General features: G+C 61.1%; 98 protein-coding genes, 3 tRNA genes and 2 pseudogenes (2 of these 103 only partly in view). 74 read left to right on the forward strand and 29 right to left on the reverse strand.

The window, feature by feature from the left end; genetic code table 11:
* Positions 1-1404, reverse strand: the 5' portion of a protein-coding gene (locus tag ACOQOT_RS06335) for a vitamin B12-dependent ribonucleotide reductase (RefSeq protein WP_420561500.1). Its footprint begins 2361 nt before the window's first position; the window shows 1404 of its 3765 coding nt (coding positions 1-1404); it begins with the start codon at positions 1402-1404; its stop codon lies beyond the left edge, outside the window.
* A 470-nt stretch (positions 1405-1874) separates the two neighbouring features.
* Here ACOQOT_RS06335 and ACOQOT_RS06340 point away from each other — a divergent pair, with 470 nt between their 5' ends.
* The 5 genes and pseudogenes from ACOQOT_RS06340 to ACOQOT_RS06360 all read left to right on the forward strand — a co-directional run.
* Positions 1875-2396 carry a response regulator gene (locus ACOQOT_RS06340; RefSeq protein WP_420561501.1) on the forward strand — a complete coding sequence of 174 codons (522 nt, stop codon included), beginning with the start codon at positions 1875-1877 and terminating at the stop codon, positions 2394-2396.
* 165 nt (positions 2397-2561) lie between these two features.
* Positions 2562-2945 (forward strand): NADH:ubiquinone oxidoreductase subunit NDUFA12, encoded by a 384-nt coding sequence (locus ACOQOT_RS06345; protein ID WP_420561502.1) that lies wholly within the window; start codon positions 2562-2564, stop codon positions 2943-2945.
* Between the two features lie 39 nt (positions 2946-2984).
* Positions 2985-3434, forward strand: a complete 450-nt coding sequence (gene mlaD, locus ACOQOT_RS06350; protein ID WP_420561503.1) for an outer membrane lipid asymmetry maintenance protein MlaD — start codon at positions 2985-2987, stop codon at positions 3432-3434.
* Positions 3435-3490: 56 nt separating this feature from the next.
* Positions 3491-3700 (forward strand): annotated as a pseudogene (locus ACOQOT_RS06355) (DUF2155 domain-containing protein); the annotation flags it as partial.
* A 300-nt stretch (positions 3701-4000) separates the two neighbouring features.
* Positions 4001-4099 (forward strand): annotated as a pseudogene (locus ACOQOT_RS06360) (DUF2155 domain-containing protein); the annotation flags it as partial.
* Here the strand turns inward: ACOQOT_RS06360 and aat are convergent.
* From aat to aroQ, 4 genes are read right to left on the reverse strand one after another with little or no spacing between them, the layout of a single operon-like run.
* The gene (aat, locus tag ACOQOT_RS06365; RefSeq protein WP_420561504.1) at positions 4063-4713 is read right to left on the reverse strand and encodes a leucyl/phenylalanyl-tRNA--protein transferase; all 651 of its coding nucleotides are present in this window, start codon (positions 4711-4713) and stop codon (positions 4063-4065) included. The pseudogene ACOQOT_RS06360 and the gene aat overlap by 37 nt on opposite strands.
* A 40-nt stretch (positions 4714-4753) precedes the next feature.
* Positions 4754-6094 carry an acetyl-CoA carboxylase biotin carboxylase subunit gene (accC, locus tag ACOQOT_RS06370; protein WP_420561505.1) on the reverse strand — a complete coding sequence of 447 codons (1341 nt, stop codon included), beginning with the start codon at positions 6092-6094 and terminating at the stop codon, positions 4754-4756.
* Positions 6095-6108: 14 nt separating this feature from the next.
* Positions 6109-6561: an acetyl-CoA carboxylase biotin carboxyl carrier protein gene (gene accB / locus ACOQOT_RS06375; protein WP_420561506.1), complete on the reverse strand. Its 453-nt coding sequence runs from the start codon at positions 6559-6561 to the stop codon at positions 6109-6111.
* A gap of 59 nt (positions 6562-6620) precedes the next feature.
* Positions 6621-7106 carry a type II 3-dehydroquinate dehydratase gene (gene aroQ / locus ACOQOT_RS06380; protein ID WP_420561507.1) on the reverse strand — a complete coding sequence of 162 codons (486 nt, stop codon included), beginning with the start codon at positions 7104-7106 and terminating at the stop codon, positions 6621-6623.
* A 388-nt stretch (positions 7107-7494) separates the two neighbouring features.
* Between aroQ and thiS the strand changes: the two genes are divergently transcribed.
* A complete protein-coding gene (gene thiS / locus ACOQOT_RS06385) occupies positions 7495-7695 on the forward strand; it encodes a sulfur carrier protein ThiS (protein WP_420561508.1) in 201 nt (66 codons plus the stop codon).
* Between the two features lie 49 nt (positions 7696-7744).
* A complete protein-coding gene (locus tag ACOQOT_RS06390; protein ID WP_420561509.1) occupies positions 7745-8557 on the forward strand; it encodes a bifunctional sulfur carrier protein/thiazole synthase protein in 813 nt (270 codons plus the stop codon).
* 81 nt (positions 8558-8638) lie between these two features.
* On the opposite strand, the gene ACOQOT_RS06395 is transcribed toward ACOQOT_RS06390, so the two are convergent.
* Together ACOQOT_RS06395 and ACOQOT_RS06400 are read right to left on the reverse strand one after the other, a co-directional pair.
* Positions 8639-9445, reverse strand: a complete 807-nt coding sequence (locus ACOQOT_RS06395) for a DsbA family protein (RefSeq protein WP_420561510.1) — start codon at positions 9443-9445, stop codon at positions 8639-8641.
* Positions 9446-9453: 8 nt separating this feature from the next.
* Positions 9454-10788: a M48 family metalloprotease gene (locus ACOQOT_RS06400; protein WP_420561511.1), complete on the reverse strand. Its 1335-nt coding sequence runs from the start codon at positions 10786-10788 to the stop codon at positions 9454-9456.
* Positions 10789-11090: 302 nt separating this feature from the next.
* Between ACOQOT_RS06400 and ACOQOT_RS06405 the strand changes: the two genes are divergently transcribed.
* On the forward strand, positions 11091-12548 hold the full coding sequence (locus ACOQOT_RS06405) for a gamma-glutamyltransferase (RefSeq protein WP_420561512.1): 1458 nt from the start codon (positions 11091-11093) through the stop codon (positions 12546-12548).
* Positions 12549-12562: 14 nt separating this feature from the next.
* The gene (locus ACOQOT_RS06410; protein WP_420561513.1) at positions 12563-13717 is read left to right on the forward strand and encodes a pyridoxal phosphate-dependent aminotransferase; all 1155 of its coding nucleotides are present in this window, start codon (positions 12563-12565) and stop codon (positions 13715-13717) included.
* A 1-nt stretch (position 13718) separates the two neighbouring features.
* Here the strand turns inward: ACOQOT_RS06410 and ACOQOT_RS06415 are convergent, their stop codons facing one another.
* Positions 13719-16259: an Rne/Rng family ribonuclease gene (locus ACOQOT_RS06415; RefSeq protein WP_420561514.1), complete on the reverse strand. Its 2541-nt coding sequence runs from the start codon at positions 16257-16259 to the stop codon at positions 13719-13721.
* 664 nt (positions 16260-16923) lie between these two features.
* Here ACOQOT_RS06415 and ACOQOT_RS06420 point away from each other — a divergent pair.
* The 3 genes from ACOQOT_RS06420 (at position 16924) to prfB (ending at position 22126) form a co-directional block, all read left to right on the forward strand.
* Entirely contained in the window at positions 16924-18198 is a 1275-nt protein-coding gene (locus tag ACOQOT_RS06420) for an N-acetylmuramoyl-L-alanine amidase (protein ID WP_420561515.1), read from the forward strand.
* Between the two features lie 222 nt (positions 18199-18420).
* Complete coding sequence (locus ACOQOT_RS06425) at positions 18421-20877, forward strand: penicillin-binding protein 1A (RefSeq protein ID WP_420561516.1); 2457 nt, start codon at positions 18421-18423, stop codon at positions 20875-20877.
* A gap of 117 nt (positions 20878-20994) precedes the next feature.
* Positions 20995-22126, forward strand: a protein-coding gene (prfB, locus tag ACOQOT_RS06430; protein WP_420561517.1) for a peptide chain release factor 2 whose coding sequence is annotated in 2 segments (ribosomal slippage) — positions 20995-21063 and positions 21065-22126 — 1131 coding nt in all. Because the reading frame shifts where the segments join, the coding sequence is not laid out codon by codon here.
* A gap of 205 nt (positions 22127-22331) precedes the next feature.
* Here prfB and ACOQOT_RS06435 read toward each other — a convergent pair.
* Positions 22332-23018: an FMN-dependent NADH-azoreductase gene (locus ACOQOT_RS06435; protein ID WP_420561518.1), complete on the reverse strand. Its 687-nt coding sequence runs from the start codon at positions 23016-23018 to the stop codon at positions 22332-22334.
* A gap of 121 nt (positions 23019-23139) precedes the next feature.
* Between ACOQOT_RS06435 and ACOQOT_RS06440 the strand changes: the two genes are divergently transcribed.
* A complete protein-coding gene (locus ACOQOT_RS06440; RefSeq protein WP_420561519.1) occupies positions 23140-24018 on the forward strand; it encodes a LysR family transcriptional regulator in 879 nt (292 codons plus the stop codon).
* A gap of 227 nt (positions 24019-24245) precedes the next feature.
* Here ACOQOT_RS06440 and ACOQOT_RS06445 read toward each other — a convergent pair whose 3' ends face one another.
* From ACOQOT_RS06445 to bcp, 4 genes are all read right to left on the reverse strand, one after another.
* Positions 24246-24812, reverse strand: coding sequence for a bactofilin family protein (locus ACOQOT_RS06445; RefSeq protein ID WP_420561520.1), 567 nt, complete (start codon positions 24810-24812; stop codon positions 24246-24248).
* Positions 24790-26160 carry a peptidoglycan DD-metalloendopeptidase family protein gene (locus ACOQOT_RS06450; protein WP_420561521.1) on the reverse strand — a complete coding sequence of 457 codons (1371 nt, stop codon included), beginning with the start codon at positions 26158-26160 and terminating at the stop codon, positions 24790-24792. Before ACOQOT_RS06450 ends, ACOQOT_RS06445 begins: the two co-directional genes overlap by 23 nt.
* Positions 26161-26349: 189 nt before the next feature.
* The gene (locus ACOQOT_RS06455) at positions 26350-27171 is read right to left on the reverse strand and encodes a ferritin-like domain-containing protein (RefSeq protein ID WP_420561522.1); all 822 of its coding nucleotides are present in this window, start codon (positions 27169-27171) and stop codon (positions 26350-26352) included.
* Entirely contained in the window at positions 27168-27653 is a 486-nt protein-coding gene (bcp, locus tag ACOQOT_RS06460; RefSeq protein ID WP_420561523.1) for a thioredoxin-dependent thiol peroxidase, read from the reverse strand. The genes ACOQOT_RS06455 and bcp overlap by 4 nt, the downstream gene beginning before the upstream one ends.
* A 273-nt stretch (positions 27654-27926) precedes the next feature.
* Between bcp and ACOQOT_RS06465 the strand changes: the two genes are divergently transcribed.
* Together ACOQOT_RS06465 and ACOQOT_RS06470 are read left to right on the forward strand one after the other, a co-directional pair.
* Positions 27927-31433 carry an AsmA-like C-terminal domain-containing protein gene (locus ACOQOT_RS06465; protein WP_420561524.1) on the forward strand — a complete coding sequence of 1169 codons (3507 nt, stop codon included), beginning with the start codon at positions 27927-27929 and terminating at the stop codon, positions 31431-31433.
* Between the two features lie 104 nt (positions 31434-31537).
* Positions 31538-32698 (forward strand): ferritin-like domain-containing protein, encoded by a 1161-nt coding sequence (locus ACOQOT_RS06470; protein WP_420561525.1) that lies wholly within the window; start codon positions 31538-31540, stop codon positions 32696-32698.
* Positions 32699-32925: 227 nt separating this feature from the next.
* Here ACOQOT_RS06470 and tyrS read toward each other — a convergent pair whose 3' ends face one another.
* Positions 32926-34179, reverse strand: a complete 1254-nt coding sequence (gene tyrS / locus ACOQOT_RS06475) for a tyrosine--tRNA ligase (RefSeq protein ID WP_420561526.1) — start codon at positions 34177-34179, stop codon at positions 32926-32928.
* Between the two features lie 148 nt (positions 34180-34327).
* Here tyrS and ACOQOT_RS06480 point away from each other — a divergent pair, with 148 nt between their 5' ends.
* A complete protein-coding gene (locus ACOQOT_RS06480) occupies positions 34328-35446 on the forward strand; it encodes an anhydro-N-acetylmuramic acid kinase (RefSeq protein WP_420561527.1) in 1119 nt (372 codons plus the stop codon).
* A 1-nt stretch (position 35447) separates the two neighbouring features.
* Here the strand turns inward: ACOQOT_RS06480 and ACOQOT_RS06485 are convergent, their stop codons facing one another.
* Positions 35448-36101, reverse strand: coding sequence for an alpha/beta hydrolase (locus tag ACOQOT_RS06485; protein WP_420561528.1), 654 nt, complete (start codon positions 36099-36101; stop codon positions 35448-35450).
* A gap of 317 nt (positions 36102-36418) precedes the next feature.
* On the opposite strand from ACOQOT_RS06485, the gene ACOQOT_RS06490 reads away from it, so the two are divergent.
* The 9 genes from ACOQOT_RS06490 to ACOQOT_RS06530 all read left to right on the forward strand — a co-directional run bounded on the left by ACOQOT_RS06490 (position 36419) and on the right by ACOQOT_RS06530 (position 44239).
* The gene (locus ACOQOT_RS06490; protein WP_420561529.1) at positions 36419-36925 is read left to right on the forward strand and encodes an Rrf2 family transcriptional regulator; all 507 of its coding nucleotides are present in this window, start codon (positions 36419-36421) and stop codon (positions 36923-36925) included.
* A gap of 50 nt (positions 36926-36975) precedes the next feature.
* Positions 36976-38160 carry a cysteine desulfurase family protein gene (locus ACOQOT_RS06495; RefSeq protein WP_420561530.1) on the forward strand — a complete coding sequence of 395 codons (1185 nt, stop codon included), beginning with the start codon at positions 36976-36978 and terminating at the stop codon, positions 38158-38160.
* 19 nt (positions 38161-38179) lie between these two features.
* On the forward strand, positions 38180-39631 hold the full coding sequence (sufB, locus tag ACOQOT_RS06500) for a Fe-S cluster assembly protein SufB (RefSeq protein ID WP_420561919.1): 1452 nt from the start codon (positions 38180-38182) through the stop codon (positions 39629-39631).
* A 13-nt stretch (positions 39632-39644) separates the two neighbouring features.
* Positions 39645-40388, forward strand: coding sequence for a Fe-S cluster assembly ATPase SufC (gene sufC, locus ACOQOT_RS06505; RefSeq protein WP_420561531.1), 744 nt, complete (start codon positions 39645-39647; stop codon positions 40386-40388).
* A gap of 6 nt (positions 40389-40394) precedes the next feature.
* On the forward strand, positions 40395-41714 hold the full coding sequence (gene sufD, locus ACOQOT_RS06510; RefSeq protein WP_420561532.1) for a Fe-S cluster assembly protein SufD: 1320 nt from the start codon (positions 40395-40397) through the stop codon (positions 41712-41714).
* Positions 41715-41719: 5 nt separating this feature from the next.
* On the forward strand, positions 41720-42973 hold the full coding sequence (locus ACOQOT_RS06515) for an aminotransferase class V-fold PLP-dependent enzyme (RefSeq protein WP_420561533.1): 1254 nt from the start codon (positions 41720-41722) through the stop codon (positions 42971-42973).
* 8 nt (positions 42974-42981) lie between these two features.
* The gene (locus ACOQOT_RS06520; protein WP_420561534.1) at positions 42982-43389 is read left to right on the forward strand and encodes an SUF system Fe-S cluster assembly protein; all 408 of its coding nucleotides are present in this window, start codon (positions 42982-42984) and stop codon (positions 43387-43389) included.
* 84 nt (positions 43390-43473) lie between these two features.
* The gene (locus ACOQOT_RS06525; RefSeq protein ID WP_420561535.1) at positions 43474-43848 is read left to right on the forward strand and encodes a HesB/IscA family protein; all 375 of its coding nucleotides are present in this window, start codon (positions 43474-43476) and stop codon (positions 43846-43848) included.
* Position 43849: 1 nt separating this feature from the next.
* Positions 43850-44239 (forward strand): TfoX/Sxy family protein, encoded by a 390-nt coding sequence (locus tag ACOQOT_RS06530; protein WP_420561536.1) that lies wholly within the window; start codon positions 43850-43852, stop codon positions 44237-44239.
* Positions 44240-44279: 40 nt separating this feature from the next.
* On the opposite strand, the gene ACOQOT_RS06535 is transcribed toward ACOQOT_RS06530, so the two are convergent.
* The 3 genes from ACOQOT_RS06535 to ACOQOT_RS06545 form a co-directional block, all read right to left on the reverse strand.
* A complete protein-coding gene (locus ACOQOT_RS06535) occupies positions 44280-45071 on the reverse strand; it encodes an enoyl-CoA hydratase/isomerase (RefSeq protein WP_420561537.1) in 792 nt (263 codons plus the stop codon).
* A gap of 52 nt (positions 45072-45123) precedes the next feature.
* Positions 45124-45912, reverse strand: a complete 789-nt coding sequence (locus tag ACOQOT_RS06540) for an enoyl-CoA hydratase-related protein (RefSeq protein ID WP_420561538.1) — start codon at positions 45910-45912, stop codon at positions 45124-45126.
* Positions 45913-46099: 187 nt separating this feature from the next.
* Positions 46100-47161, reverse strand: coding sequence for a GGDEF domain-containing protein (locus tag ACOQOT_RS06545; RefSeq protein ID WP_420561539.1), 1062 nt, complete (start codon positions 47159-47161; stop codon positions 46100-46102).
* 326 nt (positions 47162-47487) lie between these two features.
* Between ACOQOT_RS06545 and ACOQOT_RS06550 the strand changes: the two genes are divergently transcribed.
* Positions 47488-48951: a coniferyl aldehyde dehydrogenase gene (locus tag ACOQOT_RS06550; protein ID WP_420561540.1), complete on the forward strand. Its 1464-nt coding sequence runs from the start codon at positions 47488-47490 to the stop codon at positions 48949-48951.
* Positions 48952-49038: 87 nt separating this feature from the next.
* Here the strand turns inward: ACOQOT_RS06550 and ACOQOT_RS06555 are convergent, their stop codons facing one another.
* The 3 genes from ACOQOT_RS06555 to parE all read right to left on the reverse strand — a co-directional run bounded on the left by ACOQOT_RS06555 (position 49039) and on the right by parE (position 54448).
* Positions 49039-50436, reverse strand: a complete 1398-nt coding sequence (locus ACOQOT_RS06555; protein WP_420561541.1) for a DUF1329 domain-containing protein — start codon at positions 50434-50436, stop codon at positions 49039-49041.
* A gap of 165 nt (positions 50437-50601) precedes the next feature.
* Positions 50602-52140 carry a DEAD/DEAH box helicase gene (locus ACOQOT_RS06560; RefSeq protein WP_420561542.1) on the reverse strand — a complete coding sequence of 513 codons (1539 nt, stop codon included), beginning with the start codon at positions 52138-52140 and terminating at the stop codon, positions 50602-50604.
* Positions 52141-52375: 235 nt separating this feature from the next.
* Positions 52376-54448, reverse strand: coding sequence for a DNA topoisomerase IV subunit B (gene parE / locus ACOQOT_RS06565; protein ID WP_420561543.1), 2073 nt, complete (start codon positions 54446-54448; stop codon positions 52376-52378).
* Positions 54449-54591: 143 nt separating this feature from the next.
* Here parE and ACOQOT_RS06570 point away from each other — a divergent pair, with 143 nt between their 5' ends.
* Both ACOQOT_RS06570 and ACOQOT_RS06575 read left to right on the forward strand, forming a co-directional pair.
* Entirely contained in the window at positions 54592-55941 is a 1350-nt protein-coding gene (locus ACOQOT_RS06570; protein ID WP_420561544.1) for an NADH:flavin oxidoreductase/NADH oxidase family protein, read from the forward strand.
* A gap of 9 nt (positions 55942-55950) precedes the next feature.
* A complete protein-coding gene (locus ACOQOT_RS06575; protein ID WP_420561545.1) occupies positions 55951-56505 on the forward strand; it encodes a putative glycolipid-binding domain-containing protein in 555 nt (184 codons plus the stop codon).
* Between the two features lie 507 nt (positions 56506-57012).
* Here ACOQOT_RS06575 and glnA read toward each other — a convergent pair.
* Positions 57013-58422, reverse strand: a complete 1410-nt coding sequence (gene glnA, locus ACOQOT_RS06580) for a type I glutamate--ammonia ligase (RefSeq protein ID WP_420561546.1) — start codon at positions 58420-58422, stop codon at positions 57013-57015.
* A 118-nt stretch (positions 58423-58540) separates the two neighbouring features.
* Positions 58541-58879 (reverse strand): P-II family nitrogen regulator, encoded by a 339-nt coding sequence (locus ACOQOT_RS06585; RefSeq protein ID WP_045444108.1) that lies wholly within the window; start codon positions 58877-58879, stop codon positions 58541-58543.
* A gap of 296 nt (positions 58880-59175) precedes the next feature.
* Between ACOQOT_RS06585 and ACOQOT_RS06590 the strand changes: the two genes are divergently transcribed.
* A complete protein-coding gene (locus tag ACOQOT_RS06590) occupies positions 59176-60351 on the forward strand; it encodes an aminotransferase (protein WP_420561547.1) in 1176 nt (391 codons plus the stop codon).
* A gap of 240 nt (positions 60352-60591) precedes the next feature.
* Here the strand turns inward: ACOQOT_RS06590 and ACOQOT_RS06595 are convergent, their stop codons facing one another.
* Together ACOQOT_RS06595 and ACOQOT_RS06600 are read right to left on the reverse strand one after the other, a co-directional pair.
* Entirely contained in the window at positions 60592-61431 is an 840-nt protein-coding gene (locus ACOQOT_RS06595) for a metal-dependent hydrolase (RefSeq protein ID WP_420561548.1), read from the reverse strand.
* A gap of 137 nt (positions 61432-61568) precedes the next feature.
* Complete coding sequence (locus ACOQOT_RS06600) at positions 61569-62231, reverse strand: glutaredoxin family protein (protein WP_420561549.1); 663 nt, start codon at positions 62229-62231, stop codon at positions 61569-61571.
* 260 nt (positions 62232-62491) lie between these two features.
* On the opposite strand from ACOQOT_RS06600, the gene ACOQOT_RS06605 reads away from it, so the two are divergent.
* Positions 62492-64027 carry an acetyl-CoA acetyltransferase gene (locus tag ACOQOT_RS06605; protein ID WP_420561550.1) on the forward strand — a complete coding sequence of 512 codons (1536 nt, stop codon included), beginning with the start codon at positions 62492-62494 and terminating at the stop codon, positions 64025-64027.
* A gap of 65 nt (positions 64028-64092) precedes the next feature.
* On the opposite strand, the gene ACOQOT_RS06610 is transcribed toward ACOQOT_RS06605, so the two are convergent.
* Positions 64093-64473: a DUF4870 family protein gene (locus ACOQOT_RS06610; RefSeq protein ID WP_420561551.1), complete on the reverse strand. Its 381-nt coding sequence runs from the start codon at positions 64471-64473 to the stop codon at positions 64093-64095.
* A gap of 144 nt (positions 64474-64617) precedes the next feature.
* Between ACOQOT_RS06610 and ACOQOT_RS06615 the strand changes: the two genes are divergently transcribed.
* The 8 genes from ACOQOT_RS06615 (at position 64618) to ACOQOT_RS06650 (ending at position 72057) form a co-directional block, all read left to right on the forward strand.
* Positions 64618-65205: a histidine phosphatase family protein gene (locus tag ACOQOT_RS06615; RefSeq protein ID WP_420561552.1), complete on the forward strand. Its 588-nt coding sequence runs from the start codon at positions 64618-64620 to the stop codon at positions 65203-65205.
* 42 nt (positions 65206-65247) lie between these two features.
* On the forward strand, positions 65248-66753 hold the full coding sequence (locus ACOQOT_RS06620; RefSeq protein WP_420561553.1) for an NAD(P)H-hydrate dehydratase: 1506 nt from the start codon (positions 65248-65250) through the stop codon (positions 66751-66753).
* Positions 66722-67228, forward strand: a complete 507-nt coding sequence (locus ACOQOT_RS06625; RefSeq protein ID WP_420561554.1) for a GNAT family N-acetyltransferase — start codon at positions 66722-66724, stop codon at positions 67226-67228. The genes ACOQOT_RS06620 and ACOQOT_RS06625 overlap by 32 nt, the downstream gene beginning before the upstream one ends.
* Positions 67229-67380: 152 nt before the next feature.
* On the forward strand, positions 67381-68355 hold the full coding sequence (locus ACOQOT_RS06630; protein ID WP_420561555.1) for a carbon-nitrogen hydrolase family protein: 975 nt from the start codon (positions 67381-67383) through the stop codon (positions 68353-68355).
* 170 nt (positions 68356-68525) lie between these two features.
* Positions 68526-68610 (forward strand) — tRNA-Leu (locus tag ACOQOT_RS06635).
* A 68-nt stretch (positions 68611-68678) separates the two neighbouring features.
* A complete protein-coding gene (tig, locus tag ACOQOT_RS06640) occupies positions 68679-70226 on the forward strand; it encodes a trigger factor (protein ID WP_420561556.1) in 1548 nt (515 codons plus the stop codon).
* A 101-nt stretch (positions 70227-70327) separates the two neighbouring features.
* Positions 70328-70618: a YrhK family protein gene (locus ACOQOT_RS06645; RefSeq protein ID WP_420561557.1), complete on the forward strand. Its 291-nt coding sequence runs from the start codon at positions 70328-70330 to the stop codon at positions 70616-70618.
* A 302-nt stretch (positions 70619-70920) separates the two neighbouring features.
* Positions 70921-72057: a type III PLP-dependent enzyme gene (locus ACOQOT_RS06650; RefSeq protein WP_420561920.1), complete on the forward strand. Its 1137-nt coding sequence runs from the start codon at positions 70921-70923 to the stop codon at positions 72055-72057.
* A gap of 27 nt (positions 72058-72084) precedes the next feature.
* On the opposite strand, the gene ACOQOT_RS06655 is transcribed toward ACOQOT_RS06650, so the two are convergent.
* Positions 72085-72609 (reverse strand): EF-hand domain-containing protein, encoded by a 525-nt coding sequence (locus ACOQOT_RS06655; RefSeq protein WP_420561558.1) that lies wholly within the window; start codon positions 72607-72609, stop codon positions 72085-72087.
* Positions 72610-72816: 207 nt separating this feature from the next.
* On the opposite strand from ACOQOT_RS06655, the gene ACOQOT_RS06660 reads away from it, so the two are divergent.
* The 4 genes from ACOQOT_RS06660 to ACOQOT_RS06675 all read left to right on the forward strand — a co-directional run bounded on the left by ACOQOT_RS06660 (position 72817) and on the right by ACOQOT_RS06675 (position 78234).
* On the forward strand, positions 72817-73455 hold the full coding sequence (locus tag ACOQOT_RS06660) for an ATP-dependent Clp protease proteolytic subunit (RefSeq protein WP_420561559.1): 639 nt from the start codon (positions 72817-72819) through the stop codon (positions 73453-73455).
* Positions 73456-73710: 255 nt separating this feature from the next.
* Entirely contained in the window at positions 73711-74985 is a 1275-nt protein-coding gene (clpX, locus tag ACOQOT_RS06665) for an ATP-dependent Clp protease ATP-binding subunit ClpX (protein WP_420561560.1), read from the forward strand.
* Between the two features lie 284 nt (positions 74986-75269).
* Positions 75270-77723, forward strand: coding sequence for an endopeptidase La (gene lon / locus ACOQOT_RS06670; protein ID WP_420561561.1), 2454 nt, complete (start codon positions 75270-75272; stop codon positions 77721-77723).
* Between the two features lie 235 nt (positions 77724-77958).
* The gene (locus tag ACOQOT_RS06675; protein WP_045444062.1) at positions 77959-78234 is read left to right on the forward strand and encodes an HU family DNA-binding protein; all 276 of its coding nucleotides are present in this window, start codon (positions 77959-77961) and stop codon (positions 78232-78234) included.
* Between the two features lie 78 nt (positions 78235-78312).
* Here ACOQOT_RS06675 and ACOQOT_RS06680 read toward each other — a convergent pair whose 3' ends face one another.
* Entirely contained in the window at positions 78313-79617 is a 1305-nt protein-coding gene (locus ACOQOT_RS06680; RefSeq protein WP_420561562.1) for an MFS transporter, read from the reverse strand.
* A 235-nt stretch (positions 79618-79852) separates the two neighbouring features.
* Here ACOQOT_RS06680 and ACOQOT_RS06685 point away from each other — a divergent pair.
* From ACOQOT_RS06685 to chrA, 21 genes are all read left to right on the forward strand, one after another.
* Positions 79853-79928 (forward strand) — tRNA-Val (locus tag ACOQOT_RS06685).
* Positions 79929-80229: 301 nt separating this feature from the next.
* A tRNA-Asp gene (locus tag ACOQOT_RS06690) sits at positions 80230-80306 on the forward strand.
* A 334-nt stretch (positions 80307-80640) separates the two neighbouring features.
* Positions 80641-81006, forward strand: a complete 366-nt coding sequence (locus ACOQOT_RS06695; protein WP_420561563.1) for an NADH-quinone oxidoreductase subunit A — start codon at positions 80641-80643, stop codon at positions 81004-81006.
* A 55-nt stretch (positions 81007-81061) separates the two neighbouring features.
* Entirely contained in the window at positions 81062-81643 is a 582-nt protein-coding gene (locus ACOQOT_RS06700; RefSeq protein WP_045444047.1) for a NuoB/complex I 20 kDa subunit family protein, read from the forward strand.
* 50 nt (positions 81644-81693) lie between these two features.
* The gene (locus tag ACOQOT_RS06705) at positions 81694-82305 is read left to right on the forward strand and encodes an NADH-quinone oxidoreductase subunit C (RefSeq protein ID WP_420561564.1); all 612 of its coding nucleotides are present in this window, start codon (positions 81694-81696) and stop codon (positions 82303-82305) included.
* Between the two features lie 2 nt (positions 82306-82307).
* The gene (locus ACOQOT_RS06710) at positions 82308-83486 is read left to right on the forward strand and encodes an NADH-quinone oxidoreductase subunit D (protein WP_420561565.1); all 1179 of its coding nucleotides are present in this window, start codon (positions 82308-82310) and stop codon (positions 83484-83486) included.
* The gene (gene nuoE / locus ACOQOT_RS06715; RefSeq protein ID WP_420561566.1) at positions 83483-84097 is read left to right on the forward strand and encodes an NADH-quinone oxidoreductase subunit NuoE; all 615 of its coding nucleotides are present in this window, start codon (positions 83483-83485) and stop codon (positions 84095-84097) included. Before ACOQOT_RS06710 ends, nuoE begins: the two co-directional genes overlap by 4 nt.
* Positions 84097-85386: an NADH-quinone oxidoreductase subunit NuoF gene (gene nuoF / locus ACOQOT_RS06720; RefSeq protein WP_420561567.1), complete on the forward strand. Its 1290-nt coding sequence runs from the start codon at positions 84097-84099 to the stop codon at positions 85384-85386. Before nuoE ends, nuoF begins: the two co-directional genes overlap by 1 nt.
* Positions 85387-85389: 3 nt before the next feature.
* A complete protein-coding gene (gene nuoG / locus ACOQOT_RS06725; RefSeq protein ID WP_420561568.1) occupies positions 85390-87453 on the forward strand; it encodes an NADH-quinone oxidoreductase subunit NuoG in 2064 nt (687 codons plus the stop codon).
* A complete protein-coding gene (gene nuoH, locus ACOQOT_RS06730; RefSeq protein WP_420561569.1) occupies positions 87446-88471 on the forward strand; it encodes an NADH-quinone oxidoreductase subunit NuoH in 1026 nt (341 codons plus the stop codon). Before nuoG ends, nuoH begins: the two co-directional genes overlap by 8 nt.
* A gap of 26 nt (positions 88472-88497) precedes the next feature.
* A complete protein-coding gene (nuoI, locus tag ACOQOT_RS06735; RefSeq protein ID WP_045444025.1) occupies positions 88498-88989 on the forward strand; it encodes an NADH-quinone oxidoreductase subunit NuoI in 492 nt (163 codons plus the stop codon).
* A gap of 40 nt (positions 88990-89029) precedes the next feature.
* Positions 89030-89647, forward strand: coding sequence for an NADH-quinone oxidoreductase subunit J (locus tag ACOQOT_RS06740; RefSeq protein ID WP_420561570.1), 618 nt, complete (start codon positions 89030-89032; stop codon positions 89645-89647).
* A 32-nt stretch (positions 89648-89679) separates the two neighbouring features.
* Positions 89680-89988 carry an NADH-quinone oxidoreductase subunit NuoK gene (nuoK, locus tag ACOQOT_RS06745; protein WP_420561571.1) on the forward strand — a complete coding sequence of 103 codons (309 nt, stop codon included), beginning with the start codon at positions 89680-89682 and terminating at the stop codon, positions 89986-89988.
* A gap of 4 nt (positions 89989-89992) precedes the next feature.
* Positions 89993-91924, forward strand: coding sequence for an NADH-quinone oxidoreductase subunit L (gene nuoL / locus ACOQOT_RS06750; protein ID WP_420561572.1), 1932 nt, complete (start codon positions 89993-89995; stop codon positions 91922-91924).
* A complete protein-coding gene (locus tag ACOQOT_RS06755) occupies positions 91924-93474 on the forward strand; it encodes an NADH-quinone oxidoreductase subunit M (RefSeq protein WP_420561573.1) in 1551 nt (516 codons plus the stop codon). Before nuoL ends, ACOQOT_RS06755 begins: the two co-directional genes overlap by 1 nt.
* 20 nt (positions 93475-93494) lie before the next feature.
* Positions 93495-94949 carry an NADH-quinone oxidoreductase subunit NuoN gene (nuoN, locus tag ACOQOT_RS06760; RefSeq protein WP_420561574.1) on the forward strand — a complete coding sequence of 485 codons (1455 nt, stop codon included), beginning with the start codon at positions 93495-93497 and terminating at the stop codon, positions 94947-94949.
* On the forward strand, positions 94950-95717 hold the full coding sequence (locus ACOQOT_RS06765; RefSeq protein ID WP_420561575.1) for a biotin--[acetyl-CoA-carboxylase] ligase: 768 nt from the start codon (positions 94950-94952) through the stop codon (positions 95715-95717). It begins immediately after the preceding gene.
* A gap of 27 nt (positions 95718-95744) precedes the next feature.
* Entirely contained in the window at positions 95745-97412 is a 1668-nt protein-coding gene (locus tag ACOQOT_RS06770; protein ID WP_420561921.1) for a ribonuclease J, read from the forward strand.
* Between the two features lie 78 nt (positions 97413-97490).
* Entirely contained in the window at positions 97491-97895 is a 405-nt protein-coding gene (gene mce, locus ACOQOT_RS06775) for a methylmalonyl-CoA epimerase (protein WP_420561576.1), read from the forward strand.
* Positions 97896-97905: 10 nt separating this feature from the next.
* Entirely contained in the window at positions 97906-98190 is a 285-nt protein-coding gene (locus ACOQOT_RS06780) for a DUF1467 family protein (RefSeq protein WP_420561577.1), read from the forward strand.
* A 74-nt stretch (positions 98191-98264) separates the two neighbouring features.
* Complete coding sequence (gene chrA / locus ACOQOT_RS06785) at positions 98265-99476, forward strand: chromate efflux transporter (protein WP_420561578.1); 1212 nt, start codon at positions 98265-98267, stop codon at positions 99474-99476.
* A 280-nt stretch (positions 99477-99756) separates the two neighbouring features.
* Here chrA and ACOQOT_RS06790 read toward each other — a convergent pair whose 3' ends face one another.
* Positions 99757-101076 carry an NCS2 family permease gene (locus tag ACOQOT_RS06790; RefSeq protein WP_420561579.1) on the reverse strand — a complete coding sequence of 440 codons (1320 nt, stop codon included), beginning with the start codon at positions 101074-101076 and terminating at the stop codon, positions 99757-99759.
* 177 nt (positions 101077-101253) lie between these two features.
* On the opposite strand from ACOQOT_RS06790, the gene ACOQOT_RS06795 reads away from it, so the two are divergent.
* The 11 genes from ACOQOT_RS06795 to frr form a co-directional block, all read left to right on the forward strand.
* Positions 101254-101715, forward strand: coding sequence for a hypothetical protein (locus ACOQOT_RS06795; RefSeq protein WP_420561580.1), 462 nt, complete (start codon positions 101254-101256; stop codon positions 101713-101715).
* A gap of 194 nt (positions 101716-101909) precedes the next feature.
* Positions 101910-103607 (forward strand): hypothetical protein, encoded by a 1698-nt coding sequence (locus ACOQOT_RS06800; protein WP_420561581.1) that lies wholly within the window; start codon positions 101910-101912, stop codon positions 103605-103607.
* Between the two features lie 127 nt (positions 103608-103734).
* Positions 103735-105054 carry a proline--tRNA ligase gene (gene proS, locus ACOQOT_RS06805; protein ID WP_420561582.1) on the forward strand — a complete coding sequence of 440 codons (1320 nt, stop codon included), beginning with the start codon at positions 103735-103737 and terminating at the stop codon, positions 105052-105054.
* A 38-nt stretch (positions 105055-105092) separates the two neighbouring features.
* On the forward strand, positions 105093-106394 hold the full coding sequence (locus tag ACOQOT_RS06810) for a lipoprotein-releasing ABC transporter permease subunit (protein ID WP_420561583.1): 1302 nt from the start codon (positions 105093-105095) through the stop codon (positions 106392-106394).
* Positions 106387-107109 carry an ABC transporter ATP-binding protein gene (locus ACOQOT_RS06815; RefSeq protein ID WP_420561584.1) on the forward strand — a complete coding sequence of 241 codons (723 nt, stop codon included), beginning with the start codon at positions 106387-106389 and terminating at the stop codon, positions 107107-107109. The genes ACOQOT_RS06810 and ACOQOT_RS06815 overlap by 8 nt, the downstream gene beginning before the upstream one ends.
* 160 nt (positions 107110-107269) lie before the next feature.
* Positions 107270-107410 carry a hypothetical protein gene (locus ACOQOT_RS06820; protein WP_420561585.1) on the forward strand — a complete coding sequence of 47 codons (141 nt, stop codon included), beginning with the start codon at positions 107270-107272 and terminating at the stop codon, positions 107408-107410.
* Positions 107411-107584: 174 nt separating this feature from the next.
* On the forward strand, positions 107585-111061 hold the full coding sequence (dnaE, locus tag ACOQOT_RS06825; RefSeq protein WP_420561586.1) for a DNA polymerase III subunit alpha: 3477 nt from the start codon (positions 107585-107587) through the stop codon (positions 111059-111061).
* Positions 111062-111386: 325 nt separating this feature from the next.
* Complete coding sequence (gene rpsB, locus ACOQOT_RS06830) at positions 111387-112169, forward strand: 30S ribosomal protein S2 (protein WP_420561587.1); 783 nt, start codon at positions 111387-111389, stop codon at positions 112167-112169.
* Positions 112170-112266: 97 nt separating this feature from the next.
* The gene (tsf, locus tag ACOQOT_RS06835) at positions 112267-113193 is read left to right on the forward strand and encodes a translation elongation factor Ts (protein ID WP_420561588.1); all 927 of its coding nucleotides are present in this window, start codon (positions 112267-112269) and stop codon (positions 113191-113193) included.
* Between the two features lie 344 nt (positions 113194-113537).
* Positions 113538-114209, forward strand: a complete 672-nt coding sequence (gene pyrH / locus ACOQOT_RS06840) for a UMP kinase (protein ID WP_420561922.1) — start codon at positions 113538-113540, stop codon at positions 114207-114209.
* A gap of 65 nt (positions 114210-114274) precedes the next feature.
* Positions 114275-114610, forward strand: the 5' portion of a protein-coding gene (gene frr, locus ACOQOT_RS06845; RefSeq protein ID WP_420561589.1) for a ribosome recycling factor. Its footprint extends 228 nt past the window's final position; only the first 336 of its 564 coding nucleotides appear in the window; it begins with the start codon at positions 114275-114277; the stop codon falls past the right edge of the window.

Consider the following 114610-nt stretch of genomic DNA (forward strand, 5'->3'; position numbering starts at 1 on the left):
CCCGCTTGCCGGGCAGGTGTGCCAATCGTTGATCGTGGTGTGGAACTGAAGGCCGGGATCGGCGGAGGACCAGGCGGCTTCCCCGATCTGATCCCAAAGCTCGGCGGCATCCACGGTCTTTTGCACCGACCCGTCGAGACGGCGGATGAGGTTCCACTCGCTGTCGTCTTCAACGGCGCGCAGGAAATCATCCGTGACGCGCACGGTATTGTTCGAGTTCTGCCCGGAGACGGTCAGATAGGCTTCCGAGTCCCAGTCCGTGTCATAGGTCTTGAACTCGATTTCCGTAAAGCCCTGCTTGGCGAACTGAATGACGCGCTGGATATAGTTTTCCGGCACCTCGGCCTTGCGCGCGGCAATCACCTCGCGTTTCAGCGCCGGGTTCTTTTTCACATCGAAACAGTCGTCGCCGTCGCCTTCGCAATTATGCGCGGCTTTCATGATGGCGGTGAGATGGCGCGCATTGACCTTGGAGCCGGTGACGAGCGCCGCCACTTTCTGCTCTTCTACGGCCTTCCAGGAAATGAACTCCTCGATATCCGGATGGTCGATATCGACGATCACCATCTTGGCCGCGCGGCGCGTGGTGCCGCCGGACTTGATGGCCCCGGCCGCCCGGTCGCCGATCTTCAGGAAGCTCATGAGGCCCGAAGATTTACCCCCGCCCGAGAGCGCCTCGTTGGCGCCGCGCAGGGAGGAGAAATTCGTGCCCGTGCCCGAGCCGTATTTGAAGAGCCGGGCTTCGCGCACCCACAGGTCCATGATGCCGTTTTCATTAACCAGATCGTCATTCACGCTCTGGATGAAGCAGGCATGGGGCTGGGGATGCTCATAGGCGCTTTTGGAGGACAGAAGCTCGCCGGTGCGGAAGTCGACGAAATAATGTCCCTGGGCCGGGCCGTCGATGCCGTAAGCCCAGTGCAGGCCCGTGTTGAACCATTGCGGGGAATTGGGCGCCGCCATCTGCGTCGCCAGCATGTAGCGCATTTCATCGAAATAGGCGCGGGCGTCCTCTTCGGTGTCGAAATAGCCGCCCTGCCAGCCCCAATAGGTCCAGGTGCCGGCCAGCCGGTCGAAAACCTGCCGCGCATCCGTTTCCGCCCCGTAGCGCTCGCTTTCGGGCAGCGCTTCAAGGGCGGCGGTGTCGGCCTCATGGCGCCAGAGCCAGCCCGGCACCGTTTCTTCCTTCACCGGGCGCAGTTCGGCGGGCACGCCCGCCTTGCGGAAATATTTCTGCGCCAGAATGTCCACGGCCACCTGGCTCCAGGCGGCAGGCACACTGATCTCTTTTTGAGCGAAGACCACGGAGCCGTCCGGATTGCGGATCTCGCTCGAGGAGTTGCGGAACTCGATGCCTTCATATGGAGATTTGGTTTCGTCGGTGAAGCAACGCTGGATACGCATATCTTCTGGCCCCGTTCGTTGTGTTGCGGGCCGCCGCGCCCGCCATTCCCCCAAGTTTCGATCCGGCCTTAACCTTTTACCGGTGCCCGCGAGCCCCTTCTGGGGCGCAAAAGAACCCGTTACCCGACGCCCCGTTTTCCGCCCCTTTGAGAAAGGGCTGAGCGCGGGAGCAGTTTCCGGGTCCAAGAGGCATGTTGTCGTGAGCACCAGATGGTGTGGATCGTCCCCTGACCGACACAAACTGTCGTATCGGGAACGGGGGTCCGTCAAGCATGCTCGGGAATGCGAGCAATGGCGCGGCATCCGCGCCGGGGGCCTTTCGGGTCACGCGGCGGGCCTTATGCGAATCGCAGGGGAGTCGGGGGCCGGGACCCCAATTCGTTAAAATTCTCCCTTATGCGCTTAAGGAAATTTAAGCCGGCTGGTGCACCTTTCAGCTTCAGGCGGGGCGATTTCAAGGCCACAATTTCATGACCGGGGCGAGATGGCATAGCGCGTATGGACGGCGGCTTTCCGAGCTGTCGGTTTTGGTCGTGGACGATTCCAAACATATGCGCCTGCTTCTGGCTTCGTTTCTGCGCGCCTTTGGCTGCGCCAAAGTCTTTCAGGCGCGCAATGGCGCCGAGGCGCTGGATATGATCCGCCCGGCCATGCCTGACCTCGTGCTGCTCGACTGGGAAATGCAGCCGGTCAATGGCGAGAGCTTCCTGCGCGAGCTGCGCGATGTGGAAAACAGGCCGCATTGTTTCATGCCCGTGGTCGTGCTGACCGGCCATGCCGAGCCCAAGCTCATCAAGGCGGCCTTTGCGGGCGGCGCGAGCCAGCTACTCGTCAAGCCGGTCAAGCCGCAGCTGCTTCTGGAGCGCCTGGAATGGGTGCTGCAGGACGACCGCCCGTTCGAGCGGGCAGGTGAGATTTACCGCCAGCCCCCGATTGCCAAGAAGTCCGCCGCGCCCAGCCCCGCAAAAGACGAATTTATCCTGATAGACTAGCTGCTTAGCCAGCCATGCCCGCCGGCTATCGGCAGGGTATGCAGGCGGGCAACACGCGCCGTAAAGCGTCGGTGAAGGCCGGGGGAAGGGGCTGGACGCCCCGCCATGCGGGTGCCATATTCCCCCGCACGTTAAACACAGCATAAATGCGGAAAACGGTCCATAATGAGCCTTTTGACTGAGATTTTCACCTGGTGGAACGGCCAGACCATCGGCACGCGCCTTTTTACCTGGCGCAAGGGCCGTCTGGTGGGCGAGGACGATCAGGGCAACCGCTATTTCGTCTCCAAGGACGGATCGGACCGGCGCTGGGTCATCTATAACGGCCTCGCCGAAGCCTCCCGCGTGCCGGCGGGCTGGCATGGCTGGCTGCATCATGTGGTGGATGTGCCGCCGAGCGAGGAGGCCTATGCCGCGCATGGCTGGGAAAAGCCGCACAAGGCCAACCTGACGGGCACGCCGGGCGCCTATAAGCCCGATGGCAGCCTGGCCAATAGCGGCGGGCGGCCGCGCGTGACGGGCGATTATGACGCCTGGCAGCCGGAATAAGCGAAGGGGGCTGCGCCGTAAGCGGCGCCTGGAGGGCAGATGCAGAACAATTTCGTAGAAACTTTGGTGGGCGCCGCGGTGATTGCCGTGGCAGCCGGTTTTCTGGCTTATGGCTATTCGATTACCGATGTGGGCCGCGCCGACGGTTACCGGCTGACGGCCGAATTCGACCGGGTGGACGGTCTGGCGACAGGTTCGGATATCCGCATGTCGGGTATCAAAGTCGGTACCGTGGTCAGCCAGGAACTCAACCCGCAGAACTATTATGCCCGCGTGACCTTCAAAATCAGCCCGGACATCAAACTTCCGTCCGATTCCAGTGCCAAGATCACCAGCGAAGGCCTGCTCGGCGGCAATTATGTGTCCATCCTGCCGGGTGGCAGCGAGGATTATTTGGAAAGCGGCGACGAAATCCAGTTCACGCAAGGCTCGATCGATCTGATCGGCCTGGTCGGTCAGGCGATTTTCAGCGCCCAGGATTCGCAGTAAGCCGCCCTAAGTCGGGTGCTGCGGTGCCGCAAAAGTTCAAGGGGAGAGAGCCGGTGATGAAGCAGAGCAGAGTGTCGCACCGGATCTTTTATTCGGCTCTCCTTTCCGGCGCGCTGGCGCTTTCTTCTGCTGCGCAGGCGGAGACCACTTACGACATCGCGGTCTTTTCCGCGCTCGACAAAATCACGGCGGAAATTTCCAAACTCGAAGCCCCGCTCGGCGAGAAAGTGACCTTCGGCACGCTGGAAGTGCTTGTGCATAGCTGCAACAAGCGCCCGCCCGAAGAGCCGCCGCAAACCACGGCCTTTGTGGAAGTCTTCGAAAAGGGCCTCGTCGTGCCCGGCGATGACAAAAGCGCGGATGGCGGCGATGCGGCGCTCGAAGGTCCGAATATCGGCTCCGTCGTCTCCACCATTTCCGATTTCGCGAAAAACGATGTTGCGCCCAATGAATATGCCAAGGGCGAGCTTCCCCCGCCGCCTGTGCCGGGCGGCGATATGGCCGAAGAGGGCGACGGCGAAAAAGGCGGACGGCCTGCGGGCGTGCGCGACCCCGAGCATCCGGACCGTATTTTCTCCGGCTGGATGTTTGCCTCGAGCCCCGGCCTCAATGCCGTCGAGCATCCGGTTTATGATGTCTGGCTGACCGACTGCAAAATGAGCTCGGGCGGCGCATCGAGCGGCAGCGAATAAAAATCGCCCTGCTGCGTGACCGCGCGCTGCAATAGCATCTTGTAATCCGCCCGCGGAATTTCCACAGCTCCGAATTGCGCCAGATGCGTGGTAACGAACTGCGTATCGAGCAGCAGGAAACCCCCATAGCGCAGCCGTGCAACGAGATGGACGAGCGCAACTTTGCTCGCATCCTTGACCTCGGAAAACATGCTCTCGCCGAAAAACGCCGCGCCGAGCCGCACGCCGTAAAGCCCGCCGGCAAGTTTGCCGTCCTGCCAGCATTCGACGGAATGGGCAAAGCCTCTCTCATGCAGTTCGGTATAAAGCGCCAGAATCTGATCGTTGATCCATGTGCCCTCGCGCCCCGGACGGGAGGCGGCGCAGGCCTCCATTACCTGCCGGAAGGCGGTGTCCACGCGGATGGTGAACGGGGTCTGGCGCACCGTCTTGCGCAAACGGCGGGGCAGGTGAAAGGTATCGAGAGGCAGAATGCCGCGCTCTTCCGGGTCGATCCAGAAAAGCTCCTGCGATGTACTGTCTTCGGCCATGGGGAAGACCCCGTAGGCATAGGCGCGAAGCAGTACATCGGCAGTCAGTTCGGACATGGTTTATCCGCGGCTGGCCAGCGCGCCGGGGCAAGGTGCCTCAGAGCTTGGCAAGGAAATCCTCAAGCCAGTGAATGTGATAATCGCCGTTCATGAAGTCCGGCTCGTTGATGAGATCCTTGAAGAGCGGAATGGTGGTGTCCACCCCGTCAACCACGAACTCGTTCAGCGAACGGCGCAGGCGCATCAGGCATTCGTTGCGGTTGCGCCCATGTACGATCAGCTTGCCAATGAGGCTGTCATAGTAAGGCGGAATGCGGTAGCCGCCATAGGCCCCGGAATCGACGCGTACGCCCAGCCCGCCCGGCGTGTGGAAATCGCGGATCGTGCCGGGAGACGGCACGAAGGTGCGCGCGTTCTCCGCGTTGATGCGGCATTCGATGGCATGGCCGGTGAAAGTGACGTCTTCCTGGCGGAAGGACATTTCCATGCCCGCGGCAATACGGATCTGCTCGCGCACCAAATCGATGCCGGTGATCATTTCCGTAACCGGATGTTCCACCTGCAGGCGCGTGTTCATTTCGATGAAATAGAACTCGCCGTTCTCATAAAGAAACTCGACAGTGCCGACACCTAGATAACCGAGCCCTTCAATGGCGTTGGCAACGATATCGCCGATTTTCGCGCGCGCTTCGGCGTTGAGGGCGGGAGAGGGCGCTTCTTCCAACACTTTCTGGTGGCGGCGCTGCAAGGAGCAGTCGCGCTCACCCATATGCGCCACATTACCGTGGCTGTCGGCGATCACCTGCACCTCGATATGGCGCGGCTGGCCGAGATATTTTTCCATGTAAAGCGCATCGTCCCCGAAGGCGGCTTTTGCCTCCGTGCGCGCATTGGAAAGGGCGTGGGGCAGTTCCTTGGCGTTGCGCGCCACTTTCATGCCGCGCCCGCCGCCGCCGGCTGCCGCTTTCACGAGAACGGGAAAACCGATCTCCTCGGCAATCGCCTTGGCTTCGACATCGTTCGTCACCGCGCCGTCCGAACCCGGCACGACGGGAATGCCGAGCCGTTTCACCGTGGTCTTGGCGGCGATCTTGTCGCCCATCAGGCGGATATGTTCCGCCGACGGACCGATAAAGGTGATGCCGTGCTCGTCCAGAATGTCGGCGAAGCGGGCATTCTCGGACAAAAAACCGTAGCCCGGATGCACCGCATCCGCGCCCGTGATCTCGCAAGCGGAGATAATGGCAGGGATATTCAGATAGCTGTCGGTCGCCGAAGGCGGGCCGATGCACACGCTTTCATCGGCGAGACGCACATGCATGGCGTTTTCGTCGGCCGTGGAATGGATCGCCACCGTGGAAATGCCCATCTCCTGGCAAGCCCGGTGGACACGGAGCGCGATTTCACCGCGGTTGGCGATGAGAACCTTTTCAAACATCGGGGAGCCTCCCCTCACTCGATGACCAGGAGCGGTTCGCCGTATTCAACCGGCATGCCATCTTCCACGAGGATTTGGGTTACGGTACCTGCCCTGGGAGCGGGGATCTGGTTCATCGTCTTCATCGCTTCGATGATCAGCAAGGTGTCGCCTGCATTGACGCGGCTGCCGACCTGAACGAATGCTGCAGCGCCGGGTTCGGGCGCCATGTAGGCCGTGCCGACCATGGGCGAGGGCACGGCGCCGGCAGGTGCGCCGCCTTCCGTCTTCGCCGGGGCCGCGGCGGGGGCTGCAGCCGGTGCAGGCGCCGCAGCCGGCGCATGGCCGACGGAAACCTGGGCGTTGATCTGCCGCGCCACACGAATTTTCACGTCTTCCGCTTCAACCTCGATCTCGGTCAGATCGGTTTCTTTCAGCAGATCGGCCAATTCGCGGATCAATTCCTGATCGATACTCTTTTTGGTCATGGCTCGTTTGAAACCCCGCCCTTTATCCCTGAAACTTGTCTCGTTGGTGTCTTGTTGTCTTAGGCCTTTTTCAGTGCCTGTGCCAATGCTTCCAGCGCAAGCTCGTAGCCGAGCGGACCAAGCCCGCAAATCACGCCGAGCGCCACGGAAGAAACATAGGAATGGTGCCTGAAGGCTTCCCGTTTATGGATGTTGGAGATGTGAACTTCAACAACCGGAATGTCGATGGCCGCAATCGCATCGTGCAGGCCGATCGAGGTATGGCTGTAGGAGGCGGGGTTGATCACGATCCCGGCGCCCTTGGCGCCTGCTTCCTGGATCCAGGTGATGAGTTCGCCTTCCGAATTCGTCTGCCGGAAATCGACCTTATGGCCGAGCGCGGCGGCCCGCTCCTTGACGCGCTTTTCCACACCCGAGAGGCCCTCGCGGCCATAAATCTCCGGCTCCCGCTTACCCAGCAGGTTGAGATTGGGGCCGTTCAGCACATAAATCGGCCCTTTGGCGGCGGCCGTCTTCTTCGGCGGTGTCTTCTTGGACGTGGCCATGGGTGCTCCCGGGCGTCGATGGGCGGCATTTGACGGGCCGGTGCGCCGCGCCGCCATTCGTAAGGCTTTCTTGGCACGTTCGCCCCGCTCCGGCAAGCGCCGGGTCTATGAGCGCAAAGAGGCCAAAATATGACCGGAAAAGGCCGCTTTTGGCCCCGACTCAAGGGTTGGAAAATGTTATACGCAATGCAGAAGGCTGCGGAAAGCATTGCCTTGACGCGCCGCCTTCTTTAACCAATATCCGCCTCACGGCCCTGAAGACATGTGGGGGCGATCCAAGACCTTTTCCGGGCTCTTTTCCAGCGCGCGGGAGCAGGGGCCAGAATGACGGCCCCAGCGAACGCAAGCGTGAAACGCAGGGGAAAGCGGCTCGAAGACCGGAATTTGCATGCAGATTATCCTCAATGGCGAGCCACGCGATCTGGACAGCGCGCTCAGCGTCGAAGGACTTTTGAGTCATCTCGGGCTTGAAGGGCGCAAAGTGGCGGTGGAGCGCAATCTCGAAATCGTGCCTCATTCGGCCTATGACGAGGTGCTGCTGGAAGAAGGCGACCGAATCGAGATCGTGCATTTCGTCGGCGGCGGCTGAATAAGCCCCGCGCAGGCGGTAATGAGAGTTGAGCCAAAGGAGCTGAGTTATGGCCGAGGCGGCAATCAGCGGCGCGCAGAGCGCCGGACAAGGCGAAGACAGTTTTCAGGTGGCGGGCCGCCGCTTCACCTCGCGGCTGATCGTCGGAACCGGCAAATATAAGGATTTCGACGAGACCGCCGCCGCCATCGAAGCATCGGGCGCGGAAATCGTCACCGTGGCGGTGCGCCGCGTCAATGTCTCCGATCCCAATCAGCCTATGCTGATGGATTATGTGGACCCGAAAAAAATCACCTATCTGCCGAACACCGCCGGATGTTTTACCGGCCAGGATGCCGTGCGCACGCTGCGCCTTGCACGCGAGGCGGGCGGCTGGAACCTTGTGAAGCTCGAAGTGCTGGGCGATCAAAAAACGCTTTATCCCGACATGGCCGAAACGCTGACAGCTGCCGAGATGCTGCTGAAAGACGGGTTCGATGTCATGGTCTATTGCTCGGACGATCCGATCATGGCCAAGAAGCTGGAAGATATGGGCTGCTGCGCGATCATGCCGCTTGCCGCGCCCATCGGTTCTGGCCTCGGCATCCAAAACCCGGTCAATATCCGCCTCATCATCGAACAATCGAGCGTGCCGGTGCTGGTGGATGCAGGCGTCGGCACGGCGTCTGACGCGGCCATCGCCATGGAGCTCGGCTGCGACGGCGTTCTGATGAACACCGCCATCGCCGAAGCCAAGGACCCGATCCGCATGGCGCGCGCCATGAAATACGCCGTCCAGGCGGGGCGCGATGCCTATCTCGCCGGCCGCATGCCCCGGAAGAAATATGCCGACCCCAGCTCCCCGCTCGCCGGGCTGATTTAAGGGCGGGTGGAGCGAAAACAGACAAAGAAAAAGCCGGGGGCAGGGAGCCTCCGGCTTTTTGCTTGGGAATTCTCTTGCGCCTTAAGACGCGCTGGCGCGGGCTTCTTCGATGAGGCGCGTCATCTCTTCCTTGTCGATGGCGCCGGGGGCGAAGGTGGTGCCGATGATGAAGGCGGGTGTGCCTTCAACGCCGATGAGGCGGGCCATGTCGTAATTGGCTTCAATGGTTTCGCTCACCCGGGCGTCTTTCATGTCCTTCTTCAGCCGTTCGACATCGATGCCGACTTCTTCGGCCATGCGCAGGACGCGGCCTTCCGTCAGCTCGCCTTTGGATTTCAGCATCGCCACATGCAGGTCCATATATTTGCCCTGCGGAATGGCGGCGATGGCGGCGCGCGAGGCGAAGACCGAGGTTTCGCCGAGGATCGGAAATTCTTTCAGGACGAGGCGCACATTGCCGTCTTCCTCAAGCACGTTCATGACGCGCTGCACGGAACGTTTGCAATAACCGCACTGATAATCGAAGAACTCCACGATCGTCACATCGCCGTCCGGGTTACCGGCAACGAAGGAATTGGGGTCATAGTAAAGCGCGTCGGCATTTTCCGCGATCTGGCGCTGCTGTTCCATATCGGCTGAAGCGGCTTGCCGTTCTTCCAGAATGGTCAGCGCTTCGAGCAGGATTTCCGGCTCGCGCAGAATATATTCGCGCACGATCTTTTCGATCTCGGCCTGTTCTTTCGAAACGGCTGCCTCGCGCACCGGTTTGCTGCTGTCCGCTGCCATGGATTCGGCCACGAAGAGAACACCGGCCACGCTCAGCGCACCGATAAAAGCCGCCAGATAAAGCGGCAGGCGTTTCGTGGGAGAAGCAACAGAGTGTGTCATGAACCGGGTTACCCTTTTGAATTCAGAATGTCTTGCGCGCGCAGCCAGTTCGGCGTGCCTTCCGGCAGGCCTTCCTGTGCGCGGTAGGCGTGCTGCTTGGCCTGCCTGAGATCGCCGGTCAAATAGTACCGTTCTGCGGTGGCCAAGTCTGCCAAAGGCTTATCACCAAGGCGTGAATAACCCATTGCCAGCTGATGGAAAGCGAAAGAGTTTTCCCGGTCGTAGCGCAGCGATTTTTCCAGATGCTCGACGGCGGGCTTGGTGAGCGAAGGGTCTTCCGTCGCCAGCATGGCCTGGGCAAGGCCGACGCGCAGCAGCGGCGAGTCGCCCAGAAGCTCGACGGACTTCTCGTAAGGGGCAACCGCCTCACGTGCCTTGCCGCTTTCAAAAAGGATCTGGCCCTTCAGCTCCCAGAGGAAGGGATTGTCCGGATATTCTTCGACGAGCGAGCTGATCTCCGTCAGCGCCTTGCTAAGATCGCTGGCATGGTGATGGGCGACGGCGCGCGCATAGCGGGCAGGGGCGCTTTGATCGCTCTTGGGGTAGCGGCGGAAGGTGACGGCGGGGCGGTCCAGAAAGCCGGCCAGTTTCGCGCGCACCATGTCATGGTCGAATTGCCAGTCGTTCGGGTCCTTGCGGTCCTTGTAAGGAGAATTCTCGACCCGGTCTTCAAGCGAGCTCAAACGTTCGCTGGAAAGCGGGTGGCTGCGCAGATAAGGGTCCTGCTGGCGCGAGGAGAGCACTTCATAGCCGCGGAAAAGTTCGAAGGTTTTAACGAGGCCGCGGCCCGACCAGCCGACCTGATTGAGATAGGTCATCGCCGCCTGGTCGGCGGCTGCTTCCTGCACGCGGGTATATTCGAGAATGTTGCGCTGCGCGACGGAAGTGCCGCCTGCCAGGATCGCGCCGCCCACATCGCCCGCGCCCGCCGCAACCGCGCCAATGCCGAGCACGAAGGAGAGGATGGCGGCAGCCGTATTGCCCTCGATGGCATTGCGCCGCGTGACGAGGTGGCCGCCCGCGATATGGCCGGTTTCGTGCGCGATCACGCCGATCAGCATGTTGGGCGAGTCGGCCCGGCGGATCATGCCGGTATTGACGAACATGCGCTGGCCGCCCGCCACGAAAGCGTTGAGGCTGTTATCGTTGACGATATGAATGGAAATCGCATTGGGGTTGAGCCCGGCGGCGCGGAAAATCGGCTCGGAATATTTGCGGATGATATGCTCGGTTTCCGCATCGCGGATAAGGCCGATGGCATGGGCCGGCCCGGCAAACACCGTCAGGGCGAGCAGAGCGATGGCGAGAAGCGGAAAGCTGCCGCGAAGGCGTGATGTCATCATGGGTCTTACCAACTCTCTCACCGTTATGCCGCATAAGCCGGAAGCGCGCGGGACGCAATGGCCTTCCAACTGATTCCAGCTTAAAGCTAGGCGGGCCCCGCAGGCGCGTCAATTTGAGCGCTTCTTGCCTTATCTGGCCACTCCGGCGCCCGTCGCAAGAACTACAGCAAGCAATTCTGGCTAAACTTTGTTCCCTTTTCTTCCCCGCCTCGTCTTGCCGCCCGTGTTACGCAGATAACTGGACCGCTCCGCCAATGACCGTTAAGAAGAAAGCCCAGCGAGTGAAGAGAAAACCGGTGTCCATGAGAATGCAAAAAACTGTGAAATCCGTCTGTTCGGCTGTGCTGGCCGGCTCCTTGAGTTTGGCTCTGTCGGGTTGCGGCATGTTTGGCGAAAGCGAGCCCTCGGTTGGCACGCCGCTGGGCACCAGCGCCTCGGGCGTCAGCCCCGGCCGCTCGGACCGGGCTTTTTCAGGCCGTCTGTCGGGCGCCGAAGGCGGCGTTTTAGGCGGGGTGGTGCTTTCCGAAGAACCCCATGCCTCGCTCGTTGCCCGCGACATTCTGGAAAAGGGCGGCAATGCGGTGGACGCGGCAACGGCGCTCTATTTCACGCTCTCGGTGACGTATCCCGCCTCTGCTTCGCTGGGCGGCGGCGGCATCTGCCTCGTGCATGATTCTGAAAAAGGCACGACGGAAAGCGTCGATTTCCTGCCCCGGCAAACGTTGAGCGGCGGGGAAGCGGCCATTCCGGGTAATGTGCGCGGCTTCTCGGTCATGCATGCCCGCTTCGGGCGCCTTGCCTGGGCGGAACTCGTCTCGCCTGCGGAAACCATGGCGGCCACGGGGTTCAAACTGACCCGCGCCAGCGCGCAGCGGCTGGTGGAAAATGCCGGTCTCCTGCGCGGCGACCCTGAGCTTGCCGCTTCTTATTTGAACCGGGCCGGGCAGCCGCTTGCCGAACATGAAATGGTGACGCTGCCGCAGCTTGCCGCCTCGCTGGCGCTGGTGCGCTCGCGCGGGCCGGCCGGGCTTTACGCCTCGAAAGAAGCGCGCACTTTTGCCGATGCCGCCCAAGCGGTGGGGGCGGGGCTCTCGGCGGAAGATTTGCAGAACTACCGCCCGACGGTCGCCATTTCCCAGCGCATCGAAATGGACAATGAATATCTGCACTTGCCGAGCGCGGCGCTCGGTGCCGGTGCTTTTTCCGCTCAGCTTTGGCGGAAAGTGGCCGCAGGCAATGTGGATGCGCTGGCCGCGGCCCGCCAGACGGCAGAGGCGCTCGGCGCGCCCGGCGCCATTCCCGACGATATGGGCTCGACCTCTTTCGTCGTGGCGACGGGTAACGGCGATGCGGTGGCCTGCGGCGTCACGGATAACGGCCCCTTCGGCACTGGCAAGGTGGCGCGCGGCACGGGCATTGTGCTCGCCAAATCGCCCGCCGCGCCTGTCGCGGGGCTTGCCGGCGCATTTCTGTCGCCGGTGCTGGTGACGAACCGTTTCACCAATAACCTTTTCTTTGCGGGGGCTTCAGCAGGCGGGCCGGTGGCCACGGCTTCGGTGCAAAAAGTGCTGAAGGAAACGCTGATTGATGGGTCCGCGCCGCTGGCAAACGCGCTTGAAAACGCCCATCCGGGTCCGGACCCGCGCGTCAATGCGCTGGTTTGTCCGCAAGGTCTGCCGCGCGGGGCGAACGAATGTGCCTTCGGTGTCGATCCGAAAGGCGCGGGGCTCGGCCTTGAGGCGATTTCGGCAGGGAACTGACCAACCGGAGCAGTATGGTGTCGCAGCTTTCTCAACGAAGCGATGTGGCGGCGTTTCTCGCCATGGACATCATGCGCGACGCCAATGCCTTAAGCGCGGCGGGTGAAGACATCATGCGCCTGGAGGTGGGCCAGCCCGCGCTTGCCGCCCCGGATGAAATCCGCAAAGCCGCCGCCCATGCGCTGGAAGCCGACAGGCTTGCCTATACAGATGCGCTCGGCATGCCCGCGCTCAAAGCCCGCATCGCCCGCCATTATCAGGAAGCTTATGGCCATGGGCCCGACGCGGCGGATGTGATCGTCACGCCGGGGTCCTCCGGCGGCTTCATTCTCTCGTTCACCGCGTGTTTTGAGACGGGGGATAAAGTGGGGCTCGCCGAGCCCGGCTATCCGGCCTACCGGAACATTCTAAAGGCACTTGGCGTCGAGGCGGTGGGTATTCCCGTCGGCCCCGAGACAGGCTGGCAGCTCACCGTCGATCTCGTGCAGGACGCGGAAAAAAAGCACGGGCCCCTTGCCGGTATCATGGTGGCAAGCCCCGCCAATCCGACAGGCACCATGCAGTCGCCCGAAACGCTGGGCGCGCTCATTGCTGATTGCGAGTCTCATGGGCGCTGGTTCATCTCGGATGAGATTTATCACGGTATCACCTTCAACCAGCGCGCGGTCAGCGCGGCAGGGAAGGGCGATCATGTCATCGTGGTCAACAGCTTCTCGAAATATTACTGCATGACGGGCTGGCGGCTCGGCTGGCTCGCCGTCCCGCCGCGTGTGACGCGCACCATCGAACGGCTGGCGCAGAACCTTTTCATCTCCGCGCCCAGCCTCTCGCAGATTGCCGCCATGGCCGCCTTCGATGCGCAGCCCGAGCTCGACCGGCGCGTGGCGGGTTATGCGCGCAACCGCAATATCCTGCTCGAAGGGCTGCCGGATGTCGGCATTACCCATATCGCGCCTGCGGACGGGGCTTTTTATCTTTACGCGGATGTCTCGAACCTGACGGACGGTGCGATCGATTTCTGCAAGCGCATGCTGCACGAAGCGAAAGTGGCCGCCACACCGGGGCTCGATTTCGATCCGGTGCGCGGCCACAAATTCGTCCGCTTTTCTTATGCGGGGGCGGAGGCGGACATGGCCGAAGCCGTCCGCCGCCTGAAAGCCTGGCTCTGACTTAGCCGCCCGTCTTGCGCTGCCACCAGCCGCGCTTGCGGTTGCGCGGTTTGCTTTCCGCAGCTTCTTCCTCGGCCTGTTCAGCCTCACCAGTAGCGGCGGTTTCCGCCATTTCTGGTTCCGGTTCTTCTGCAGCTTCCGCCTCAACTTCAACCTCAGCCGCAGCCTCAGCCTCAGCCTCAGGGGCCGGCGTTTCGACCACCGCTTCGGCGGCAGGTGTGTCGGCTGCTTCTTCTACCGCTTCCGCGCTGCTGGTGTAGGAAACGAGCACAGGCGGTTCGCTTTCCCCATCGGCACTGGCGGCAAGCGGTGTTTCGCCGCCTTCATTTTCTTCCGCAGGCGTCTCGCTGGACTGGCCGTTTTCGCTGCTCTCGCTCTCGCCGCTATTAGCGCCGTCATTATCATTGTCGCCCGAGTTTTCGTCCGACCCCTCGCGCTTCTGGCGGTTGCGGCGGCCGCCCCGGCGGCCACGGCGGCGGCGGCGCTTCGGCTTACCGTCTTCATCGGTATCGCCGTCCTCGCCGCTGCTCTTGTCTTCGTTCTCCTCGCTCTCGCCATTGTCGGCGCTCTCGGAGCTGTCCTCGTCCTGCGTGCCTTCTTCCTCGCCATCCTTGCGGGAAGGTTTGCGGCGGCGGCGGCGGCGCTTTTTCTTGGGCTGATCGTCGTCGCCCTGCGCGCTGACCTGTTCCTCGTCGCTTTCCTCGTCCTCATCCGCGATATCGGCATCCGCCTCATCGGCATAGGCCATGTCGTAGCTGATGGCTTTGGAATCGGCTGCTTTGGCTTCGGCGGATTTACGGGTCAGCTCGCGCGCACTTGCCGCTTCGATGCGGTGGGCATCGGGGCCAAGCTCCGGATCGCTTTCCACGTAGATAGAAAGGCCGTAGCGCTCTTCGATTTCAAGCAGGTGGCCGCGCTTCTGGTTGAGAATGTAAAGCGCCACCTGGTCGGGCACGCGGGCGGTGAGCGCCGGAGCGCGGCCCTTGATGGCTTCCGCCTCGATCTCACGCAGTACGTGCAGCGCTTTCGATTCAACCGAGCGGATGATGCCTGCGCCCTGACAGGTCGGGCACTGCATGGTCGAGCCTTCGAGCACGCCCGTGCGCATGCGCTGGCGCGACATTTCCAGAAGCCCGAAATGACTGATGCGGCCCACCTGAATGCGGGCGCGGTCCATCTTCAGGCAGTCTTTCATTTTGCGCTCGACGGCCCGGTTGTTCCGGTTCTCTTCCATGTCGATGAAGTCGATCACGATGAGACCGGCAAGGTCGCGCAGGCGCAGCTGGCGGGCGATTTCTTCCGCCGCTTCCAGGTTGGTTTTGACCGCCGTCGCCTCGATATTCCGTTCCTTGGTGGAGCGGCCCGAGTTGATGTCGATGGAGACCAGCGCTTCGGTCTGGTTGATCACCAGATAGCCGCCCGATTTCAGCGTCACGATCGGGCTGAACATCGCATCGAGCTGCTGTTCCACCTGATGGCGCTGGAAGAGGGGATGGTTCTCCTTGTAAGGCTGCACCTTCTTGGCATGGCTCGGCATGAGCATGCGCATGAAGTCTTTCGCCTCGCGGTAGCCTTCCTCGCCTTCCACCTGAACGGTGTCGATGTCCTTGTTGTAAAGATCGCGGATCGAGCGCTTGATCAGGCTGCCTTCCTCATAAACGAGGCAGGGGGCGATGGATTCCAGCGTGCGCTCGCGCACTGTCTCCCAAAGCCGCAGCAGATATTCGAAGTCGCGCTTGATTTCGGCCTTGGTGCGCTGAGCGCCGGCGGTGCGCACGATCAGGCCCATGCCTTCCGGCACGTCCAGCGCGCCGGTCACGCTTTTCAGGCGCTTGCGGTCGGCCGCATTGGTGATCTTGCGGGAGATGCCGCCGCCGCGCGCGGTGTTCGGCATCAGCACGCAGTAGCGCCCGGCAAGTGAAAGATACGTCGTCAGCGCCGCGCCCTTGTTGCCGCGCTCTTCTTTGACGACCTGCACAAGCAGGATCTGGCGGCGCTTGATGACTTCCTGAATTTTGTAGGAGCGCTGGCTGCGGCGCTCTTTCTTGGCGGAAATTTCTTCCAGCGCATCGCCAGCGCCGACGTCTTCAATCGTGTCGTCGGAGGCAACGGCTTCGCCGTCATTTTCCAGGTCGCTGTCTTCTTCGCCGTCCTGTTCGGCGGACGCGCTTTCTGCTTCTTCGCCAGCAGCGCTCTCGGCATTTTCCTCGCCGCTTTTTTCAGAAGAGTCTTCCTCTTCCTCCTCGCGGCGCTCTTCTTCGTAATATTGCTTGAGCAGCGCTTCGCGGTCAGCCACCGGGATCTGATAATAGTCCGGGTGGATTTCGCTGAACGCAAGGAAACCGTGCCGGTTGCCGCCATATTCGACAAAGGCTGCCTGCAGCGAGGGTTCTACCCGGGTTACACGTGCGAGATAAATGTTCCCGCGAAGCTGTTTTTTGGTTTCCGATTCAAAATCAAATTCGTCGACTCGATTGCCGTTCACGACCACCACCCGGGTTTCTTCCGGGTGGGCCGCGTCGATCAACATTTTGCTTCCCATTAAATTCTTCTCCGCGACGCCGGCCTGGGAACTCTTCGCGCGTGGTCGTTAACCCGCGGCGGGAGGAGGCGGCGCCGATTGTATGGTTCCGGATAAAGGCCTTGTGTCGCGTCCGTTCTGCGGGCGCGCGGCGATCCGGAGTGGTGTTTAAGGGTGAAGTGCCGAGGGCCGACGGCAAAGCGATCCTGCGGGACGGGCGGGGCATTGTTATTGCCAGGCACCGCATCTCCGGGGTCGCTGTTGTCGTTATTATATGCGCCTCGTGCATTCTCTTGGCTCCCGCGCCCCTTAATCGCCGGGCGCGTGGCGAATTCTTTCTGGTGTGAACCCCGGCCGATGGGCCTGGTTTTCACATGGCTGAGACAAACTGTTCCGAAGGGACCGTTTTCCTATTGGAGACGGATCGGAACCGGCTTTCGAGGGAGAGGAATCACTGTCTCTCCTGCCGGAGGTCTTCTACCGGTACTCGTTTTACCGTTACCCGCTTCGACTTGGCAAGCTGCATTGGCAGGCAGCGCCCGGAGCAGGCCGTTCCGTATTAACCATTTCTCCATTGATATTTGGTTAAATTCCCGCAAAGTAGCCGGATATCCAGGCGAATTGAGAATATCGTTTGGGGACCGGCAGTTAGGTGTGGTCTCGGTTGCAGGGATTCTGAGTAGGCATGATGGATGGGGTTTCGGCCAAAGCTGCCGCATCATGGGGGAAAGTGATTCTTTTCCTTGCTGCCGCTTTTTTCGCCCTTGTGGCGGGGCAAGTGGCCGTAAGGGCGGAGGCGCCTGTGCCTGCCGCGCTCGGCACCTCGCCGGCCGTCAACAGCGTGCGTCTCGGCGATCACGGCAAAAGCACCCGTTTCGTCATCGAACTTGCCCAGCCCGTCAAACACAAGACTTTCACGCTCGCGGACCCTTACCGGGTGGTCATCGACCTGCCGGAGGTTGAGTTCAACCTGCCCCAAGGCGCAGGCCAGGAAGGGCGCGGTTTCATCAATGGCTACCGCTACGGGCTTTTCCAGTCCGGGCAGTCGCGCATCGTCATCGACACCAAGGTGCCGGTCGCCATTTCCAAGGATTTCGCTCTCGATCCGCAAAGCGGCTTCGGCTACCGCATCGTGATCGACCTGACGGAGACGACACGCAGCGCCTTCCTGCAGGGACGCGAATGGCCCTCCCAGCCTGCGGTCAAGCCGCCCGTGCAGACGCCGGTCCCGGTGCAGCCTGCCCAGGACACCAAGCGCGTGGTCGTCATCGATCCGGGCCATGGCGGCGTCGATCCGGGCACCCATGGCTCGACCGGGGTCCAGGAGAAAGACGTGGTGCTGGCCTTCGCCAAAGAATTGCATCGCCAGCTCGCCGCAACCGGGCGTTATCACGTGCGCCTGACCCGCGATACGGACCGCTTCATTCCGCTGCGCCAGCGTGTCGCGATTGCCCGCCAGCACAAGGCGGATCTCTTCATTTCCATCCACGCGGATGCGGTAGGCAGGGGGAACGTGCGCGGGATGTCCGTTTACACGCTTTCCGAAACCTCCTCGGACAAGGAAGCGGCGGAACTGGCCCGCAAGGAAAACCTCTCCGACGTGATTGCCGGGGTCGATCTTTACGGCGAGCCGGGGGAAGTGACGGACATTCTGATCGATCTCGCGCAGCGGGAGACGAAGAACTTTTCTGCGAACTTTGCCCGCAAAGTCGTTGATCATGCAGGTAAATCCACCACGCTGCTTCAGCGCACGCACCGCTTTGCCGGCTTCCGCGTGCTCAAGGCGCCGGACGTGCCTTCCGTGCTGGTGGAGCTCGGCTTCCTGACCAACCGCTCCGATGAGAAGAACCTCATGTCGGCGTCCTGGCGCACCAAGGTGGCGGGCAGTCTGGTGCGGGCTGTGGATAGTTATTTCGGCGATCGCTATGCCGAAGGGGTTTATGCGGGTCCGGCTCAGTAGCGCCCGGCTGTCTTAGAGCCGGTCATTTGTCAGCCACATTTCGCCGCTAAAAGCAGGACAATTCGGCGCCTTTGTTAACCATGAGGCATCAAATTGTTCGTAAAATTGCGCCAATCTCTCTCCCGCATGGGCGAGAGCATGGTAAAGCACTATAGTGATCGGCAACGGCGCCGCGCGGCCCGCAAAGAGGGGAACGCGCGGAAGGGGGCTAGGCGTACACGCATGCTAAGAGTTTTCGCGGTTTTGAGTGCCACAGCGCTGGTGCTGCTTGTCGGCGGCGCCCTGGCGGGGGTCTATATGATCTGGCGGTTGTCGAACGACCTGCCCGATTACGATCATCTGGCCCGCTACGAGCCGCCTGTGATGACCCGTGTGCATGCCGGTGACGGGGGCCTGATCGCCGAATATGCCCGCGAGCGCCGTCTTTATGTGCCGATCGAGGCCATTCCGCCCCACGTGATCAACGCGTTCCTGGCCGCCGAGGACAAGAATTTCTATCAGCATGACGGCATCGACGCCCAGGGCGTGATGCGTGCGGTGCTGACCAATATCGGCAATATCATCAATGACCGCCGCCTGCAGGGCGCCTCGACCATCACGCAGCAGGTAGCGAAGAACTTTCTCCTCAGCTCCGATGTCACCGTCGAGCGCAAGCTGAAAGAAGCGCTGCTTGCCCTGCGGATCGAGGAAGCTTTCTCCAAGCAGCAGATCCTCGAGCTTTATCTCAATGAGATTTATCTCGGCCTCGGCTCTTACGGCGTGGCAGCTGCCGCCTTGAACTATTTTGGTAAGTCACTGGACCAACTCACTGTTGCAGAAGCAGCTTATCTGGCTGCGCTGCCCAAAGCGCCGAACAATTATCACCCCTTCCGCCAGCGCGAGCGCGCCATTGCCCGGCGCAACTGGGTGATCGGCCGGATGGAAGAAAACGGTTTCGTGACCTCCTTTGAGGCCTCCGAAGCGCGGGGCGAGGATCTGGTGGTGACGCCGCGGCCCTTCGGCGCGCAGCTTGTCGATGCGAATTTCTTCGTCGAGGAAGTGCGCCGTGAGCTTTACGACCGTTACGGCGAAGAGCGTCTTTATGAAGGCGGGCTTTCCGTGCGCACGACGCTCGATCCCGAGCTGCAGGCCGCGGCCCGCAAGGCGCTGCGCGAGGGGCTTGTCGCCTATGACCGCCGCCATGGCTGGCGCGGCCCGGTGGGCAAGCTGGAGCCGGGTGAAAACTGGCACAAAGCGCTTTCCGAGATCGAACTGGCGGGTGATATCGCCCCCTGGACCCTTGCCGCCGTTGTGGGGCTGAACGAGAAAAGCGTCAAGATCGGCCTGCGCCCGGAAAAACTGATTTCCGGCTCCTTCTCCGAAGACGTCGTGACCGGCACCATTCCGCTCAGCGAAATGAAATGGGCGCGCGAATATAAGAGCGAAAACGCGCTGGGACCTGAAGTAGGCAAGCCTGCCGATGTGCTTTCCGTGGGCGACATCGTCTTTGTCGAGCCGCTGGACGGCGAAGAAGGCAAATATGTGCTGCGCCAGGTCCCGAAGGTAAACGGCGCGGTGGTTGCGCTCGACCCGCATACGGGCCGTATCCTGGCGATGGAAGGCGGCTTCAGTTTCGAGCTTTCCGAGTTCAACCGCGCTGTGCAGGCCAAGCGCCAGCCGGGCTCCTCTTTCAAGCCCTTCGTCTATGCCGCGGCCCTCGATTCCGGCTTTACGCCCTCGAGCCTCATTCTCGATGCGCCTTTCGTGATGGATCAGGGGCCGGGCCTTGCGCTCTGGAAGCCGGAAAACTACGGCAACCGCTTCTATGGTCCCTCTACCTTGCGCCTTGGTATCGAAAAGTCCCGGAACGTCATGACCGTGCGCCTCGCGCAGAATATCGGCATGGACAAGGTGGTGGATTATGCCGAGCGCTTCGGCGTGACGGATAATATGCCGCCGGTGCTTTCCATGGCGCTCGGGGCGGGCGAAACCACGCTTCTCGATATGACCACGGCCTATGCGATGCTGGTCAATGGCGGCAAGCAGATTGAGCCCACATTGGTCGACCGTATTCAGGACCGCTGGGGCCGCACAATTTACCGCCATGAAAAGAAGGTTTGCGAGAAATGCGATGCGCAGGAATGGAAGGGCCAGGAGCCGCCGGAACTGCCCGATCTGCGCGAGCAGGTGATTTCCCCGCAAACCGCCTATCAGGTCGTCTCGATGCTCGAAGGCGTGGTGCAGCGGGGCACGGGCCGCACGGTTGCCTCCGTCGGCGTGCCGCTGGCGGGCAAGACCGGCACCACCAATGACGAGCGCGATGCTTGGTTCGTGGGTTTTTCCCCGAACCTCGCCGTCGGCGTCTTTGTCGGTTTCGATGAGCCCAAGCCCATGGGCAAGGGGGAAACGGGCGGCGGTGTTGCGGCGCCCATCTTCCGGGATTTCATGCAGGCGGCCATCGGCGATGAGCCGGGCGTGCCGTTCCGTATTCCTTCGGGCGTCAATCTCGTGCGTGTCAATGCCAAGACCGGGCAGATTGCCCAGCCGGGCGACGACAACGTGATTCTGGAAGCCTTCCGTGACGGCACCGAGCCCTCCCAGCCTGAAGCTGCGCCTTACAGCGCGATCGGCGGCGAGGGCGTTTACACCGAAGGCCAGCCCGATGTGTCGCTTGGCGCAGGAACGGGCGGGCTCTACTAGAAACGGGGCTCCCGTCTTTACAGGCTGCGGGCTTATGCCTATGGTCCGCCCTCGCCGGGACATCTCCGGCTTCATCCCGAAACGTATCCACCGTTCGGAAAGCTTGAGGAGACACGCATGCGTGCGGAAATCCAAGTGGTCGTCGACGAGATTAAAAGCTCGCTGGCGCTGCTGAGGAGGCATCTTTGACTGGGATCGTGCCCAGCGCCGCCTCGACGAACTGAACGCCAAGGCCGAAGACCCCGATTTCTGGAACAACCCCACCGAAGCTCAGGCGCTGATGCGCGAGCGCACGCGCCTTGAGGAATCCATGAACGCCTATCTGGCGATCGAGCAGGATCTCAACGACAATACCGAGCTCATCGAAATGGGCGAGAGCGAGGGGGACGATCAGGTCGTCAAAGACGCCGAAGCCGCTCTCATGGCGGCGCGCGATCTGGCCGCCAAGCGCGAGGTGGAAACGCTGCTTTCCGGGGAAGCGGACGGCAACGATACTTATCTCGAAGTTCATGCGGGCGCAGGCGGCACAGAAAGCCAGGATTGGGCAAGCATGCTGCTGCGCATGTATACCCGCTGGGCGGAAGCGCGCGGCTTCAAAGTCGAGCTTCTGGAGCGCCATGACGGGGATGAAGCGGGCATCAAATCCGCCACGCTGCTGATCAAGGGCCAGGACGCTTACGGCTGGGCGAAAACGGAATCCGGCGTGCACCGGCTGGTGCGTATTTCGCCTTACGATTCCAGTGCGCGCCGGCACACGAGCTTTGCCAGTGTCTGGGTCTTCCCGGTGATCGACGATTCCATCGATATCGATATCAATGAAAGCGATTGCCGCATCGATACCTACCGGGCGAGCGGCGCGGGCGGTCAGCACGTCAACACGACGGACAGCGCCGTGCGCATCACCCACGTACCCACGGGCATTGTGGTGCAGTGTCAGAACGAACGCTCGCAGCACAAGAACCGGGCCGCCGCCTGGGACATGCTGCGCGCGCGCCTTTATGAGCTCGAGCTGCAAAAGCGCGAAGATGCGGCGAATGCGGAAGCTGCCTCGAAAACCGATATCGGCTGGGGCCACCAGATCCGCTCTTATGTGCTCCATCCCTATCAGATGGTGAAGGATTTGCGCACCGGGGTGGAAACCTCGAACACGCAAGGCATGCTCGACGGCGCGCTGCTCGACGAGTTCATGGCCGCCGCGCTTGCCGCGCGGGTGCACGGCACGAGTTCCGAGGTGGAAGATATCGAGTAGGGCGGCTGTGAGCGTTTGACACCGCCGCCCTCAAGTCTCCCAGCCTGTTACTGCTGCCATATGGACCCCGGGTCAAGCCCGGGGTGACAGCTTGTATGTGTTGAAAGGCAGCGCGCTTGCTTTATGGAACACATGTCACCCCGGGCTTGACCCGGGGTCCATGAAGCTTCCCAGTCCGGGCGGCGATGGCAGATGAAGCTGCAGCTTATTCCGCAGGCACACAGGCATCGTTCGTTCCGCGGGCCTGTGCAAACCGCCATGCCAAGGCGCGGGCCGCGTCTTTTGCGGCGATGATCGACCGTTCATGCCGCTCATCCTTGAACTCCTGATATTCGATGGCGACCGTATGGATGTTTGCGGTGCTGACGCCGAAATAATGCGCGCAGGCGGCAATTGCAGGGTCGAGTGCATTTAAGTGCGCCCGCGGCCCGCCAGGTTCAAAGCCGAACTCGCCGCGCGATGACAGCACGACCAGGTGTTTGTCCTTCAGGATCGGTTCGATCGGGAAATCGCCGCGCGCCAGATCGAACGAGAAGGTCCGGCCGATCCGCGCGATGTGATCGATCCAGCCTTTCAAGGCGGCAGGCATCCCGTAATTATACATCGGCGCTCCCATGACGATGATATCCGCAGCCGCGACCTCATCGATCAGCGCATCGGAGAGGGCCAGCCGCTCGGCCATCCAGTCCTCGCGCGCTTCAGGCGGGGTAAAGGCTGCGTGGATAAAGCGGTGATCGATGGCCGGCACCGGGTCTTGCCCGATATCGCGGGTAATCACCTTTGCGTCCGGATTGGCGTGCAACAATTCATTTGTGAAAAGCGCTGTCAGCATGCGCGTCAGGGAACGGTCTTGCTGCTGGGCGCTGGCGTCGATGCGAAGCAGGGTTGTCATGGTTTCCTCCTGTGTGGGGTGATCTCTCCCCGTCACGCCAGGAGCTAGCAGCCATCGAAATTTTTGGCCAAAGCGAATATTTCAGGCCTATAGTGAATGAGATTCATCATGCGAGGCTGCCATGCGCAAACTTCCCCCTCTGCATGCCTTGCGCGCCTTTGAGGCTGCGGCGCGGCATCTGCATTTTGCCCGTGCGGCAGACGAGCTCGGCCTGACGCCGACTGCGATCAGCCATCAGGTGCGGCAGCTGGAAGCGATCCTCGGGGTGGAGTTGTTTTGCCGTTTTCCGCGCCCCGTGCGGCTTTCTCCGGCAGGAGAAAAGCTGTTCCCGGTTCTGCGCACGGCGCTCGACCAGATTGCAGGCACAATCGACCAGTTGAGCGTTACCGCGCCCGGGGCACCGCTGCGCCTGTCGGTCACAATGGCCTTTGCCAGCCGCTGGCTGATGCCGCGCCTGCCGCGGCTGCGCGAAGAAACGGGGCTCAACATTACGGTCGAGGCTGCCGACCTGCCAGCCGATCTGCATGCGTCGGATATCGACATGGCAATCCGCTATGCCGCCGAGCCCGATGGCCGGGCGGATTGGCACCGGCTCTTTGCCGACGCGATCATACCGGTTTGCGTGCCGGGTCTGATCAAGACGGCGCCGCCGCTCGCGCCGGATGAGGTTCTGTCGCTGCCCTTGCTGGAATACCGCTGGAAAACCGCCTCAAGCAACGCGCCGAGTTGGGGCCGCTGGCACGCCCATGCCGGCGCCGCAGCACCGCTGCCTGCCGCGGCGCAGAGCTTTTCCGAAGAAATCCACGCGATCGATGCGGCGGTGTCCGGTCAGGGTGCCGCGCTCGCCTCGCAGCATCTTGTGGCGGATTTGCTGAAGGCGGGTGAGCTTGTGCAACTGTCCGATATTGCCTTGCCGGGCCTGACCTATTGGGCGGTGTTCCTGCCCACTCATCCTCATAAGGATCGTCTGGAGCATCTGTTGGGTTGGCTCCGCGCTTAAATCCCCGGTTCATTGGTGCTGCCATGTGGCCCCCGGGACAAGCCCGGGGTGACATGTGTTCGATAAAGCAAGCGTACTGCCTTTCAACGCATATAGGCTGTCACCCCGGGCTTGTCCCGGGGGCCATGCAGCCTCGCGATCAGGGCAGCGATGCAGGATGAAGAAAAGCAGCCAATAAAAAAGGGGCCCTCGAGGCCCCTTTATTTTCGTTGCTGGCAGCCTGCCGCTTATTGAGCGGCCGGGCGCTTCACCACCACATTGCCGTCTTTCACGACAACCGGGCTATCGCCGACTTTGCCCGAACCGTTGGCGGCCGATTTCTGCGCGGCAGCCGGTGCGGGCTGCGGGGCAGGGGCCGGCTGCGGGCGGGCCGCGCTCTGACTGCTGACCGGCGTGGTCTGCGCCAGCGGGTCGTCGGAATGGCGGCAATTGCCTTCGAAGAAGGCGCCCGTTTCCACGGCCAGCGCTTCGTGCAGAATGTCGCCTTCCACATGGCAGGTGGAGCAAAGCTGCACGCGGCGGCCACGGATGGAACCGACGATGCGGCCGCGCACGACCAGGTCGTCCGCCATGACTTCGCCGTGGATGGTGGCTTTTTCGCCAACGGTCAGCGAACCCGAGCGCACATCGCCATGCACGATGCCATCAATCTGAATATCGCCGGAAGCAATCAGATTGCCCTGAACTTCCAGATCGGCCGAGATGATCGACGGCGCGGTGCGCGCGACGCTCCGCTTCGCCGGAACCGGCGCGCTTGCGGATTGCTTCTCGTTACCCTTGCTGCGTGAAAACATATCGCCCTGCCTCAATAAATTTGGAGGGGTCGCGGACTTTACCGTCGAACCAGACCTCATAGTGAACATGCGGACCCGTCGAGCGGCCCGTCGAGCCGACACGTCCAACCTTGTGCCGGAAGCCGACTTTCTGACCAACCTTCACATGGATGGACCGAAGATGAGCGTAACGCGTCTTCAGCCCATTTCCATGATCAATTTCGATCAGCCGGCCATATGCGCCATGGTGAGACGCGTATGTGACGATACCGGGGGCGGTGGAATAGACGGATGTCCCGCTGGGAGCCCCCATATCGACGCCAGAGTGATAGGCCAGTTTCCGCGTGAACGGGTCCACGCGGCGGCCAAAGTCACTGGTAATTCTGTTGTGGTAGAGGGGGGAGCCGAGCGGCATTTTAGCAAGCGCTTCGTTGAGGCCGGAAAGACGGTCGAGATTGCGCGAAATCCGGTAGACCTGGCGGCCGAACCCGGCTTCCTCCGCGCCGCCCGCAAGCTCGTCCCCTTCGGTCAGGGTCAAAAGCGGGCCGCCGGAAGCGGTGCCTTCATCGGCGTCGATGCGCGAGAGAATGTCTTCCGCATCCACCACTTCCGTCATGGAAATCACGGATTCGATTTCGCGGATCTGCCGGTCCGTCGTCTCTTCCATGGAATTGACGAAAGCCTGCTGGGCCCGGTCGAGGCCCTCAAGCCGCTCCTCGATGCCCATATCGGCAGCCGACGGCGCCGGGGTGGAGGAGAAAGCGAAAAGCGAGGCGAGGCCGAACGCATTATCCGTATCGCGGTGGCGCGTTTCGGACTGGTCGAGGCTGGCGTGATCGACACGGGAAAGGCGCGGGGCACCGGCGAGGTCCGTTGCCGCCATCAGCACCTTGTTGGTGCGGCCCTTCTCCGAGCCTTCCGCATTGGTCTGCGCGAAACGCACGCGCATGGACTGCATCTGTTTGCTCGCCGCTTCGCGCTGCGCCAGGATTTCGGAAATCTGATTGTGCTTGTTTTCAAGCTCTTTGGTCGTTGCCAGGAAACGTTCCTGTGCGAGAACCAGCTGTCCGTTCAGATCGTCATAGGCCGACTGCATCTGCGCCACACGCTCTTCATAAGCGGCCTGCATGCGCACATATTTGCGGTCCTTCGACGCGATGATCTGCTCTTTGAAGACCACGTTCACGGATGTGAAGGCGACCCAAGAGAAAAAGCAAAGCGCGACGGCGCTCAGCCCGAGCTGGGTGAGCGGCGAAAGCGAAATGAACTGCACTTGACCGTGGCTGCGCAGGTAGATCTGTCGCTCGGTATAGAACCGGGACCAGAAATTGCTAAGCCGATCAAGCCAATGGCCAGAGCTGTGGAGCATACCCCTCAGAAACCCCCGTTAACCCCCTGTTAAGGGGTCTGATTTCATCTCAATCCGTCGCCAATTTCAACAGGAACGAGTTAACATATCGTGTTAACCCTAACAAACTGACGACAGTTTCCGTTTTTCGCGCGCGCGGGCCCGGTTTTGCGCCATTTTACCCGCCAATTTTTACCGCCCGGTGACGGCCTAATCGCCGGCAAGCGGCTCGTAAAAAGCCGCATCGAGCCCAGCCTGGTGTCGCGCATCCGTATTAAAGGGCGGTTTAAGCGCGCCCCTGAAATAAGTGCGCACCATATCGTGAAAAAGCGCCGCAGGCTCCGCGCCTTTTGTCGCTGCCTGATGGGCGAACCAGAAGGTGCCCGCCCGCACATGGCCCTTTTCTTCCTCATAGATCATTTCAAGGACGGCAGCGCTTTCATGGTCGCCCGCGCCCCGCAGCCGCTCCACGGTCTTGGGCGTGACGTCGAGACCGCGCGCTTCCAGCACCATGGGGACGACTGCAAGGCGGGCGGTGAGGTTATGGGCGGTCTTTTCCGATGCTTCCCAGAGCCCGTCATGGGCGGGCAAGTCGCCATAGGTGCCGCCCATGGCCGCCAGCCGGCCCTGGAGGGCAAGGAAATGCTTTGCCTCCTCACCGCCGACCTTCAGCCAGTCATCGGTAAAGGCGCGGGGCATCTCCTGGCCGAAACGGCCCACGATATCGAAGGCAAGGTCGATGGCATTCAGCTCGATATGAGCAAGAGCATGAAGAAGGGCAAAGCGTCCCCGCTCGCCCTTGAAGGTGCGCCGGGGCATGGCGGCAGGAGAAAGCAGCTCCGGGCGCGCCGGCCGGGCCGGGCGGGAAGGCATATCGCCGGGACTGTATTCAGCCGCAAGGCGGCCCTCTGTCCAGGCTTTGGCGGTGGCAGCGGCGGCCCGCGCTTTTTCGTCCGCATCGCCGGTTTGAAGGACGAGCAGCACGGCTTCATGGAGGCTTTCGGGCAAAGCCTCTTTCGTGCCCCCGATCATGCCCCGGCCTTATCCAGCGCCTTCGCCGCTTCCAGCACTTCCTCGGCGTGGCCTTTCACCTTCACCTTGGGCCAGACGCGGGCGATCTTGCCTTTGGCATCGATCAGATAGGTGGCGCGCACGATCCCCATGAACTCGCGTCCATAGAGCTTTTTCAGGGCCCAGACGCCGTATTTTTCCAGCATCCCGCCGTCTTCGTCGGAGGCGAGGATGACTTTCAGATCGTGTTTCTCGCGGAACTTGCCGTGCCGCTCGACACTGTCTTTCGAGACACCGATCACGGCGGTATTGGCCTTTTTGAATTTCGGCATCAGCGCGGAAAAGTCGATGGCCTCGGTGGTGCAGCCCGGCGTCATATCCTTCGGATAGAAATAGAGCACGACATTCTGGCCCTTGAGGTCCGAAAGGCGGATTTTCTCCCCCTCATCCGTCGGCAGGGTGAAGGCGGGGGCCTTATCCCCTTCGCTCAGCATGTCGCTCATGAAACCTCCTGAAGCAATGTTGGAAAACGGACCGGGCGGGGCCGGTTTGGCTTGCGCCCGCGCGCCTTTTGGAAGATGAAGATATTTCAGAAATATCAACACCTTGACGCCACATTTTCACGGCAAATGTTGCCGGGCAATGTTTAGCGGGGGAAAGGGCATCCGGCAACCGGGCAGCGTGCCGCGCAAGAGCGCCGCCTGTCACGGTGAAACCCGGAAACGATGTCCCCCGGAACCGGTGCCGAACGAGATGCAGAGAAGGCCAGCCCAGACGTGATCCGCCGTACCACGAAATATACGCTCGAAGCGCTCGGCGTCATTCTGGCTGCCGGGATGCTGCTCATCGGGGTGACGGTCTGGCAGCTTTCCACCGGCCCGATTTCCCTGAACTTCCTGACCGAGACGCTGGAGACGCTGGCCAATGAGCGCCTGGAGACGGGACGGCTCGATATCGGCGAGACCATTCTCGACTGGTCGGACGACCGCACCGAACTTCTGATTTATTTCCGCAATGTGGTGGTGAAGGACGGCAGCGGCGAGGAGCTTGTCGCCGTGCCGCGCGCCTTTGTCGATTTGCGCCTGCGTTCTTTATTGCTGGGGGAATTTGCGCCGCAAAAGATCGGGCTTTTCGGTGTCTCGGCAAAAGTCGTGCGCCGGCCCGATACGGGGGTGGAGATCGCGCTTGTCTCGCAAACAGAAGAGGGGGATGAGCGCACGGGTCCCGAGCTTGGCCCGCTGCTGGCGGGGCTCGCCGATGAAGCCGCCCCCGGCTCACCCTTCCGCTATCTCCAGCGCATGGTGATCCGCCGCGCGGAAGTGACCTTCGTCGATCAGGTGAACAACGTGACCTGGCAGGCGCCGTCCGCGACCTTTGCGGCGCTGCGCGATGATGAGGGCGTATCGGCCAATTTCGATTCCGACATCCTGATCGGCGATCTGCGCGCGCATATGACGCTAACGGGTCTGGTGAAACCCAAAGCCGAGCATGCCAATCTCGACCTTGCGATTTCCGGCTTCAACCCGGCTGTGCTTGGCCGGTCCTCACCGATGTTTTCGGACTTTGCGCCCTTCGATCTCGTTTTTGAGGGAACGGGGCTCGTCGATATTTCTCTGAAAGACGGCGCGCTGCTTTCCGCGCGGGTGGAGCTGACTTCCGAGCCTGGCGAAATGAACGTGCCCGAGCTGTCGCCCGAGCCCATCGCCATCGAGCAGGCCCGGCTCGATGTGGCGCTCGATCCCATTGCCGAAACGCTGATCATTCACGAGCTCGATTATAAAGCGGGCGCGAACCGCGCGCAGGTTACAGGGCGCGCGGACTTCAAACGCGACGGGCCCTTTTCCGTCACCACCGCCAAGGTCGATCTGACGGCACGCAATCTGTCCGCCGCGGTGCCTGAGGTGATCGACGGCGAACTCAATCTTGCCTCGGTGCATGTGGCGGGCGATCTCTTCTTCACCGAGCGCCGGGCGAAATTCTCCGATCTTACTTTGCGTACGGAAACGGGTTTCGTTTCTTTCGAAGGGGAAGTGAAGGACGCGCCCGAGACGCCGGACTCGCCCGCCGTCCATGCCACGGCGAAAGTCGAGAATATTACGGTCGCGGACCTGCGCCATCTCTGGCCCATCGGCCTTGCGAAAGGCGCGCGCAAATGGTTCTTCGAAAATGTCGAGGGCGGCACGGTGACAAGCGGTGATTTCACCGCCGCGCTCGAGCCCGGTATGATCGCCATTGCCGATAATCACGGCGAGCTGCCGCTGGATGCCCTCGATTTCCGTTTCACGCTTCAGGACATTTCCATGTCCTATCTCGGGCCCATGCCGCGCCTGGCGGTGCCCGAGGCAAAGGGACACCTGACGGGCGACACGTTCGAGGCGCTTGTCCCGCAAGGCACGATCGAGGTGGCGGGCGAGACGCTCAATGTAACCGAAGGCCGCTTCTATGCCCCCGCGCTCCACATCAAAGGCGGGCCGGGCGAGATTTATTTCGCCGTCGATGGCACGTTGAAAGGCCTGTTGAATTATTTCGATCATGAGCCCTTGGGTTTCATCTCGGGCTTCGGTCTCGATCCCGATAGCGCGGGCGGCACGGGCAGCCTCAAGGGCGAAATCAAACTGCCGCTGCGCGACGGCATCATGCTGGAAGAAGTGAAATACAAGGGAACCGCCAAGGCGCAGAACGCGAGCCTGCCGGCCATCATCGAAAATATCTCCATCAGCGAGGGTATGCTCGATATCGCGGTGAACCCGGAAGCGCTCACCATCGAAGGGCCGGTGAAACTCAACGGGGCGCAGGTGCGCGCCGCCTGGCGCGAGCGGATTTCCAAAAGCGCGCCGGGGCCTGCCACGCGCATCCGCCTGCAAGGGGCGCTGGAAGGGGCGGACCGGCGCTCGCTCGGCATCTCGCTCGATGATTATGTGATCGGTCCGGCAAGCGTCGATGCGGTTTTCACCGGTGACGGGCAGGATATTCAGGGCGGGCCAGTCAAACTCGATCTGACGGACACCATCATCAAGATCGGCTCCATCGGCTGGTGGAAACCGGCGGGCAGCCCGGCAAACGGCTCCTTCGATCTGGCCTTTAAAAAAGGCGGCGGCTTTGCGTTGAATGACATCGCCCTGGGCGGCGCCGAACTTGAGGCGGCGGGCAAGGTCGATATTACCGCGGAAGGAAAAGTCGCCAGTGCGGAGATTTCCGCCTTTCGGCTTGGCGAACGCACACGCGGCACGCTCAGCGCCAAGCGCGATGCGGCAAGCGGCAAGACCACCATGATGATCCGGGGGCCGAGCCTCGATGCGCGCGGCATTCTGGATGAGCTCTTCGGCGGCGGCGTCAAAGGCATGCCGGAAAGTGACTATGAGCCGGAAGAGGAGGAGCCTGCCGAGCCGCTCGAAATCGATGCGGCCTTCCAGAAAGCTCATGCCTATCACGGCGAAGAGGTGGAAAATGCCGTCTTCTTCTTGCGCCAGGAAAAAGAGCGCGTCGAAGAATTGCAGCTCACCGCGACCTGGAAGGACGGGCCGCCCATTCTCGCCATGATCGCGCGCGATGAGGCGGGGGTGCGCCGCCTGACCGCCAGCACGGATGACGCGGGCCGCGCTTTCAAGGCCATCGATTTTTACGAGTCCATCGAAGGGGGCACGGTTGCCGTCAACGGGCATTTCGAAAACGAGGAAACCAACCCCGTTCTCAAAGGCACGCTCACCGGCGCTAATCTGCGCGTCATCGATGCGCCGCTTCTTGCGAAACTTTTGACCGTGGGCTCCTTCACCGGCATTGCCGACACGATGGGCGGGGAAGGCATCCGCTTCGAGCAGATGAAAGTGCCGTTCCGTTCCACCGAGACACGGCTTTATATCGACGAGGCGAACATGGTCGGGCCTGCCATCGGGCTTACCTTGCGCGGGGAAATCGATCAGCGTTCGGATGTTATGGAACTCGCGGGCACCATCGTTCCCGCTTACACGATCAATTCTATTCTCGGCAATGTGCCGATCCTCGGCGACCTCTTTGTCGGGCGCGAAGGCGAGGGGATTTTCGCCGCGACCTATGCGATCAAGGGCAAGGCGGAAGACCCGCAAATCATCGTCAATCCGCTGGCCGCGCTCGCGCCGGGCTTCCTGCGCCGGGTCTTTGAATTCGGCTCCACCCTACCGGAAGAGACGGATGCTGAGGCCCCTGAGGCGGCGCCTGAAAAAGCCCCTGAAAAGGCGGGTGAACCGGCTGAGGCACCGCTGGAAGAAATGCCCGATCCCGATGAGGGCAGAGCCCCCGCACCCTAGAACCGGCGCGTCTTTCCACAGCCAAAGCTGGTCAGGGGCGCTAATGGGTGGCATCATCCCTCCATAAATATACGTATTTCGAATGTCTGGAGGAGGAACAGCTCATGTCGAAATCGGTAGGAGCGGAATCGGTTGGAAAAAATCAGATCACGATCGATCCCGCCTATGATGCGGTGGCGCCGGACGATTTCCCGGCGATGATGGAGGTGGACCGCTACGGCAAAAGGTCCACGGCTTTCGACAAGATCATTTCAGCGACCCATGATCATTTCTGGGACCCGCTCGACACGAAATATATCGACTTCTCCGAGCCTTGGGATTTGGAAAAGGAAATGCTCATTCCGGAGGATATGAATCTGGAATTGCGCACCGCCGTTTCCGACAAGCTGGACGAGGGACAGAAGATTTACCTCGTGAACGAATCCGTGCGCTGGACCATGTCGTCCATCCTGCACGGGGAGCAGGGCGCGCTCAATCTTTCCGCGAGCCTCTGCCACATCATGAAGGACCCGGGCGCGCAGGAATATGCGGCGAACCAGACGCGCGAGGAAGCGCGCCATGTGACGGGCTTCTCCCGTTACATTCAGGCCCGCTGGGGCAAGCCCGCGCCCTGCGGTGCGGTGCTCGAGGAATTGCTGGTCGAGCTGGTGGGCACGCCCGTCGTCTGGAAGAAACTCGTCGGCATGCAGATGGTGCTCGAAGGGCTCGCCATGGGCACTTTTGCCGCTTTCTATGCGCGCACCCATGACCCGCTCTTGAAGCGCCTCATGCAGCTTGTGATGACGGACGAAGCCTTCCACCACAAGTTCGGCAAGATCTGGGCGGACCGCACGGTGCCGAACCTGCCGCCGGAGGAGCGTGACATGATCGAGGATTGGGCGCTGGAGGTCTTCCTGCGGCTCCTCAACAATTCTTCCGGCCCCGAGCAGAAGAAACACCTTTATGAAAAAGTCGGCCTCGACTGGCGCTGGGTGCAGGGCGCATTGATGGAAGCGATGACGGATACCCGTATGCGCAAGGAAATGCGCAGCGGCACCAGCATTTTCCGTACACTGATCAAGACGCTCTTGAAGGCCGGCATCATCACCGAGCGCACCGCGCCCAAATATGCCGCCTATGTGGACATTGAAGAGCTTTATGCCGAAGGCGACCGCATGGTGGGCGATGCCATTGCCGAGGAAGGCATCAAATATCTGAAGGAGATCAACGGCGCGGGCGGCGACGGCAGCCTCTTTGCGTTGGGCGGGACGTCTGCCGCCGAGTGATTTTCTTTGGGCGGAACGCGAAAAGCCCGGGACATGCTCCCGGGTTTTTTGTTTTGTGGCTGGCGCCCATGGACCCCGGGACAAGCCCGGGGTGACACTTAGTGGATGTGGCGGGGCTGCGCTCTTTACGCAGGCTGTCACCCCGGCCCCCGTGCCGGGGTCCACGCAGCTTATCCGCTGGCCGCAGTCTCAGTGCGAACACTCGAGAAGACGCGGAAACTAAATCCTCACACCGGTTTCAGCAGCACATGTTTCTTCTTGCCAAGCGACAGCTTCACCACGCCGTCGGCGGTGACATGCTCGCGCGTCAGCGACAGCTTTTCGTCTTTCACTTGCGCGTCATTGACGCGGAGGCCCCCGCCTTTGACCTGGCGGCGGGCTTCCCCGTTTGAGGCGCAAAGTCCGGCGGTGACGAAGGCGGATAGAACGCCCATCCCGGCATCGAGATCGGCGGCGGGCACGTCCACCGTCGGCAGGTCCGCGCTGATCGCCCCTTGCTCGAAGGCGACACGGGCGGTCTCGGCGGCTTTGTCCGCCGCTTCCCGTCCATGCACCATGGCGGTCGCTTCGGTCGCGAGGATTTTCTTGGCATCGTTCAGCTCCGCGCCTTCCAGCGCTTCCAGCCGGGCGACTTCCCCCAAGGGCAGGTCGGTGAAGAGTTTCAGGAAGCGGCCGACATCGGCATCTTCCGTGTTCCGCCAGAACTGCCAATAGTCGTAGACCGAGAGCATGTCCTCGTTCAGCCAGACGGCGCCCTGCGCGGTCTTGCCCATCTTCTGGCCCGAAGAGGTGGTGAGGAGGTTCGTCGTCAGGCCCACAAGCTCGGCGTCTTGCGTACGCCGGCCCAGCTCGATGCCGTTGATGATGTTGCCCCACTGGTCCGAACCGCCCATTTGCAGATCGCAGCCATAGCGCCGGTTCAACTCCACGAAGTCATAGGCCTGCAGGATCATGTAATTGAATTCGAGGAAGGAGAAGGACTGCTCGCGTTCGAGGCGCAGCTTCACGCTGTCGAAGGAGAGCATGCGGTTGACCGAGAAATGGCGGCCATAATCGCGCAGGAAGTCGATGTAATGCAGCTCGTCCAGCCAGTCGCGGTTATTGACCATGACGGCGTCCGTCGGCCCGTCGCCGAAGGTCAGGAATTTTTTGAAGACTTCCTTGATGCCCGCAAGGTTCGCGTCGATCTGCTCGTCGGTCAGGAGCGGGCGGGCGGAATCCTTGAAGGAGGGATCGCCGACCCGCGTCGTGCCCCCGCCCATCAGCACGATGGGCTTGTGGCCGGTGCGCTGCAGCTGGCGCAGCATCAGGATCTGGATGAGATGGCCGACATGGAGCGAGGCCGCCGTTGCATCGAAGCCGATATAGCCGGTGACGATTCCCTTGCCCGCGCGCTCGTCGAGCAGCGCATAATCCGAGCACTGGTTCAGGAAACCGCGCTCGTCCATGACTTTCAGGAATTCGGATTTAAACTGGCTCATCGGACTTTCTATGTGTTGTTTGCTGGTTATGTTCTGTTGGCTGTACTCAGGCGGCGCGCCCTCGCTATGCGGCGCGGGCGTGGTATATCAGCTTTTTCGGCCCCGTGCAGGGGCTTAAGGCCGAAACCGGCGATGAGGGGAGCGGAAAATGGGCTTTGTGCGTGCCTTGGGGCTGATGAGCGGGACTTCGCTCGACGGGATCGATGCCGCGATCCTGGAAACCGATGGCGAGGCCTATCTGAAACCCGTCAAAACCGCGAGCTTTCCTTACCTGCCCGAGGAACGGGCTTTTCTGCGCCTTGCCCTCGATGTGGCCGCCGATTGGGGCGGCAAGGGGCTGATGCCCGAGGAAATTGCCGAGGCGGAGCGGGCCGTCACCTATGCCCATGCCATGGCCGTGCGCAAGATGCTGGAGATGGCGGGCATGGAGGCCAAAGAGATCGATGTCATCGGCTTTCACGGCCAGACCGTGCTGCACCGCCCGGAAGAGGGCATCACCGTGCAGCTCGGCCTCGGTGAGGTGCTGGCAGATCTCACCGGCATCGATGTGGTCAATGATTTCCGAGCCGCCGATGTGGCTGCCGGCGGGCAGGGCGCGCCCTTCGCCCCGCTTTATCACCGCGCTCTTGCCGCCGGGCTTCATGCGGACGGGCCGATCACGGTGGTGAATATCGGCGGGGTGGGGAATGTCACCTTCATCGGCAGCGACAAGAAGCTGCTTGCCTTCGACACCGGCCCCGGCAATGCGCTGATCGACGATTGGGCCTTCACCCATACCGAAACCCCGATCGACAAGGACGGGGCGCTGGCGCGGGCGGGCAGCGTCGATGAGAAGGTACTGGAGCGGCTGCTCACCAATCTCTATTTCGCGCGCACGCCGCCCAAATCCCTCGACCGGCTGGATTTTTCCGCCGATTACGCCGAAGGCCTTTCGGTGGAAGACGGCGCGGCGACGCTGACCGCTTTCACCGCCGCATCCATCGCCAAGGCCATGGAACATATGCCCGAGGAGCCCCGGCTCTGGGTCGTGTGCGGCGGCGGGCGGCACAACCCGGCGCTGATGGACGAATTGAAGGCGCGTCTGCCCGGCGCGGTGATCGGCGCGGAAGATGCGGGCTGGCGCGGTGACGATGTGGAGGCCGAAGCCTTTGCCTATCTCGCCGTGCGCTCGCTGCGCGGCCTGCCGCTCAGCGAGCCCGGCACGACCGGCGTGCCGGAGGCTCTGACGGGCGGCGTTCTGAACAGGGCGAAGCGGGCGAGGGGGTAGCCTAGCGCCCTTCCACCTCCGCCAGGCGCTTGTCGAGATAGCTGCCTGCGGCGTCCTTCATGGCGTCGAGGTGGTTTTCGAAGAAATGGTTCGCGCCGGGGATCGACTGGTGCTGGATGACGATGCCCTTTTGCGTCTTCAGCCGCTCGACAAGCTTCTGCGTGTCCGCTTCCGGGGCGACCTGGTCCGTGCTGCCGGTCAGAATGAGGCCGGAAGAAGGGCAGGGTGCGAGGAACGTGAAGTCGTAAAGGTTGGCGGGCGGAGCGACGGAGATGAAGCCTTCGATTTCCGGGCGGCGCATCAGCACCTGCATGGCGATCCAGGCGCCGAAGGAAAAGCCCGCGATCCAGCAGCGGCCGGATTCGGCGTTCTGGGATTGCAGCCAATCGAGCGCCGTTGCCGCGTCGGAAAGCTCGCCCACGCCGCCGTCATAAAAGCCCTGGCTGCGGCCCACGCCGCGGAAATTGAACCGCAAGACCGAAAAGCCCCGCTCCACGAAGATATGGTAGAGCTGGTAAGCCACCGGGTTATTCATCGTGCCGCCGAATTGCGGGTGCGGGTGCAGCACCAGGGCCACGGGGGCGTTTTCGACTTTCGAGTGGTGATACCGGCCTTCAATGCGGCCTGCCGGGCCATTGAAAATCACGTCGGGCATAGGGGACACATCTCTCCAGCGGCGCCCGAAACGGGGCATCCGCGCTGTTTGGTGGAAAGTCTTACTAAATTAGTTGGTTTTTTGTGGTGGAAATCCGCCTAAAAATAACTAAATAGTTGACTGCAGGGCTCGGAATTGGGTAGCGAAAGGGCCGCCCGGTACCGGACCTGGGCGCGTTTCTTAGCACACTCTGGCGATGGATTTGCAAGTTTAACCGCGCGCCGGGGTCAAAAAGTCCTGAATAAGGCAGATTTTTCAGCCCTTTAGCTGATTGCCGGCTGAGCGCGTAGCGCGGGGCCGGAAAGGAGATAGAGACCATGAAACTTACGACGAAGGGACGCTATGCGGTGATGGCGATGACCGATCTGGCGCGCCACAGTCAGGGAAGCCCGGTTTCGCTTGCCGATATCGCCTCGCGTCAGGAAATTTCGCTGTCTTATCTCGAGCAGCTCTTTTCCCGCCTGCGCAAGAACGACCTTGTGAAAAGCGTGCGAGGGCCGGGGGGCGGGTACCTATTGTCGCATGACCCGGATGCCACCCGGATTTCGGATATCATTCTGGCGGTGGACGAGCCGCTGAAAGCCACGCGCTGTCATGCCGGCTCCCCGCAGGGCTGCATGTCGGATTCCTCGCGCTGCCTGACCCACGATCTTTGGGATGCGCTGAGCGATCAGATCCATCTCTTCCTGGCCTCGGTTTCTCTGGGCGATGTGATTTCGGGCCGGCTGCGCGAAAAGCGCGCGAGCCAGGTGCCGGACTTTATCGGCGATACGCCGGAAGCCGCCGCTGCCGTCCAGCAGCCGAAAGTGCATGCGGCCGAGTAAGCCGGACGCAAAACGAACGGGAAGACACTGAACGGGAAGACCGGGACCTGATGACAGGCACGCGCATATATCTGGATTACAACGCAACGGCGCCGCTACGCAGCGAAGCAGCCGAAGCGATGCGCCGTGCCATCGAGGCAGCGGAGAAAGCCTCAGGCACAGGGCTTGGTAATCCTTCTTCGGTGCATGGCGAAGGGCGCAAGGCCCGCGCGCTTGTCGAAGAAGCGCGCCGCGATGTGGCAGCGCTCTTAAGCGCGCCCGCCGAAGGGGTGATCTTTACAGGTTCCGGCACCGAAGCGGTGAACCTTGCCGTCGCGCAGGCCGAAGCGCTCAGTTGCAGCGCCGTTCTTTACGGGGCAAGCGAACATGCCTGCGGCCTCGGCGCGGCGGAGGCGAGCCCGCTTGCAAGCCGGCCCATTCCGCTGCTTGCCAATGGGCTGGTGGATTTGGCAGCGCTCGAGAGCTTGCTGAAAGAAGCCGGAGAAAAGCCCTTCGTGCTTCTCCAGCACGCCAATAACGAGACGGGCGTCGTGCAGCCGCTAGAAGAAGCGGCACGCCTCGTGCGCGAGGCAGGCGGCATTCTCGCCTCCGATCTTGTGCAGAGCGCGGGCAAGACGGCGATCGACATCAAGGCGCTCGGCATTCATATGGGTGCCATCTCCGCCCATAAGATGGGCGGGCCGCAAGGTATCGGCGCCTTGGTGCTGGCCGAAGACATGCCGCTCACGCCGCTACTTCATGGCGGCGGGCAAGAGCGGCGGCGGCGCGGGGGTACCGAAAACGTGATCGGTATTGCCGGTTTCGCCGCAGCGGCCAAAGCCGCGCTGAATGATATGGAAAGCCTTGAGGATCAACGCGCGCTGCGCGATGCCTTCGAGGCAAGGCTGAAGGAACATGCGCCCGGTGTCGTCATCTTCGGTGAAAGCGCGCCGCGGCTTGCCAATACCAGCTGCTTTGCGCTGGAAGGCGCGGGCGCAAGCGCGGAAATGCTGCTGATGAAGCTCGACTTGGCGGGTTTTGCCGTTTCTTCGGGCGCGGCCTGCTCGTCGGGCAAAGTTGCAGCCTCGCATGTGCTCTCTGCCATGCAGGTGAAGGGCACGCTCTCCGGTTCGGCCATCCGCATGAGCCTCGGGCGGGAGAGCACATTGGAAGAAGTTCTGGCACTGGCCGATGCGTGGGCCGGTGCCGCAGTAAAACATGACGCGTCGGCCCCCGGCGCCGTCATGGCAAGCTAAGCGATCTTAAGGGAAACAGATCATGGCGGTTCGTGAGACAGTTGAAGCGGTAGATGAAGTCGGCAAGTACAAGTACGGCTTTTTCACGGATATCGAATCCGAGAAAGCGCCCAAGGGCTTGAACGAAGACATCATCCGTTTCATCTCGGCCAAAAAAGACGAGCCGGAATGGATGCTCGAATGGCGGCTCGATGCTTACCAGCGCTGGCTGACCATGCAGGAGCCTTCCTGGGCCAAGGTCAATTATCCCGAAATTGATTTTCAGGATGCCTATTATTATGCGGCGCCGAAATCGGACGAGGACCGGCCGAAGAGTCTCGATGAAGTGGACCCGAAGCTTCTGGAAACCTATGAGAAGCTGGGCATTCCGCTTTCCGAGCAAAAGATGCTGGCCGGTGTCGCGGTGGATGCGGTGTTCGACAGCGTCTCCGTCGCCACGACCTTTAAAGGCAAACTGAAGGAAGCCGGTGTCATCTTCTGCCCGATGTCCGAAGCGATCCGCGACTATCCCGATCTCGTGCGCAAGTATCTGGGCTCGGTCGTGCCGGTCAGCGACAACTTTTATGCGACGCTCAACTCGGCGGTCTTTTCGGACGGCTCTTTCGTCTATATCCCGAAGGGCGTTCGCTGCCCGATGGAGCTGTCGACCTATTTCCGCATCAACGAGGCGCAAACGGGCCAGTTCGAGCGCACGCTGATCGTTGCCGATGAAGGTTCTTATGTGAGCTATCTGGAAGGCTGCACCGCGCCGATGCGCGATGAGAACCAGGTGCATGCCGCCGTGGTCGAGCTTGTGGCGCTGGAAGGGGCGGAGATCAAATATTCCACCGTCCAGAACTGGTATCCGGGCGATGAGAACGGCAAGGGCGGCATCTATAATTTCGTGACCAAGCGCGGCGATTGCCGCGGTGCGGATTCGAAGATTTCCTGGACACAGGTCGAAACCGGCTCCGCCGTCACCTGGAAATATCCAAGCTGCATCCTGCGCGGCGACAATTCGGTGGGCGAGTTCTATTCCATCGCCATCTCGAACAATTACCAGCAGGTGGATAGCGGCACGAAGATGATCCACCTGGGCAAGAACACCTCGAGCCGGATCATCTCCAAGGGCATTTCGGCGGGCAAGAGCTCCAATACCTACCGGGGCCTTGTCAGCGTGCATAAGAAGGCAGAGGACGCGCGCAACTTTACGCAGTGCGACTCTTTGCTCGTGGGCGATAAATGCTCCGCCCATACCGTGCCCTATATCGAATCGAAAAACCCCAGCGCCGTGCTGGAACACGAGGCAACGACCTCGAAAATCAGTGAAGACCAGCTCTTCTACTGCATGCAGCGCGGGCTTGGAGAAGAAGAAGCGGTGGCGCTGCTCGTCAACGGCTTTTGCCGGGATGTGCTGCAGCAATTGCCGATGGAATTTGCGGTTGAAGCGCAGAAGCTTGTAGGCATCAGCCTGGAAGGCAGCGTGGGCTGATAAGGAAAGACAAATGCTTGAGATCAAAGACCTGCACGTCAAAGTGGACGGCAAAGAAATTCTGAAAGGCATCACGCTGAGCGTTGGCACCGGCGAGGTCCATGCGATCATGGGCCCCAACGGGTCCGGCAAGTCGACGCTGTCTTATGTGCTTTCGGGCCGCGAAGGCTATGAGATCACCAAAGGCGAGATCCTTTACAAGGGCAAAGACTTGCGTGCCATGGAAATCGAGGAACGCGCCGCTGCCGGCGTCTTCCTTGCCTTCCAGTATCCGATCGAGATACCGGGCGTGACGACCATGACGTTCCTCAAAACCGCGCTCAACGCGCAGCGTAAGGCGCGCGGGGAAGAGGAACTCGACGCGGTGAAGTTCCTGCGTCTTGTCCGCGAGAAAGCCGGTCCGCTCAACGTTTCCGAAGACATGCTGAAACGTCCGCTCAATGTCGGCTTTTCGGGCGGGGAAAAGAAGCGCGCGGAAATTCTGCAAATGGCGCTCCTGGAGCCGAGCCTTGCGGTGCTGGATGAGACCGATTCCGGCCTCGACATCGACGCGCTGAAAGTCGTCTCGGATGGGGTGAACGCCCTGCGCAGTCCGGACCGCTCGATGATCGTGATCACGCACTATCAGCGCCTGCTCAATCACATCGTGCCCGACAAAGTGCATGTGCTCTCCGCCGGGCGCATCGTGCGCACGGGCGGCAAAGAGCTGGCACATGAGCTCGAGGAAACCGGTTACGCCGATATTGTGGAGGCCTGAGAGTAAATGACGGCCAATATCGAAGAGCAATATCTGGAAGCCTTTAGCGCGCTCGCGCCGCAGGGTGATCCGGCCTGGCTTTTGGCCCGCCGCCGCATGGCGCGGGACGTCTTCGCCGCGGCGGGGTTTCCGCACCGGCGCGTTGAAGCCTGGCGCTATACGGACCTGCGCCGTGCGCTTGCCAAAGACGGCTATGTGCCGGCGCAGCGCTATGACGGACCGCTTGCCTATGATGCTGAAACCGTGGGGCCGGGCGCGGCGGCTTTCGGCAATGTCGAGCGGCATATGCTGGTCTGCGTCAACGGCTTCTTCCGCCCCGATCTTTCCTCGGCGGACCTGCCCGAGGGCGTCAGCGTCAAGCCGCTCAGCGAAGCGGTGAAAGAAACCGGTTTTGAAGAGTTTTTGACCACCGACGACAATCTTCATCCCGTCAATGCACTCAACAGCGCGCTGATGCAGGACGGGCTGGTGATCCGCGTCGAGGCCGGAAAAGATGCTGGCAAGCCGCTCCATATGGTGCATGTGACGACCTCTGCCGGGGCCTCGGCGGCGCATATGCGCCACGTCATCGCGCTTGAAGAAGACGCCAAACTTTGCCTTCTGGAAACCCATCTCGGCCAAGGCGGCGCGGGCTATCTTGCCAATCACGTCACCGAAACCCATCTGGGCGAAGGCGCGGCGCTGACCCATATTAAGCTGCAGGATGAGGCGAAGGATGCGTTGCACCTGGCGGCGAACAATTTGCGCCTTGCAGCAGACGCGAAGTATTACGGCTTCATGCTGGCGCTCGGCGCGCGGCTCTCGCGCCATGAAACGGAAGCCGTTTTCAAAGGCGAGGGCGCCCATGCGGATATGCACGGCGCGCTCGCGCTGCGCGGTAAGCAGCTCGGTGACATCAGCACCTATGTCGATCATGCGGTGCCCGGCTGTGCCTCGAACGCCCATGTGAAATCCGTGCTCGATGAAGAAGCGACGGGTGTCTTTCAGGGCCGTGTGCTGGTGGCCAAGGATGCGCAGAAGACGGATGGCCGCCAGCTTTCCAACGCGCTGCTTCTGTCACGCGATGCGGGCATGAATGCCAAGCCCGAGCTTGAGATTTATGCCGATGACGTGCAATGCGCGCATGGCTCGACAATCGGCGAGCTCGATGAGACGGCGCTTTTTTATCTGCGATCGCGCGGTATCGATGAAGCCTCGGCCCGCAGTCTTCTCATCCGTGCCTTTTTGGATGAGGTGCTCGAAACCATCCCGCTGGACGGCGTCAAGCAGGACATTGGAAGCCAGATCGATGTCTGGTTCCGCGCCAGCGCATTGGCAGGGAGTTAAACAAGATGAGTGAAATGCCCCTGGTGAAGGATGTGGTGTCCGCGTTCAATGTGGACCGCGTGCGCGCCGACTTTCCCATTCTCTCGCGGGAAGTCTATGGCAAGCCGCTGACCTATCTCGACAATGCCGCCTCCGCGCAAAAGCCGCGCGCCGTGATCGATGCGGTATGCAACGCCTATGAGGCGGAATATGCAAATGTTCACCGGGGCCTGCATTTCCTTTCCAATCTTGCGACCGAACGCTTTGAGGCGGCGCGGGAAAGCGTGCGCCGCTACCTGAACGCCAAAGAGCAAGAAGAGATTATCTTCACCTCCGGCTCGACCGATGCGATCAATCTCGTCGCATCTTCTTACCTTGAACCTTTGATCGGCGAGGGTGATGAAATCGTGCTCTCCGTGATGGAGCATCATTCCAACATCGTGCCCTGGCACTATATGCGCGAGCGCCACGGCGCCGTCTTGAAATGGGCGCCGGTGACGGATGAAGGCGATCTCGATCTCAATGCCCTCGATAAACTGCTCGGGCCGAAAGTGAAGCTGCTGGCGCTCACCCATATGTCGAATGCACTCGGCACGATCACGCCGATGAAACGCATCGTGAAAATGGCGCATGATCGCGGGATTCCGGTGATGGTGGATGGCTCGCAATCGGCGGTGCATCTGCCCATCGATGTGCAGGACCTCGATTGTGATTTCTTTGCGCTGACGGGCCATAAGATTTATGGGCCGAGCGGCATCGGCGCGCTTTATGCCAAGCGCGAGCATCTGGACAAGATGCGCCCTTACCGGGGCGGCGGTGAAATGATCCGTGAAGTCTCCATGGACCGGATCACCTATGCCGATCCGCCGCACCGTTTCGAGGCGGGCACACCGCCCATCGTGCAGGCCATCGGTCTCGGCGCGGCGCTTGATTATGTGGACGGGCTCGGTAGGGAAAATATTCTGGCCCATGAAAGCGCGCTTCTGGCTTATGCGACTGAGCGGATGCAGGAAGTGGAGAAACTCCGGCTGATCGGCACTTCGGCGAATAAGGGAAGCATTCTTTCCTTCGTCATCGACGGCACGCATCCTCACGACATCAGCATGATCATCGACCGCTCCGGCGTTGCCGTGCGGGCGGGCCACCACTGCGCCCAGCCGCTGATGGACAGATTTGATGTACCGGCGACCTCACGCGCCTCGATTGCGATGTATAATACGAAAGAAGATATCGACCGGCTGGTAGATGCGCTCCAGCATGCGGTTGAATTCTTCGGGTAACGGGTAAGATGATGGCTGACGAAATGGATCTTGAAAGCAAAACCGAAACGGCGCCCGAGCCGGTGGAAAATGCGCCCGCCGCCCAAGGCTCCGCCTTGCCGCCCGAAGAGATCGAGCGGCTGACGGACGATCTCATCGGCGCGCTCAAGACCGTTTATGACCCTGAAATTCCTGTGGACATTTACGAGCTGGGCCTCATTTACAAGATCGATATTTCCGATGACCGGGATGTGCTGGTCGATATGACGCTGACCGCGCCGGGCTGTCCCGTGGCCGGTGAAATGCCGGGCTGGGTGGAAGATGCCGTGCGCTCCGTCGACGGGGTGGGCGATGTTCAGGTCAATCTCGTCTTCGATCCGCCCTGGGACCCGAGCCGCATGTCGGACGAGGCACGCGTCGCCCTTAACATGTATTGAGGTTTGCCCGTTAAACTGGGGTCTTGTCATCCCGGGGCAAACCCACCAATTTAAGTATGTAATCCTCGCATAACGGAGAAATCCATGGCCAAGCGAGAGCGCCCGAAAGCGATTACTTTGACCGATGCGGCCGCTGCCCGCGTCAAAGAGATCATTGAAAATTCCGACAAGGAGATTGTCGGGGTGCGCATCGGCGTGGAAAAAGGCGGCTGCGCCGGCATGGCCTATACGATGGAATATGCCGAGGAAATCGGCCCGATGGACGAAGTGGTCGAGGATAAGGGCGTGCGCGTGCTGATCGACCCCAAGGCCATTCTTTTCTTGCTCGGCACCGAAATGGATTTCGAAGTGGGCAAGCTTTCGAGCTCCTTCCAGTTCAACAACCCGAATGCCATCGATGCTTGCGGCTGCGGTGAAAGCGTCACCATTCAGCCCGTGCCCGAAGACGCGCTTCAATAACATGGCCGTCAGCACGGAGTATAAAGCCTTCGTGCTGGAACAGCTTGCCCCGCTCGGGCAGGTGCGCATCCGCAATATGTTCGGCGGGGCCGGTGTCTATTACGGCGATCTCATGTTCGGGCTGATCGCCGGTGAAGTGCTCTATTTCAAGGCGGACGAGATCAACCGGCCGGATTTCGAGGCGGAAGGGATGGAAGCCTTCGTCTACGCCCCGCCGTCGGGCAAAACCATCACCATGTCCTATTGGGAAGTGCCCGAACGTCTTTACGATGAGCCTGACGAGCTGACGCATTGGGCCCGCAATGCCATCGAAGCGGCGGTGCGCGGCAAGAAGGAAAAACCTAAGAAGAAGCGAAAAGCCGCTGCCAAAAAGGCGGCCGGCAAGAAATAACGCGGGGCGAAAAGAAAAGGCGGGCTTGAGCCCGCCTCTTTTATTTGCCCTGGAATTTCGCCGGGCGTTTTTCCAGAAAGGCCTTCACGCCTTCCTTGAAATCGTCCGTGCGCCCGGCAACACGCTGTTTCTGGCGCTCGAGATTGAGCTGTTCTTCGTACGTATTATCCGTGCTTTCCCAATAAAGCTCGCGGATCATGGAAAGCGAGACGGTGGGGCCTTCAGCAAGTTCGCCTGCCAGCTTCTTCGCTTCGCCGAGGAGATCGCCATCTTCATAGACCCGGTTGACGAGGCCCCAGTCGAGCGCTTTTTCGGCGGGAAGTTTTTCGGCGAGCAGCGAAAGCTCTTTCGCGCGCGCATTGCCGACAAGGCGCGGCAGAAGCCAGGTCGAACCGCCATCCGGCACAAGGCCGATGCGGCGGAAGGCCTGAAGGAAGTAAGCGGACTTAGCGCAAAGAACGAGATCGCCCATCAGCGCGAAACTCATACCGACACCGGCAGCCGGTCCGTTCACCGCCGTCAGGAACGGCATTTCCAGATTGCGCAGGCGGCGCAGGAAGGGGTGATAGGCGGTTTCGAGACGCGAGCCTGCATCCGGCGCGCCGCCTTTATTGTCGCCGCGCCCTTGCAGGTTGGCGCCCGAGCAGAAGCCGCGCCCTTCGCCCGTCATGATCAGGCAGCGCAGGCCGTTGGCCGGGTCCTCGACCGCGTCCATGGCGTCCATCAGCCCTTCGAGCATTTCATCGGAAACCGCGTTCATGACTTCCGGATGGTTGAGCACGAGAATACCCGTCGTGCCCTCGATATCGAGCCTTACCCTGTTGAAGTCCATCTCTCTCTCCCTGTTATGTGGTGTTATCTAAATGGGGTTGGCAGGCAGCCTATCACTGAAAATTCGGTTTGCGCTTTTGCAAAAAGGAGGTGACGCCTTCAGCAAAGTTCGGGTGGTCGCCCAGCATGCCTTGCGTATCGCGCTCATAATCGAGCTGCGCGCTCAGATCGTTCGTCAGCGCCGTGTCGAGCGCGCGTTTGATTTCGCCAAAGGCGTTGGACGGCCCGCCGGCAAGTTTGGCGGCGATCTTCATCGCCTCGTCCATCAGCGCGCCGTCTTCCACACATTGCCAGATGAGGCCCCATTCGGCCGCGCGTTCCGCTGGAAGCTTCTCGCCGAGCAGCGCCAGCCCGCGCGCCCGCGCCCGGCCGACGAGATTAGGCAGATACCAGGTGCAGCCCATATCCGGAATAAGCGCCAGCTGCGGCCCGAAGACCTGCACGAAAGAAGCGGACTTGCCCGCGATCACGATATCGGCGGAAAGGGCAAGGCCGACGCCGCCGCCCGCCGTGATACCGTTGACGGCGGCAATAACGGGTTTCGCGGAGCCTGCGATTTCCCGCACCATCGGGTTGAAGGCGACCTCCATGCCGTAAGCGACATTTTCGCCGGTGCTCGCGCCTTCCTTGCGCGGGCCGCCGCTGGCCAGATCCGCCCCGGCGCAAAAGCCGCGCCCGGCGCCGGTCATCAGAATGGCGCCGACACTCTTGTCTTCATTCGCGGCGGCAATGGCGGCGCGGATATCCTCGATCAGCTGTGTGTTGAGACTGTTGAGCACGTCGGGGCGGTTCAGCGTCAGTTTCGCCACGCCGTCCACGACTTCATAAAGTACCGTTTCCATAAGACCTTCCGCATTTTTCCCATGAGCGCCTGGCCGCGCGCAAAAGCGCCGGACCGGCTTTATTGCCGGTCAGCATATCCATGGGAAAGGGGGCGTAAAGGCCCGGAAAAGGCCAGCTTGAAAAAGCGTGGGAAACGCAGCGTCAAGCGCTGCGTCTTTCAGGCATCCGTTTGCTGTATTGAGGCGCTTAGCCTGCGGCGGCTTCCGGCTCGGGCAGCGCGGTCTCCGCGATCACGCGGTTGCGCCCACCGTCTTTGGCCGCATAAAGGCAGCTATCGGCCCGCTCGATGAGCTCGCCCAGCGGTTCGCCGAAGCGGAATTCCGCGGCACCGATAGACATAGTAATGCGGCCGAGCTGTTCGCCCGTCGAGCGTTTGACGAGCTCGCGCGACTGCACCATCTCGCGGATGGAGTTGGCCAGGGTCTGCGCATCGCGCAGCGCCGTCTTGGGAAGAATGACGGCAAATTCCTCGCCGCCGTAACGGGCCGCCGTGTCACGGCCTTTCACGTTAGCCATCATGCAGCCGGCAACGAGCTTGAGCACCTGGTCGCCCGTCTGATGGCCGTAGGTGTCGTTGAAGCGTTTGAAATGGTCGATATCGCCCAGCAGCAAGCAGAAGCTGGTGCCGGTTTCCATCGCCTCGCGCGAGGCTTTATGCAGTTCTTCGTCGAAGGCCTTGCGGTTCGCGATCCCGGTCAGCGGATCGGTGAAGGCTTCGTTGCGCGCGCTTTCAAGGCGCTTGCGCAATTCGCTGATTTCTTCCTGGGAGGCCTGCAGCTCGCCTTCCAGTTCGCGCGAGCGCGATTCCATCTGGCGGGAGGCGGAGACGATCGTCTCGATCACGATGGCGAGATCTTCCGGCTTGGTATTGGCCGACAGGTTGCGGCTGACGCCCTGCATGCTGTCGCCGAAGCGGCTGGTATCGTTCGTCGCCGTCTCGATCAGTTTCGAAACGCGTTCCATTTCGTTCTGCAGCTGGGCGCTGGTATCGTTCGTCGTATCGGCAAGAGATTCAGGGTTATGCAGAAACTGCGCGCCGATCTCCTCAAGCAATGCATCGTCGCAAGGCGCGCCGTCTTTCATCGCAAGGGCCAGCGCTTCGCTCAGCGCGGGATTGACCCCGGACATATGCGCATAGGCTATTTCATAGTGGCGAGGGGTCGGCGTGATCTTGTGCTGACGCAAAAAATCGAAGGCTTGCGCGCCATATTCCTCGACCCGTTGACGCTCGTCCTGGTGCTTCTGCACGGCTCTTTCCCCACCCAGCGAAAATGTGTGCCCAGCAATGGCCTGTGCCGGAGCAGCGGCGATTGCCCATAAAAGCTATCCAAAGACCGTTACAGCTCCGTTAAGTCCCCCGGAATCAGCCCGGAACGGGGAGGGATTGAGGGGAGAGAAACGGCCCGATTTACCGCCGCGTTCCCCGCCGGATTGCCGAAAAACTGGCGTAAACTGCCGTAATTGTTATAGTTCGCCGGTGGGACTTGCTTAATTCTTAAACAATCCTTTCGGACCCGCGCCTCCAAGAGAGAGAAAAAAGCGGGAGAGGGAAAAAGCAGCAGCGGAGGAATTTCATGAGCGTTGCCGAATCAAATCTGCCGGAAGGCGATAGCGCGTCCATTTCCGCCTCGATCCGCCAGATCGTGGACCGCCAAAAGGCGGCGCATCTGGCCGAAGGCGCCCCCAGCGTCAAGCGCCGGAAGGATTGGCTCGACCGGTCCATCGCGCTGCTTGTCGATAACCAGAAAGAAATCGTTGAAGCGCTCGCCGCCGATTTCGGCCATCGCAGCCATGAGCAAACGCTGCTCACGGATGTCATGGGCTCCATCGGGCCGCTGAAACACGCCAAGGCGCATATGGAACAGTGGATGAAGCCGGAAAAGCGCAAGGTGCAGTTCCCGCTCGGTCTCTTCGGCGCAAAGGCGCGGGTGGAATATCAGCCGCTCGGCGTGATCGGCGTGATTTCGCCGTGGAACTTCCCGGTGAACCTGACGATGGCACCGCTTGCCGGCATCTTCGCGGCAGGCAACCGCGCCGTGATCAAGCCGTCGGAATTCACCCCGGCCACGTCCGAGCTGATGAGCCGGATGTTCCGCGAAGCTTATGACGAGACCGAAGTCGCGGTCGTCACGGGCGGCCCGGCGGTCGGTGAAGCATTCTCGCGCCAGCCCTTCGATCACCTGATCTTTACCGGCGCCACCTCCATCGCCTATCACGTTATGCGCGCGGCGGCGGAAAACCTCGTGCCGGTGACGCTGGAGCTGGGCGGCAAATCGCCGGTCATTATTTCCGACAAGGCGCCGATGGAAGACGCCGCGGCCAAGGTCATGGCCGGCAAGATGATGAATGCAGGCCAGATCTGCCTTGCACCCGACTATGTGCTGGTGCCGGAAAACAAGGTCGAGCAGTTCATCACCCAGGCGACTTCCGCCGTTACGAAAATGTATCCGACGCTGAAGGACAATCCGGATTACACGTCGGTGATCAACCAGCGCCACTATGACCGCATCACCTCTTATCTCGATGATGCGAAAACGAAGGGCGCGCGGATCGTCGAGATCAATCCGGCCAATGAAGATTTTACCCAGCAGCCTTACAACAAGATCCCGCCGACGCTGGTCATCAATCCGACCGACGATATGAAGATCATGCAGGAAGAGATCTTCGGCCCGCTGCTGCCGGTGAAAGGCTACAAGAAGGTCGATGAGGCGATCGATTACATCAACGCCCATCCCCGTCCGCTCGGGCTTTATCACTTCAGCCCGGACGAGAACGAGCACAAGAGTGTGCTGGAACGCACGACCTCGGGCGGCGTAACGCTGAACGACGTGATCATGCATGTGGCTCAGGAAGACCTGCCCTTCGGCGGCGTCGGTCCGGCGGGCATGGGCTCTTATCACGGGGTCGATGGTTTCCGCACTTTCAGCCATGCCAAGGCGGTTTACACGCAGGCGAAAGCCAAATTCATCGTCGAGATGATGCGCCCGCCCTATACGGAAAAAACGCGCAAGTTCCTGGCAAGCCAGATCAAGCGCTAAACTGTTTCGGTGGAAAGAAAAAGGGCGGCCCTTGAGGCCGCCCTTTTGTTTGCCGGAAATGTCAGGGGAGTACCCGGCAGTGAAAGCCTATCTGATGCCGAGACGGCGGATGGCCGAGGGCGTATAGCGGTTTTCATCCAGCTCATTGGCGAAGAAGTTGATCGCCGGTTCTTCGTTAATGAGGCCGCCCGCGAGATAGCGTCCATTGGTCAGGTCGTAATAGGTGGCGGCAATGCCGGCGCAAAGCGGCACTTCGTAAGCGGTGATGGGGAAGTGCTCCTGCACGCGCCAAAGCTGCCCGCGTGTGTCGTAAAGTTCGGCGGCGACGATATTCCAGGTATCTTCCTGCAGGTAAAAGCGGCGGCGCTGATAGACGTGGCGCGTGCCGTCTTTCAGATTGGCCTCGATCACCCAGACCCGGTGCAGTTCGTAGCGCGAATGTTCCTGGTTGATGTGGCGCTGATTGAGAATGTCTTCGTATTTCAGCTTGTCCGACCCCAGATCGTAATTGTTGTAGGGCACATAGGCTTCCTGCTTGCCGATCACCGTCCAGTTATAGCGGTCGGGCGAGCCGTTATAGCCGCCGAAACTGTCCACAGTCGTCATCCCGTCCGAGTTCGTGCCCGGATTGTCATAGGCAATGTCGGGCGCACGGCGCACCCGGCGCGTGCCGGGGCTGTATTGCCAGGCAAGGCGGCCCTGCTTGGCCATGTTGATCGTTTCATGCACGAGCGTCACATTGCCCGCGCGCCGGGCAGGGGCGACTGTGTGCGCGATATATTTCGCCCAGATATTGTCGAGCTCTTCGGCGGATTTTTTGCTCGGATCGTTCCAGGCGACAATGGCCTCGTCCTGCACCGTATAGATCGTGTAATCCCCGCCCTGGGTCGGAATGGCGGCCGCAAACTGGCGCGTTGCCTTGTGGTTGATGAACCCGAGCATATGGTTCCAGATAATCTCGAGCGCATTGTTGGGAATGGGGAAGGGTTTGCCCATGATCGCCTGGCTGACGCCGTTCCCGCCTTCCGCTAGCAGCCCCACCTTGGCGTTGCGCCGGTTGGCCTGATAGACGTGCTCGGGCAGCGCGCAGGTGCGGTGCGTCGGGAAGACCTTCATGAAATAGGTATCGCCGTAATCTTTAAGCAGCGCCTTATGCGTGCCCGTCAGCTTGTCCGCATATTGATCCATGTTCTCGCGGGTGATGCGGAAGAGTTCCTTTTCATCACCGAAAGGATTGAGGTGATGCATCCCCACTTCATAGCCAAGGCCCGCAGGCGGCGTGGTCAGCCCGCCGGTCCAAGCGGGGATGCTGCCATCCGCATTGCCGGCCTTTTCCGAGCCCATGGGCGTTAGATCCTGGCCGAGCCTGGCGGCAACCGGGTCGGGCACTTCGGCAAGCGCTGCAGAAGTGCCGAGAGCGAAGCCGGCGCATAAGGCGCCGGCGCTGAGCAGGCTTTTCCAGCCTGTCCGTGTTGATAAGCGCACGATGAACTCCTCCCTATATAGTAAGGATACTTTACTATGAGACGGCTAGAATGACCACTCCATTCCGCGACGCGGCTGGCTCGTGCCGCAGCAAGAAACGCCCAAAACGCAAAAAGGCGCCCGGATGAGCGCCTTTTTCTGAACTTTAAGAGGAAGCTGCCCCCGTTAAGCGTTGACCGCTTTGCGTACCGGGCGAAGCAGGAAGGCCGGCGTGTGATCGCCAAGACCGACTTCCTTGTTGCCGCCGCCGGACTGCTTGCCGGAGGGTTTATCGCCGCCGCGTCCGCCGCGCCGCCCGCGGGACTTCTCACCGCTAGCTTTTTTTGGCGCATCCTGAGCAGCCTCGGGAGCGGCTTCCGGGGCCGCTTCTTCAGCAGCCGGAGCGCTGTCTTCTTTTGCCGCCTGCCGGGGCTTGCGGGTCCGGGTTTTCTTTTCCGGCTTGGCTTCGCCGGTATCTGCATCCTGGCCTGCGTCCTTCGCGGCGGCTTTTTCCTTGGCAGGTTTTGCCGGGGCCTTCTTGGTGCCGCGTCCGCGTCCGCCGCGGCGCTTGCCGCCTTCCTGCAGAAGCGTTTCTACGTCTTCCGGCTCGAACTGGCCGTCCCGCTCGATCTCGCTCTGGATCAGGCTTTCGATGGCCGCCACATATTTCTGTTCTTCCGGCGTTGCCAGCGTGAAGGCCTGGCCGCTGCGTCCGGCGCGGCCCGTGCGCCCGATCCGGTGCACATAGTCTTCGGCATGGGTCGGCACGTCGAAGTTGAAGACGTGGCTGACATCGGGAATGTCGAGACCGCGTGCCGCAACGTCGCTGGCGATGAGATAGGTCAACTCGCCATTGCGGAACTTATCCAGCGTCTGCATGCGCACATGCTGGTCAAGGTCGCCGTGCAGCGAACCTGCCGCATAGCCGTGCTTCTTCATCGAACGGTCGAGTACCGCCACGTCGCGCTTGCGGTTGCAGAAGATGATGGCGTTCTTGATCGGGTCCTGCTTGTCGATGATCTGGCGCAGCGTCTCGCGCTTATCGTCCTTGGATGTATAGACGAGGCGCTGCGTGATCGCGGCCGCCGTCGAGGACGTGCGCGCCACTTCGATCTTGACCGGATTATGCAGGAACGTATCCGTCAGGCGCTGGATTTCCGGCGGCATGGTGGCCGAGAAGAAAAGCGTCTGGCGTGTGAAGGGCAGGAGTTTGCAGATCCGCTCAAGATCGGGAATGAAACCCATATCCATCATGCGGTCGGCTTCGTCCACCACGAAAATCTGCACACCGTTCAGCAGCACTTTGCCGCGCTCGAAATGGTCGAGCAGGCGGCCCGGCGTTGCGATCAGCACGTCGACGCCGCGGTCCAGTTTCTTTTCTTGTTCGGCGAAGGAAACCCCGCCGATCAAAAGCGCCATGGAAAGCTTGTGATACTTGCCATAGGTCTCGAAGTTTTCCGCGACCTGGGCGGCAAGTTCGCGCGTCGGCTCGAGAATAAGCGAGCGGGGCATACGTGCCCGCGCCCGGCCGCGCGAAAGAATGTCGATCATGGGAAGCGTGAAAGAGGCGGTCTTGCCCGTCCCCGTCTGGGCGATGCCCAGAATGTCCCGCGCCTGCAAAGCCTTCGGGATGGCTTCGGCCTGAATTGGCGTAGGTGTTTCGTACCCCGCCTCGGTAACTGCCTGTAGGACTTTAGGGCCTAGCCCTAGTTCATCAAACTTCATGCACGCTTGGTTTTGTTTCCGCTTCACCGGCCGGAAAATCCGGATTTTACCGGGTGAGCTGCCGTCGGCCAAAAAGGGACGGCTCGTGGATTTGCCGCGACCATAGAAGATATCGACAACTTGTCAACAGCGCCCACAGGGCCGGTTTAGCTATGTTGCCCGCTGTGGCCAATTAGGCCCACTGCCGATTTTCTGTGCCCGGAAAACCCGCGCCGGGAGTTGGCGCGGGTCCGCCTCAAATATCCAGATTAGTGGCGAATTCGGCGTGTTCCTGAATGAACTGGAAGCGCAGTTCCGGTTTGTTGCCCATCAGATGCGTGACGGCGCGCTGAGTGTCCTCGCGTTCTTCTTCCGGCAGCACCACCTGGAGCAGGGTGCGGGTGTCCCGGCGCATGGTGGTCTCTTTCAGCTGGGCTGGCAGCATCTCGCCCAGCCCCTTGAAGCGGCTCACTTCGATCTTGGCGCGGGAGTTGAACTCCTTGGCAACCAGCGCGTCCTTATGCGCATCGTCGCGCGCATAAAGGGTCTTGCCGCCCTGGGCGAGCTTGTAAAGCGGGGGCACGGCGAGGAACAGATGCCCCTCGCGGATGAGCTGCGGCATCTGCTGATAGAAGAATGTGATGAGGAGCGAGGCGATATGCGCCCCGTCCACATCCGCGTCCGTCATGATGATGATCTTTTCATAACGCAGGTCTTCGTCGCGGTAATGGCTGCCGGGCCGCACACCGAGCGCCTGAATGAGATCGGCAAGCTGCTGGTTCTGCGCCAGTTTGCCTGCCGTGGCATTGGCGACATTGAGGATCTTGCCGCGCAGAGGCAGCACCGCCTGGCTTTTGCGGTCTCGGGCCTGTTTGGCGGAGCCGCCGGCGCTGTCGCCTTCCACGATGAAAAGCTCCGAGCCCGCCGCGCCGGACTGGGCGCAGTCGGCGAGCTTGCCCGGCAGGCGCAGCTTGCGCGTGGCGGTCTTCCGGCCGATGTCTTTTTCCTGTTTGCGTTTCAGCCGCTCGTCCATCCGGTCGAGCACCCAGTCGAGCAGCTTGTTGGCCTGCTGGGGCTGGGCGGTCAGCCAATGGTCGAAATGGTCGCGGATGGCGTTTTCAACGAGGCGCGTGGCTTCGCCCGTGGACAGTTTTTCCTTGGTCTGGCCGACGAATTCCGGCTCGCGGATAAAGACCGAGAGCATCGCCCCGGCGGAGGTGAGCACATCATCGGCGGTGAGCCCGCTCGCCTTCTTGTTGCCGGCAAGCTCGGCATAGGCTTTCAGTCCCTTGGTGAGCGCGGCGCGCAGGCCTGCCTCATGGGTGCCGCCTTCGGGCGTCGGGATGGTGTTGCAATAGGAATTCGTGAAACCATCCGCATCGCCGAACCAAGTCACGGCCCATTCAACCGTGCCGTTCTGGCCTTTCTTGGAAACCTTGCCGGTGAAGGCCTCGTTTGTGACGGTCGTATAGCCTTCCGTCTGGCTCGCCAGGAAGTCGCTGAGCCCGTTCGGAAAGCAAAGCACGGCCTCATGCGGCGCGCTGCTTTTCGGCGGCAGCATCTCTGCAGGGCATTTCCAGCGGATTTCCACCCCGCCGAAGAGATAGGCTTTCGAGCGCGCCATGCGGTAAAGCCGCTCGGGCTGGAAGGCGGCGTCCTTGCCGAAAATCTCCGCATCGGGGTGAAAGGTCACGGTCGTGCCGCGCCGGTTCTTCACGGCGCCTTTTTTCTGCAGCTTGCCTTTCGGGTGGCCGCGCTCGAAGCGCTGCGCATAAAGCTGCTGATCTTTTGCGACTTCCACTTCCAGCCATTCGGACAGCGCGTTCACCACCGAAACGCCCACCCCGTGCAGGCCGCCGCTCGTCTCATAAGCATCGCCGCCGAATTTACCGCCCGCATGGAGCGTCGTCATGATGACTTCGAGCGCCGACTTGTCCTTGAATTTGGGATGCGGGTCGATGGGGATGCCGCGGCCATTGTCGGAGACTTTCAGCGAGCCGTCTTCCAGAAGCTCCACCTCGATGCGGGTGGCATGGCCCGCCACCGCCTCGTCCATGGAATTATCCAGCACCTCGGCGAAAAGGTGGTGCAGCGCCCGCTCGTCCGTGCCGCCGATATACATGCCCGGCCGCCGGCGGACCGGCTCCAGCCCTTCCAGAACCTCGATGTCCTTTGCGGAATAGGCATCGCCCTTGCCGGAAGTTTTCGCGCTTCCCGCATTCCCTTGCGTCTTCTGCGCCGCCTTCTTTTTTGCCGGTGCTTTTGCATCGCCGGCAAAGAGATCGGGCGCCTCGGTTTTACGCCGGGAAGAGGGTTTGGAAGGAGCCATGAACGCGAACCTTGCTGCGGCCTAAAGGAAAAGTTGAAAGGAGGGGCAGGCGGAAGCCTGATCCGTCCAGCTTAGTTGATTCTTGCGAGATTCTGGAAGCGGTACCCTGGCATCCGCCATGTGTCCAGGGTAGGTTGCGAGCAATGGAAATTTCATGCTGGGCGAACCGGCAGAATCTAGGGAAGAACCCGATGGGCATGATCGAAACCCCGCTGACGCTGCCTTGCGGCGCGGTACTGAAGAACCGCCTGGTCAAGGCGGCGATGACCGAAGGCCTCGCGGATCAGTGGAACCGCGCGACGCCGGAACTGGCCACGCTTTACCGGCGCTGGGCGCAGGGCGGGGCGGGCATGCTGCTGACCGGCAATGTGCAGGTCGACCGGCGCTATATGGAGCGGCCGGGCAATGTCGCGATCGACGGCCCCCAGTCCAATGAGGCGATCGCCGCGCTGCGCGCTTATGCCGAAGCGGGCACGTCGGGGGGCAATCATCTCTGGATGCAGATCTCCCATGCCGGCCGCCAGACCCCGGCGCTGGTCAACACGACACCGGCTGGTCCCTCCGACAAGGGGCTCAACATGCCGGGCGGCCAGTTCGGCAAGCCGCGCGCCTTGAGCGGTGAGGAAATCTGGGACGTGGTTGCCCGCTTTGCCCATACCGCCCGCATCGCGAAGGATACGGGCTTTACCGGCGTGCAGATCCATGCCGCCCATGGCTATCTTCTCAGCGAGTTTCTATCGCCGGACGTCAACACCCGCACCGATGAATGGGGCGGCAGTCTGGAGAACCGCGCGCGGTTGCTCCTCGAGGTCGTGCGGGCCGTGCGCAATGCGGTGGGGGAATATTTCCCGATTTCCGTGAAGCTGAATTCCGCCGACTTCCAGCGCGGCGGTTTCTCGCATGAAGAATCTTTGAAAGTCGCCAGCTGGCTGAATGAGGAAACCGTCGATCTCTTGGAAATTTCCGGCGGCACTTACGAGCAGCCGCGCATGGTCGGCGCCGATGACATGACGCTGTCGCCGGACAAGGCAGAAAAGCGCCGGGAAAGCACGCTCGCCCGCGAAGCCTATTTCCTGGAATACGCCAAGGACATTCGCAAGGTCACCTCCATGCCGCTCATGGTGACGGGCGGCTTCCGCAGCGCGGCGGGTATGAACGCGGCGCTGGAAAGCGGCGAGGTGGATGTGGTGGGGCTCGGCCGCCCGCTCTGCGTCGATCCCAATGTGCCGGCGAAACTGCTCTCGGGGGAGATCAGCGAAACACCGGCTTTCGAGAAAACCTTGAAGATCGGCCCCTGGCTCTTGGGGCCCCATAGCCCGATCAACCTCATCAAGGCGCTGAACGGTTGGGGTCAGCAGGGCTGGTTCTGCCTGCAGCTTATCCGCATGGGACGGGGGCTCGACCCCGATACGGGCATGGGCGTCTTTTCCGCCTTCCGCAATTACCAGCGCAACGAGGAAATGACGGCGACGAAATTGCACAAGGCTGGATAGGAGCCGCATATGTGGCGCAGCACCGTCAGATGGGAAAGTTGGTCCGGTGACGGGCACGAGCATCTGACGATCGAGCAGTTGTCCGATGGCTATCTCGCCCGCTCCGTCCTTCTGGGCGCCGTGGAGGGGCAAGCCTTCGGTCTGCACTACACGCTCCGCTGCGATGCCGCCTGGCGGTTCCGCAAGCTCGACTTGGCAGCGGTCGATACGGGCCGCAAATATACGCTGGAAAGCGATGGCCACGGGCATTGGCGCGATGAAACCGGTGAAACGCTGCCGGGGCTTTCCAGCGCGGTCGATGTCGATCTTTCCTTTTCCCCTTTCACGAACACACTGCCCATTCGCCGCTTGCGCCTGGAGGAAGGGGAGGCGGCGGATATCGTCACCGCTTATATGGCTTTTCCCGGTTTCGGCGTGTCGCCTGACCCGCAGCGCTATACGTGTCTGAAGAAGGACGCGCTTTACCGTTATGCCTCGCTCGATAGCGATTTCACCCGCGATGTCGAGGTGGACGGCAACGGGCTTGTCACTCTCTATCCGGGGCTTTTCAAGAGAACGGCGTGATAATCGAGTAAAGGAAAGGGGAGCATATCAAGCAACCCCGTCAAGCAGGATTTCATCCCTGCACGGGGTTGCTGTCTGGTTGTGCCCTCTGGCACCTGCCCTGACTTATAAGCCGGGCTATTTCTTCGCAGGATAGGCTGTAACCAATTATTTCCCGGCAGGGGGAAGCGTAAGGTCTCTCTCGCGCTATCTGGCCTAAACTCCTTTGCTTCGCTGCCGCGGATCGTCACCGGTCCAGCTGTCTACGCGATTCACTTCTCTATTCAATTGTCACCGCCAATGAACGTCGGTGGAGCCAACTTTGTAAACCTCCTTAGGTTCGTTGACGCCCTTTGAATGTAGGTAGGGGCTTTCTTTCTGTCAATAATTATCGTGCAAAATCAATGAGTTAGCAATGCTGACCTATCGCGGAATATAGTCTCTACGTTATTTGTCCTTATACGGAATATGCGGATAAGAAAAAGGCCGGAGCAGAGCTCCGGCCTCGATCTTCGTCCTGCGGAAAACTTAGCAGGAATAGTACATGTCGAACTCGACCGGGTGCGGCGTCATTTCGTAACGCTCGACTTCTTCCATCTTCAGGTCGACATAAGCGTCGATCTGGTCGTCGGTGAAGACGTCGCCCTTCGTCAGGAAGGCACGGTCCTTGTTCAGGGACTCGATCGCTTCACGCAGGCTGCGCGCAACGGTCGGGATGTCCTTCAGCTCTTCCGGGGGAAGCGCGTAAAGGTCTTTGTCCATCGGCGCGCCCGGATCGATCTTGTTTTCGATCCCGTCGAGGCCGGCCATCATCATCGCGGCGAAAGCGAGATAGGGGTTGGCCGTCGGATCGGGGAAGCGGATTTCGATACGCTTGGCTTTCGGCGAGTTACCGTAAGGAATACGGCAGGAGGCCGAGCGGTTGCGCGCCGAATAGGCCAGCAGCACCGGTGCTTCATAACCCGGGACCAGACGCTTGTAGGAGTTGGTCGAGGGGTTGGTGAAGGCGTTCAGCGCGCGGGCGTGCTTCAGAATACCGCCGATATAGTGCAGGCAGGTGTCCGACAGGTCGGCATATTTGTTGCCGGCGAAGAGCGGCTTGCCGTCTTTCCAGATCGACTGGTGGCAGTGCATGCCCGTGCCGTTGTCGCCGTAAACCGGCTTCGGCATGAACGTCGCGGATTTTCCGAAAGCGTGCGCCACGTTGTGGATCACGTATTTGTAGATCTGCAGGTGGTCGGCAATCGTCGTCAGCGTGGAGAACTTCATGCCGAGCTCGTGCTGAGCGGCAGCCACTTCGTGGTGGTGCTTTTCGACGACGACGCCCATTTCGGCCATCACGGACAGCATTTCCGAACGCAGGTCCTGGCCGCTGTCGATCGGGTTGACCGGGAAGTAGCCGCCCTTGGTGCGCGGACGGTGACCCAGGTTGCCGATTTCGTAATCGGTGCCCGTGTTGGTCGGCAGTTCGACGCTGTCGAGGATGAAGCCGGTGTTGTAAGGATCGCTGGAGAAGCGCACGTCGTCGAAGACGAAGAATTCGGCTTCCGGGCCGAACACGATCGTGTCGCCGATGCCGGTTTCCTTCAGATAGGCTTCGGCGCGCTTCGCCGTGCCGCGCGGGTCGCGGTCGTAAGGCGTGCCCGTCGAGGGGTCGAGAATGTCGCAGAAGATCGCCAGCGTGGTCTGCGCATAGAACGGGTCGATCGTCGCCGTCGAGCAGTCCGGCAGAAGCAGCATGTCCGACTCGTTGATCGCTTTCCAGCCGGCGATCGAGGAGCCGTCGAACATCGTGCCTTCGGCAAAAAACTCGTCGTCGCAAAGCGACACGTCGAAGGTCACGTGCTGCATTTTCCCGCGGGGGTCGGTGAACCGCAGGTCCACATACTTCACGTCTTTTTCTTTAATCAGTTGCTGAACAGCTTTGCCGTCGGCCATTTTCTCTTTCCCTGCTGTCTTCGGTTAATTGACTTCAAACTTGGGTGGGGGATGTCCGTTGGGTACCACCCTGCCTATTGGGGGGGAGCCGGTAAACGGGCATGTTGCCCGAAGCACCTCAGATGGCTTCCGCCCCGGTTTCGCCTGTGCGGATACGAAGGGCTTCTTCAACATTGGAGATGAAGATCTTCCCATCGCCGATACGGCCTGTGCGTGCTGCCTGCTGAATGGCTTCCACGGCTTTATCCACCATGTCGTCGTTCAGCACCACCTCAACTTTTACTTTGGGCAGAAAATCCACCACATATTCTGCGCCCCGGTAAAGCTCGGTGTGGCCTTTCTGCCGGCCGAAGCCCTTGGCCTCCGTCACGGTAATGCCCTGCAGACCAACCTCCTGAAGCGCTTCTTTCACTTCATCGAGCTTGAAGGGCTTGATGATCGCCTCAATTTTTTTCATCTCTATCCATCTTTCTGTTGGGGGCGAGTGCCCGCCGCGCTCATTGAATAGCAGACCTCGTGCCAACCCTTAATCGAGCGAAAACATTAACAAAATCAGAAGGATAGCTTTTGGATGCGGCGGCGTGCCCAAATTTACGCCAGCCTGCAAGGCTAATTAATGAGCAAAATGATCAAAATATGTGCAGATCGGCAGACTTGTTGGCAGGCACGGGCTTTGTCACTCTCTGCCGGCACAGCCGGAGCCTGAACCCAAAGGACGGCAAACCGGCGCGGGAACCAAGGGAGCGGGCGCAAATGCGCGCAGTAAACAGACTTTTCGAAGCGCAAGGCACGACGATTTTTGCCGTCATGTCCCAATTGGCCGGGGAGCACGGGGCGATCAATCTGGGCCAGGGCGCGCCCGACGATGAGGGGCCGGAAGACCTGCGCCGCCGGGCGATGGAAGCCATCGAAAAAGGCCCCAACCAGTATCCGCCCATGATGGGCGTGCCGGAGCTGCGTGAGGCCGTCGGCGCCCATGACAACCGCTTTTACGATCTGAATGTGGATTGGCAGCGCGAGGTGCTGGTAACGGCGGGCGCTACGGAGGCGCTGGCGGCCGCGCTGATGGGCCTCCTCAATCCGGGCGATGAAGCAATCCTGATCGAACCGGCCTATGACAGTTACCGGCCGATCATCGAGGCGGCGGGGGCAACCCCCGTCAACGTGCAGCTGCGCGCGCCGGACTGGAAGCTCGATGAAGAGGCACTGGCGCGGGCGTTTTCTTCAAAGACCAAGCTTCTCGTCTTCAACTCGCCGATGAACCCGACCGGCCATGTCTTCTCGAAGGCCGAGCTGGAGGCGATCGCCGCGCTTGCGCGCAAGCACGACATCTATGTCATCTGCGATGAGGTTTATGAGCATCTCATCTATAGCGGCCATGAGCATATTCCGCTGATGAGCCTGCCGGGCATGCGCGAGCGCTGCGTGAAGATCGGCTCGGCGGGCAAGACATTCTCGCTGACCGGCTGGAAGATCGGTTACATCACCGCGCCGGAAAACCTGATGGGCGTTATCGCCAAGGCGCATCAGTTCATCACCTTCACGGTGCCGCCGGCTTTCCAGTATGCGGTGGCCTGGGGGCTGGGGCAGGACGATGCCTATTACCGGCATCTGGCCGAAGACTTGGAGCGCAAGCGCGATCTCCTCAGCAAGGGGCTTGCCGAGGCGGGGTTTGCGGTAACGCCGGCGGAGGGCACCTATTTCGTGACCACGGATATCCGCGCGCTCGGCTACAAAGGCACGGATCTCGATTTCTGCCGTGAACTGACGACCCGAACGAAAGTCGCGGCCATTCCCATCAGCGCTTTTTATGCGCCGGATTCGCCCAACGTCCCGCAGACGCTGATCCGCTTCTGCTTCTGCAAACAGCCCGCTTCGCTGGAAGAGGCGATTGCCCGGCTGAAAGAGGTGAAGCGGAAAGTGGCTTAACAGCAATGCCGCCCCTTTGTCGCCCCGCGGCTTGATCGCGGGGCCACGTGTTTATGCGTTCGACATGTTCCGCAACTTTTCTTGATCGTCATGGCCCGGTTTAGCCGGGCCATCCACGGAGACCTACTGAAGCGCCTGAAAATGCCTCCGTGGATGCCCCGCATAAAGCGGGGCATGACGGCTGAAGTAAGGCTGCCGCTGTGCTATCAAGCTTGCCGCGGGATGACGAATAACGAAGTTTTAAGCCGCCGTCAGCGTCTGGCTCTGGCGCCAGCGTTCAAGGTCGGCCCGGTTGTCGTGCTTCCAGGGATGGAAGCCGGGCAGATAGAAGGCAGCAAAACGGCCGGCGCATTTGCGCAAGACGCCGGGCTTGATCCACATAAGATCGAAGACATTCCACCAGGCTTTTAGCGAGCGCTGCTTGCCGTCTTTTTTCAAGAGCATGTAAATGCAGCGGACCATGAACCAGGAAAAGAGCACGGTGGCGAGGTTCATGGCGTGGATGCGGCGGAAATAGGCGCTGGGGCCGGAGGCGACGGAGAGATAGACGTCGAAGGCGACGCCCTTGTGCTCGGTCTCTTCGGCAGCGTGCCACATCCACATGTCGAACTGTTCGTCCGGCGCGTTGGCTTTCAGATATTCTGGCTCTTCCAGAAGCCGCCCGGCCATCATCGCGGTGTAATGCTCGATGGCGCAGGTCATGGCAAGGCGCATCATGGGCGAGCGCTTCTCGCGCAGTTTATCCATGTAAGCCACGAAAGGTTTTTCGCAGGCATCCACATCGACGCCCAGCGCTTCCATTTCCTTATTGTAGGAATGGTGCTCGCGCATATGCACCGCTTCCTGGCCGACAAGGCCTTTCACTTCCGCCTTGATCTCGGGATCGGCAATGTCGTTTTCATAATATTTGACACTGTCGATCACCATCTTCTCGGCATGGGGGAAGATGATGGAAAGCGTGTTGTAAAAGGCGGTGATGCCGGGATCGCCGCCATACCAATAGCTCTTCAGGCTGTCCGCCAGGTCGTGGCGGACATTGCGTACCGGTATATCGACAAGACCATGCAGCGCTTTTCTCATCGGTTTGGCCCGCTTTGCTTGAGGTTCCTGAGCCATCTGGCTTGGCGGGCAGGATAACGCAGGCGTGAGCAAAATGAAAACTGTACAATAAGACGCAGGTCTTGCCCCGGGGTGAGAACCGTGAGGCGGGGCGGGGCCTAAGCCGCCGCCCGCCGTCCGGCCCGGAAGGGAAGGCCAAGAAAGCCGCGCCGCTTGCGGGGTTTCTTTTCCTCCGCAATGCCCAGATGCCGGGCCACTTGGTCGGCGCCGCCAATATAGGCCCCGTCGATCCAGACCTGCGGCGTCGTGATCGGCGTCTTCGGTCCGACGATGGGCTTCACCCGCGCGAACATTTCATACATGGCGCCGGGATTGGCGACGACATCGTGATAGGTGAAGGCGATGCCAGCATCCTTCAGATAAGTTTTCGCCCGCTCGCAATGGGGGCAATTGTCCTTGCCGAAAAGCCGCGTGCCGGTGACGGCAAAGCGTTTCGTCGCCTCGGCCATGACTTTCTCGGCGAGCACGCCGCGGTTCAACGCTTCGCCCTCGGCCACGACTTCCTTTTCCACCACGGTAATGGGCGCATGCCAGGCGCCTAGGCGCAGCGGCTTCCACCATTCGCTCAGCCATTCGCGCACATCGAGTTCAACGGGGACGCCCGCCAGCTCCTTCTCGATCGTGTCCTTGGCGATATCGACGGTGACGGCGCATTCGCCGCAGGGGATCTTGATCTTGAAGGGACCCCATTTACCGGCCCAGCGGTAAACGGTGATGCGGATGGGCTCGGGGGAGGGGCCGGAGGTGGTGTGAGAGGACATCGAGGGGGCTCCTGTCGCTTTCGCAAATATGGTTAATGACGGTTATCCATGTACATGAGCCGCGGCCTGTGGATAAGGGGGGCTGACGCGCATGTGAGCCGGGTTGATGGCACGCGAGCCCGGCGCGGTCTTTCGCAAAGTAAGGCGGACGCAGCGTCCTTCGGCGCCATCTGGACAGGCCCGCGCCAGCCGTTAAGGTGTCGCGCAAAACAGATGAGTCCGCCTCGCGGGCTCTTAGAATCTCCAGGGAGAGCACAAGCATGGTGGATCCGCGTACCCCCGTCCTCGTCGGCTGCGGCCAGATCACGCAAAAGGAAAAAGACGTCGAGAAGGCGAAATCGCCGCTCGGTCTGATGGAAGATGCGGCCAAACGCGCCGCGCAGGATACGGGCCTCGGTGAGGCGCTCTTCGGCAAGCTCGACACCATCACCTGCGTGCGCTTCATCACGGATTCGCCCGATGCTGCACGCCTGCCGTTCGGGCGCTATGGCAATGTCGCCCAGTCGCTGGCCAATAAGCTCGGCGTCCAGCCGGCCAATACCTGCTACGGGCCGACCGGGGGCAACACGCCGCAATATCTCGTCAATTACACCGCCGAGCGGATCGCCGAGGGCGATCAGTCCGTCGTCATGATCGCGGGCTCCGAATGTTTCGGCACCATGATGCGCGCCATCGGCCAGGGCAAGATGCTCGACTGGGGCGATGACCCGGAAGGCAAGCGCATCGATATCGGCAATGAGCGCATCGGCGTCACGGAAGTGGAAAAGAAGCACAAGCTGCATTTCCCGGTGAACTGCTATCCGCTCTTCGAAAACGCCATTCGCGGCCAGAAGGGCCGGAGCGTGAAAGAACACCAGCTTGAAATCGGCAAACTCATGGCGCCTTTTACTAAGGTTGCAGCCAGCCACCCGCAGGCCTGGTTCCCCATCGAGCGCACGCCTGAAGAGATCGCGACGCCGAGCGAGCAGAACCGCTATGTCGGCTATCCTTATACGAAGTATATGAATGCCATCATGCAGGTGGATCAGGCTGCCGCCGTCGTCATGATGTCGGTGGAAAAAGCTCGCGAGCTCGGTGTGCCGGAAGATAAGTGGGTCTACTTGCATGGTTGCGGCGATGCCAATGACATCTGGTATCTGACCGAGCGCGAGAACTTCTATTCCTCGCCCGCCATCCGCACTATGGGCCAGAAGGCGTTCGCCATGTCCGGCTGGTCGATCGACGAGATCGATTACATGGACCTTTATTCCTGTTTCCCTTCCGCCGTGCAGATCGGCCGCGACGAGCTTGGCATTGCCGAGGATGATCCGCGCGATCTCACCGTGACGGGCGGCCTGCCTTATTTCGGCGGGGCGGGGAACGACTACGTGCTCCACTCCATTGCCACGATGATGGACAAGCTGCGCGCCAAGCCTGGCTCCAAGGGCCTGTGCACGGCCAACGGCTGGTACGTGACGAAACACTCCATCGGCCTTTATTCGACGGCGCCGAAGGAAGGCAAATGGCAGCGCGAAAACCCGGCCGATTATCAGAAGGACATCGATAACGGCCCGCATCCGCGCATGGAGGAAAATCCCTCCGGCCCGGCCAAGATCGAAACCTTCTCGGTCATGCACGGTCATGAAGGCCCGCAATTCGCCATCGTCATGGGCCGTCTCGATGCGGATGATGCCCGCTTCGTTGCCCATGTCACGGACCCGGCGGAAATGCAGAGCCTGATGAACCAGGAAAGCCTCGGCCGCCCCGGCACGGTTTCCACTGGCGATGACGGCATTCATTATTTCAAGCTGGCGTAAGCCAAGCTGCTGTGAAAAGAAAACGCCCCGCTTGAGCGGGGCGTTTTGCTTTTATGCGCCGGAGTTTACCAGAGCCAGGTTTCCGGCTCCGGGATGGGCCGGTTGTCGCTGATGGCCATAAAGCCTTTGATGTTGCGCACCAGCAGCCAGACGACGAGGAAAAGCAGCACCAGCCAGCCGACCAGAATGACCGAGGTCAGCACGCCGACAAGGCTGAAAAGCAGGCCGATCCAGAAGGTGCGAATCTGAAACGTGTAGTGAGTGGAGGAAACCGCGCTTGCCTCGCCGCGTTTCAAGTAAGCGACGATGACGCCGGCAATGGCCGAAATGCCGATCACAAAAGCGAGGAAATACAGGATATATACCAACTTGACGCCGTCAGCATCTTCCACCGGTCCCGCCGCGGAGCCGGGAGAAGGATTGGGCGTTTGGGGAGAATCGGACATGTCCGTGCCTCTTGATGGTGAAACCCGGTAAAAGGCTAGCCAGTTCACGTCATTGTGTCGACTAGCACAAATCGGGCTGGCACAAATAGGCAGAGATAAAGCAAGGCGCCGCTTCAGCGGCGGTGGAAGAAAAGGGAGAGGCGGATGCCACGAATTTACATGATCCGGCACGGCAAGGCGGCGGCAGGCTGGGACGCGGATGCCGATCCGGGCCTTGACGATCTGGGCCGCAAGCAGGCCGAGGCTGCTGCCGATGACATCGAAAAGCGCGTCGGCGCACCGCTTCCGGTGCTTTCAAGCCCGCTGCGCCGCTGCCGGGAAACCGCCGCTCCGCTCTCGGGCCGCTGGGGGCTCCAGCCGGTCATCGAGCCGCGTGTGGCCGAAGTGCCCTCGCCGGTGGAGGATTTGCGCGCGCGGGGCGAGTGGCTGCGCTCCATCATGGCCGGCACCTGGGCGGATGCAGTGGCAGCCGGCGACGGCAAGCACACGGCTTATGATTCGAAATTGCTCGCCTGGCGGCAGAGCGTCGTCGATGCGCTGCTCGAACTGGAAAACGACACCGTCATCTTCAGCCATTTCATTGCCATCAACGTGGCGCTCGGCCATGCGGTGGAAGACCCGCGGGTGATTTGCTTCAAACCGGACAATGGCTCCATTACCGTGTTCGAAACGAAAGGCAGTACGCTCTCGCTCCTCGAGCAGGGCCGCGAGGCGGACACGAAGGTCAACTGAACTGCCTTCCTTCCGCCGTTTTTTCTAGGCAAAGACGAAGCCATGCATGAGCTTTTGACAGTCGAAGAAATGGGCCGGGCGGATCGCTGGGCCGTCGCGCAGGGAACGCCGGGTCTCACGCTAATGGAAAATGCCGGCCGCGCTGTGGCCGAGGCGGTGACAGCGCGTTTCGAGCGCACATCCGTCGCGGTGCTTTGCGGGCCGGGCAATAATGGCGGGGATGGTTTTGTCGCCGCCCGGCATTTGAGCGCGGCAGGCTGGTCCGTCACCGTCTATTTGCTGGGTGAGCGCGGCAAGTTGACGGGCGATGCCGCCGAAATGGCGCGCCGCTGGAACGGCGCCATCCATCCCATGACGGGCGATGCGGTGCGCGGCGCCGGGCTCATCATCGATGCGATTTTCGGCGCGGGTCTTTCGCGCCCCGTGGAAGGCGTGCCCGCCGAGCTTATCCAGGCGGCCACCCGCGCGCGCATTCCCGTCGTCGCGGTGGATATGCCGAGCGGTCTTCATGGCGACACGGGCGAGGTGCTGGGCGCGGCCTTCGAGGCGGTTTTGACCGTGACGTTTTTCAGGGCAAAGCCCGGCCATTATCTGCTGGGCGGACGGCGCCATTGCGGCGAGCTTTTGCTCTGCGATATCGGCATCGGCGAAGAGGCGCTGCGCGAGCTGCTTCCCCATACTTATGAAAACCGGCCCTCGCTCTGGCTGGGCGGCTTTCCGGACCTCGAGCTTGGCGACCATAAATATACGCGCGGGCACGGTATCGTGGTGAGCGGCGGCATGTCCTCGACAGGGGCGGCCCGGCTTGGCGCGCGCGCTGCCTTGCGGGCGGGCGCGGGGCTTGTGACGCTTGCTTCTCCCTCCTCGGCGCTGATGGTGAATGCAAGCCAGCTCACCGCCGTCATGGTGCAGGCGGTGAACACGCCCGATGAGCTGACGGCATTTCTGGAAGACAAGCGCCGCAACGCGGTGCTGATCGGCCCCGGCGCGGGCATTGGCGGGCCGACGCGGGAAAAGGTGCTGGCCATTCTTCTGTCCGGCGCCGCCGTCGTGCTCGATGCCGATGCGCTAACGTCTTTTGAGGAAGTGCCGCGCGATCTCTTCGTCGCCATCGAAGGCTATTTTGCAGGTCCGGTCGTGCTTACGCCCCATGAAGGCGAGTTCAAGCGGCTGTTCAAGGATATCGAAGGCTCGAAGCTGGAGCGGGCCCGCGCCGCCGCCCGCAGAGCCGGGGCGATCGTCGTGCTCAAAGGCCCCGATACCGTGATAGCGGCGCCGGACGGGCGCGCCGCCATCAACACCAATGCGGGCGCAGAGCTTGCAACGGCAGGCTCGGGCGATGTGCTGGCAGGGATCATTACCGGGCTTCTTGCCCAGAGCATGGCGCCTTTCGAGGCGGCCTGCGCGGCGGTCTGGCTGCACGGGGAAGCGGGCCGGGCTTTCGGGCCGGGATTGATTGCAGAGGATTTACCGGAAATGCTGCCCGTGGTTCTGCGCGATATCGAGGAAGGGCATTATGGCATCCCGGTCCAGCATCCGGCGGATTGAAGAGGGTGATCTGCCCGCGCTTCTCAGCATCTATAATTATTACATCCGCGAAACGCCGATCACCTTCGATATCGAGGAAAAGACACTGGCCGCGCGCAAGGCGGACTGGTTTTCGCTTTTCACCGATAGAGGTCGCCACCAATGTTTCGTCGCCGAGCGGGAGGGCCGGGCGCTCGGCTGGGCCTGTTCCATGCCCTTCCGCCCGAAAGCGGCTTATGACACCTCGGTCGAAGTGAGCATCTATCTCGCCCCGGAAGCGCAAGGCGCGGGGTTTGGCCGGGCGCTTTACGAAAAACTTCTCAGCGAGATTGCGGCGGCGGACACGCACCGCGCCCTTGCCGGGATCACGCTGCCGAATGACGCCTCCTGCGCCCTCCACCGGGCCATGGGCTTTGAAGACGCGGGCATTTTTCGGGAAGTGGGCCGCAAATTCGGCCGCTACTGGGACGTTTTATGGATGGAACGGGCGCTTTAAGCCCGGATTTGCGCGCTTTCCGGTTTTCCGCGGGCGAGCCGGTAGAGAAAATGTGACCGCACCCGCTCTTCTTAAGATGACAAGCTGCCTTCCAGGAGGAAACGGGCCAAGCGCGGGGAAACGCGCGCAGCTCGTCAAATGGGAGGAACACCATGACACGCGTCGCCGCAATCCAGATGGAAGCGAAAGTTGCCGATCTGAACTTCAATATCGATCAGGCCAGCCGGCTCATCGACGAAGCCGGGTCCAAGGGAGCGGAAATTATCGCGCTGCCGGAATTTTTCACCACCCGCATCGTCTATGACGAGCGGCTGTTCGAATGCTCGCTGCCGCCGGAAAACCCGGCTCTCGATATGCTCAAAGCCAAGGCCGCGAAATATGGCGCCATGATCGGCGGCTCCTATTTGGAGATGCGGGACGGCGATGTCTACAACACCTATACGCTGGTCGAGCCGGACGGCACCGTGCACCGGCACGACAAGGACCGGCCCACTATGGTCGAAAACGCCTTCTATACGGGCGGCAGCGATGACGGGTATTTCGAGACCTCCTTGGGGCCCGTGGGCACCGCCGTCTGCTGGGAGCTGATCCGCACCGCGACCGTGCGCCGTCTGGCGGGCAAGGTGGGGCTGATGATGACGGGCTCGCATTGGTGGAGCGCGCCCGGCTGGAATTTCTGGAAGTCCTTCGAGCGGCGCTTTCACAAGGCCAATGGCAAGGCGATGGAGATCACCCCGCCGCGCTTTGCCGCCCTTGTCGGGGCGCCGCTGCTTCATGCCGGCCATACGGGCATGCTGGAAGGCGGCTTCCTGGTGCTGCCGGGCACGCGTATTTCCGTTCCCACCCGCACGCAGCTCATGGGCGAGACCCAGATTATCGATGGGGAAGGGGCGGTGGTCGCCCGGCGTCATTACACCGAGGGAGCGGGGATTGTCGGCGGCGAGATCGAGCTTGGCGCCACCTCGCCCAAAAAAGCCCCGCCGGACCGCTTCTGGATTCCCAATCTGGAAGGCTTCCCCAAGGCCCTCTGGCTGCATCAGAACCCGGCCGGAGCCTCCGTTTACCGCTGGGCCAAGCGCACCGGACGGCTCAAGACGTACGATTTTTCCCGCAACGCGCGCCCATAGCTGTGCCATCGGCAATAAAGGCGCTTCCCGGGGGCCGGGAGGCGCCAATTCTCTTAGTATTTCTCTGGCCATAGCCCGGCGCCCTTGCTATAGAGGGCGCCAATTTCCAAGGAGCCGCCCGGATCGCGGGGGGCTCCCCGGGCGGGATTGCGCCGTCTTTTCGTGCCATTGCGGGTGTGGTGGAATTGGTAGACACGCGAGATTTAGGTTCTCGTGCCGCAAGGCGTGGGGGTTCAAGTCCCTCCACCCGCACCACACGAAAGCGGTAAGGCGGCGGAAAGCCGAGACAGTCTCCCCGGCAGCCAAAATGGATAAGAGAAGAGATGCAGGTCACCGAATCCAGTGCAGACGGTCTGAAGCGCGAGCTGACAATTACGGTTGGGGCGCAGGACCTCGAAGACAAATTGTCCGCGAAGCTTGAAGAGCTCAAAGGGCAAGTGCGGCTGAAAGGCTTCCGCCCCGGCAAGGTGCCGATGAGCCATCTGCGCCGGACCTTCGGCAAGCAGGTGATGACGGAAGTCATCCAGCAGACGGTTTCCGAGAGCAGCCAAAAAGCCTTGGAAGACAAAGAGTTGCGCCCCGCTCTTCAACCTTCGATTGATATCGAAGGGGAAGTCGAGCCGATGATCGAAGGCAAGGCCGACCTCGTCTTCAAGATGAGCTTCGAGATTGTGCCGGAAATCGAGCTGGCCGATTTCTCGAAGGTCAAGCTGGAGCGCCCGGTCGCCGAAGTGCCCGAAGACGACGTTAAAGAGGCGATCGACCGTCTGGCCGAACAGCAGGTTTCCTATGAGAAGAAAGACGGCAAGGCCGAGGAAAAAGACCAGGTCGTGATCGACTTCGTCGGCAAGCTGGACGGCGAGCCCTTCGAAGGCGGCGCTGCGGAAGACGCGCGTCTCGTCCTCGGCTCCGGCCAGTTCATCCCCGGCTTCGAAGACCAGCTTCTGGGCACGGAAGCCGGCCAGGACGTGGAAGTGAAAGTCACCTTCCCGGAAGAATACGGCGCCGAACACCTGGCGGGCAAAGATGCCGTCTTCGAGGTGAAAGTGAAGGAAGTGCAGGCTCCCGCCGCCGCCAAGCTCGACGATGAATTCGCCCAGCGCTTCGGCATGGAGAATTTCGACAAGCTGCGTGAGGCCATCGAAGAGCAGATCAAGAAGGACTATGACCGCGTTTCCCGTGAAAACGTGAAGCGAGTGCTGCTCGACGAGCTCGATGCGCTTCATTCCTTCGAACTGCCGCCGACGCTGGTGGAGCAGGAATTCGAGCAGATCTGGCAGCAGTTCGAGCACGAGCTGGAGCATCAGGGCAAGACCGTTGCCGATGCGGACGAGCCGGAAGACAAGCTGCGTGAGGAATACAAAGGCATTGCCGAGCGCCGCGTGCGCCTTGGCCTGGTGCTTGCCGAAGTCGGTGAGAAAAACAAGATCCAGGTGCAGGACGCCGAAGTGAACCAGGCGATCGCCGAGCGCGCGCGCCAGTTCCCGGGCCAGGAACGCCAGGTCTATGAGTATTTCACCAAGACCCCGCAGGCGATTGCCCAGATCCGCGCGCCGCTTTTCGAGGAGAAGGTCGTCGACTTCATCCTGGAACTGGCCGATGTGACCGAAAAGCCCGTCTCCAAGGACGAGCTGCTGGCCAGCATGCAGGATGAGCATGATCACGACCACGATCATGACCACGACCACGGCGAGAAGAAAAAGCCGGCCGCTAAAAAGAAAACGGCAGCCAAGAAGACCGCCGCGAAGAAAGACGAAGGCGATGAGGGCGAGAAGAAGCCCGCCGCCAAGAAGAAAACGGCGGCCAAGAAAACCGCTACCAAGAAGACGGCTGCAAAGAAGACCGCAGCCAAGAAAAAAGACGAGGATTGAGACTCAATCCCTTGATCTTACGATGAAAAAGCCCGGCCTTCGCGCCGGGCTTTTGACTTATTGAAGCTCCGTAGAAGGAAGAAACACGAAGGAGGTCCGCTGTGTTCAATAACAGGCTCTATACGGCAACCCCGCGCCACCGGGAAGTCTATGGCCGCTATGAGCGGGTCTTCACGCTGGTGGATTTTTCCGCCGCCTTGCTCTTCGTCGTAGGGAGTGTCTGTTTCTTCTTTCCCCAGCTGATGACCGCCGGTACCTGGGCATTCCTCGTCGGCAGCCTTGCCTTTGCCGCCAAGCCGAGCGTCCGGGTGGCGCGCGAGTTTCACCTTTCCCGGCTGCCTTTGCCGGGTGACTTGCTGCCCGGTCAGGCGGGCACGGACGAACGCTCCTGAACTTTTTTGCGCTTTGGCGAAAATGCCGCTTGCATTTGGGGGGCAGCGGCTTTACATCCCTGCTCCGCGACGCACACGCACGTGCCTCTGGCCCCTGGATGGTTTAAGCAACGACGGAAGGCGTCCCTCTCGAACCATTGGCTGTAAAGGCAGCCATGCTTGAAAGGGATTGACGAATGTCACCAACCGCTGAGGGCGAGGCAGTCCTGCGCCCTGATTCCACCTATATCGATATCGACCGTGACCTCGAAGCCGAGGTTGTCAGCCTGTTCGGCGGTCATGCCGCGGACAAGCACGCGCCGATCCTGTCGGCCAAGGTCGACAGGTACCTTGCCAGCCACGTTCATGACGAGGCGGTGCTGGTGGTCGATCTCGATATCATTTCCTCCACCTATGAGGGCCTGCGCCGGGCACTGCCGGAGACGGAAGTCTTCTACGCTGTCAAAGCGAACCCCGCCGAGGAAGTCATCGGGCGGCTCGAAGCCCACGGCTCGAATTTCGATGTGGCAAGCCCCGCCGAAATCGACCTCTGCCTCAATGCCGGGGCCGATCCCTCGCGCATTTCCTACGGCAACCCGATCAAGAAGCTGCGCGACATCGCTTATGCCTACGAAAAAGGCGTGCGGCTCTATGCCTTCGACAGCGAAGCCGAACTTCTGAAGCTCGCTCAGGCTGCGCCGGGTGCGCAGGTCTTCTGCCGTTTGCTGATGACCGACAGCGCGGGCGCCGATTGGCCGCTTTCGCATAAATTCGGCTGCCCGGATGAAGAAGCCGTGCGGCTCCTGCGCCGCGCTGCCGACCTCGGCATGGACCCGATCGGCGTTTCCTTCCATGTCGGCTCGCAGCAGGTCTATCTGGCGCAGTGGGAAAACGCGATCGCCCGCGCGGCCCGCGTCTTCGAAGCGCTGGAACGTTCCGGCATCCGCCTAACGCTGATGAATCTCGGCGGCGGCTTCCCCGCCCGCTATCAGCGCGACGTGCCGGCGCTCATGGAATATGGCCGCATCATCCGCGCGGCAGTGGAAAAGGAATTCGGCGACGACTGGCCGCGCCTCATCATCGAGCCGGGCCGCGGCCTGGTCGGTGATGCCGGCGTCATTCAGTCCGAAGTCGTGCTGATCTCCACGAAAGGCAGCGCCGACAGCCGACGATGGGTCTTCCTCGATATCGGAAAATTCTCCGGCCTCGCGGAGACGATGGACGAGGCGATCAAATACCGTCTGCGCACGGCGCATGACGGCACGGCCACCGGCCCCGTCGTGATTGCCGGCCCGACTTGCGACAGCGCGGATGTGCTCTACGACAAAGCCGATTATCACCTGCCGCTCGCGCTCAATATAGGCGACAAGGTGCATATCTTAAGCACCGGCGCCTATACCTCAAGCTACTCGGCAGTGAACTTCAACGGCTTTCCGCCGCTGCGGACAATTTGCCTCTAAACGGCTGATGACGGGTCCGGTCTGCCTTTAATAAGGCAGGCCGGGATCTCCCGTGCGCCCTTCGGAACCGTCCGGGCGGGCAAGGCCGCCGCGCTTCTTGCCTCGGATAGCGGGCAGGGCGGCCAGCTCCTTCGGCGTGATCGTGCCGTCGCCGTCCGTATCGATTTCGTAAAATGCAAAGCGGGGCAGGGAGGTCAGTTCCGAAACGCTGATCCGTCCGTCGCCGTTCAGATCGACGGCGGGGAACCCGGCCCGGGCGATGCCGTAAGCGCCGGAAGCGTCCTGCGCATCCTCCCATTCATCCTCATCCACATAGCCGCTGCCGTTCTTGTCCGTCTCGATGAAGAATTGGCGCACATAGGCATCATATTCGGCGGTGGTGACATGCCGGTCACCGTTTGCATCGGCGCGCAGGATCGCCGTTTCCTTCGGGTTGGCAAGGGGCTCGCCCGGCAGGCGCCCATCCGGACGGTCCGAGCCGCAGCCGGCCAGCAAGCCACCGGCAAGTAACCCCATGGTCAGAATGGAAAAGGTTAAGGATGCCGGTTTCATTACGTCTCCCTCGCGTCATCTCGTGTTTAAGCGTTAATCTTGCATGATTCCGGGCGGATCGTGCACGAGTTTGCGTGATCGCCCCTTGAGGTATAGTCGTCTACGATCCATTTACCGAATCGAACTAATCAATGAAGGGCGGGGATGGCGTCCTTCAGCCTTTCCCCTCAAGCGATGCGCCCTCAATCGACTGGCAGGACATATTAAATGAAAGACCCGATCGATACTTACATGAGCACGCTGGTTCCCATGGTCGTCGAGCAGACGAGCCGCGGTGAACGCTCTTACGACATTTATTCGCGCCTGCTGAAAGAGCGCATCATTTTCGTGACCGGCCAGGTGGAAGATTACATGGCCACGCTGATTACGGCGCAGCTGCTGTTTCTTGAAGCGGACAATCCGAAAAAAGAAATCGCCATGTATATCAACTCGCCCGGCGGCGTGGTGACGAGCGGCCTGGCGATTTACGACACGATGCAATATGTGCGTCCCAAAGTGTCGACGGTCTGCATCGGCCAGGCGGCTTCCATGGGCTCGCTCCTGCTGGCAGCCGGTGAAAAAGACATGCGCTTTGCCCTGCCCAATGCGCGCATCATGGTGCACCAGCCGCTCGGCGGCTATCAGGGCCAGGCCACGGATATCGAAATCCATGCCCGTGAAACGATTTCGCTGCGGGATCGTCTCTACAATATCTACGTGAAACACACGGGCCAGAGCTTCGATACGGTCAAGGAAGCGCTGGAGCGCGACAACTTCATGTCGCCCGAGCGGGCCAAGGAATTCGGCATCATCGATCAGGTCGGTGAAACGCGCGAAGCCTTCGGTTTGGCCGAGGAAGAGAAATAAGGGAACAGAGCGCGATCAAGACGGGAATGCGAAAACCGTCATTGTGGCTAAGTATTTGATGAATAAGCCATTAATGAATTCTTGATCCCTCTGCCCGTAACATGGTCGTATGTCTCTAAGATGACAGAGGCCATGAGTCGGCCCATATCATGGGTAGTCATCTTTGGATTGGCGGCCGGTTTCGGGCTTTAATAGGCGTCAAACCGGCCTCGATCACAGACTTTAGACCCGATAGGAAGGGGCCAAGGAGTTTTCATGAGCAAGGTCAGCGGCGGTAGCGGCGATTCCAAGAACACCCTTTACTGTTCTTTCTGTGGGAAGAGCCAGCACGAAGTGCGCAAGCTTATCGCAGGGCCGACGGTGTTCATCTGCGATGAATGCGTTGAGCTGTGCATGGATATCATCCGCGAGGAGAACAAAAGTTCTCTCGTGAAGTCGCGCGACGGTGTGCCGACGCCTCAGGAAATCAAGGATGTGCTGGACGATTATGTGATCGGCCAGGAAGACGCCAAGCGCGTGCTCGCGGTGGCGGTGCACAACCACTATAAGCGCCTCAACCACGCCGCGAAGAACGCGGATGTGGAACTGGCCAAGTCCAACATCATGCTGATTGGCCCGACGGGCTGCGGCAAGACGCTGCTGGCGCAGACGCTGGCGCGCATCATCGACGTGCCTTTCACCATGGCCGATGCGACGACGCTGACGGAAGCCGGCTATGTGGGCGAGGATGTCGAGAACATCATTCTCAAGCTCCTGCAGGCGGCCGACTACAATGTCGACCGCGCACAGCGCGGCATCGTCTATATCGACGAAGTGGACAAGATTTCGCGCAAGTCCGACAATCCGTCCATAACGCGCGACGTGTCGGGCGAGGGCGTGCAGCAGGCGCTGCTGAAGATTATGGAAGGCACGGTTGCCTCCGTTCCTCCGCAAGGAGGGCGCAAGCATCCCCAGCAGGAATTCCTGCAGGTGGACACGACCAACATCCTGTTCATTTGCGGCGGCGCGTTTGCCGGTCTCGACCGCATCATTGCCCAGCGCGGCAAAGGCTCGGCCATCGGCTTCGGCGCCAAAGTGCAGGCCTCCGACGAGCGCCGCACGGGCGATCTCTTGCAGGAACTGGAACCGGAAGACCTCTTGAAGTTCGGTCTGATCCCGGAATTCGTCGGCCGTATGCCGGTGATCGCCACGCTGCGCGATCTCGATGAAGATGCGCTGGTGCAGATTCTCACCGAGCCGAAAAACGCGCTCGTGCGCCAGTATCAGCGGCTCTTCGAGATGGAGAATGTCAGCCTGACCTTCTCCGACGAAGCGCTGGTCGCCATCGCCAAGAAGGCGATCGAACGCAAGACCGGCGCGCGCGGGCTGCGCTCCATTCTGGAGGGCATTCTGCTCGACACCATGTTCGAACTGCCGGCCCTGGAAGGGGTGGAGGAAGTTGTCATTTCCGCCGAAGTGGTGGAAGGCAAAGCCCGTCCGCTTTTCATCTATGCCGAGCGCAAAGGCGACATGGAATCGAGCGCCTCGTAAGCGGCGATTAAAATTTTCCATAATACGGAAGATGGCCTTGAAACTTTTGCTTTCAGGGCCATTTTTCGTTTAACGGTTTCCCTTGGAAACGGGGCGGAAAATACCCCTAAAGCCCTGTTTTTCCGGTAATTTCCGGTCAGCCCGTGGCGTGACGGCGTCGAATCTGACTAGAGTTTGATCAGCATTCGTTCAGCAATAATTGTCATAATGGAACGGATGGACTGGGAGCCGACAAACACCGGCAACGCCCCATCTCCCGGGGCGTCCGAGAACAGGATGAAAGTATGAGCGACAGCAACGACATCTTCCCGGAAAATACGGACAACGAAGAAGGCACCGCGCGGAAAGCAGGTCCGCTGCCGGTTCTGCCGCTTCGGGACATCGTGGTTTTCCCGCATATGATCGTGCCGCTTTTCGTCGGCCGGGAAAAATCGGTCCGCGCGTTGGAAGAGGTCATGCAGGACGACAAACAGATCCTGCTTGTCACGCAGAAAGACGCGAGTGACGACAATCCGGCCATCGAGGATATTTATAATATCGGCGCGATCGGCCAGGTATTGCAGCTGCTCAAATTGCCGGACGGCACCGTGAAGGTGCTGGTGGAAGGCACGAGCCGCGCGCGCATCGAAGAATTCACCGACAATTCGAATTTCTACGAAGCCGAAGTCACCGAGCTTCCGGAAATCGAAGCGGAAGGCGAGCAGATGGAAGCGCTGGCGCGCACCGTCGTCGCGCAGTTCGAAAGCTATGTGAAGCTCAACAAGAAAGTGCCGCCGGAAGTGCTCTCTTCGGTCACCCAGATCGAGGAATATTCCAAGCTGGCCGACACGATCGCCAGCCACCTGAACATCAAGATTCAGGAAAAGCAGGAACTGCTGGAAATGCCGTCGGTTGCCGAGCGGCTGGAGCGCGTTTATTCGCTGATGGAAGGCGAGATCAGCGTCCTGCAAGTGGAAAAGAAAATCCGCGGCCGCGTGAAGCGCCAGATGGAGAAGACGCAGCGCGAGTACTATCTGAACGAGCAGCTTAAAGCCATTCAGAAGGAGCTTGGCGGCGGCGACGAGGAAGGCCGCGACGAGGTGGCCGAACTCGAAGAGCGCATCGAGAAAACCAAACTCTCGAAAGAAGCGCGTGAGAAGGCGATGGGCGAGCTGAAGAAGCTCAAACAGATGAGCCCGATGTCCGCCGAAGCCACCGTCGTGCGCAACTATCTCGACTGGCTGCTCTCCATTCCGTGGAAGACCAAAGGCCGCGTGAAGAAAGATCTGAAGAATGCCGAGAAAATTCTCGACACGGATCATTACGGCCTTGAGAAGGTCAAGGAGCGGATCGTCGAATATCTTGCCGTGCAGCAGCGCACGAACAAGCTGAAAGGCCCGATCCTCTGCCTCGTCGGCCCGCCCGGCGTCGGTAAGACCTCGCTCGGCAAGTCGGTTGCCAAGGCAACGGGCCGCGAGTTTGCGCGCCTCAGCCTCGGCGGTGTGCGCGATGAAGCGGAAATCCGCGGCCACCGGCGCACCTATATCGGCTCCATGCCGGGCAAGATCGTGCAATCCATGAAGAAGGTGAAGCACACGAACCCGCTCTTCCTGCTCGACGAGATCGACAAGATGGGCGCGGATTTCCGCGGCGATCCTTCCGCGGCATTGCTCGAGGTGCTCGACCCGGAACAGAACTCGACCTTCATGGACCACTATCTGGAAGTCGAATACGACCTTTCCGATGTGATGTTCGTGACGACGGCCAATACGCTGAACATTCCCGGCCCGTTGATGGACCGTATGGAAATCATCCGTATCGCCGGTTACACCGAGGACGAAAAGGTGGAGATCGCCCGCCGTCACTTGCTGCCGAAGTCGGTCAAGAACCACGGCCTGCGCAAGGGCGAGTGGGAGATCGATGACGACGCGCTGCGGCTTCTGATCCGTACTTACACGCGCGAAGCCGGGGTGCGTAACCTCGAACGCGAGCTCAACAACCTCGCGCGTAAAGCGGTGAAGGAAATTCTGACCACGGACAAGAAGTCGATTTCCGTGACCGTGGACAATCTCGCCGACTTTGCCGGCGTGCAGAAATACCGTTACGGCGAAGCCGAACGCGAAGATCAGGTGGGCGCGGTTACCGGCCTTGCCTGGACGGAAGTAGGCGGCGAGCTCTTGACCATCGAAAGCGTCATGGTGCCCGGCAAGGGCCGCATGACGGTGACGGGCAACCTGCGCGATGTCATGAAAGAGTCGATCTCGGCAGCGAATTCCTATGTGAAATCGCGCGCCACCAAGATCGGCGTCGAACCGCCGCTCTTCGACCGCAAGGACATTCACGTCCACGTGCCCGAAGGGGCGACGCCGAAGGACGGTCCCTCGGCTGGTGTCGCCATGGCCACCGCCATCGTCTCCACGCTCACCGGCATTCCGGTGCGCAAGGATGTGGCGATGACCGGTGAGGTGACGCTGCGCGGGCGCGTGCTGCCCATCGGCGGGCTGAAAGAAAAGCTCCTCGCGGCGCTGCGCGGCGGCATCAAGAAGGTGCTGATCCCGCAGGACAATGCCAAGGACCTGGCGGACATTCCGGACAACGTGAAAAACGCGCTGGAAATCGTGCCGGTTTCGACCGTGGATGAAGTGCTCGAACATGCGCTGACAAGCCAGCCCGAACCCATCGAATGGGATGAGGAAGCGTATCTCGCGCAGCACTCGTCCAAGGGCGATAACAATGTCGAATCGGTGACGGCTCACTGAGCCGGCGCCGGCCGATAGGCCGGTTCATCCTATAAGTAGGACAGGGCCCCTGACGCTTTTACCGGCATCAGGGGCTCTTTTTTGCCTTTTTGCACGCAAAAGCAGTCAAACTTCGCTGAAAAATGGCAGAAAACCGTGGAAAACCGCCTGATTTGCTTTGCCGCTCTTCCTTCGGAGGGCTAGAGTCTCCCTACCAATTGCGCAGAGATTTTTCTCGATCAGAGAGGGGCCCAACGTGAATAAGAATGACCTGATTGCTGTAGTTGCGGACAATACCGGCCTGTCGAAGGCTGACGCGACGAAGGCCGTTGATTGCGTCTTTGACTCCATCACCGACGTTCTGACCAAGGGCGACGAAGTGCGGCTCGTCGGCTTCGGCACGTTCAGCGTGTCCAAGCGGGCAGCTTCCGAAGGCCGCAACCCGCGGACCGGTGAAAAGATCCAGATTCCCGCTTCCAAGCAGCCGAAGTTCAAGGCCGGTAAAGGCCTGAAGGACTCCGTCAACGCTTAACGGCGCGGACTTATCCACGAAAAAGGCCGGCAGCGATGCCGGCCTTTTTTGTGTCTGGATTTGCCTGCAAGGCCGGGGTCAAGCCCGCCCGCCGAGCTCCGCCGCTTCATCGAGATCGCCTTGGCCGAGTTCACCCTCCCGCTCTTCTCCTTCTTCCCCGCGCGGGTCGAGCTCGTAAGGGGTGGGGCCGGTGCGGGAGATGGGTACGGCCACGAAGTCTTCTCTCTGCTCTTCGGGCACCGGCGCTTTCACCATGATGCGCAGGACGACGAAGACCGTGAAAAGCACATAGAAGATCGCCGCGAAGCCGAAGACGAACCAGGTGCCCGTATAAGGCAGGACAAAGGAAATGATGAGCGGGCCGACCACGGCGCCGAGCGCATAAAGCAGCAAGAGCCCACTGGAGACCGTGACGAACTGGCTGGGCTTGGCATGGTCGTTCGCATGGGCCATGCAGATCGAATAAAGCGTCAGCGCGAAGAAGCCGAAAAAGGTCGAAAGCCCGAGCAGGGCAATAAGGTTCGAGGCCATCTGGAAAACGGCGAGGAGAACTGCCCCCACAGCGCCGCCTACGGCAATGCCCGCAATAACAAGGCGCCGGTCCATCCGGTCCGACAGGCGCCCCAGGGGAAGCTGGGCCGCCGCGCCGCCGATAATGGCCGCCGTCATGAAATAAGAGATGCCGGCAATATCGAGCCCGGCCTGGCGCGCATAGACGGGGGCCAGCGTCCAGAAGGGGCCGCTCGTCATACCGACGATGAAACAGCCCAGCGTGCTGACCGGCGTGACCGCCCACAGTCCTTTGAAATCTATTTTCGTCGATTCAATGGGCGCTGGCTGGACCGAGCTTGTGAGGGAGACGGGCACGAGCGCCACGGAAGTGAGGATCGCGGCAACCGCAAAGAGGACGAAACCTTCCGGCGGGGAGAGGTTCAAGAGCAGCTGGCCCGCCGTCACCGACAACAGGTTGACCACGAGATAGACGCCGAGCAGCCGGCCGCGCGTCTCGTTCGTCGAGGTTTCGTTGATCCAGCTTTCGATGACCATGTAGAGCCCGGCAAAGCAATAGCCGGAAAGGGCGCGCAGGATGAACCAGACCGTCTCGTCCGGCACGATCGGATGAACGAGCGGGGTAGCCGAGGCCAGCGACGCAAAAACCGCGAAAGAGCGGATATGGCCGACCGATTGCACCACCCGCGGGCAATGCCAGCAGCCGAAGACGAAGCCCGCAAAATAAGCCGCGCCGATGAGCCCCAGGGACATTTCCGAAAACTGGTCGATATCCCCGCGCACCGGAATGAGCGTGCCTTGCAGGCCGTTGCCGATCAGCAGAATGGAGGTTGCCAGAAGCAGGGAAAATAGGGGAGCAAGGCTGCGCGCCATTAAGAAACCTCTGAACCGGACTGCATCACGAAGCGGGAAACCCCCCGGGCGGGAAGGCCAAAGTGGACCGGATGGCCCCGCTATTCAACCGATGAACGGTGATCAGGCTATGACGGTTTCATGGAAGCGGCAAATCGGCAGTGCTGAAAGAGGGCCCGCCGGAGACGCTTGTGAGCGGCAGGGCGTTTTCCAGTTGACGCAGGCGCGGGGCAAGTTATGTTCGCCCCGCTCATGGGGGCGGTTAGCTCAGCTGGTAGAGCATCTCGTTTACACCGAGAGGGTCGGCAGTTCGAACCTGTCACCGCCCACCATCTTCTCCCCGACATCACCGGCATAAAATCACCGGCCAGGCATCACCTGATCGTTAAAAACCGCTCTAAGGGCGGACGCGCTGCGAATCGCAAATCGGGGCAGCGAACGGGTGTGATTGAAATCTCCTCAAACCTGCCCGCAAGCATTGGAAAATGCCCGCTGATCGGCGATACTGAACCTTCAATGTGCCGTTAAGGGGTTTTCCACGGTTAAGGCGCGCGAAACGCGCTTTAGCTGCTTGACAGCTGTCCGGCGCTCACGTACATGACGCGTCATCTTCAGGGCGGCGACCCCAATCAGGGGGGTGTAGCTCAGTTGGTTAGAGCGCTGGCCTGTCACGCCAGAGGTCGCGGGTTCGAGCCCCGTCACTCCCGCCATTGCCCCCTGAAATTTACCTCTGAAAATGCTTCTCAAAAATTGCATCCGGCAGGTTTCTCCCTGCCTGGAACAGGGGATCGCGATCCGCGTTTCGATCCTGCATGCCGATGCTCCGTTCACGCTTCGCTAAGAATGCCGCGAAGTTAAAAAACTTGAACAGGAACAATGGATTTAGGGTAATCGCCCTTTGCGTCGCGCGGGGGGCATGGATATACTCCGGCCAAATTTCAAGGGGTGGCGCGCAGTAGAGTCGACATAAGCCTTCAATCGGCTTATTTCGTTCTATGACATCCGAATCATTGGGGCCTCGCCGCTGCGGCAAGGATGCTGGGAATGGAAGAGCTGTTAAGCGAATATCTGCCGATCCTCATCTTCATGGGGATTGCGGCTGTTATCGGCATTGCGCTTCTTGTGCTGCCTTATCTCGTGGCGCCGTCGAAGCCCGACACGGAAAAGCTTTCCGCCTATGAATGCGGCTTCGATGCCTTCGACGATGCGCGCATGAAGTTCGACGTGCGCTTTTACCTCGTCGCGATCCTTTTCATTATTTTCGACCTCGAAGTTGCCTTCCTCTTTCCCTGGGCGGTGGCACTCGGCGATATCGGCATGTTCGGTTTCTGGTCGATGATCACCTTCCTCGCCATTCTCACCATCGGCTTTGCCTATGAGTGGAAGAAGGGCGCCCTTGAGTGGGAATAATTAAGACGGCAGGCCCGGGCTCCCAAGGTCCGGGTCTTTTGATGAACTTGCGGCAATGAGTGGTGCCATGAACAATCAGACGGTCATCGCAGACGCCCCCAAGGGCTTGGTGGACCCCCGCACCGGCCAGCCTATCGGCGCCGATGACCCTTACTTCAAGCAAGTCTCCGACCAGCTGGCCGACAAAGGCTTTCTGGTGACGCAGGCCGACAATCTGATCAATTGGGCGCGGACCGGCTCCTTGATGTGGATGACCTTCGGGCTTGCCTGCTGCGCTGTGGAAATGATGCAGACCTCGATGCCGCGCTATGACAGCGAGCGTTTCGGTTTTGCCCCGCGCGCCAGCCCGCGCCAGTCCGACGTGATGATCGTCGCCGGCACGCTGACCAACAAGATGGCCCCGGCGCTGCGCAAGGTCTATGACCAGATGCCCGAGCCGCGTTACGTCATCTCCATGGGCTCATGTGCCAATGGCGGCGGCTATTATCACTATTCCTATTCGGTCGTGCGTGGCTGCGACCGGGTCGTGCCGGTGGATATTTATGTGCCGGGGTGCCCGCCCACGGCAGAAGCGCTGCTTTACGGCATTCTGGCGCTGCAGCGGAAGATCCGCCGCACGGGTACGATTGAACGCTAATCCTCACGGCGGGGCCATCCGGCGCCGCAAAACAGTTTGAGATCATGTTGATGGACGAAAGTCTGCAAGACCTCGGCGAACATATTTCGGCCAGCCTGGATGATTCCGTCGTCGGTTTCTCGGTCGAATATGGCGAGCTGACCATTCATGCGGTGCGCGAGCGTATTGCCCGGGTGGTGAAATTCCTGCGGGACGATCCGGCCTGCCGGTTCACGGTGCTGATCGACATTTGCGGTGTCGATTATCCGGACCGCCTGAAGCGCTTCGATGTCGTCTATCACCTGCTCTCCATGACGCAGAACCAGCGCATCCGCGTGAAGGTGGAAACGGACGAAGAAGGCCAGGTGCCGAGCACCGTCAGCGTTTTCCCCGCCGCCGACTGGTTCGAGCGCGAGGCGTTCGATCTTTACGGCATTCTTTTCTCCGAGCATCCGGACCTGCGCCGCATTCTTACCGATTACGGTTTTTCCGGCCATCCGCTGCGCAAGGACTTCCCGCTCACCGGCTTTATGGAAGTGCGCTATGACGAAGAGCTCAAGCGCGTGGTCTATGAGCCTGTGAAACTGAAGCAGGAATTCCGTACATTCGATTTCATGTCGCCATGGGAAGGGCCCGACTATGTGCTGCCCGGCGATGAAAAGGCCACGGGCGAGGAGCACTGAGCATGGCCGAGCAGCAAATCCGGAACATGAACCTCAATTTCGGCCCGCAGCACCCGGCGGCCCACGGCGTGCTGCGCCTTGTGCTGGAGCTGGACGGGGAAGTGGTCGAACGCGTCGATCCGCATATCGGCCTCCTGCACCGGGGCACCGAAAAACTGATCGAGCACAAGACCTATCTGCAGGCCGTGCCCTATTTCGACCGCCTCGACTATGTGGCGCCGATGAACCAGGAGCACGCTTTCGCGCTCGCCGCCGAGCGGCTTCTCGGCCTCGAAGTGCCGAAACGCGGGCAATATATCCGCGTGCTTTATTCGGAAATCGGCCGGCTGCTCTCACACCTTCTCAACATCACCACGCAGGCCATGGATGTGGGCGCGCTGACGCCGCCGCTCTGGGGCTTTGAAGAGCGCGAAAAGCTGATGGTGTTCTATGAGCGCGCGTCGGGCTCGCGCATGCACGCAGCCTATGTGCGCCCCGGCGGCGTCCATCAGGACCTGCCGGAAAAGCTGCTGCAGGACATCTACGATTTCTGCGATCCGTGCGAAAAAGTGCTGGACGATCTCGAAGCGCTTTTGACCGGCAACCGCATCTTCAAACAGCGCAATGTGGATATCGGCGTGGTGACGGCGGAAGAGGCACAAGCCTGGGGCTTTTCCGGTGTGATGGTGCGCGGCTCTGGCATGGCCTGGGACCTGCGCAAGTCGCAGCCTTACGAGTGCTATAGCGAGCTTGATTTCGATATTCCCGTCGGCAAGAACGGCGACTGCTATGACCGCTATCTGGTGCGTGTGGAAGAATGCCGCCAGTCGCTGAAGATCATGAAGCAGTGCATCGAAAAGATGCCGGGCGGTCCCGTCAGCGCGGTGAACAATAAGGTGGTGCCGCCGAAACGCGGTGAGATGAAACGCTCCATGGAAGCGCTCATCCATCACTTCAAGCTTTATACCGAAGGCTACCACGTGCCCGAGGGCGAGGTTTATGCCGCCGTCGAAGCGCCGAAAGGCGAGTTCGGTGTGTTCCTCGTGTCCGACGGTTCCAACAAACCCTATCGCTGCAAAATCCGCGCGCCCGGTTTCGCGCATTTGCAGGCGATGGATTATCTTTGCAAAGGCCACATGCTGGCGGACGTTGCCGCCGTGCTTGGCTCGCTCGACATTGTGTTCGGGGAGGTTGACCGATGAGTGTGCGCAGGCTTGACCCGAACCAGCCTGAGAGTTTCGAGTTCACGCCGGAAAATCTGGAGTGGGCGAAAGGGCAGATCGCGAAATATCCGGATGGCCGCCAGGCCTCCGCGATCATTCCGCTGCTTTGGCAGGCGCAGAAGCAAGCCGGCGGCTGGCTGCCGGAACCGGCGATCCGCTATGTCGCGGACATGCTGGGCATGGCCTATATCCGCGCGATGGAAGTGGCGACCTTCTATACGATGTTCAACCTGACGCCGGTGGGCGAGCATTTCGTGCAGGTCTGCGGCACGACGCCGTGCTGGCTGCGCGGGGCGGACGACATCAAAGACGCCTGCAAGAAACACATCGGCCCGGAAAAGACGCTCTCTGCCGACGGCAAAATGTCGTGGATGGAAGTGGAGTGCCTGGGCGCCTGCGTGAACGCGCCGATGGTGCAGATCAACGACGATTATTATGAGGACCTGGACGGCGCGAAGATGGAAGAAATCATCAAGGCGCTGCGTGACGGCAAGGACGTGACGCCGGGACCGCAATCGAGCCGCAAAACATCCGAACCGATCGGCGGGCTAACCTCGCTGACGGACGTGCCGGGTGCGGGGGGCAAATAATGCTTAAAGATCAGGACCGCATCTTCACCAATCTCTACGGCTATGACGACTGGGGCCTCGATGGCGCCCGCCGCCGCGGCGATTGGGACGGCACGAAAGATATCATTGCCAAGGGCAAGGACTGGATCATCGAGGAGATGAAACAGTCGGGCCTGCGCGGGCGCGGCGGAGCGGGCTTTCCGACGGGCCTCAAATGGTCCTTCATGCCGAAGGAATCCGATGGCCGCCCGCATTACCTTGTGGTCAATGCGGACGAGTCGGAGCCGGGCACTTGTAAAGACCGCGAGATCATGCGCCATGATCCGCACAAGCTGATCGAAGGCTGTCTCATTGCCGGTTTCGCGATGAACGCCAATGCCGGCTACATCTATGTGCGCGGCGAATTCATCCGCGAGCGCGAGCGTCTGCAGGCCGCCGTCGATCAGGCCTATGAAGCAGGGCTTCTAGGCAAGAACGCGGCGGGCTCCGGCTGGGATTTCGATCTTTATGTGCATCACGGCGCCGGCGCTTATATTTGCGGCGAGGAAACGGCGCTGATCGAAAGCCTGGAAGGCAAGAAGGGGATGCCGCGCCTCAAGCCGCCGTTCCCGGCCAATGCCGGTCTTTACGGCGCGCCCACCACCGTGAACAACGTGGAAAGCATCGCCGTTGCCCCAACCATTCTGCGGCGCGGGGCGACCTGGTTCGCCGGGCTCGGCCGGCCCAATAATACGGGTACGAAGCTTTTCTGCATTTCCGGCCACGTCAATCAGCCGTGCAACGTGGAAGAGGAAATGGGCATCTCCATGCGCGAGCTGATCGACAAGCATGCCGGCGGCGTGCGCGGCGGCTGGGACAATCTGCTCGCGGTCATTCCGGGCGGCTCGTCCGTGCCCATGATCCCGAAAAGCATTTGCGATGATGTGCTGATGGATTTCGACTCGCTCAAAGAAGTGCAGTCGGGTCTCGGCACCGCCGCCGTGATCGTGATGGATAAGTCCACCGACGTGATCAAGGCGATTGCCCGTATTTCCGCTTTCTACAAGCACGAAAGCTGCGGCCAGTGCACGCCCTGCCGTGAAGGCACGGGCTGGATGTGGCGCGTTGTGGAGCGCATGGCCCGCGGCGAGGCGGATAAAAGCGAAATCGACCTTCTGCTCGACGTGACCAAGCGGGTAGAAGGGCACACCATTTGCGCACTCGGAGATGCGGCGGCCTGGCCCGTGCAGGGGCTGATCCGGCATTTCCGCCATGTAATCGAAGAACGGATTGACTCGCGCCAGGGCGCGGCAACCGTGGCTGCGGAGTAAAACATGCCGAAGCTGACCGTCGATGGCATTGAAGTCGAAGTAGAGCAGGGCGCCACCGTTCTGCAGGCCTGCGAGGATGCGGGCGCGGAAATTCCGCGCTTCTGCTACCACGAGCGCCTGTCGATCGCCGGCAATTGCCGCATGTGCCTGGTGGAAATGGAACGCTCGCCCAAGCCCGTGGCAAGCTGCGCGATGCCCGCCGCCGACGGCATGGTGATCCGCACCAACACCGAATATGTCAAACGCGCCCGCGAAGGCGTGATGGAATTTCTGCTGATCAACCACCCGCTCGATTGCCCGATCTGCGACCAGGGCGGGGAATGCGATCTGCAGGACCAGGCGATGGCCTACGGCGTCGACACCTCGCGCTTCGATGAGAACAAGCGCGCGGTCGAAGACAAGGAAATGGGCCCGCTCGTCAAAACCATCATGACGCGCTGCATTCATTGTACGCGCTGTGTACGCTTCGTCACGGAAGTTGCCGGTGTGCCGGAAATCGGCGCCATCGGCCGCGGCGAAGATATGGAAATCACGACCTATCTGGAAAAGGCTCTGACCTCCGAGCTGCAGGGCAATGTGATCGACCTGTGCCCTGTCGGTGCGCTGACCTCCAAGCCTTATGCCTTTACCGCGCGCCCCTGGGAGCTGCGCAAAACCGAAACCATCGACGTGATGGATGCGGTCGGCTCGAACATCCGCGTCGATGCGCGCGGCAGCGAAGTCATGCGCGTCATGCCGCGCAACAATGACGACGTGAACGAGGAATGGATTTCCGACAAGACGCGCTTCATCTGGGACGGTCTGCGCACGCAGCGCCTCGACAGGCCTTATGTGCGCGAGGACGGCAAGCTGCGCCCCGCAAGCTGGCAGGAAGCCTTTGCCAAGATCGCCGAAAAGGTAAAAGCGAGCGCGCCGGGGAAAATGGCGGCCATCGCAGGCGATCTTGCCTGCGCGGAAAGCATGAAGGCGCTCAAGGATCTGATGGGCGCGCTTGGCTCGGCCAATATGGATTGCCGGCAGGACGGCGCAAAGATCGGCGGCAAAGGCCGCGCGGCTTATCTCTTCAATTCCGGCATTGCCGGGATCGAAGAGGCCGATGCGCTACTCATTGTCGGTTCCAACCCGCGCCTTGAAGCGCCGGTGCTGAACGCGCGTATCCGCAAGCGCTGGCTGGAAGGCGGTTTCCCGGTCGGCCTGATCGGTGAAGACGCAGACCTGACCTACGACAAAGAATATCTGGGCGCGGGCGCGCAGACGCTGAAGGAAATCGCGGACGGCACGCATCCTTTCGCCCGCATTTTGCAGGTGGCCGAAAAACCCATGCTGATCCTCGGTCAGGGCGCGCTTTCCCGGCCCGACGGCGAGGCGGTGCTGGAAACCTGCATCGGCATCATCCGGGCGGCAGGCGGCGTCAGTGCCGACTGGAACGGCTTCAACGTGCTTCACACGGCAGCGGCCCGTGTCGGCGGCCTCGATCTCGGCTTCCTGCCGGGTGAAGGCGGCAAGGACACGAATGCCATTCTCGACGGGGCGAGCGCCGGCGAGATCGACTTCGTTTATCTGCTCGGCGCCGATGAAATCGACACGGCCCGTCTCGGCAATGCCTTCGTCGTCTATCAGGGCACGCACGGCGACCGCGGCGCGCACCGCGCCGATGTCATCCTGCCCGGCGCGGCCTACACCGAAAAGAGCGCGCATTGGGTGAATACCGAAGGGCGCGTGCAGCTCGGCGAGCGGGCCGCGTTCCCGCCCGGCGATGCGCGCGAAGACTGGGCGATCCTGCGCGCGCTCTCCGAAGTGCTGGACCAGAAACTGCCTTACGACAATCTTGCGCAGCTGCGCGCCGCGCTCTGCGGGGATGCGCCGAGCTTCGAGATGCGCGATGTGCAGCCGCAGGCGGGCGACCTGCCGGAAGGCGGCACGCGGGAGATGACGGATGCGCCGTTCCATGCGGCGGTGCGTGATTTCTACTTCACCAATCCAATTGCGCGGGCAAGCAAGGTAATGGCCGAATGTGCCGCGCTGCAAAGCGCGCAAGGCGAGGGGGCGACCGGAACCAATGGCTGAGATTTTCTGGGAATACGGCCTTCCGGGTCTGATCATGGCGGGGCAGAGCCTGCTGCTCATGGTGCCGCTGCTCGTGCTGATTGCCTTCATTCTTTATGCCGACCGTAAGGTCTGGGCGGCGGTGCAGCTGCGCCGCGGGCCTAACGTGGTGGGTCCTTTCGGCCTGCTGCAATCCTTCGCGGACCTGGCGAAGTTCATCTTCAAGGAAGTGGTCATTCCGGCAAGCGCCAACAAGGGCGTCTTCCTTTTGGCGCCTTTCGTCTCCGTGGTGCTGGCGCTTTCGTCCTGGGCGGTGATCCCGATGTCGGACGGCGTGGTGATTGCCGATATTAATGTCGGCATTCTCTATCTCTTCGCGCTGTCCTCGCTCAGCGTCTACGGCATCATCATGGCCGGGTGGGCATCGAACTCGAAATACCCCTTCCTCGGCGCGCTGCGTTCGGCTGCGCAGATGGTGTCTTACGAAGTTTCCATCGGCTTTGTCATCGTCTGTGTGCTCATGACGGCCGGCACGCTCAATCTCTCCGAGATTGTGCGCGCGCAGGACGGCAACTGGGGCCTCTTCAACTGGTACTGGCTCTGGCATCTGCCGATGTTCGTGATCTTCTTCATTTCGGCGCTGGCAGAGACCAACCGCCCGCCCTTCGATCTGCCCGAAGCGGAATCGGAGCTGGTGGCGGGCTATGCCGTGGAATATTCCTCCACGCCTTACATGATGATGTTCATGGCCGAGTATGTGGCGATTTTGACCATGTGCGCGCTCATGACGATCCTTTTCCTCGGCGGCTGGCTGCCGCCGGTCGATGTGGCTCCCTTTAACTGGATACCGCCCTTCTTCTGGTTCTGGATCAAGACGCTTTTCATCTTCTTCCTGATTGCGATGGTGAAGGCGTTCGTTCCCCGCTACCGCTATGACCAGCTGATGCGGCTGGGCTGGAAAGTCTTCCTGCCCATCTCGCTCTTCTGGGTCGTTTTGACGGCGGGTGTTCTTGTTGGTTTCGATCTGCTGCCGGCGTAAGGCAGGGATCGGGAAAGGAAACGATTATGGCTTGGCTTGATCAATCGGTCCGGTCGCTCTTTTTGACAGAGTTCGTTTCGAGCTTCTGGCTGGCCTTGCGCTATTTCTTCAAGCCCAAGGCGACGCTGAACTATCCCTTCGAGAAGGGCGCGCTTTCGCCGCGCTTTCGCGGGGAACATGTGCTGCGCCGCTATCCAAACGGCGAAGAACGCTGCATCGCCTGTAAATTGTGCGAGGCGATATGCCCGGCGCAGGCCATCACCATCGAAGCGGGGCCGCGCAACAATGACGGTACGCGCCGCACCATCCGCTACGACATCGACATGACCAAATGCATCTATTGCGGTTTCTGCCAGGAAGCCTGCCCGGTGGATGCGATCGTGGAAGGGCCGAATTTCGAATTCGCTGCGGAAACGCGCGAAGAGCTTTTCTACACGAAAGAAAAACTGCTCGAAAACGGCGACCGCTGGGAACGGCAGATTGCGAAAAACCTCGCGCTCGACGCGCCTTACCGTTAAGCAGCGCGTGAGAGAGAAAGAAGGGATCGGGGACTAGGACATGATCGTGGCGACCATCGCGTTTTACCTGTTTGCGGCGGTGACCATTGCGGCGGCCTTTATGGTGATTTCCGCCCGCAATCCCGTGCATTCGGTGCTCTTCCTGATCCTGGCGTTTTTCAGCTCGGCCGGTCTGTTCATTCTGATGGGCGCCGAGTTCGTGGCGATGATCCTGGTCATCGTTTATGTGGGCGCCGTGGCCGTGCTCTTCCTGTTCGTGGTCATGATGCTCGATATCGACTTCAAGAACCTGCGCTCGGAGATGCTGAACTATCTACCGCTCGGCGGGATGATCGGCATCATTCTGTTGCTGGAACTTGGGCTCGTGGCGAGTACCTGGGTTTTCGCGCCGGATGCCGCAAGCCTGGCGGCTGCGCCGGCTCCTGCCGCCGACAGCGGCGTGACCAATGCTGAGGCGCTGGGGCGCGTCATTTACACCCAGTATGTCTATTACTTCCAGGCGGCCGGCATGATCCTGCTGATCGCCATGGTAGGCGCCATCGTGCTGACCCTGCGCAAGCGGGAAGGCGTGAAGCGCCAGATCATTGCCGACCAGGTGGCCCGGACACCGCAGACGGGCGTCGAAGTGAAGAAAGTTGAACCGGGCCAGGGCATTTAAGTCCGTCCGGGAACGTTTGAGGGGAAGCGCTGATGGAAATCGGCCTCGCACATTATCTGATCGTGGCAGCCATTCTGTTCACGCTCGGCATTTTCGGGATCTTCCTGAACAGGAAGAACGTCATCATCATTCTGATGTCGATCGAGCTGATGCTGCTGGCGGTGAACATCAACCTGGTCTCGTTCTCCACCCATCTGGGCGATCTGGTGGGACAGGTTTTCGCGCTTCTGGTGCTGACCGTCGCGGCGGGCGAGGCGGCGATCGGTCTGGCGATCCTCGTTATTTACTTCCGCAATCGCGGCTCCATTGCCGTTGAAGACATCAACGTTCTGAAAGGCTGACCCGATGTATTCCGCGATTGTGTTTCTGCCTCTTATCGGGTGTCTCATTGCCGGCCTTTTCGGCCGCCAGATCGGTGTCAAAGCCTCACAGGTGATCACCTCGGGCCTGCTCGTCATCTCCGCGATCCTCTCCTGGGTGGCCTTCGTCTCCGTCGCGCTGCAGGGCAATGCCGAAACGGTACAGGTGCTCAGCTGGATCGATAGCGGCGCGCTGGAGGCCGATTGGCGCCTGCGCATCGACACGCTGACCGCCGTGATGCTGGTCGTCGTGACGTCCGTTTCCTCGCTCGTGCACATTTATTCCGTCGGCTATATGAGCCACGACCCGCACCAGCCGCGCTTCTTCGCTTACTTGTCACTCTTCACCTTTGCCATGCTGATGCTGGTGACGGCGGACAACCTCATCCAGCTCTTCTTCGGCTGGGAAGGGGTGGGCCTTGCCTCCTATCTTCTCATCGGTTTCTGGTACAAGCGCCCGAGCGCCAATGCGGCCGCGATCAAGGCCTTCGTGGTCAACCGCGTGGGTGATTTCGGCCTGCTGCTCGGCATTTCCACCGTCTTCCTGATGGTGGGCTCGGTGGAGTTCGACGCGATCTTCGCTGCGATCCCGGATATGGCGGGCGATACGTTCCGCTTCTTCGGCTATGACGTGCCGGTCGTGACCACCATCGCGCTGCTGCTCTTCATGGGCGCTATGGGCAAGTCGGCGCAGTTCCTGCTCCATACCTGGCTGCCGGATGCGATGGAAGGCCCGACGCCGGTTTCCGCGCTCATTCACGCGGCGACCATGGTGACGGCGGGCGTCTTCCTCGTTTGCCGCATGTCGCCGATTTTCGAATATTCACCGGACGCCCTGACCTTCGTGACCGTGGTGGGCGCGACGACAGCCTTCTTCGCGGCGACGGTCGGCCTCGTGCAGAACGACATCAAACGCGTCATCGCCTATTCGACCTGTTCGCAGCTCGGCTACATGTTCGCCGCTGCCGGGATCGGCGCTTATGAAGCGGCCATGTTCCACCTCTTCACGCACGCCTTCTTCAAGGCGCTGCTGTTCCTTGGCTCGGGCTCGGTTATCCACGCCATGTCGGACGAGCAGGACATGCGCAAGATGGGCGGTCTTTATAAGCTCATCCCGCTCACCTATTTCATGATGATCATCGGCACCCTGGCGCTGACCGGTTTCCCGTTCACCGCCGGCTATTTCTCCAAGGATGCGATCATCGAGGCGGCTTACGCGTCCCACTCCAGCGCGCATATGTATGCCTTCACGCTGCTGGTGGTCGCCGCGCTCTTCACCTCCTTCTATTCCTGGCGTCTGATCTTCATGACGTTCCACGGCAAGAGCCGGGCGTCGAATGAAGTGCTCTCGCATGTGCATGAATCGCCGGCGGTCATGTGGGTGCCGCTCGCCATTCTGGCGGCAGGCGCGATTTTCGCCGGGATGATGTTCTCGAACTTCTTCGTGGGTGAGGCCTATACGAATTTCTGGGCCGGCACGATCAGCCATGCCAGCGGCAACGAGGTGATGGAACATTTCCACCACGTGCCGGGTTGGGTCGTCTGGTCGCCTTTCGCGGCGATGGTGCTCGGCTTTGCCGTCTCCTGGTACTTCTATATCCGCCGCCCGGACCTGCCGAAGGAACTCGCGCAGACGCACGAGCCGCTCTACAAGTTCCTGCTCAACAAGTGGTATTTCGACGAGCTTTACGATTTCATCTTCGTGCGTCCCGCCTTCTTCCTCGGCCGCACGCTCTGGAAACAGGGCGACGGGCGGATCATCGACGGGATGGGGCCTGACGGGATTGCCGCGCGCGTCTCCGACATCACACGCGGGGTCGTGCGGGTGCAGTCCGGCTATCTCTATCATTATGCATTTGCGATGCTGCTCGGTGTTGCCGCGCTCATCACCTACTTCATGTTCGGAGGGGCGCTTTGATGTTGGACGGGCAGTTTCCGATCCTTTCGCTCGTAACGTTTCTGCCGCTGCTGGGCGCGCTCTTGATCCTGCTCGTCCCGAGCCGGGCGGAAGTGTCCGACCAGAACGTGCGCTGGGCCGCGCTCTGGGTAACGTGCGGAACGTTCCTTGTCTCCCTGATCATCTGGGTGCGCTTCGATCCCAGCACCGCCGACTTCCAGATGGTGGAACAGGCCGAATGGCTGGGCGGCGCGGTCACTTATCATATGGGTGTCGACGGCATCTCCATGCTCTTCGTCATTCTGACGACGTTCCTGATGCCGCTCTGCATCCTCGCCAGCTGGGAATCCATCCAGCACCGGGTGAAGGAATATATGATCGCCTTCCTGGTGCTCGAAACGCTGATGATCGGCGTCTTCTGCGCGTTGGATCTGGTGCTCTTTTATCTCTTCTTCGAAGCCGGTCTCATCCCGATGTTCCTGATCATCGGTGTCTGGGGCGGGGCGCGCCGCGTCTATGCGAGCTTCAAGTTCTTCCTTTATACGTTTGCCGGCTCCGTGCTGATGCTGCTCGCCATCATGGCGATGTATTGGCAGGCGGGCACGACGGATATTCCGACGCTGCTGGCTTATGACTTCCCTTACGGGATGCAATATTGGCTCTGGCTTGCCTTCTTTGCCTCCTTCGCGGTGAAGATGCCGATGTGGCCGGTCCATACCTGGCTGCCCGACGCGCACGTGGAAGCGCCGACCGCAGGCTCGGTCATTCTGGCGGGCATCCTTTTGAAGATGGGCGGCTACGGCTTTCTGCGTTTCTCGCTGCCGATGTTCCCCATCGCCTCGGACCTCTTTGCGCCGCTGGTTTTCACGCTTTCGATCATTGCCATCGTCTACACCTCGCTCGTCGCGCTGGTGCAGGAGGATATCAAAAAACTCATCGCTTATTCCTCCGTCGCCCATATGGGCTTCGTGACGATGGGCATTTTCGCAATGAACGAACAGGGCGTGCAGGGCGGTATCTTCCAGATGCTGAGCCATGGCTGGGTGTCGGGCGCGCTCTTCCTTTGCGTCGGCGTGATTTACGACCGGATGCATACCCGTGAGATCGCCGCTTATGGGGGGCTCGTGCAGCGCATGCCGCTCTATGCCTTTGCCTTCATGCTCTTCACCATGGCGAATGTGGGCCTGCCGGGCACCAGCGGTTTCGTTGGTGAATTCTTGACCATCGTCGGCACCTTCCAGGTGGATACGCGCGTTGCCTCCGTCGCCGCGCTCGGCGTCATTCTGGCGGCCTGCTATGCGCTCTTCCTTTACCGCCGGGTGATCTTCGGCGAGCTGGAAAAAGAGACGCTGAAAAACATTATGGATCTGAACCGCAGGGAAATTCTGACCCTCGCGCCGCTTGTCGCCACGACCATCTTCTTCGGCGTCTACCCGGCCCCGATCATGGACGTCACCGCCGTGTCGGTGGAGAACCTGATCGCCGGTTACGAAGAAGCGCTCGAAACCTACACGGCCGCGGGCGGCAGTACCGGGTTCATCAACCTTGCCGGCCTGCTGGGCGGTCAATAGCCCGAGTTTGAGAGAGAAATATGGAAACCGCACTCGTGCCCGTTCCCGATCTGAACCCCGCGCTGGCTGAAATCATTCTGGCAGTCGGCGCTTTGGGCCTGCTCATGCTTGGCGCTTACACCAAGGCCAGCACCACGCGCCTTGCCAGTATCGGCGCGGTGCTGCTTTTCGCCGTCGCCGCCATCGTGGTGATCGGCCAGCCCGACAGCCGTGTCCTGACTTTCGGCGGCAGCTTCGTGACGGACGGCTTCGGCAAGTTCATGAAAGTGCTGGTGCTTATCGGCTCGGCGGGCGCGATCGTCATGTCCTATAATTTCATCCGCCGGGAAAATATGGATCGGTTTGAGTTTCCGGTGCTGATCGTACTGGCGACGCTCGGCATGTTGATGATGGTGTCGGCGAACGATCTCATCTCGCTCTATGTCGGCCTCGAGCTGCAGTCGCTCTCGCTTTACATCATTGCCGCCTTCAACCGCGATTCCGCCCGCTCGACGGAAGCGGGCCTGAAATATTTCGTTCTCGGCGCGCTCGCCTCCGGCATGATGCTTTATGGCGCCTCGCTCGTTTACGGCTTCACGGGCACGACGAATTTCGACCTCATTGCAGGCATCATCCGCACGGAAGGCATGTCGCTCGGCCTCGTTTTCGGCCTCGTCTTCATCCTCGCCGCGCTTGCCTTCAAGGTTTCCGCCGTGCCGTTCCACATGTGGACGCCCGACGTTTATGAAGGCGCGCCGACCCCGGTTACGGCTTTCTTTGCCTCCGCGCCCAAGATCGCGGCCATGGCGCTTTTCATCCGTGTAATGATGGGCGCTTTCCCCGATGCGAGCGCTGAGTGGCGCCAGATCGTGGTCTTCATTTCCATCGCTTCCATGCTGCTCGGCGCTTTCGCTGCCATCGGTCAGACCAATATCAAGCGGCTTATGGCCTATTCCTCCATCGGCCATATGGGCTACGCGCTGGTGGGGCTCGCCGCGGGCACGGAAGAGGGCGTGCGCGGGATCATCATTTATCTGACGATCTATCTCGTCATGAATCTCGGCGTCTTCTGCTGCATCCTGGCGATGCGCCGCAAGGAAGAAGGCATGGTCGAGGATATCGCGGATCTCGCAGGCCTCTCGCGCCATCAGCCGGTGCTGGCCTTCCTTTTTTCCATGTTGATGTTCTCGCTCGCCGGCGTGCCGCCGCTGGCCGGGTTCTTTGCGAAATATTTCGTCTTCCTCTCCGCTATCGAAGCCGGGCTTTATACGCTGGCGGTGATCGGCGTGCTCTCCAGTGTCGTCGGCGCCTTCTATTACCTGCGTGTGGTGAAGGTGATCTATTTCGACGAACCGGCGCAGCCCTTCGAAGCGCCGCTTGCAAGCGAGCTGCGCGTGCTGCTCGGAGCGTCCAGCATCGTCACGCTCTTCTTCTTCGTTTACCCGGCGCCGCTCATCGCGCTTGCGCAGGCCGCGGCCGGGGCGCTGCTGCCATAGATGGACGGCCCCGCTCTGCCGCAAGGATATAAGCTGGCCTGGTTCGAAGAACTGGACAGCACGAATTCGCAGGCGCGGCGGATGGGAGAGCAGGGCGAGGAAGCACCCGTCTGGATCGCCGCTGAACGGCAGACCGCCGGGCGCGGGCGGCGCGGGCGGGCCTGGGCATCGCCCTCCGGCAATCTCATGTGCACGCTTTATCTGCGCCCGCGCTGCAGCCCGGCTAAGGCAGGCGAACTGTCTTTCGTGGCGGGACTGGCGCTCCATGATGCAGCCTCCGCCATGGCCGGGCCCGCCTTCAGCGACATTATCCGCCTCAAATGGCCGAACGACCTTTTGCTGGGCGGCAAGAAAGCAAGCGGCATTCTTCTGGAAAGCGCAACGCAGGGAAGCGGCGAGGTAAGCTGGCTCGCCGTGGGTATCGGCCTCAACCTTGCCGAGTTTCCGAAAGATACTGAATTTCCGGCCACTTCGCTTGCGGCGGAAACGGGGCAACAGGTCAGCCCGCGCGAGGCGATTGCGGTGCTTGCCCACGCCTTCGATAAATGGCTGAAAATCTGGCAGGGTCCGGAAGGGTTCAGGCCGCTGCGCGACGCCTGGGCGGCGCGGGCCGCAGGGCTTGGCGGCACGATCACCGCGCGCCTGCCGGAGGAAACGGTGACAGGCACGTTCGTGGGCCTCGATGAGGACGGCGCGCTCCGCCTCAGGCTCGACACGGGCGCTGAAAGGGCTATTTCTGCGGGCGACGTCTTTTTCGGGACAGGGTAAGATCGGTTCATGGCAGATGGTACGGGTATGAGTGAGGCGAACGAACTGGTCTTCCTGCCGCTGGGCGGCACCGGCGAGATCGGCATGAACCTCAATCTTTATGGGTTCGGCCCGCCGGACGCGCGCAAATGGATGATGGTCGATCTCGGCGTCACCTTCTCGGATCTGCGCACGCCGGGTATCGACGTGATCATGGCGGACCCGTCTTTCATTGAGGAGCGCCGGGAGGACCTGCTTGGCATCGTCCTTACCCATGGCCATGAAGACCATATCGGCGCGGTCGCGCATCTCTGGCCGTCTTTGCGCTGCGATGTCTATGCGACGCCTTTTACCGCCGAACTCGTCAAAGCCAAGCTCATCGAGGCGGGCATCGAGCAGGAAGTGCCGCTCAAGATCGTGGAGCTCGGCAGCCGCTTCACGCTGGGTCCTTTCGACATCGAACTGGTGACGCTCACCCATTCGATCCCCGAGCCCAATGCGCTCGCCATCCGCACGCCGCTCGGCCTTGTCATGCATACGGGCGACTGGAAGATCGATCCCGATCCCGTGGTTGGTGATGACATCGATATCGAGCGGCTGACGCAGCTTGGGCAGGAAGGCGTGCGGGCGCTCGTCTGCGATTCCACCAATGTGTTCTCGCCTGGCGAATCCGGCTCGGAGGCCGATGTCGCCAAGGGGTTGACGGAACTCATCAAGGATATGAAGGGCCGTGTGGCGGTGACGACCTTCGCCTCGAATGTTGCCCGCCTTGAAAGCGTCATCCGCGCGGCGGAAGCCTGCGGGCGCCATGTGGTGCTGGCCGGACGCGCCATGCACCGCGTCACGACGGCGGCGCGCAAGACGGGGTATCTGCAAAACCTGCCGCCCATCGTACCGGAAGATGAGGCAGGTTATCTGCCCCCTGAAAACGTGCTTTATCTTTGCACCGGCAGCCAGGGTGAGCCGCGCGCCGCCCTTGCGCGCATTGCGACGGACAACCACCCCCATGTCACCTTGTCGGAAGGCGACACGGTGATCTTTTCCTCGCGGATGATCCCCGGCAATGACGTGGAAATTTATGAGCTTCAAAACCTGCTGGCCGAACGCGGCATCCGCGTGATCACGGAGAAGGATCATTTTGTCCACGTCTCCGGTCATCCGTGCCGGGATGAACTGGCGCGCATGTATCAATGGATCAAGCCGGAGGTCGCCGTGCCGGTGCATGGCGAGGCGCGGCATCTGCTTGAACATGCCGAGCTTGCCCGCGAGCTGCAGGTGCCGCAGGCCATGGTTTTGAAAAACGGGCTCATGCTGCGCCTTGCGCCCGGCCCGGCGGAGATCATCGATGAAGCGCCGAACGGGCGGCTTTATCTTGATGGCGACATTCTGATGCCGTCCTGGGACCCGGCGGTGCAGGAGCGCCGGAAGCTTGCCTTTGCTGGTTCCGTCTTCGTCACGCTGGTCCTTGACGGGCAGGGCAAGGTGCTGGGCGAACCGCAGGTGCGTCTTCTCGGTCTGCCGGAGGAAGATGGCAGCGGCATTTCCTTCGAAGAACGCGCGCTCGACGCCATCGACGATGTGCTGGACAGGCTTCCCTTGCGCAAACGCAAGGATGACGCAGCGGTCGCCGAGCTTTTGCGCCGGGCGGTGCGTGGGGCGATCCGCCGGGAGTGGGGAAAGAAGGCCGCCGTGGAAGTGATCGTGACGCGGGTCTGAGAGCCTGTGCTTGCCCCCTCAGGCCAAGCGCTCTAGTTTTGCGCCAACACATATTTGCTGTTCTGAAGGAGAGTTTCGATGCTGGGCCGTTTGAACCACGTAGCGATTGCCGTTCCCAATATGGAAGAAGCCGCCGCCGTTTACCGCGACACGCTGGGCGCGAAAGTGTCCGAGGCGGTGCCGCAGCCGGACCACGGGGTGACGACCGTTTTCGTCGAACTGGAAAACACCAAGATCGAATTGCTCGAGCCGCTGGGCGAGGATTCCCCGATCCTCAGCTATCTGAAGAAAAACCCGAAAGGCGGCATCCACCACGTCTGCTACGAAGTGGAAGACATCATGGCCGCCCGCGATCAGATGCGCGAAAAAGGCGCGACCATCACCGGCACGGGCGAGCCGAAAATCGGCGCCCATGGCAAGCCCGTGATCTTCCTTCACCCGAAGGATTTCAACGGCACCTTGATCGAGCTGGAAGAGGTTTGAGGACGAGGGCATGAGCCTGACCGATTTCATTCAAGCCGCCGCCATTTATGCGGTGATCTGGTGGCTGGTGCTGTTTGCCGTGCTTCCCTGGGGCGTGCGCTCGCAAGGGGAGATGGGGCAGACCGTACCCGGCACCGAAGACGGCGCACCGGTCAGGCCGCTTTTGCTGCGCAAGGTGATCGCCACGACGATCACCGCTGCCGTGATCTATGCCGGCGTTCACTGGCTGCTGAATTATTCCGGCGTGACGCTGAACGACATTCCCTTCTTCCCGAAATTCGAGCCGGTGCGCTGAAGACTTATCCCCGCTTTGTGATGTGCCTGTCATACTTGGGGCCTTATCAAGAGGGATAAAAGCGGCGAGGGAAGATGGCGGCAGAAGGGGCGGCAGGACCCCAAGCGCAAGGCAGCGCCTGGGACGTTTTCAAAGCATTTCTGGTTCTGGGGCTCACCAGCTTTGGCGGGCCCGTGGCGCATCTAGGCTATTTCCGTGAGGCGTTCGTTGCGCGGCGCGCCTGGCTGAGCGAGGCGGCTTACGGCGATCTCGTGGCGCTCTGCCAGGTATTGCCGGGCCCGGCCTCCAGCCAGGTGGGCATGGGAATCGGCCTGCACCGGGCAGGCCTTGCCGGCATGGCGGCGGCCTGGACCGCCTTTACGCTTCCCTCCGCGCTTCTGCTTGCCGGGTTCGCTGCCGGGCTTGCCGTGCTGCAACCCTCCGCTGAGACGGACTGGCTCCTCGGGCTGAAAGCGGCCGCTGCCGCCGTCGTCGCTCAGGCACTGATCGGCATGGCAAAGAGCCTGACGCCGGATCTGCCGCGTGCCGCGCTTGCCGTCCTCGGCTTCTTTCCGCTGGTCCTCGCGCCCCATCCCATGACCCCCGTCCTGGTACTCCTCGGCGGCGGAGCGCTGGGCTGGCTTTTCCTCAAGGAAGACCCGAATGGTGCGGGGGAGGCGCCGGGCACCCTCAACACGCTGCCGCGCAAAGGGGCGCTCGCCGCTCTTGCCGCTTTTGCCGCGTTGCTGGCGCTTCTGCCGCTGGCGGCTATCGAGGGCGGTCCAGCGGCGGCACTGATCGACAAGTTCTACCGGGCAGGCTCTCTCGTCTTTGGCGGCGGCCATGTGGTACTGCCGCTCCTTCAAAGCGAGATGGTCTCCACGGGCTTTGTCAGTGAGGCGGACTTCCTGGCGGGCTATGGCGCGGCTCAGGCGGTGCCGGGCCCGCTTTTCACCTTCGCCGCGTTTCTGGGATATGCCTCGGAAGGGGCGGTCACAGGCCCGCTCGGCGCGGCGCTGGCGCTTATCGCAATATTCCTGCCTTCCGCCTTGCTGCTCCTGGGCGTCCTACCGTTCTGGGCAGGGCTGCGGGCGAATGCGGCGCTACGCCGGGGGCTTGCCGGGGTGAATGCCGCGGTTGTCGGCCTGCTGGCGGCGGCCTTTTACGACCCGGTGCTTCTGGAGGGGGTAAAGAGCCTGCCTGCAGCGCTCATCGCCCTTGGCGGTCTCGGCGCGCTTTATTTCGCCAAAGTGCCGCAATGGCTGGTCGTGGCGGCGGCAGCGCTGGCTGGGGCGGTGCTGCTCTAGATTTTCGGAAACTGGCAGACGTGTTGCCCAAAAAAGAAAGCAAGGCTGCGGATACCGCGCCTTGCTCCAGTCACTCGCCCACCCGGGCCTCAGAAGAGGGACGAAACTTTTGTTCCGTGCCGGGTGTTCTCCTCCCTAAACTTGGACTGCTCTTTGGCAGGCCCCTTTTTTGTATGCCCGGAGTATATGGAGGGGTGCAGAGTGTGTCTACGCAATTTTTTAAGAACTATGACACTTTCCGGGTAATAAGCGGCATACTTACAGCCGTGTCAGCGTAAGTTTATGCCACGGCGAGTTTGATGGCGAAGGCCGCGGCCAGCCCCCAAAGCACAGGATGCACCTGCCGGGCCTGACCCGTCAGCGCCTTGAGCGCGGCATAGGTGATGATCCCGAGCCCGATCCCCGTTGCGATGGAAAAGGTAAGGGGAATGGCGATCAGCGTGACGGTGGCGGGAATGGCTTCGCTCGTCTCGCGCCAATCGACTTTCCCGAGCCCCTGCATCATCAGGCAGGCAACGAGAATAAGGGCGGGAGCTGTCGCAAAACCCGGCACCGCGCCGATCAAGGGCGCGAAGAAGAGACAGGCTAGAAAGGCAAGCCCCGTGACGATGGCGGTAAGGCCTGTGCGCCCGCCCGCCTCGATGCCCGAGGTGCTTTCGATATAGGAGGTGGTGGTGGAGGTGCCGAGCAGCGCGCCCACAGACGTCGCCGCCGAATCCGCGATCATGGCCTTTTTCATGCCGATGAGGCGGCCTTGCCCGTCGATAAGCCCCGCTCGAGCGGCAACGGCGACAAGCGTACCCGCCGTATCCAGGAGATCCACCAGCAGAAAGACGAAGATGACCGTGACGAGACCGGCGCCAAGCGCGCCGGCGAGATCGAGCTCCATGAAGGTGGGCAGGAGCGAGGGTGGCAGCGACACCAGTCCTCCGCCGGTTCCCGCATCCGGCGCGCTCAGCCCGACAAGCCCCGCAATCAGCGTGAGCAGCAGAATGACGCCGAGCACCGCGCCCGGCAGCTTACGGGCATAAAGCGCGCCCATCGCAAGAAAACCGCCTGCCGCGAGCCAGACCTCGGGCCGGGACATATCGCCGAGCTTGACGAGCGTTGCCGGAGAGGCGGTGACGATCCCGGCATTCTGCAGCCCGATAAAGGCAAGGAAGAGCCCGATCCCCGCCGCGATGGCCTGTTTCTGGGAGGCGGGAATGGCGTTGATCATCTTCTCACGGAACGTCGAGATGGAAAGCGCCAGAAAGATGAGGCCGGAGAAAAAGACGCAGCCGAGCGCGATGCGCCAGTCGCCGCCCAGCGCCGGTACCACGGTGAAGGCGAAATAAGCGTTGAGCCCCATGCCGGGCGCCTGAGCGATGGGCAAGTTTGCATATAGTCCCATCAGAAGAGAGCCGAAGGCAGCTGCCAGGCAGGTGGCGACGAAGACGGCGTTCTTGTCCATGCCGGCCTCGGCCAGGATCAGCGGATTGACGGCGACGATATAGGCCATGGTCAGAAAGGTAGTGAGACCGCCCGTTATCTCTTGGCGCAGGCTCGATCCGCGTGCGGAAAGCTGAAAGTAGGAAAGAAAATCGTCCGCATGCGCCATTTTGCCTACTGTCCCCCGGTACTGGCTTGCGTTAAGCTTTTTCTATTGTGCCGCTGAGGCTTTTCATCTGCCATTCAGGCAGAATCGATTAGCTTTATCGGAAAGTGTTTCATATACTTTTTGAAAAGGCGCCGTCTGGGGCAAAGCCTTTTTTAAAGAACCGGCATTAATCTGGGGATGATGAACGGACAAGCACAGCTCGCCGCGGTCCTATTCGCTGGCATGGTCTCCCAAGGAGACGGCACTTCCACGGAACCTGGCGTTACCGCCGGAAAACTGGAAGCATCACGTACACGCCCTGAAATCGTTGAAATCAGCGATCCGGCCTGCGCTCTGGTCACGGAGCATGTGCCGGCGGCCAATGTGGCCTATCAGCCGGGTGTCAGCACCACGGGCAAACAGGTGGTGAGCGCCGATTTGAACCCGTCGTCCTACAGTCTGCGGCCGATCTATCAGTTCGACGTGGAAATCACGCCGGACAGCCTGTCCGACAAGTATAAAGGCCAGACCGGTCTGCCTGTTGCCACCATTACCTATGAGCCGGAGACGGGCAAAGTCCTGCTTGATGGCGAGGAAATGGTCTGGCTGCACGAAAAGGCGCTTTATGCGGCGTGTGCGGCCCGCAACGCCAAGAAATAATCGCTTTCACCGCCCGCCCTGACCGGCAGCCACTGTCTTGACTTGGGACAGTGGGCCTCGCACCCTGCCTGCACATCACATGTGGGGGCACTATGCGCGCGACAGGCATCGCCGCGGCCAGAAGGGCCGGGCAGTCGGTATCGGGAAATTCAGGCCGGCAGAGGGCCAGAAGTCTTAGCCAAAGACTGGCGCGCATGGCGGGGTTTGCCGCGCTGAGCGGCGCGCTTCTTCTGGGCGGCGCCTTGGGCGGCTCGGGCGAGGCGGCGGCCCGCTCCTATAATTGGAAGATCACCAAGACCGAATGGTCCCCGGCGGACGAGAAAGGCTTCAGCGAGTTCGTCGAGGCGCTGGGCGCTGCCGATTGCTGGACGGTGGATGAGTGCCTGCGAAGCCCGGCGAACCCCTACCGCAGCACCGACCCGCGGGGGCTGCGCTTCCGTTCCGACTGCGCGGACTTTCCTTATGTGCTGCGCGCTTATTACGCCTGGAAGAACGGGCTGCCGTTTTCCTATGCGATCGGCGTGAATTCCACCACGGGCTATTTCTCCGATGTCCGCTACACCTCGAACGGCAACCGCGTCACGGCAAGAAAGACCGTTCCGGCAACGGCGCAGGGCGTACCTGCGCTGCCCCTCATTGTGGAGATGCGCAATGCGGTTTCCACCGCCATGTACCGCCATCATGCGGACGCGGATGATGCGCAGAATTTTACCGACTTCTATTCGCCGGAAATCACCCGCGAAAGCATCCGCCCCGGCACGGTGCTTTACGATGTGAACGGTCATGTCGCCATGGTCTGGCGGGTGGAGGATGACGGGCGCATTCTCAATATCTCCGCCCACCCGGACAATTCCGTCTCCCGCTCTTTTTACGGGCGCAACTTCCTGCGCACGAAGCCGGAGCTCGGCACGAATTTCAAGAACTGGCGTCCTCAGCGCCTTGTGGGGGCGACGCGCCGGGCAGACGGCACGTATGTGGGCGGGCATATCGAAGCGCCGCTGAATAGCGAGCTCGAAGACTTTTCCCTGGAACAGTATCTCGGCACCCAGACCAATCCGAGCGGCAATTGGCGCAATGCGACGTTCGTCCATAAAGGCGAGGAGCTGGATTATTATCACTATATCCGCTCGGTCATGGCCAAGGGCGATCTGACGCTGAACCCGGTCAGCGAGATGCAGGCCATGATGCGCTCGCTCTGCTACGACATCCGCGCGCGCAAAGACGCGGTCGAGCAGGCGCTGATGAACAATATCCACCGCATGGAGGCGCCGGCGCGTTTGCCAAAGAATATTTACGGCACCTATGGCTATTGGGAGCTCTATTCGACGCCCTCCCGCGATGCCCGCCTCAAGACCTCCTTCAAGGAGATGCGCGACCAGATCGAGGCCATGGTGAAAATGTACCGCCAGGGCGTGAGCACGGTTTCTTATGAGGGGAATGACCTGGCAGGCGATCTTATCGCCGCTTTCGAGGCGCAGAGCGAAAGCTGCAAGACCAGCTATACCCGTACCAATGGCAAGACCGTGACCTTGAGCGTCGAGGACGTGATGAACCGGCTCTTCGATCTCTCCTTCGATCCTTATCAATGTGTCGAGCGGCGCTGGGGCGCGCAAAGCGCCGAGGAGCTGTCCTCCTGCCCGGATGGGCCCGCGAAGCGGCGCTGGTATGAAGCGCAGCGCTTTTTGCGCAATCAGATCGACCGGACCTATGACGTTTCGATGGATTATACGCCTGCCGAACTGGAGGCGGGCCCGCATGAGGTCTATACGGGCCGGGGCGTCAAATCCCCGCCGGATGTCGATATGCGGGCGTATCTGACGCGGCTGAAAGCCGAGCAGCTTGCCTCCGGCGGCACGCTGGCGCAGGAGGCGCCGCAGGTCGCGGTGGATTGAGGCGGGGCCTGCCCTTCGGGGCCGCCTTTGCCCCATTGCCTCAAGCCGGTCTAGCCCCTAATACTTGCCCACTTGCCGCGCGGCTACCGCGCGGGCCCGCCTCCCTCCAACCGGTCAGTCAGAACTCATGCGCCTTTCCAATTATTTCCTGCCCACCTTGAAAGAAAATCCCGCCGAAGCGCAGATCGTCTCGCACCGGCTGATGCTGCGCGCCGGCATGATCCGCCAGACGAGCGCAGGCATCTATGCCTGGCTGCCGCTCGGCCACCGGGTGCTGAAGAAGATCGAGCAGATCGTGCGGGAAGAAATGGACCGGGCAGGGGCGATCGAGCTTTTGATGCCGACGCTGCAATCCGCCGATCTCTGGCGCCAGTCGGGCCGCTATGACAGCTACGGCAAGGAGATGCTGCGCATTCAGGACCGCCATGAGCGCGAGATGCTCTACGGGCCCACGAACGAGGAAATGATCACGGATATTTTCCGCCGGGAGGTGAAGAGCTACCGCGATCTGCCGCGCAATCTCTACCATATCCAGTGGAAGTTCCGGGATGAGATCCGCCCGCGCTTCGGCGTCATGCGGGGGCGTGAGTTCCTGATGAAGGATGCCTATTCTTTCGATCTGGATGAAGCGGCGGCGCGCCGATCCTACCAGAAGATGTTCATCTCCTACCTGCGCGCGTTCTCGCGCATGGGCCTGAAAGCCATTCCCATGGCCGCCGATACGGGCCCCATCGGCGGGGATATGAGCCACGAATTCATCATTCTGGCGGAAACGGGCGAATCCGAGGTGTTCTGCGACCGCACGCTGGTGGATATGCCCGCGCCCGGCGATGAGGTGGATTACGAGGCCGATCTCACGCCCATCATCGAGCAGCGCACCTCGCTTTATGCCGCGACCGATGAAAAGCACGATGCGGCGAAATTCGAGGCGGATGTGCCCGCAGATAACCGTCTTTCGGCCCGCGGCATCGAGGTGGGGCATATCTTCTTCTTCGGCACGAAATATTCCGAGCCGCTCGGCGCGCTTGTTGCCGGGCCCGACGGCAAGGACGTGCCCGTGCAGATGGGCTCTTACGGTATCGGCGTCTCCCGCCTTCTTGGCGCCATTATTGAAGCTTCCCATGATGAGAATGGAATCATCTGGCCGGAAAGCGTGGCGCCTTTCAAAGTGGGGCTCATCAACCTGAAATCGGGCGATGCGGAGACTGACGCCGCCTGCGCAAAGCTCTATGCGACGCTGACGAAAGCCGGTGTCGAGGTGCTCTACGATGACCGGGACGAGCGGGCGGGCGCCAAGTTCTCCGGCATGGACCTGATCGGTCTGCCCTGGCAGCTTGTGGTGGGGCCGCGCGGCCTGAAAAACGGCGTGGTCGAGCTGAAGGAACGGGCGACGGGCACCCGCGAGGAGCTGAGCACCGAGGCGGCGGTTAAAAAGCTGATCGGCTAAGGCGAGGCTACTCTTAAAGTATTACGTGAGGAGCAGGAATGCGGGAGGCGGAAAACGGCATGGGTGAGGCGCTGAAAAAGCAGGCGACCGCGCCGTTTTCTCCCTTCGAGTGGCTGCTCTCGCTGCGCTATCTGCGCGCCCGGCGCCGAGAAGGCTTCATCTCCGTTATCGCCGGGTTTTCCTTCGTCGGCATCATGCTGGGCGTGGCGACGCTGATCATCGTCATGTCGGTGATGAATGGCTTCCGCATCGAGCTTCTGGGCAAGATCCTGGGCCTGAACGGCCATATGATGGTGCGGGGATATGTAAGCGATATCAGTGACTTCGATGCACGCGTTGCATCGATCCGTCAAGTGGACGGGGTCACTTATGTCAGCCCGCTCGTCGAAGGCCAGGTGATGGCTTCGAGCGCGAATGGCGGCAGCGGCGCGCTGGTGCGCGGCATCCGCGAGGAAGATCTGAAGGCGCTCGGCCCCGTTTCAGGCGGCGTTCTGGCGGGCTCTCTCGACGGCTTCGATGAGGGCGGCGGCGTGGCCATCGGCTCGCGTCTTGCCCGCTCGCTGGGGCTAAGGCTCGGGGACAATGTCACGCTGCTTTCCCCGCGCGGCGCGTCAACGCCTTTCGGCACCGCCCCGCGCGTGCGCTCTTATCCGATCAAGGCCGTCTTCGAAGTTGGCATGTCGGAATATGATGCGAGTTTCATCTTCATGCCGCTGGCCGATGCCCAGAGCTATTTCAAGACCGGCGAGGGCGCGGTGACGGCCATCGAGGTGAAGATCGAGAACCCGGATGAGGTGCGCGATTTCATCCTGCCCGTCTCCCAGGCCGCCGGGCCTTCCTTGCAGGTCTATACCTGGCAGCAGCTCAACCAGAGCTTTTTCAGCGCCTTGCAGGTGGAGCGGAACGTCATGTTCCTTATTCTGACGCTCATTCTGCTCGTTGCCTCGCTCAATATCGTCTCGGGCCTCATCATGCTGGTGAAGGACAAGGGGCGGGATATTGCGGTGCTGCGCACCATGGGCGCCTCGCGCGGCTCGGTCATGCGGGTCTTCTTCATCACCGGGGCGAGCATCGGGGTGAGCGGTACGCTGGCCGGTTTTGTACTCGGTCTCGTCTTCTGCCTGAATATCGAAAATCTGCGCCAGGGCCTCTCCAACCTCCTGGGCACGGAGCTTTTCTCGCCGGAAATCTATTTCCTCTCGCGCCTGCCTGCGGTGGTGGAGCCGGGCGAGGTGATGGCCGTGGTGGGCATGTCGCTCTTCCTTTCGGTAGTGGCGACGCTCTACCCATCCTGGCGGGCCGCTTCCCTCGATCCGGTGGAGGCGCTGCGCTATGAGTGAAGCGATTGCGCGTGTGGCGCTGAGGCTGGAAAAGGTCGCCCGGATTTACGAACAGGGCGGGGCGACGCTACGGGTTTTCGAGGATCTCGATCTCGAAGTGCGCGAAGGCGAGATGGTGGCTCTTGTCGGCCATTCGGGGGCAGGCAAATCCTCGCTTCTGCATATTGCCGGGCTCCTTGAACGGCCGACCGGGGGCAGCGTTGAAATCGGCGGGCGGGACTGCACCGCGCTCGACGATGCCGGGCGCACGGCGGTGCGCCGCGCCGATATCGGTTTCGTCTATCAGTTCCACAATCTGCTGCCTGAATTCACCGCGCAGGAAAACGTGGCGCTGCCGCACATGATCGCAGGTTATTCCAAGGCAAGCTCAATGCAGGAAGCAGAGCGGCTGCTGACGAAATTCGGCCTCGGTGCGCGGCTCACCCACCGGCCGCCGGAGCTTTCGGGCGGTGAGCAGCAGCGCGTTGCCATTGCCCGGGCGCTGGCTAATCATCCTAAGGTCGTTTTGGCGGACGAGCCGACGGGCAATCTCGATCCCGGCACCTCCCGCGCCGTTTTCGCAGAGCTTCTGGACGTGACGCGGACGGAGGGCGCGGCCGCGCTCATCGCCACCCATAACCTCGATCTTGCAGGGCAGATGGACCGGCTGGTGCTGATCCATGACGGGGCGATCCGCGAGGGCGCGGAAATCGCCAAGCACTATCACAGCCTCTGACGCCGCCTTCCAGAACCACAGCTTTTCTGCCGTTTTCTTGACCCCCTCCACCGGGCTGAAACTTTTTGTTGACAGAAGAGAACAAATCATGAACACTTGCTTTCCAACACAGGCCATGAGCCCGGCATATTTGCCGAACCGCTTAAAAAGGGGAGCTGCCATGTATACGGATCTGCACCGCGAAGAACGCCGCCAGAACTGGAAAGCCTGGGCGCAGGACACCGCCGCCCTGATCTCGATTGCCGGGCTCGGCTGGATGTTGCTCACCTGGTCCTCGGTCGCGACCACGCTTTTGAGCTAACTATCCACAGAAAACCCGGCGCTTAAGGGCAGACCGGGCATGACAAGAGGCAATGCGGGGCCGACAATGGGTACAGCCGAGAAATGGCCTCGCGCGACCGGTCGGAGAGGGGATAGCCGGACGGGTTTGCGAGGGGACTAAGGCCGAAATTTTTAAGGCACGCAGGAAGCCCTCATGTCCGATGCGCAAACCGACACCCTTTCCGCAGAAGATGCCGTAAAGCGCATCGACGCCAATCCCTGCCGGTTTATCCATCTGCGTCTGCATTCGGCCTATTCGCTCCTGGAAGGGGCGATCCGCATCAAGGAACTGGTCGGGCTTTGCGAGACCCAGGCCATGCCCGCCGTCGCGGTGACGGATACGGGCAACCTCTTCGGCGCGCTGGAATTTTCCGAGACCATGGCCGGCGCGGGCCTGCAGCCGGTTATCGGCACCACATTCGCGGTGGATATGGATGAAGGCCCCGCCGACCCGCTGGCCGGGCGCACGGCAAAATGGGAACCCTCCGGGCGCCTCGCGCTGCTGGTGAAGGACGAGCAGGGCTATATGAACCTGATGAAACTCTCCTCAAGAGCGTTCCTGGAGACGGATCAGACCCTCGAGCCCCATGTCACCCTGGCCGATCTTGAAGAACTATCCGAAGGTCTGATCTGCCTGACGGGCGGCCCCGCCGGGCCTGTCAACAAGCTGATGGCGGGCGGCCAGGTCGCAGCCGGTGAGGCGATGCTGCAGCGGCTTTCCGGCATCTATGGCGACCGGCTCTATGTGGAATTGCAGCGCCACGGGCTTGAGGAAGAAGTTACCGCCGAAGGCCCGCTGGTGGATGCGGCCTATAAGTTCGATCTGCCGCTGGTGGCGACCAACGAGCCCTATTTCAAAAAGCGTGAGGAATTCGAGGCTCATGACGCGCTGATCTGTATCGCCGAGGGCTCTTATGTGTCCGAGGACGACCGGCGCCGCCTGACGCCCGAACATTATTTCAAGAGCCAGACGGAAATGGCCGAGCTTTTTACCGATCTGCCCGAGGCGCTGGAAAATACGCTGGAGATCGCGCGCCGCTGCGCCTACCGCCCGCTTACCCGCAGCCCCATTCTGCCGCGCTTCGATACCGGGGAGGGCCTCTCGGAAGCCGATGAGTTGCGCCGCCAGGCCGAAGAGGGGCTGAAAAAACGCCTGGCCGAAATCGAAACTGCCGCGCCGGAAGAAGAATATTGGGAGCGGCTCAATTTCGAGCTCGATGTGATCATCCGGATGGATTTTCCGGGCTACTTCCTGATCGTGTCGGACTTCATCAAATGGGCGAAGGAACACGACATTCCGGTGGGGCCGGGCCGTGGCTCGGGCGCCGGCTCGCTCGTTGCTTATGCGTTGCTCATCACCGACCTCGACCCCTTGCGCTTCGGCCTCCTCTTCGAACGTTTCCTCAACCCGGAACGTGTGTCGATGCCGGACTTCGACGTCGACTTCTGTCAGGACCGGCGCGATGAAGTGATCCGCTATGTGCAGGATAAATACGGCTATGACCGCGTGGCGCAGATCATCACCTTCGGGAAGCTGCAGGCCCGCGCGGTGCTGCGCGATGTGGGCCGCGTCCTGCAGATGCCCTATGGCCAGGTGGACCGGCTCTGCAAGCTCGTGCCGAACAACCCGGCCAATCCCGTCACGCTGAACGAGGCGATCGAGGGCGAGCCGAAACTGCGCGAGGAACGGGACCGCGAGGAGGTTGTCGCCAAACTCCTGGAGACGGGGCAGAAGCTCGAAGGGCTTTACCGCCACGCCTCCACCCACGCGGCGGGCGTGGTGATCGGCGACCGCAAACTCGATGAGCTGGTGCCGCTTTACCGCGATCCGCGCTCGGATATGCCGGTGACGCAGTTCAACATGAAATGGGTGGAACCGGCCGGTCTCGTCAAATTCGACTTTCTGGGCCTGAAAACCCTGACCGTGCTGACGACCGCCGTCAATTTCATCAAGCAGCGCGGCATCGACATCGATCTCTCCAACCTGCCGCTCGATGACGAGCCGACCTACAAGCTGCTGGAGAAAGGCGACACGGTTGGCGTCTTCCAGTTGGAAAGCACCGGCATGCGCGACACGCTGCGCAAAATGAAGGCCGACTGTCTGGAAGACATCATCGCGCTCGTGGCGCTCTACCGCCCCGGCCCGATGGACAATATCCCCAAATATATCGCCTGTAAGCTCGGCCATGAAAAGCCGGACTATCTGCACGATTGGCTGAAACCCATCCTGACCGAGACGAACGGTGTCATCATCTATCAGGAACAGGTGATGCAGATCGCGCAGGTCCTGTCCGGATATTCGCTGGGCGAAGCCGACCTGCTGCGCCGCGCCATGGGTAAAAAGATCCAGGCGGAAATGGACAAGCAGAAAGTCCGTTTCGTGGAAGGGGCCGTCGAAAAAGGCGTGGAGCGCAAACAGGCCGATTACATTTTCGAGCTCGTGAACAAGTTCGCCGGCTACGGCTTCAACAAATCCCACGCCGCGGCCTATGCCTTCATCGCCTATCAAACGGCCTATCTGAAAGCGAATTACCCCGTCGAGTTTCTGGCCGCCTCCATGAACCTCGATATCAACAACACCGACAAGCTCAACATCTTCAAGCAGGACGCGGCCCGTATGGGCATCACCGTTCGCTCGCCCAGCGTCAATGAAAGCGAGGCCAGCTTCTCGGTGAAGAATGGCGAGATCGTCTATGCATTGGGCGCGATCAAGAATGTCGGCGCTCAGGCGATGGAAGAGCTGGTGGCCTTGCGCAAGGAAGGCGGCTCCTTCAAGGACATTTACGACTTTGCCCGGCGCATCAATCCGCGCGGGGTCAATAAGCGCACGCTGGAAAACCTGATCCGGGCCGGCGCGCTCGACTGCCTCAATCCGCACCGCGCTCAGCTTCTCGCCTCCGTGGACAAGCTGATGGGGCTGGCCGCGCAAGCTGCCGAGGAGCGCAGCAGCCAGCAGAACTCGCTTTTCGGCGATGGCGGGGAGGCGCTCGACAATCCGTCTCTCAATCACGCCGAGCCCTGGACGCCCATCGAAAAGCTGAACGAGGAATTCGGCGCGCTCGGTTTTTTCCTGTCCGGCCATCCGCTCGACGATTATCAGGTGGCGATGAAGCGGGCAGGGGTCGTGACCTATCAGCAGCTCGCTGCGCGCGGCAACAAGGCCGAAAGGGTAGCCGGCATCGTCTCGGCCCGGCGCGACCGGCGCTCCCAGCGCGGCAATGCCTATTCCTTCGTGACGCTTTCCGATGCGACGGGGCAGTTCGACATTCTGGTCTTCTCCGAAGCGCTCTCCCAAGCGGGTGATCTTCTGGAGCCGGGCCAGGCCGTGGTGATGAGCGTCGAGATCGACCGGCAGGACGATGATCTGCGTCTGCGCGCCCAGTCCGTGCGTCCCATCGAGGAAGTGGCGGCGAACACGGCGGCGGGCCTGAAAATATTCCTAGATCAGCCGGAGCCGCTCTCCGCCGTCCGCTCCCGCCTGTCGGAAAAGGGGCGGGGCGCCGTCTCGCTGGTGCTGATGACGGAAGGCCGGGAAGTGGAAATGGAACTGAAAGAGCGCTTCCATATTACCCCGGCCATTCGCGGCGCCATCCGCTCCATTCCCGGCGTGGTCGAGGTACAGGACGTTTAGGCCGCTTTTCCGGGACTTTTGAAGGGGATTCGGGGTCAACAACCGGCAAAACCGGCCCCGCTGCCCGCGTCTTGCCGGGAAACTGCGGTTTTGAGCGGATAAACCGCTGGCCGGGCTTGCTTTTTGCCGGAAACGCGCCTATACCCCGCCTCATTCCACACGCAGGCTCCGGCCCTTTCACCGGATATGTGGGACGGACAGGCGTTTCGTCGTCATCCGGTCACATCTCCAACATAGAAAGCGGTCGATCCGGTGCTGCCTCCCGATGGGTTCGGGAGATGGCCACGGCCTGCGGAGGCTTAACCGGAAAAGGAGATAGGGCGTCATGGCACTCCCCGATTACAGCATGCGTCAACTGCTCGAAGCAGGCGTGCACTTTGGTCACCAAACCCACCGTTGGAATCCGAAGATGGATCCGTTCCTCTTCGGCGCGCGCAACGGCATTCATATCATCGATCTGGCGCAGACCGTTCCGCTGCTGCATCAGGCTCTCGTCGCCGTGCGCGATGTGGTTGCCTCCGGCGGCCGCGTGCTTTTCGTCGGCACCAAGCGTCAGGCTTCCCAGCCGATCGCCGATGCCGCCAAGCGCTGCGCGCAGTACTACATGAACCACCGTTGGCTCGGCGGCACGCTGACCAACTGGAAAACGGTTTCCCATTCGATCCGCCGCCTGCGCGAGCTGGAAGAGCTCTTTGCCGGCGAGACGCGCGGTTTCACGAAAAAGGAACTGCTGCAGCTCACCCGTGAGCGCGAAAAGCTCGAGCGCGCCATTGGCGGGATCAAGGACATGGGCGGCATTCCCGACATCATGTTCGTGATCGACACGAACAAGGAAGAGAACGCGCTGAAGGAAGCCAAGAACCTCGGCATCCCGGTCATCGCGATCGTCGACTCCAACTGCAACCCGGACAACGTCACCTACCCGATCCCGGGCAATGACGATGCCGCGCGCGCGATCTCGCTTTATTGCGACCTGATCGCCAAGGCCGTGATCGAAGGCATTTCCCAGAGCCAAGGCGCCTCGGGCGTCGATATCGGCGCTGCCGTCGAACCGGCTGCCGAAGAGCTTGCCGCAAGCGAAGAAGCCCAGGCTCAGGCCGGTCAGTAAGTTTTACTGGCCACGGACGATAGAGATGGGCGCCCGGAGACGGGCGCCTCTTCAATCGTAAGGACGCATGGCGTCCCCTAAATGAATGAGGAAGATTATGGCTGACATCACCGCCGGCATGGTGAAAGAGCTCCGCGAAAAGTCTGGCGCGGGCATGATGGATTGCAAAACGGCGCTGACCGAAACGGGCGGCGACATGGATGCCGCCGTTGACTGGCTGCGCACCAAAGGTCTGGCGAAAGCCGCCAAGAAGGCGGGCCGCGTGGCCGCCGAAGGCCTGGTCGGCGTTGTTGCCGAGGGCAATTCGGGCGCGCTTGTGGAAGTGAACTCGGAAACGGACTTCGTGGCCCGTAACGAAAACTTTCAGAAAATGGTCACGGCGATCGCCGAAACCGCCAAGGAAGCGGGCGGCGACATCGACAAGCTTTTGGCCGCGACCTATCCCGGTTCCTCCAAATCGGTGCAGGATTATGTGACCGAAGCCATCGGCACGATCGGCGAGAACATGACCGTGCGCCGCACGGCTGCCATCTCCGTCGATAACGGTGTCGTGGTGCCTTACGTCCACAACCAGGTCGTTCCCGGCCTCGGCAAGATCGGCGTGCTCGTTGCGCTGGAATCGACCGGCGACAAAGACAAGCTCGCCGAGCTTGGCAAGCAGATTGCCATGCATGTGGCCGCGACCTCGCCGCTGGCCCTTAGCCCGGATGATCTCGACGCCGACATCGTCGAGCGTGAGCGCGCCGTGCTGATCGCGGAAGCCAAGGAATCCGGCAAGCCGGACAACATCATCGAAAAGATGATCGAAGGGCGTATCCGCAAATTCTATCAGGAAGTCGTGCTTCTGGCGCAGACCTTCGTGATCGATGGCGAGAACACGGTTGAGCAGGCGGTCAAGAAGGCCGAAGGCGATATCGGCGCGCCGGTCACGGTCGTTGGCTTCGTCCGCTACACGCTGGGTGAAGGCATCGAAAAAGAAGAGGCGGATTTCGCTGCTGAAGTCGCCGCCGCAGCCAAAGGCTGACCCGGAGCCGACCTGAGGCTGATCAGGCAATTGTCGCCAGCCGCCGCCCGCGCCGTTATGGTAAGGGCCGGCGCCGGCGCGGGGGCGCGTTGGATCTGACCCGTAAGGGAAAGGCTCCAGGGCGCCCTTGCCTTATCCGCTCTTTGCGGCTTTGCTCGCAAGGGGACGGCGAATCGAAAAGACCGGCTAAAATGCCGCTGAGACAATGTCGTAGAGGCAGGGCCGCAGCGGCGGGCCGGGATGAGGCCAGATCTGGCAGAGAGGTGGGCGAGGTGAGTACGGACGGAAAGAAAGGCGACTTACGCTTCAAGCGCGTTCTTTTGAAAGTGTCCGGCGAGGCGCTGATGGGGCAGGCGCAATACGGTATCGACGTGGAAACCGTGAACCGCATTGCCCGGGAAATCAAACAGGCTGTCGAGATCGGCGCCGAGGTTTGCCTTGTCATCGGCGGCGGCAACATCTTCCGCGGGCTCTCCGGCGCAGCGCAGGGCATGGAGCGGGCGAGCGCCGATTATATGGGCATGCTCGCCACCATCATGAATGCGCTGGCCATGCAGAACGCGCTTGAAGGGCTTGGTGTTTCCACCCGCGTGCAATCGGCTATTCCCATGATGTCGGTCTGCGAGCCTTACATCCGCCGCAAGGCCGTGCGGCATATGGAAAAGGGCCGGGTCGTGATTTTTGCCGCGGGCACCGGCAATCCCTTCTTCACCACCGATACGGCGGCCGCCTTGCGCGCCAGCGAAATGGGCTGCGACGCGCTGATGAAAGGCACGCAGGTCGATGGCATCTACACCGCCGATCCGAAAACCACGCCCGATGCCGAGCGCTACGAAGAGCTGACCTTCATGGACGTGCTGACGCAGGATTTGAAGGTGATGGATGCTTCCGCCGTGGCGCTGGCGCGGGACAACAATATTCCCATCGTCGTTTTTTCCATTCACGAACCGGGCGGTTTCGTCAGTGTGCTGAACGGCACGGGGCGGTCCACCATTGTCAAAAGCAGCGCTGCTTAAGGCGCGCGTTTTAAGGCGGGGAAGCGGCAGCCGCTTCCTCCAATGAAAATACCGGAGAAAGAAACATGGCCGACCAGGAACTGGACTTTGCGGATATCGAACGCCGCATGAAAGGGGCCGTTGCATCGCTCAAAACGGAATTCGGGGGCCTGCGCACGGGCCGCGCCTCCGCCGGTCTGCTCGACCCCATCACGGTTGAAGCATACGGGCAGGTGACGCCGGTCAATCAGGTCGGCACCGTGACGGTGCCCGAGCCGCGCATGATCACCATTCAGATCTGGGACAAGAGCATGGTGGGTCCGGTGGAAAAGGCGATCCGCTCTTCAGGTCTCGGCCTCAATCCGGCAACGGACGGCCAGCTCATCCGCATTCCCATTCCTGAACTTAACGAAGAACGCCGC

Source organism: Tepidicaulis sp., from assembly GCF_965222285.1.
GTDB lineage: Bacteria > Pseudomonadota > Alphaproteobacteria > Parvibaculales > Parvibaculaceae > Tepidicaulis.

Coding starts and splice junctions, on each gene's coding strand:
- ACOQOT_RS06340 (WP_420561501.1), top strand. CDS start 1,875: ATGACCGGGGCGAGATGGCATAGCGCGTATGGACGGCGGCTTTCCGAG.
- ACOQOT_RS06345 (WP_420561502.1), top strand. CDS start 2,562: ATGAGCCTTTTGACTGAGATTTTCACCTGGTGGAACGGCCAGACCATC.
- mlaD (WP_420561503.1), top strand. CDS start 2,985: ATGCAGAACAATTTCGTAGAAACTTTGGTGGGCGCCGCGGTGATTGCC.
- aat (WP_420561504.1), bottom strand. CDS start 4,713: ATGTCCGAACTGACTGCCGATGTACTGCTTCGCGCCTATGCCTACGGG.
- accC (WP_420561505.1), bottom strand. CDS start 6,094: ATGTTTGAAAAGGTTCTCATCGCCAACCGCGGTGAAATCGCGCTCCGT.
- accB (WP_420561506.1), bottom strand. CDS start 6,561: ATGACCAAAAAGAGTATCGATCAGGAATTGATCCGCGAATTGGCCGAT.
- aroQ (WP_420561507.1), bottom strand. CDS start 7,106: ATGGCCACGTCCAAGAAGACACCGCCGAAGAAGACGGCCGCCGCCAAA.
- thiS (WP_420561508.1), top strand. CDS start 7,495: ATGCAGATTATCCTCAATGGCGAGCCACGCGATCTGGACAGCGCGCTC.
- ACOQOT_RS06390 (WP_420561509.1), top strand. CDS start 7,745: ATGGCCGAGGCGGCAATCAGCGGCGCGCAGAGCGCCGGACAAGGCGAA.
- ACOQOT_RS06395 (WP_420561510.1), bottom strand. CDS start 9,445: ATGACACACTCTGTTGCTTCTCCCACGAAACGCCTGCCGCTTTATCTG.
- ACOQOT_RS06400 (WP_420561511.1), bottom strand. CDS start 10,788: ATGATGACATCACGCCTTCGCGGCAGCTTTCCGCTTCTCGCCATCGCT.
- ACOQOT_RS06405 (WP_420561512.1), top strand. CDS start 11,091: ATGAGAATGCAAAAAACTGTGAAATCCGTCTGTTCGGCTGTGCTGGCC.
- ACOQOT_RS06410 (WP_420561513.1), top strand. CDS start 12,563: ATGGTGTCGCAGCTTTCTCAACGAAGCGATGTGGCGGCGTTTCTCGCC.
- ACOQOT_RS06415 (WP_420561514.1), bottom strand. CDS start 16,259: ATGGGAAGCAAAATGTTGATCGACGCGGCCCACCCGGAAGAAACCCGG.
- ACOQOT_RS06420 (WP_420561515.1), top strand. CDS start 16,924: ATGATGGATGGGGTTTCGGCCAAAGCTGCCGCATCATGGGGGAAAGTG.
- ACOQOT_RS06425 (WP_420561516.1), top strand. CDS start 18,421: ATGCTAAGAGTTTTCGCGGTTTTGAGTGCCACAGCGCTGGTGCTGCTT.
- ACOQOT_RS06435 (WP_420561518.1), bottom strand. CDS start 23,018: ATGACAACCCTGCTTCGCATCGACGCCAGCGCCCAGCAGCAAGACCGT.
- ACOQOT_RS06440 (WP_420561519.1), top strand. CDS start 23,140: ATGCGCAAACTTCCCCCTCTGCATGCCTTGCGCGCCTTTGAGGCTGCG.
- ACOQOT_RS06445 (WP_420561520.1), bottom strand. CDS start 24,812: ATGTTTTCACGCAGCAAGGGTAACGAGAAGCAATCCGCAAGCGCGCCG.
- ACOQOT_RS06450 (WP_420561521.1), bottom strand. CDS start 26,160: ATGCTCCACAGCTCTGGCCATTGGCTTGATCGGCTTAGCAATTTCTGG.
- ACOQOT_RS06455 (WP_420561522.1), bottom strand. CDS start 27,171: ATGATCGGGGGCACGAAAGAGGCTTTGCCCGAAAGCCTCCATGAAGCC.
- bcp (WP_420561523.1), bottom strand. CDS start 27,653: ATGAGCGACATGCTGAGCGAAGGGGATAAGGCCCCCGCCTTCACCCTG.
- ACOQOT_RS06470 (WP_420561525.1), top strand. CDS start 31,538: ATGTCGAAATCGGTAGGAGCGGAATCGGTTGGAAAAAATCAGATCACG.
- tyrS (WP_420561526.1), bottom strand. CDS start 34,179: ATGAGCCAGTTTAAATCCGAATTCCTGAAAGTCATGGACGAGCGCGGT.
- ACOQOT_RS06480 (WP_420561527.1), top strand. CDS start 34,328: ATGGGCTTTGTGCGTGCCTTGGGGCTGATGAGCGGGACTTCGCTCGAC.
- ACOQOT_RS06485 (WP_420561528.1), bottom strand. CDS start 36,101: ATGCCCGACGTGATTTTCAATGGCCCGGCAGGCCGCATTGAAGGCCGG.
- ACOQOT_RS06490 (WP_420561529.1), top strand. CDS start 36,419: ATGAAACTTACGACGAAGGGACGCTATGCGGTGATGGCGATGACCGAT.
- ACOQOT_RS06495 (WP_420561530.1), top strand. CDS start 36,976: ATGACAGGCACGCGCATATATCTGGATTACAACGCAACGGCGCCGCTA.
- sufC (WP_420561531.1), top strand. CDS start 39,645: ATGCTTGAGATCAAAGACCTGCACGTCAAAGTGGACGGCAAAGAAATT.
- sufD (WP_420561532.1), top strand. CDS start 40,395: ATGACGGCCAATATCGAAGAGCAATATCTGGAAGCCTTTAGCGCGCTC.
- ACOQOT_RS06515 (WP_420561533.1), top strand. CDS start 41,720: ATGAGTGAAATGCCCCTGGTGAAGGATGTGGTGTCCGCGTTCAATGTG.
- ACOQOT_RS06520 (WP_420561534.1), top strand. CDS start 42,982: ATGATGGCTGACGAAATGGATCTTGAAAGCAAAACCGAAACGGCGCCC.
- ACOQOT_RS06525 (WP_420561535.1), top strand. CDS start 43,474: ATGGCCAAGCGAGAGCGCCCGAAAGCGATTACTTTGACCGATGCGGCC.
- ACOQOT_RS06530 (WP_420561536.1), top strand. CDS start 43,850: ATGGCCGTCAGCACGGAGTATAAAGCCTTCGTGCTGGAACAGCTTGCC.
- ACOQOT_RS06535 (WP_420561537.1), bottom strand. CDS start 45,071: ATGGACTTCAACAGGGTAAGGCTCGATATCGAGGGCACGACGGGTATT.
- ACOQOT_RS06540 (WP_420561538.1), bottom strand. CDS start 45,912: ATGGAAACGGTACTTTATGAAGTCGTGGACGGCGTGGCGAAACTGACG.
- ACOQOT_RS06550 (WP_420561540.1), top strand. CDS start 47,488: ATGAGCGTTGCCGAATCAAATCTGCCGGAAGGCGATAGCGCGTCCATT.
- ACOQOT_RS06560 (WP_420561542.1), bottom strand. CDS start 52,140: ATGAAGTTTGATGAACTAGGGCTAGGCCCTAAAGTCCTACAGGCAGTT.
- parE (WP_420561543.1), bottom strand. CDS start 54,448: ATGGCTCCTTCCAAACCCTCTTCCCGGCGTAAAACCGAGGCGCCCGAT.
- ACOQOT_RS06570 (WP_420561544.1), top strand. CDS start 54,592: ATGGAAATTTCATGCTGGGCGAACCGGCAGAATCTAGGGAAGAACCCG.
- ACOQOT_RS06575 (WP_420561545.1), top strand. CDS start 55,951: ATGTGGCGCAGCACCGTCAGATGGGAAAGTTGGTCCGGTGACGGGCAC.
- glnA (WP_420561546.1), bottom strand. CDS start 58,422: ATGGCCGACGGCAAAGCTGTTCAGCAACTGATTAAAGAAAAAGACGTG.
- ACOQOT_RS06585 (WP_045444108.1), bottom strand. CDS start 58,879: ATGAAAAAAATTGAGGCGATCATCAAGCCCTTCAAGCTCGATGAAGTG.
- ACOQOT_RS06590 (WP_420561547.1), top strand. CDS start 59,176: ATGCGCGCAGTAAACAGACTTTTCGAAGCGCAAGGCACGACGATTTTT.
- ACOQOT_RS06595 (WP_420561548.1), bottom strand. CDS start 61,431: ATGAGAAAAGCGCTGCATGGTCTTGTCGATATACCGGTACGCAATGTC.
- ACOQOT_RS06600 (WP_420561549.1), bottom strand. CDS start 62,231: ATGTCCTCTCACACCACCTCCGGCCCCTCCCCCGAGCCCATCCGCATC.
- ACOQOT_RS06605 (WP_420561550.1), top strand. CDS start 62,492: ATGGTGGATCCGCGTACCCCCGTCCTCGTCGGCTGCGGCCAGATCACG.
- ACOQOT_RS06610 (WP_420561551.1), bottom strand. CDS start 64,473: ATGTCCGATTCTCCCCAAACGCCCAATCCTTCTCCCGGCTCCGCGGCG.
- ACOQOT_RS06615 (WP_420561552.1), top strand. CDS start 64,618: ATGCCACGAATTTACATGATCCGGCACGGCAAGGCGGCGGCAGGCTGG.
- ACOQOT_RS06620 (WP_420561553.1), top strand. CDS start 65,248: ATGCATGAGCTTTTGACAGTCGAAGAAATGGGCCGGGCGGATCGCTGG.
- ACOQOT_RS06625 (WP_420561554.1), top strand. CDS start 66,722: ATGGCATCCCGGTCCAGCATCCGGCGGATTGAAGAGGGTGATCTGCCC.
- ACOQOT_RS06630 (WP_420561555.1), top strand. CDS start 67,381: ATGACACGCGTCGCCGCAATCCAGATGGAAGCGAAAGTTGCCGATCTG.
- tig (WP_420561556.1), top strand. CDS start 68,679: ATGCAGGTCACCGAATCCAGTGCAGACGGTCTGAAGCGCGAGCTGACA.
- ACOQOT_RS06655 (WP_420561558.1), bottom strand. CDS start 72,609: ATGAAACCGGCATCCTTAACCTTTTCCATTCTGACCATGGGGTTACTT.
- ACOQOT_RS06660 (WP_420561559.1), top strand. CDS start 72,817: ATGAAAGACCCGATCGATACTTACATGAGCACGCTGGTTCCCATGGTC.
- clpX (WP_420561560.1), top strand. CDS start 73,711: ATGAGCAAGGTCAGCGGCGGTAGCGGCGATTCCAAGAACACCCTTTAC.
- lon (WP_420561561.1), top strand. CDS start 75,270: ATGAGCGACAGCAACGACATCTTCCCGGAAAATACGGACAACGAAGAA.
- ACOQOT_RS06680 (WP_420561562.1), bottom strand. CDS start 79,617: ATGGCGCGCAGCCTTGCTCCCCTATTTTCCCTGCTTCTGGCAACCTCC.
- ACOQOT_RS06695 (WP_420561563.1), top strand. CDS start 80,641: ATGGAAGAGCTGTTAAGCGAATATCTGCCGATCCTCATCTTCATGGGG.
- ACOQOT_RS06700 (WP_045444047.1), top strand. CDS start 81,062: ATGAGTGGTGCCATGAACAATCAGACGGTCATCGCAGACGCCCCCAAG.
- ACOQOT_RS06705 (WP_420561564.1), top strand. CDS start 81,694: ATGGACGAAAGTCTGCAAGACCTCGGCGAACATATTTCGGCCAGCCTG.
- ACOQOT_RS06710 (WP_420561565.1), top strand. CDS start 82,308: ATGGCCGAGCAGCAAATCCGGAACATGAACCTCAATTTCGGCCCGCAG.
- nuoE (WP_420561566.1), top strand. CDS start 83,483: ATGAGTGTGCGCAGGCTTGACCCGAACCAGCCTGAGAGTTTCGAGTTC.
- nuoF (WP_420561567.1), top strand. CDS start 84,097: ATGCTTAAAGATCAGGACCGCATCTTCACCAATCTCTACGGCTATGAC.
- nuoG (WP_420561568.1), top strand. CDS start 85,390: ATGCCGAAGCTGACCGTCGATGGCATTGAAGTCGAAGTAGAGCAGGGC.
- nuoH (WP_420561569.1), top strand. CDS start 87,446: ATGGCTGAGATTTTCTGGGAATACGGCCTTCCGGGTCTGATCATGGCG.
- nuoI (WP_045444025.1), top strand. CDS start 88,498: ATGGCTTGGCTTGATCAATCGGTCCGGTCGCTCTTTTTGACAGAGTTC.
- ACOQOT_RS06740 (WP_420561570.1), top strand. CDS start 89,030: ATGATCGTGGCGACCATCGCGTTTTACCTGTTTGCGGCGGTGACCATT.
- nuoK (WP_420561571.1), top strand. CDS start 89,680: ATGGAAATCGGCCTCGCACATTATCTGATCGTGGCAGCCATTCTGTTC.
- nuoL (WP_420561572.1), top strand. CDS start 89,993: ATGTATTCCGCGATTGTGTTTCTGCCTCTTATCGGGTGTCTCATTGCC.
- ACOQOT_RS06755 (WP_420561573.1), top strand. CDS start 91,924: ATGTTGGACGGGCAGTTTCCGATCCTTTCGCTCGTAACGTTTCTGCCG.
- nuoN (WP_420561574.1), top strand. CDS start 93,495: ATGGAAACCGCACTCGTGCCCGTTCCCGATCTGAACCCCGCGCTGGCT.
- ACOQOT_RS06765 (WP_420561575.1), top strand. CDS start 94,950: ATGGACGGCCCCGCTCTGCCGCAAGGATATAAGCTGGCCTGGTTCGAA.
- ACOQOT_RS06770 (WP_420561921.1), top strand. CDS start 95,745: ATGAGTGAGGCGAACGAACTGGTCTTCCTGCCGCTGGGCGGCACCGGC.
- mce (WP_420561576.1), top strand. CDS start 97,491: ATGCTGGGCCGTTTGAACCACGTAGCGATTGCCGTTCCCAATATGGAA.
- ACOQOT_RS06780 (WP_420561577.1), top strand. CDS start 97,906: ATGAGCCTGACCGATTTCATTCAAGCCGCCGCCATTTATGCGGTGATC.
- chrA (WP_420561578.1), top strand. CDS start 98,265: ATGGCGGCAGAAGGGGCGGCAGGACCCCAAGCGCAAGGCAGCGCCTGG.
- ACOQOT_RS06790 (WP_420561579.1), bottom strand. CDS start 101,076: ATGGCGCATGCGGACGATTTTCTTTCCTACTTTCAGCTTTCCGCACGC.
- ACOQOT_RS06795 (WP_420561580.1), top strand. CDS start 101,254: ATGATGAACGGACAAGCACAGCTCGCCGCGGTCCTATTCGCTGGCATG.
- ACOQOT_RS06800 (WP_420561581.1), top strand. CDS start 101,910: ATGGCGGGGTTTGCCGCGCTGAGCGGCGCGCTTCTTCTGGGCGGCGCC.
- proS (WP_420561582.1), top strand. CDS start 103,735: ATGCGCCTTTCCAATTATTTCCTGCCCACCTTGAAAGAAAATCCCGCC.
- ACOQOT_RS06810 (WP_420561583.1), top strand. CDS start 105,093: ATGCGGGAGGCGGAAAACGGCATGGGTGAGGCGCTGAAAAAGCAGGCG.
- ACOQOT_RS06815 (WP_420561584.1), top strand. CDS start 106,387: ATGAGTGAAGCGATTGCGCGTGTGGCGCTGAGGCTGGAAAAGGTCGCC.
- ACOQOT_RS06820 (WP_420561585.1), top strand. CDS start 107,270: ATGTATACGGATCTGCACCGCGAAGAACGCCGCCAGAACTGGAAAGCC.
- dnaE (WP_420561586.1), top strand. CDS start 107,585: ATGTCCGATGCGCAAACCGACACCCTTTCCGCAGAAGATGCCGTAAAG.
- rpsB (WP_420561587.1), top strand. CDS start 111,387: ATGGCACTCCCCGATTACAGCATGCGTCAACTGCTCGAAGCAGGCGTG.
- tsf (WP_420561588.1), top strand. CDS start 112,267: ATGGCTGACATCACCGCCGGCATGGTGAAAGAGCTCCGCGAAAAGTCT.
- pyrH (WP_420561922.1), top strand. CDS start 113,538: ATGGGGCAGGCGCAATACGGTATCGACGTGGAAACCGTGAACCGCATT.